This is a genomic window from Thalassospira povalilytica (assembly GCF_002844235.1).
Lineage (GTDB): Bacteria > Pseudomonadota > Alphaproteobacteria > Rhodospirillales > Thalassospiraceae > Thalassospira > Thalassospira povalilytica.
The window spans coordinates 345,496-460,838 of sequence record NZ_PGTS01000001.1; the positions used below are offsets into that span (position 1 = coordinate 345,496).

General features: G+C 52.4%; 107 protein-coding genes and 2 tRNA genes (2 of these 109 only partly in view). 75 read left to right on the forward strand and 34 right to left on the reverse strand.

Annotated features, from left to right (window positions below):
* Together CU041_RS01425 and CU041_RS20520 are read right to left on the reverse strand one after the other, a co-directional pair.
* Positions 1-330, reverse strand: the 5' end (the start) of a protein-coding gene (locus CU041_RS01425) for a M48 family metalloprotease (protein ID WP_101245479.1). 1,149 nt of this gene lie to the left of the window's left edge; 330 of the gene's 1,479 nt are visible here — the first part of the coding sequence; the start codon lies at positions 328-330; its stop codon lies beyond the left edge, outside the window.
* A 101-nt stretch (positions 331-431) separates the two neighbouring features.
* Positions 432-680 carry a hypothetical protein gene (locus CU041_RS20520; RefSeq protein WP_170310070.1) on the reverse strand — a complete coding sequence of 83 codons (249 nt, stop codon included), beginning with the start codon at positions 678-680 and terminating at the stop codon, positions 432-434.
* A 24-nt stretch (positions 681-704) separates the two neighbouring features.
* On the opposite strand from CU041_RS20520, the gene CU041_RS01430 reads away from it, so the two are divergent.
* The 7 genes from CU041_RS01430 (at position 705) to CU041_RS01460 (ending at position 7,486) form a co-directional block, all read left to right on the forward strand.
* Positions 705-1,379 (forward strand): hypothetical protein, encoded by a 675-nt coding sequence (locus CU041_RS01430; RefSeq protein ID WP_170310071.1) that lies wholly within the window; start codon positions 705-707, stop codon positions 1,377-1,379.
* 100 nt (positions 1,380-1,479) lie between these two features.
* Positions 1,480-2,442 carry a prolyl aminopeptidase gene (gene pip, locus CU041_RS01435; protein WP_101245481.1) on the forward strand — a complete coding sequence of 321 codons (963 nt, stop codon included), beginning with the start codon at positions 1,480-1,482 and terminating at the stop codon, positions 2,440-2,442.
* 82 nt (positions 2,443-2,524) lie between these two features.
* Positions 2,525-3,049 carry an acyloxyacyl hydrolase gene (locus tag CU041_RS01440; protein WP_101245482.1) on the forward strand — a complete coding sequence of 175 codons (525 nt, stop codon included), beginning with the start codon at positions 2,525-2,527 and terminating at the stop codon, positions 3,047-3,049.
* Between the two features lie 214 nt (positions 3,050-3,263).
* Positions 3,264-3,340 (forward strand) — tRNA-Arg (locus tag CU041_RS01445).
* 152 nt (positions 3,341-3,492) lie between these two features.
* Positions 3,493-4,632 (forward strand): homogentisate 1,2-dioxygenase, encoded by a 1,140-nt coding sequence (locus CU041_RS01450; RefSeq protein ID WP_101245483.1) that lies wholly within the window; start codon positions 3,493-3,495, stop codon positions 4,630-4,632.
* 242 nt (positions 4,633-4,874) lie between these two features.
* Positions 4,875-6,041, forward strand: coding sequence for a hypothetical protein (locus tag CU041_RS01455; RefSeq protein ID WP_233432972.1), 1,167 nt, complete (start codon positions 4,875-4,877; stop codon positions 6,039-6,041).
* On the forward strand, positions 6,038-7,486 hold the full coding sequence (locus CU041_RS01460; RefSeq protein WP_101245484.1) for a hypothetical protein: 1,449 nt from the start codon (positions 6,038-6,040) through the stop codon (positions 7,484-7,486). The genes CU041_RS01455 and CU041_RS01460 overlap by 4 nt, the downstream gene beginning before the upstream one ends.
* Before the next feature lie 27 nt (positions 7,487-7,513).
* On the opposite strand, the gene gcvA is transcribed toward CU041_RS01460, so the two are convergent.
* Entirely contained in the window at positions 7,514-8,440 is a 927-nt protein-coding gene (gene gcvA, locus CU041_RS01465; RefSeq protein ID WP_101245485.1) for a transcriptional regulator GcvA, read from the reverse strand.
* A 199-nt stretch (positions 8,441-8,639) separates the two neighbouring features.
* Here gcvA and CU041_RS01470 point away from each other — a divergent pair, with 199 nt between their 5' ends.
* The 8 genes from CU041_RS01470 to CU041_RS01505 all read left to right on the forward strand — a co-directional run bounded on the left by CU041_RS01470 (position 8,640) and on the right by CU041_RS01505 (position 17,434).
* Complete coding sequence (locus tag CU041_RS01470; protein ID WP_101245486.1) at positions 8,640-9,830, forward strand: acyl-CoA dehydrogenase; 1,191 nt, start codon at positions 8,640-8,642, stop codon at positions 9,828-9,830.
* Between the two features lie 86 nt (positions 9,831-9,916).
* The gene (locus CU041_RS01475; protein ID WP_101245487.1) at positions 9,917-11,140 is read left to right on the forward strand and encodes a CaiB/BaiF CoA transferase family protein; all 1,224 of its coding nucleotides are present in this window, start codon (positions 9,917-9,919) and stop codon (positions 11,138-11,140) included.
* Between the two features lie 250 nt (positions 11,141-11,390).
* Positions 11,391-12,485, forward strand: a complete 1,095-nt coding sequence (locus CU041_RS01480) for an ABC transporter ATP-binding protein (RefSeq protein WP_101245488.1) — start codon at positions 11,391-11,393, stop codon at positions 12,483-12,485.
* Positions 12,486-12,487: 2 nt separating this feature from the next.
* Positions 12,488-13,378 carry an ABC transporter permease gene (locus CU041_RS01485; protein ID WP_101245489.1) on the forward strand — a complete coding sequence of 297 codons (891 nt, stop codon included), beginning with the start codon at positions 12,488-12,490 and terminating at the stop codon, positions 13,376-13,378.
* Positions 13,375-14,169, forward strand: coding sequence for an ABC transporter permease (locus tag CU041_RS01490; RefSeq protein WP_101245490.1), 795 nt, complete (start codon positions 13,375-13,377; stop codon positions 14,167-14,169). Before CU041_RS01485 ends, CU041_RS01490 begins: the two co-directional genes overlap by 4 nt.
* Before the next feature lie 82 nt (positions 14,170-14,251).
* Entirely contained in the window at positions 14,252-15,292 is a 1,041-nt protein-coding gene (locus CU041_RS01495) for an extracellular solute-binding protein (protein WP_101245491.1), read from the forward strand.
* Positions 15,293-15,393: 101 nt separating this feature from the next.
* Complete coding sequence (locus CU041_RS01500) at positions 15,394-16,326, forward strand: nitrilase-related carbon-nitrogen hydrolase (protein WP_101245881.1); 933 nt, start codon at positions 15,394-15,396, stop codon at positions 16,324-16,326.
* 211 nt (positions 16,327-16,537) lie between these two features.
* Positions 16,538-17,434, forward strand: coding sequence for a ketopantoate reductase family protein (locus CU041_RS01505; protein ID WP_101245492.1), 897 nt, complete (start codon positions 16,538-16,540; stop codon positions 17,432-17,434).
* A 53-nt stretch (positions 17,435-17,487) separates the two neighbouring features.
* Here the strand turns inward: CU041_RS01505 and CU041_RS01510 are convergent, their stop codons facing one another.
* On the reverse strand, positions 17,488-18,459 hold the full coding sequence (locus CU041_RS01510; protein WP_101245493.1) for a DMT family transporter: 972 nt from the start codon (positions 18,457-18,459) through the stop codon (positions 17,488-17,490).
* 293 nt (positions 18,460-18,752) lie between these two features.
* On the opposite strand from CU041_RS01510, the gene CU041_RS01515 reads away from it, so the two are divergent.
* Positions 18,753-19,040: a hypothetical protein gene (locus tag CU041_RS01515; protein ID WP_101245494.1), complete on the forward strand. Its 288-nt coding sequence runs from the start codon at positions 18,753-18,755 to the stop codon at positions 19,038-19,040.
* Between the two features lie 62 nt (positions 19,041-19,102).
* Here CU041_RS01515 and CU041_RS01520 read toward each other — a convergent pair whose 3' ends face one another.
* The gene (locus CU041_RS01520) at positions 19,103-20,155 is read right to left on the reverse strand and encodes a helix-turn-helix domain-containing protein (RefSeq protein WP_101245495.1); all 1,053 of its coding nucleotides are present in this window, start codon (positions 20,153-20,155) and stop codon (positions 19,103-19,105) included.
* Between the two features lie 295 nt (positions 20,156-20,450).
* Here CU041_RS01520 and CU041_RS20525 point away from each other — a divergent pair, with 295 nt between their 5' ends.
* Both CU041_RS20525 and CU041_RS01530 read left to right on the forward strand, forming a co-directional pair.
* The gene (locus tag CU041_RS20525; RefSeq protein WP_170310072.1) at positions 20,451-20,618 is read left to right on the forward strand and encodes a hypothetical protein; all 168 of its coding nucleotides are present in this window, start codon (positions 20,451-20,453) and stop codon (positions 20,616-20,618) included.
* Between the two features lie 155 nt (positions 20,619-20,773).
* On the forward strand, positions 20,774-21,370 hold the full coding sequence (locus CU041_RS01530; protein ID WP_101245497.1) for a hypothetical protein: 597 nt from the start codon (positions 20,774-20,776) through the stop codon (positions 21,368-21,370).
* 50 nt (positions 21,371-21,420) lie between these two features.
* Here the strand turns inward: CU041_RS01530 and CU041_RS01535 are convergent, their stop codons facing one another.
* A complete protein-coding gene (locus CU041_RS01535; protein ID WP_101245498.1) occupies positions 21,421-22,209 on the reverse strand; it encodes an AraC family transcriptional regulator in 789 nt (262 codons plus the stop codon).
* Between the two features lie 150 nt (positions 22,210-22,359).
* Here CU041_RS01535 and CU041_RS01540 point away from each other — a divergent pair, with 150 nt between their 5' ends.
* A complete protein-coding gene (locus CU041_RS01540; protein WP_101245499.1) occupies positions 22,360-23,637 on the forward strand; it encodes an MFS transporter in 1,278 nt (425 codons plus the stop codon).
* 166 nt (positions 23,638-23,803) lie between these two features.
* A complete protein-coding gene (locus CU041_RS01545; RefSeq protein WP_101245500.1) occupies positions 23,804-25,774 on the forward strand; it encodes a bifunctional 2',3'-cyclic-nucleotide 2'-phosphodiesterase/3'-nucleotidase in 1,971 nt (656 codons plus the stop codon).
* Between the two features lie 102 nt (positions 25,775-25,876).
* On the opposite strand, the gene CU041_RS01550 is transcribed toward CU041_RS01545, so the two are convergent.
* Entirely contained in the window at positions 25,877-26,314 is a 438-nt protein-coding gene (locus CU041_RS01550) for a GcrA family cell cycle regulator (RefSeq protein ID WP_101245501.1), read from the reverse strand.
* Positions 26,315-26,516: 202 nt separating this feature from the next.
* Here CU041_RS01550 and CU041_RS01555 point away from each other — a divergent pair, with 202 nt between their 5' ends.
* The 3 genes from CU041_RS01555 (at position 26,517) to CU041_RS01565 (ending at position 28,350) form a co-directional block, all read left to right on the forward strand.
* The gene (locus tag CU041_RS01555) at positions 26,517-27,179 is read left to right on the forward strand and encodes an NnrU family protein (protein ID WP_101245502.1); all 663 of its coding nucleotides are present in this window, start codon (positions 26,517-26,519) and stop codon (positions 27,177-27,179) included.
* Positions 27,180-27,305: 126 nt separating this feature from the next.
* Positions 27,306-27,767, forward strand: coding sequence for a hypothetical protein (locus CU041_RS01560; protein ID WP_101245503.1), 462 nt, complete (start codon positions 27,306-27,308; stop codon positions 27,765-27,767).
* A gap of 103 nt (positions 27,768-27,870) precedes the next feature.
* On the forward strand, positions 27,871-28,350 hold the full coding sequence (locus tag CU041_RS01565; protein WP_101245504.1) for a hypothetical protein: 480 nt from the start codon (positions 27,871-27,873) through the stop codon (positions 28,348-28,350).
* A 150-nt stretch (positions 28,351-28,500) separates the two neighbouring features.
* Here the strand turns inward: CU041_RS01565 and CU041_RS01570 are convergent, their stop codons facing one another.
* The 4 genes from CU041_RS01570 to CU041_RS01585 all read right to left on the reverse strand — a co-directional run bounded on the left by CU041_RS01570 (position 28,501) and on the right by CU041_RS01585 (position 34,091).
* The gene (locus CU041_RS01570; RefSeq protein WP_101245505.1) at positions 28,501-29,364 is read right to left on the reverse strand and encodes an NUDIX hydrolase; all 864 of its coding nucleotides are present in this window, start codon (positions 29,362-29,364) and stop codon (positions 28,501-28,503) included.
* Positions 29,365-29,424: 60 nt separating this feature from the next.
* Positions 29,425-29,751 carry a hypothetical protein gene (locus tag CU041_RS01575; protein WP_101245506.1) on the reverse strand — a complete coding sequence of 109 codons (327 nt, stop codon included), beginning with the start codon at positions 29,749-29,751 and terminating at the stop codon, positions 29,425-29,427.
* 535 nt (positions 29,752-30,286) lie between these two features.
* Positions 30,287-32,749, reverse strand: a complete 2,463-nt coding sequence (locus CU041_RS01580) for a bifunctional diguanylate cyclase/phosphodiesterase (RefSeq protein WP_101245507.1) — start codon at positions 32,747-32,749, stop codon at positions 30,287-30,289.
* A 313-nt stretch (positions 32,750-33,062) separates the two neighbouring features.
* Complete coding sequence (locus CU041_RS01585) at positions 33,063-34,091, reverse strand: M23 family metallopeptidase (RefSeq protein WP_101245508.1); 1,029 nt, start codon at positions 34,089-34,091, stop codon at positions 33,063-33,065.
* A 208-nt stretch (positions 34,092-34,299) separates the two neighbouring features.
* Between CU041_RS01585 and CU041_RS01590 the strand changes: the two genes are divergently transcribed.
* Positions 34,300-35,091: a sterol desaturase family protein gene (locus CU041_RS01590; RefSeq protein WP_101245509.1), complete on the forward strand. Its 792-nt coding sequence runs from the start codon at positions 34,300-34,302 to the stop codon at positions 35,089-35,091.
* On the opposite strand, the gene CU041_RS01595 is transcribed toward CU041_RS01590, so the two are convergent.
* Positions 35,092-35,883: a class I SAM-dependent methyltransferase gene (locus CU041_RS01595; RefSeq protein ID WP_101245510.1), complete on the reverse strand. Its 792-nt coding sequence runs from the start codon at positions 35,881-35,883 to the stop codon at positions 35,092-35,094. It lies immediately after the preceding gene.
* Between the two features lie 263 nt (positions 35,884-36,146).
* Here CU041_RS01595 and CU041_RS01600 point away from each other — a divergent pair, with 263 nt between their 5' ends.
* From CU041_RS01600 to mutL, 8 genes are all read left to right on the forward strand, one after another.
* Positions 36,147-36,584 carry a MaoC family dehydratase gene (locus CU041_RS01600; RefSeq protein WP_101245882.1) on the forward strand — a complete coding sequence of 146 codons (438 nt, stop codon included), beginning with the start codon at positions 36,147-36,149 and terminating at the stop codon, positions 36,582-36,584.
* A 231-nt stretch (positions 36,585-36,815) separates the two neighbouring features.
* Positions 36,816-37,772: a bifunctional riboflavin kinase/FAD synthetase gene (locus CU041_RS01605; protein WP_101245883.1), complete on the forward strand. Its 957-nt coding sequence runs from the start codon at positions 36,816-36,818 to the stop codon at positions 37,770-37,772.
* A 93-nt stretch (positions 37,773-37,865) separates the two neighbouring features.
* Positions 37,866-40,706: an isoleucine--tRNA ligase gene (ileS, locus tag CU041_RS01610; protein WP_101245511.1), complete on the forward strand. Its 2,841-nt coding sequence runs from the start codon at positions 37,866-37,868 to the stop codon at positions 40,704-40,706.
* 68 nt (positions 40,707-40,774) lie between these two features.
* Entirely contained in the window at positions 40,775-41,245 is a 471-nt protein-coding gene (gene lspA, locus CU041_RS01615) for a signal peptidase II (protein ID WP_101245512.1), read from the forward strand.
* A gap of 54 nt (positions 41,246-41,299) precedes the next feature.
* Positions 41,300-41,878 carry a DUF3035 domain-containing protein gene (locus tag CU041_RS01620; RefSeq protein WP_101245513.1) on the forward strand — a complete coding sequence of 193 codons (579 nt, stop codon included), beginning with the start codon at positions 41,300-41,302 and terminating at the stop codon, positions 41,876-41,878.
* 149 nt (positions 41,879-42,027) lie between these two features.
* Positions 42,028-43,452 (forward strand): M16 family metallopeptidase, encoded by a 1,425-nt coding sequence (locus CU041_RS01625; RefSeq protein WP_101245514.1) that lies wholly within the window; start codon positions 42,028-42,030, stop codon positions 43,450-43,452.
* A gap of 1 nt (position 43,453) precedes the next feature.
* On the forward strand, positions 43,454-44,785 hold the full coding sequence (locus CU041_RS01630; protein ID WP_101245515.1) for a M16 family metallopeptidase: 1,332 nt from the start codon (positions 43,454-43,456) through the stop codon (positions 44,783-44,785).
* 121 nt (positions 44,786-44,906) lie between these two features.
* Complete coding sequence (gene mutL / locus CU041_RS01635; protein WP_101245884.1) at positions 44,907-46,865, forward strand: DNA mismatch repair endonuclease MutL; 1,959 nt, start codon at positions 44,907-44,909, stop codon at positions 46,863-46,865.
* Between the two features lie 8 nt (positions 46,866-46,873).
* On the opposite strand, the gene CU041_RS01640 is transcribed toward mutL, so the two are convergent.
* The 4 genes from CU041_RS01640 to CU041_RS01655 form a co-directional block, all read right to left on the reverse strand.
* Complete coding sequence (locus CU041_RS01640; RefSeq protein WP_101245516.1) at positions 46,874-48,361, reverse strand: pentapeptide repeat-containing protein; 1,488 nt, start codon at positions 48,359-48,361, stop codon at positions 46,874-46,876.
* A 70-nt stretch (positions 48,362-48,431) separates the two neighbouring features.
* Positions 48,432-49,418, reverse strand: a complete 987-nt coding sequence (locus CU041_RS01645; protein WP_101245517.1) for an OmpA family protein — start codon at positions 49,416-49,418, stop codon at positions 48,432-48,434.
* 39 nt (positions 49,419-49,457) lie between these two features.
* On the reverse strand, positions 49,458-50,225 hold the full coding sequence (locus tag CU041_RS01650; RefSeq protein ID WP_101245518.1) for a motility protein A: 768 nt from the start codon (positions 50,223-50,225) through the stop codon (positions 49,458-49,460).
* Between the two features lie 510 nt (positions 50,226-50,735).
* Positions 50,736-51,587, reverse strand: a complete 852-nt coding sequence (locus tag CU041_RS01655) for a GNAT family N-acetyltransferase (RefSeq protein WP_101245519.1) — start codon at positions 51,585-51,587, stop codon at positions 50,736-50,738.
* Positions 51,588-51,951: 364 nt separating this feature from the next.
* On the opposite strand from CU041_RS01655, the gene CU041_RS01665 reads away from it, so the two are divergent.
* Complete coding sequence (locus tag CU041_RS01665) at positions 51,952-53,025, forward strand: siderophore-interacting protein (RefSeq protein WP_101245521.1); 1,074 nt, start codon at positions 51,952-51,954, stop codon at positions 53,023-53,025.
* A 10-nt stretch (positions 53,026-53,035) separates the two neighbouring features.
* On the opposite strand, the gene CU041_RS01670 is transcribed toward CU041_RS01665, so the two are convergent.
* The 5 genes from CU041_RS01670 to CU041_RS01690 form a co-directional block, all read right to left on the reverse strand.
* Positions 53,036-53,920 carry a hypothetical protein gene (locus CU041_RS01670; RefSeq protein ID WP_170310073.1) on the reverse strand — a complete coding sequence of 295 codons (885 nt, stop codon included), beginning with the start codon at positions 53,918-53,920 and terminating at the stop codon, positions 53,036-53,038.
* Positions 53,921-54,087: 167 nt separating this feature from the next.
* Positions 54,088-55,038, reverse strand: a complete 951-nt coding sequence (locus tag CU041_RS01675) for a metal ABC transporter permease (RefSeq protein WP_101245523.1) — start codon at positions 55,036-55,038, stop codon at positions 54,088-54,090.
* The gene (locus tag CU041_RS01680) at positions 55,035-56,255 is read right to left on the reverse strand and encodes a metal ABC transporter permease (RefSeq protein ID WP_101245524.1); all 1,221 of its coding nucleotides are present in this window, start codon (positions 56,253-56,255) and stop codon (positions 55,035-55,037) included. Before CU041_RS01680 ends, CU041_RS01675 begins: the two co-directional genes overlap by 4 nt.
* Positions 56,256-56,294: 39 nt before the next feature.
* Positions 56,295-57,095 carry a metal ABC transporter ATP-binding protein gene (locus CU041_RS01685; protein ID WP_101245885.1) on the reverse strand — a complete coding sequence of 267 codons (801 nt, stop codon included), beginning with the start codon at positions 57,093-57,095 and terminating at the stop codon, positions 56,295-56,297.
* A 59-nt stretch (positions 57,096-57,154) separates the two neighbouring features.
* Complete coding sequence (locus tag CU041_RS01690; RefSeq protein ID WP_101245886.1) at positions 57,155-58,129, reverse strand: metal ABC transporter solute-binding protein, Zn/Mn family; 975 nt, start codon at positions 58,127-58,129, stop codon at positions 57,155-57,157.
* 140 nt (positions 58,130-58,269) lie between these two features.
* Here CU041_RS01690 and mntR point away from each other — a divergent pair, with 140 nt between their 5' ends.
* The 11 genes from mntR (at position 58,270) to CU041_RS01745 (ending at position 70,281) form a co-directional block, all read left to right on the forward strand.
* The gene (gene mntR, locus CU041_RS01695; RefSeq protein ID WP_101245525.1) at positions 58,270-58,704 is read left to right on the forward strand and encodes a manganese-binding transcriptional regulator MntR; all 435 of its coding nucleotides are present in this window, start codon (positions 58,270-58,272) and stop codon (positions 58,702-58,704) included.
* Between the two features lie 172 nt (positions 58,705-58,876).
* On the forward strand, positions 58,877-59,902 hold the full coding sequence (gene pseB / locus CU041_RS01700; protein ID WP_101245526.1) for a UDP-N-acetylglucosamine 4,6-dehydratase (inverting): 1,026 nt from the start codon (positions 58,877-58,879) through the stop codon (positions 59,900-59,902).
* 110 nt (positions 59,903-60,012) lie between these two features.
* Positions 60,013-61,164 (forward strand): N-acetyl sugar amidotransferase, encoded by a 1,152-nt coding sequence (locus CU041_RS01705; protein ID WP_101245527.1) that lies wholly within the window; start codon positions 60,013-60,015, stop codon positions 61,162-61,164.
* Positions 61,165-61,167: 3 nt separating this feature from the next.
* The gene (gene hisH / locus CU041_RS01710) at positions 61,168-61,785 is read left to right on the forward strand and encodes an imidazole glycerol phosphate synthase subunit HisH (protein WP_101245528.1); all 618 of its coding nucleotides are present in this window, start codon (positions 61,168-61,170) and stop codon (positions 61,783-61,785) included.
* Between the two features lie 3 nt (positions 61,786-61,788).
* The gene (gene hisF, locus CU041_RS01715; RefSeq protein ID WP_101245529.1) at positions 61,789-62,544 is read left to right on the forward strand and encodes an imidazole glycerol phosphate synthase subunit HisF; all 756 of its coding nucleotides are present in this window, start codon (positions 61,789-61,791) and stop codon (positions 62,542-62,544) included.
* Positions 62,541-63,281 (forward strand): cytidylyltransferase domain-containing protein, encoded by a 741-nt coding sequence (locus CU041_RS01720; RefSeq protein ID WP_101245530.1) that lies wholly within the window; start codon positions 62,541-62,543, stop codon positions 63,279-63,281. The genes hisF and CU041_RS01720 overlap by 4 nt, the downstream gene beginning before the upstream one ends.
* An 11-nt stretch (positions 63,282-63,292) precedes the next feature.
* Complete coding sequence (locus CU041_RS01725; RefSeq protein WP_101245531.1) at positions 63,293-63,928, forward strand: pseudaminic acid biosynthesis-associated methylase; 636 nt, start codon at positions 63,293-63,295, stop codon at positions 63,926-63,928.
* A gap of 143 nt (positions 63,929-64,071) precedes the next feature.
* Positions 64,072-65,781, forward strand: a complete 1,710-nt coding sequence (locus tag CU041_RS01730; RefSeq protein ID WP_101245532.1) for a glycosyltransferase family protein — start codon at positions 64,072-64,074, stop codon at positions 65,779-65,781.
* Positions 65,765-67,144: a hypothetical protein gene (locus tag CU041_RS01735; RefSeq protein ID WP_101245533.1), complete on the forward strand. Its 1,380-nt coding sequence runs from the start codon at positions 65,765-65,767 to the stop codon at positions 67,142-67,144. Before CU041_RS01730 ends, CU041_RS01735 begins: the two co-directional genes overlap by 17 nt.
* A gap of 3 nt (positions 67,145-67,147) precedes the next feature.
* Positions 67,148-68,830, forward strand: coding sequence for an ATP-binding cassette domain-containing protein (locus CU041_RS01740; RefSeq protein WP_170310074.1), 1,683 nt, complete (start codon positions 67,148-67,150; stop codon positions 68,828-68,830).
* A gap of 35 nt (positions 68,831-68,865) precedes the next feature.
* Positions 68,866-70,281, forward strand: a complete 1,416-nt coding sequence (locus CU041_RS01745) for a hypothetical protein (protein ID WP_101245535.1) — start codon at positions 68,866-68,868, stop codon at positions 70,279-70,281.
* 37 nt (positions 70,282-70,318) lie between these two features.
* On the opposite strand, the gene CU041_RS01750 is transcribed toward CU041_RS01745, so the two are convergent.
* On the reverse strand, positions 70,319-71,230 hold the full coding sequence (locus tag CU041_RS01750) for an FkbM family methyltransferase (RefSeq protein ID WP_170310075.1): 912 nt from the start codon (positions 71,228-71,230) through the stop codon (positions 70,319-70,321).
* A gap of 295 nt (positions 71,231-71,525) precedes the next feature.
* Here CU041_RS01750 and CU041_RS01755 point away from each other — a divergent pair, with 295 nt between their 5' ends.
* The 10 genes from CU041_RS01755 to CU041_RS01800 all read left to right on the forward strand — a co-directional run bounded on the left by CU041_RS01755 (position 71,526) and on the right by CU041_RS01800 (position 84,207).
* Positions 71,526-72,557, forward strand: coding sequence for an N-acetylneuraminate synthase family protein (locus tag CU041_RS01755; RefSeq protein WP_101245537.1), 1,032 nt, complete (start codon positions 71,526-71,528; stop codon positions 72,555-72,557).
* A 30-nt stretch (positions 72,558-72,587) separates the two neighbouring features.
* Entirely contained in the window at positions 72,588-73,400 is an 813-nt protein-coding gene (locus tag CU041_RS01760; RefSeq protein ID WP_101245538.1) for an SDR family oxidoreductase, read from the forward strand.
* A complete protein-coding gene (locus tag CU041_RS01765; RefSeq protein WP_101245539.1) occupies positions 73,400-74,857 on the forward strand; it encodes an aldehyde dehydrogenase family protein in 1,458 nt (485 codons plus the stop codon). Before CU041_RS01760 ends, CU041_RS01765 begins: the two co-directional genes overlap by 1 nt.
* 47 nt (positions 74,858-74,904) lie before the next feature.
* On the forward strand, positions 74,905-75,651 hold the full coding sequence (locus tag CU041_RS01770; protein WP_101245540.1) for an acylneuraminate cytidylyltransferase family protein: 747 nt from the start codon (positions 74,905-74,907) through the stop codon (positions 75,649-75,651).
* A gap of 19 nt (positions 75,652-75,670) precedes the next feature.
* Complete coding sequence (locus CU041_RS01775) at positions 75,671-78,373, forward strand: FkbM family methyltransferase (RefSeq protein ID WP_101245541.1); 2,703 nt, start codon at positions 75,671-75,673, stop codon at positions 78,371-78,373.
* 228 nt (positions 78,374-78,601) lie between these two features.
* On the forward strand, positions 78,602-79,687 hold the full coding sequence (locus CU041_RS01780; RefSeq protein WP_170310076.1) for a glycosyltransferase: 1,086 nt from the start codon (positions 78,602-78,604) through the stop codon (positions 79,685-79,687).
* A gap of 103 nt (positions 79,688-79,790) precedes the next feature.
* Entirely contained in the window at positions 79,791-80,816 is a 1,026-nt protein-coding gene (locus tag CU041_RS01785; RefSeq protein WP_101245543.1) for a glycosyltransferase family protein, read from the forward strand.
* A gap of 37 nt (positions 80,817-80,853) precedes the next feature.
* The gene (locus tag CU041_RS01790) at positions 80,854-81,870 is read left to right on the forward strand and encodes a GDP-mannose 4,6-dehydratase (protein ID WP_233432973.1); all 1,017 of its coding nucleotides are present in this window, start codon (positions 80,854-80,856) and stop codon (positions 81,868-81,870) included.
* Entirely contained in the window at positions 81,867-82,982 is a 1,116-nt protein-coding gene (locus CU041_RS01795) for a glycosyltransferase family 4 protein (protein ID WP_101245544.1), read from the forward strand. Before CU041_RS01790 ends, CU041_RS01795 begins: the two co-directional genes overlap by 4 nt.
* Positions 82,983-83,115: 133 nt before the next feature.
* Complete coding sequence (locus CU041_RS01800; protein ID WP_170310077.1) at positions 83,116-84,207, forward strand: glycosyltransferase family 4 protein; 1,092 nt, start codon at positions 83,116-83,118, stop codon at positions 84,205-84,207.
* Positions 84,208-84,314: 107 nt separating this feature from the next.
* On the opposite strand, the gene CU041_RS01805 is transcribed toward CU041_RS01800, so the two are convergent.
* A tRNA-Ser gene (locus tag CU041_RS01805) sits at positions 84,315-84,404 on the reverse strand.
* Between the two features lie 438 nt (positions 84,405-84,842).
* Here CU041_RS01805 and rplU point away from each other — a divergent pair.
* From rplU to proB, 4 genes are all read left to right on the forward strand, one after another.
* Positions 84,843-85,154 carry a 50S ribosomal protein L21 gene (gene rplU, locus CU041_RS01810; RefSeq protein WP_008889408.1) on the forward strand — a complete coding sequence of 104 codons (312 nt, stop codon included), beginning with the start codon at positions 84,843-84,845 and terminating at the stop codon, positions 85,152-85,154.
* 36 nt (positions 85,155-85,190) lie between these two features.
* Positions 85,191-85,451: a 50S ribosomal protein L27 gene (gene rpmA / locus CU041_RS01815; RefSeq protein ID WP_101245546.1), complete on the forward strand. Its 261-nt coding sequence runs from the start codon at positions 85,191-85,193 to the stop codon at positions 85,449-85,451.
* Positions 85,452-85,615: 164 nt separating this feature from the next.
* Complete coding sequence (obgE, locus tag CU041_RS01820) at positions 85,616-86,653, forward strand: GTPase ObgE (RefSeq protein WP_101245888.1); 1,038 nt, start codon at positions 85,616-85,618, stop codon at positions 86,651-86,653.
* Positions 86,650-87,780 carry a glutamate 5-kinase gene (gene proB / locus CU041_RS01825; protein ID WP_101245547.1) on the forward strand — a complete coding sequence of 377 codons (1,131 nt, stop codon included), beginning with the start codon at positions 86,650-86,652 and terminating at the stop codon, positions 87,778-87,780. Before obgE ends, proB begins: the two co-directional genes overlap by 4 nt.
* Positions 87,781-87,789: 9 nt before the next feature.
* On the opposite strand, the gene CU041_RS01830 is transcribed toward proB, so the two are convergent.
* From CU041_RS01830 to CU041_RS01840, 3 genes are all read right to left on the reverse strand, one after another.
* A complete protein-coding gene (locus CU041_RS01830) occupies positions 87,790-88,416 on the reverse strand; it encodes a hypothetical protein (RefSeq protein WP_170310078.1) in 627 nt (208 codons plus the stop codon).
* A 129-nt stretch (positions 88,417-88,545) separates the two neighbouring features.
* The gene (locus CU041_RS01835) at positions 88,546-88,941 is read right to left on the reverse strand and encodes a helix-turn-helix domain-containing protein (protein WP_101245549.1); all 396 of its coding nucleotides are present in this window, start codon (positions 88,939-88,941) and stop codon (positions 88,546-88,548) included.
* Positions 88,942-89,109: 168 nt separating this feature from the next.
* Positions 89,110-89,466: a hypothetical protein gene (locus CU041_RS01840; RefSeq protein ID WP_101245550.1), complete on the reverse strand. Its 357-nt coding sequence runs from the start codon at positions 89,464-89,466 to the stop codon at positions 89,110-89,112.
* 510 nt (positions 89,467-89,976) lie between these two features.
* On the opposite strand from CU041_RS01840, the gene CU041_RS20530 reads away from it, so the two are divergent.
* On the forward strand, positions 89,977-90,144 hold the full coding sequence (locus CU041_RS20530; protein ID WP_170310079.1) for a hypothetical protein: 168 nt from the start codon (positions 89,977-89,979) through the stop codon (positions 90,142-90,144).
* Positions 90,145-90,218: 74 nt separating this feature from the next.
* Here the strand turns inward: CU041_RS20530 and phaR are convergent, their stop codons facing one another.
* Entirely contained in the window at positions 90,219-90,839 is a 621-nt protein-coding gene (gene phaR / locus CU041_RS01850) for a polyhydroxyalkanoate synthesis repressor PhaR (RefSeq protein ID WP_101245552.1), read from the reverse strand.
* A gap of 317 nt (positions 90,840-91,156) precedes the next feature.
* Here phaR and CU041_RS01855 point away from each other — a divergent pair, with 317 nt between their 5' ends.
* Complete coding sequence (locus CU041_RS01855; RefSeq protein WP_101245553.1) at positions 91,157-92,062, forward strand: hypothetical protein; 906 nt, start codon at positions 91,157-91,159, stop codon at positions 92,060-92,062.
* Complete coding sequence (locus CU041_RS01860) at positions 91,953-93,155, forward strand: alpha/beta fold hydrolase (protein ID WP_233432974.1); 1,203 nt, start codon at positions 91,953-91,955, stop codon at positions 93,153-93,155. Before CU041_RS01855 ends, CU041_RS01860 begins: the two co-directional genes overlap by 110 nt.
* On the opposite strand, the gene CU041_RS01865 is transcribed toward CU041_RS01860, so the two are convergent.
* Entirely contained in the window at positions 93,156-94,151 is a 996-nt protein-coding gene (locus tag CU041_RS01865; RefSeq protein ID WP_233432975.1) for a hypothetical protein, read from the reverse strand.
* A 325-nt stretch (positions 94,152-94,476) separates the two neighbouring features.
* Between CU041_RS01865 and CU041_RS01870 the strand changes: the two genes are divergently transcribed.
* Positions 94,477-94,938: an Lrp/AsnC family transcriptional regulator gene (locus tag CU041_RS01870; protein ID WP_101245555.1), complete on the forward strand. Its 462-nt coding sequence runs from the start codon at positions 94,477-94,479 to the stop codon at positions 94,936-94,938.
* A gap of 13 nt (positions 94,939-94,951) precedes the next feature.
* On the opposite strand, the gene CU041_RS01875 is transcribed toward CU041_RS01870, so the two are convergent.
* Positions 94,952-95,737, reverse strand: coding sequence for a class I SAM-dependent methyltransferase (locus CU041_RS01875; protein WP_101245556.1), 786 nt, complete (start codon positions 95,735-95,737; stop codon positions 94,952-94,954).
* 574 nt (positions 95,738-96,311) lie between these two features.
* Here CU041_RS01875 and CU041_RS01880 point away from each other — a divergent pair.
* The 7 genes from CU041_RS01880 to CU041_RS01910 all read left to right on the forward strand — a co-directional run bounded on the left by CU041_RS01880 (position 96,312) and on the right by CU041_RS01910 (position 104,275).
* Positions 96,312-97,478 carry a glycosyltransferase gene (locus CU041_RS01880; protein WP_101245557.1) on the forward strand — a complete coding sequence of 389 codons (1,167 nt, stop codon included), beginning with the start codon at positions 96,312-96,314 and terminating at the stop codon, positions 97,476-97,478.
* Positions 97,479-97,548: 70 nt separating this feature from the next.
* Complete coding sequence (locus CU041_RS01885; protein WP_101245558.1) at positions 97,549-98,424, forward strand: polysaccharide deacetylase family protein; 876 nt, start codon at positions 97,549-97,551, stop codon at positions 98,422-98,424.
* Position 98,425: 1 nt separating this feature from the next.
* Positions 98,426-99,649: a glycosyltransferase gene (locus tag CU041_RS01890; protein ID WP_101245559.1), complete on the forward strand. Its 1,224-nt coding sequence runs from the start codon at positions 98,426-98,428 to the stop codon at positions 99,647-99,649.
* Positions 99,650-100,978, forward strand: a complete 1,329-nt coding sequence (locus tag CU041_RS01895; RefSeq protein ID WP_101245560.1) for an O-antigen ligase family protein — start codon at positions 99,650-99,652, stop codon at positions 100,976-100,978.
* Positions 100,971-102,044: a lipid II:glycine glycyltransferase FemX gene (locus tag CU041_RS01900; RefSeq protein ID WP_101245561.1), complete on the forward strand. Its 1,074-nt coding sequence runs from the start codon at positions 100,971-100,973 to the stop codon at positions 102,042-102,044. Before CU041_RS01895 ends, CU041_RS01900 begins: the two co-directional genes overlap by 8 nt.
* Positions 102,041-102,790 carry a class I SAM-dependent methyltransferase gene (locus tag CU041_RS01905; RefSeq protein ID WP_170310080.1) on the forward strand — a complete coding sequence of 250 codons (750 nt, stop codon included), beginning with the start codon at positions 102,041-102,043 and terminating at the stop codon, positions 102,788-102,790. Before CU041_RS01900 ends, CU041_RS01905 begins: the two co-directional genes overlap by 4 nt.
* Complete coding sequence (locus CU041_RS01910; RefSeq protein WP_170310081.1) at positions 102,791-104,275, forward strand: lipopolysaccharide biosynthesis protein; 1,485 nt, start codon at positions 102,791-102,793, stop codon at positions 104,273-104,275. It abuts the gene before it with no gap.
* Here CU041_RS01910 and wecB read toward each other — a convergent pair.
* Positions 104,252-105,373: a non-hydrolyzing UDP-N-acetylglucosamine 2-epimerase gene (gene wecB, locus CU041_RS01915; protein WP_170310082.1), complete on the reverse strand. Its 1,122-nt coding sequence runs from the start codon at positions 105,371-105,373 to the stop codon at positions 104,252-104,254. The genes CU041_RS01910 and wecB overlap by 24 nt on opposite strands.
* 1 nt (position 105,374) lies before the next feature.
* Positions 105,375-106,574, reverse strand: a complete 1,200-nt coding sequence (locus CU041_RS01920) for a glycosyltransferase family 4 protein (protein WP_101245565.1) — start codon at positions 106,572-106,574, stop codon at positions 105,375-105,377.
* Positions 106,575-106,930: 356 nt separating this feature from the next.
* On the opposite strand from CU041_RS01920, the gene CU041_RS01925 reads away from it, so the two are divergent.
* Both CU041_RS01925 and CU041_RS01930 read left to right on the forward strand, forming a co-directional pair.
* Complete coding sequence (locus tag CU041_RS01925) at positions 106,931-107,701, forward strand: class I SAM-dependent methyltransferase (protein ID WP_101245566.1); 771 nt, start codon at positions 106,931-106,933, stop codon at positions 107,699-107,701.
* A 3-nt stretch (positions 107,702-107,704) separates the two neighbouring features.
* Complete coding sequence (locus CU041_RS01930; protein WP_101245567.1) at positions 107,705-108,559, forward strand: glycosyltransferase family 2 protein; 855 nt, start codon at positions 107,705-107,707, stop codon at positions 108,557-108,559.
* A gap of 21 nt (positions 108,560-108,580) precedes the next feature.
* Here CU041_RS01930 and pseC read toward each other — a convergent pair whose 3' ends face one another.
* On the reverse strand, positions 108,581-109,786 hold the full coding sequence (gene pseC / locus CU041_RS01935; protein ID WP_101245568.1) for a UDP-4-amino-4,6-dideoxy-N-acetyl-beta-L-altrosamine transaminase: 1,206 nt from the start codon (positions 109,784-109,786) through the stop codon (positions 108,581-108,583).
* Positions 109,783-110,769 (reverse strand): UDP-glucose 4-epimerase GalE, encoded by a 987-nt coding sequence (gene galE, locus CU041_RS01940; protein ID WP_101245569.1) that lies wholly within the window; start codon positions 110,767-110,769, stop codon positions 109,783-109,785. Before galE ends, pseC begins: the two co-directional genes overlap by 4 nt.
* 472 nt (positions 110,770-111,241) lie before the next feature.
* Between galE and CU041_RS01945 the strand changes: the two genes are divergently transcribed.
* A complete protein-coding gene (locus CU041_RS01945; protein WP_068518335.1) occupies positions 111,242-112,414 on the forward strand; it encodes an acetyl-CoA C-acetyltransferase in 1,173 nt (390 codons plus the stop codon).
* Positions 112,415-112,665: 251 nt separating this feature from the next.
* Positions 112,666-113,388, forward strand: coding sequence for an acetoacetyl-CoA reductase (phbB, locus tag CU041_RS01950; protein WP_068518334.1), 723 nt, complete (start codon positions 112,666-112,668; stop codon positions 113,386-113,388).
* A 69-nt stretch (positions 113,389-113,457) separates the two neighbouring features.
* On the opposite strand, the gene CU041_RS01955 is transcribed toward phbB, so the two are convergent.
* Entirely contained in the window at positions 113,458-114,051 is a 594-nt protein-coding gene (locus CU041_RS01955; RefSeq protein WP_101245890.1) for a cysteine hydrolase family protein, read from the reverse strand.
* A gap of 115 nt (positions 114,052-114,166) precedes the next feature.
* On the opposite strand from CU041_RS01955, the gene CU041_RS01960 reads away from it, so the two are divergent.
* The gene (locus CU041_RS01960; protein ID WP_101245891.1) at positions 114,167-115,099 is read left to right on the forward strand and encodes a LysR family transcriptional regulator; all 933 of its coding nucleotides are present in this window, start codon (positions 114,167-114,169) and stop codon (positions 115,097-115,099) included.
* 97 nt (positions 115,100-115,196) lie between these two features.
* On the forward strand, positions 115,197-115,343 hold the 5' portion of the coding sequence (locus CU041_RS01965; protein ID WP_101245570.1) for a mannose-1-phosphate guanylyltransferase/mannose-6-phosphate isomerase. The gene runs 1,296 nt beyond the window's last position; the window shows 147 of its 1,443 coding nt (coding positions 1-147); the start codon lies at positions 115,197-115,199; its stop codon lies beyond the right edge, outside the window.

Here is a 115,343-nt window from a genome sequence, read left to right on the forward strand (position 1 = left end):
CGGCAGGGCGAATGCGTTGACCACCGGGGAATCAAGCACCGTGAAGGTGAATTTCTCATTCGGGGTTTCGGAAACGGCAACCAGCTTTTCACCGATTTCGGTGACATAGCTTTGCAGATCCTTTTCCGTATATTGGCCACCGAACTCCTTGACCATTTTCGGGTGTTCCTGCGACCCGATTTTCTTTTCCTCGTCAGGCGACATAAAGGCGGTGAAGCTGTCCTCACCTGTTGCGCGGTTGGTCGAGCAGCCAGCAAGTGCCGTACTGAGCGCAACAGCAGTCAGAAGTGCCATCAGGTGCTTGTTGGGACTGAACTTAAACCAGCTCATTGATACCTTTCCTCATGTCGCTCTGCCGCGTAAGCTGCAGGTCGTTGTCAGCGAAACCAAGTGGGAATTGGTAGCGCGTGTTCCAAGATCATTCAACAGATTCACAGTTTTCGAACAGACATCCAAAATGGGGAAATTTTACGGTCATGCCAAAGGCCGGCTTTTCCTGCCGGTTTCTGCTCGCAACAATAATAACCATTGGGACTCTGTTTCCCATTGATGGTCATGCCGGTCCGGATTGGCAATGCGGTGTTGCGGCAAATCATGACATTGCAAAATCCGTGCAGTCTGATCAGGCCGATCGCAACTGGCATGAAATATCCCAAGTCGATATTCACCGCGTTGATCAACTAACGGCTTCCGACTTGCCAGATGTGACGTTTCGACTGGCCGATGTCGAATTTGTCCCGGAATACCAAGATCTGGCATTGAATTGGCTTCAGACGACGTCTCGCGAAAGTGACAAGGCGCTTTTGCTTCTGGATGATCCGGATTTTCTGGGGCGCCGACCGGCATGGATCACAAGCAGGCCTTCTGGCGGGCTTGGTGGCGACAACAGTGTGCCATGGTCGCAACGGTTGCTTTTGGCCGGCCTGGTGATGGCATTGCCGCAGACCGGTTCTGATGTCGGATCTTTGATGGATGCCGAAGATACCGCGATCCGCCAAAGGGCAGGTATCTGGTCAATCCGGGATACCCGTCATGCCTATTTTGTAACAGCAAGTACTGAGTGGGATGGTGCGCCACCATCGGGTATCCCGTCGGTAGAGGATGCGATTGGCCGGTTTGTGGTTGTTGATGGGGTCGTTCGCTCGGTCGAGCATCAGGAATGGCGCAGCTACCTGAATTTCGGGGACAATTGGCGCAGCGATTTTACCATTGCACTGGATGATGCGGTTCGGCGCAGCATCGCAGGGGGCGACAACTTCGAAAAGGTGATGGATCGCTGGTCCGGGCGGAAAGTCCGGGTGCGCGGCATTATCGAAAGTCGCGGTGGCCCCTATGTCTCTTTGGAAAATCCGGACTGGCTTTGTGTTCAACCGGAATAGAGGCTTGTGTTTGTTCCCCCGGTCATGAGACTTCTAGATATGCGTTGCCACCAGCAAATTGCACATTCTCGTTTCCGCTCAGACACAAAGAGGTTCCTGCGTGCTCTATCCCGAAATTGCGCCCCGAATGACGGGGATGTTGTCACGTGACGATGGTCACGAAATCTATTGGGAAGAAGTCGGCAACCCCGACGGTATTCCGGTCATATTTCTTCATGGTGGGCCAGGGGCCGGGATTTCTCCCAATAGTCGCCGATTTTTCGACCCGGAAAAATACCGCGTCATTTTGTTTGATCAGCGCGGCTCCGGAAAATCAAAGCCGTTCGGAAGCCTTGAAAACAACACCACCGACCATTTGATCGGTGATATCGAAGCGCTGCGCGAAAGTCGGGGGATTGATAAATGGCTGGTCTTTGGCGGGTCCTGGGGATCGACATTGGCGCTGGCCTATGGTCAGGCATGCCCGGATCGCGTTCTGGCCTTTGTGTTGCGCGGCATTTTCCTTGGTCGTGAAACCGAAATTGCCTGGTTCATGGATGGCATGGGCCGATTTTTCCCCGAAGTCGAACGCAGTTTCTTGGCAACCGCCGGATTTGACGCGCATCCCGGCTGGCAGCGAATGCTGGATCGCTATGCCGAGATTTTCGCAGGCAAGGATGGCGAAGATGCCGCGATTGATGCCGCACGTGTCTGGTCGGCCTATGAAGCTACCTGCTGTACTCTTTTGCCGGATCACGGTCTGGTCGAAGATTTCGAAGGCGATGAAATCGCACTCGCGCTGGCAAAGCTTGAACATCACTATTTTGTCCATCGCTGCTTCTTCGAACCAGATCAGCTTCTTCGGAATTTGAACCGGATTTCCCATTTGCCTGCTGTCATTGTGCAGGGACGCTATGACGTTGTCTGTCCGCCAATGTCGGCATTTGAACTGCACAATGCATGGGCCGGATCAAAGATGGTGATTGTTGACGATGCCGGGCATGCAGCCAGTGAACCGGGGATTGTTCGCGAGCTTGTCCGGGCAACCGATTCATTCGATGGCAAAAATTTTGCGGGAAATTGATGTATTTACACCAATGTGTGGTTGAGTTTGCCGCATGCTTGGTTAGTATGTCCGACGTATTGATCCAGTGGGGACTTGATTAATGAAAATGACTTTGGGGAAACTGCTTGCAGTTTGCGTCTTTTTTGGCTTTGTAAACGCGGCATCTGCGCAAGAAATTCTTGGCAATGACAAAGATTCCGGGCTTCTCGAATTCTCGACCGGCATGGTCGATATCACTCAGGATGAAGAAGCTGCCGAATTCCGCATCAATTACCGCGCCCAGCATGCGATGTTTGACGTAACCCGCCCGATTGGCGGCGTTATGGTAACGTCTGAAGGTGCGGTTCATGGGTATGGCGGGCTTGCGGTTGACGTGCTTTGGGGTGACCATTTCGTCTCGAGCGTCTATACCTCGGTCGGTGCTTACCATCAGGGAAATGGCGAAGACCTCGGACACTGGATCGAATTCCGTTCCGGTCTTGAACTTGGCTTCCGCTTCGACAGCCACGAACGTCTCAGCCTCGGGATTGCCCACATTTCGAACGCCAGCATCGGCGACGAAAACCCGGGCACAGAAATCCTTTCTCTGACCTATTCCTTCCCGATTGATCGCCTTTTTGACTGATCAACGCATATTGCGTCAGTCTGAAAAGACCGAATGGAATAATCAGCAAGAGCCTTGGAAAGAGAAACTTCTTCCCAAGGCTCTTGTTGCTTTTGCGGTCTTGATCACCGATTGGTACGAGGGGAGCCAAGCATCCCTGCGATCGGTCATATGATAACCTCCCGGATTGATCATCGGCAGAATTGCTGCTAATTGAAGGCCACTTTTGTGGTGTGCGCCCGTAGCTCAGCAGGATAGAGCACCAGATTCCTAATCTGGGGGCCACAGGTTCGAATCCTGTCGGGCGCACCATCCTTTCAGGCCTTTGTGTGCGGATTTTGATCCGTTCTGGTCTTCACGCCTATAGCTTGAAAGCCATCAGGTTTCTTCTCATATCCATATTATGTGCGACTGCTCTGAACATAACGGGCCGCAATGCCATAATACAGGGCCGGGAGGAAACAATGACAAACTGGATCAGGCTTCCCAACAGCGAAGGTGCCTGCACGCCGCAATCCGATACGCGATCTGATCAGCCAACCTATCAAAGGCATATCGGACGCAAGGGTTTTCAGGGGCCGTCAGCCCAGATCTATCATCGCCATCCTCCGGTCGGCTGGGCAACGTTTGAAGGACCATTGCGTCCGCGGGCCTTTGATCTGGCAAAGCTCGCCCCCGGTCCGGCCTGCCCGTTACAGGCAAGGCGCATTTTGCGCAGTGACAGCATGGAAGTCCGTTACTGGAAAACCGATGCCAAAATGCATGCCCTGTCACGCAATGCCGATGGTGACACCCTGATGTTCGTCCATAATGGTGAGGGGGCGCTATTTTGCGATTACGGGCATTTGCCCTATCGGGACGGTGATTATATTTTGCTGCCGCGCGGCACTGCCTGGCGGGTGGAGCCGGCCGGTCATTGCGAGTTCATGCTGATCGAGGCAACGGCCGATGCGTTTGGATTGCCTGATCCCGGCACCATGGCCGGTGGCACGCCACTTGACCCGATGATGTTCACCGTGCCGCGCATCGATGACGCATTTCGCGCCCAGCAGGATGATGCATTCTGGGAAATTCACATCAAACGCAAAGGTCAGGTGTCAACGCTGACATATCCCTATAACCCGCTTGATGCCGCCGGCTGGGAAGGTGATCTGTGTGTCGTCAAACTGAATTGGCGTGATCTCAGGCGGCAAAATGGGTCGGGGCACAAGGTCCCGCCAGCAGCTTATTGTACATTTGTTGCCAGCACGTTTTCAGTCAGTACCTTTGTGCCCAAGGTCGGTGAAGGCCAATCCGGTATGTTGCGTGTGCCGTTCTATCATTCCAACGAGGATATGGACGAATTTGTCTTTTATCATCGTGGTGAATTCTTCAGCCGCGGGGAAATAAAGGCCGGCATGGCAACATTCCATCCAAGTGGCTTTCCGCACGGTCCGCATCCGAAATCCTATCAGGAAAAAATGATCAAAGCGCCGGTCGAAACAGACGAAGTGGCCGTCATGATCGATAGTCACGATTTCCTGGCGGTGGACGACTCAATCCCTGATGGTGCGGAATGGAAGGTCTATGTCAAAACCTGGGAAAAGTCGCAGGAAACCCTATAAGGTCTTGATCCCGGCCATGGGTGAATGGCACTCTCGGTCGGCAGTCGGATGCCGCAAAACTTGCGAAAGGTTGTTAATGTTATTGTCAACTTGTCGGGTTAATTTATGCTGAGTAACAAATGTAGGATTTGTGTGTTTGCACAGGCCGGTCTGCACTGCACCCGACAGTCTGCCATCTGGCTGTAACACGCTTATCATATGGCGAAAATCAATAGCGCCGCACAGGTTGACCAAAGCCCAGAATGACCAAACAGAAGATCGTCAAATCCGTCAGTCATAAAACTCCTGAACCGTCCCAGGCGCCGGAAGACCCGTTGGCATGTTTGCCCAACACCTTTCTGTCGCGCGGGGTCCGGACCCCGTTTACGACCAAAACCCTGCGCTATGCGCGTGTGGCGGCGGGCAAAGGCGGGCGATCCATGATCATGCTGCCTGGCCTTGCCGGTGGTCTGGGGACTTATGAATTGCCGCTTGATACCCTGCGCGAGGTTTTTGATCTTTCCGTGCATGACCGCATGCTGTTTGACCGTTTGCTGGAACTAGAAGACATTCGCCCGGGCACCGTTCTTGAACAGGCGCGTGCGGTTGCGGTAACCGGCGTTGGCGGGGTCGAACTGGCAAGAACCGCGATTGAGCGCGGCGGGTCGGAAAAATCATCGCGTGAATTGGGGCAACTGGCTGTCCTGCATCAGGCACTGCGTCAGCTTGGCGGAAGCGCCGTTCAGGATATGCAGCGCGAAGAATTGCTGACCATGGAAGGTCAGGTCCGCGCGCGCAAGGCCCTGAACCGCTTTGCATCCGAACATCAAGTCGCCAATGACACCATCATCGACAGCCTTGGCGAATGGAGCACAATGATCGCCCCGGTCGGGCTTGAGCTTGATGGCTGCAAGGGACCGCTGCGGGTGCTGACCAACGGCCTTGCTAAATTTGCAAATGACGTCGAGGAATGGGCAAATTCCGAACAATCCGATTTCCGCTTTATGGCCGGACGTATTTCGAGTGCGACAACCGCGACCTATAAGCATGCCCTGAAATGTGTCGAGGAAGTCGATAGCTGGAACCGTGAACTGGGCAAGGTTCTGACCGATTGGGAACGGGCAAAGCAGGATATCGGCAAGACCATCGAAAAATTGTGGTGGCTTCTTGATGGCTGGCAGGAAATGATCGACCTGTGGCATAAAAGACCGGTGGCAGATCGGGTGAAGCAGCGCGAGATCATCGAAGAAGTCGCAAGTTTCGCACCTGTACTCCCGGTCGAGGAAATTACGACCGCAGAACAGCAATTCTGGATCGATATTCGTGTCAACCAGATGCTGTGGGCCGGTGAATTGCGCAAGTTGGGCAGTGGGGAAATTGATGCCGATATGGTGGATCGTCTCGAACGCTTCAGGAGACAGTCTGCATGAAGATTGAAGAGGCAGGTAATCTTGGTGTTTCGCAACTCGGGCAACTGTTTGAATCCTTAAGCGGTTCTGAAATCGCACGATTTACCCGTGCGATTGAAAGCGATCGCGCAGACCCCAAATTGCCGCTCCCCCATGAAACCATTTTGCAAATCCTGCGTCCGCGTCTTGCATCGCTCAAACCGGAACGCTATCCGACCCCAATGCGTCAATTCTGCGATCCGTTCGAAGATCTTCTGACGTCGGGCGAGGCCAGTGAAAAAAGCATCCGCATCAGTCGTTCATCCCTGATTCCGATCTGGCGGGTGGTCACCGGTGCGAATGACCCGGAATTTGCCGAGGCCATGAAGGAAATTGATGCGGCGGCGGGCAAGCGCGATACAACAAGCCTTGCCGCAGCCGAAAGCAAGCTGTGGAAGGCAGGGGCACGGATCATCGAAGATCAGATCGCCCGGTCCCACGGCGGGATAAAGGAAGAACGCGCCCTTGCAACAAGCCTTGGATCGCGTGTCCATCTGAAGGCCTTTGCCGAAGTCGGCCGTATTCTGAATGTGGGCGAAGAAATCGCCCAGGTGCGTGCACGTTTTCCGTCGGCGCCGATCAGGGGTCTTGATGCCAATGACGTTACCTGGCTGCGTGACCGGTTTGTGGAAATTTCAAAAAACAAACCCGGGTTCGAGCCGATGTTCCTGTTGGCCGTACTTGCCCGGTTGCTGCGTCCAAGTGAACTGTTCAAACTGATCCGTGTTTTGTCGACCAAGGCCGATGACAGCACGATTGAAAAGACCAACCTGGCCGAGACCGGCGACCTGATCATTGATTTGCTGGCAGAAACCGTGACCGAGATCGAACAGGGTGTTGTCACCGGCAAGGATGAGGCACATATCCTGTCGCTGGCGCGCTGGTACGCATCCGAATTCACCCGCATCACCCGCGAATTCAAAATTCGCAAGGATGGCCGTTGGGGTGAAAAGCTTCTGGAAACGCGCCGTCGGGTGTCGCGCGCTCTGGCCGATACGATGTTTGGTGCAACCCCGGAACGCGTGATTGACGCACTGCCCAAAATGGAAGTCCGGCAGGGGCCCGGTTCCGGCGTGAAGGGCTTGGCGCGACCGCTGTTTGCGCAGGATTTTGACGATGAAAAAGTCTTGGCCGCGGAAAAGTCGGCCGAAGCAATCGCGGAAACTGCCCGGATTTCGGATGTGCTGGCCGCACAAAGTTCGGCTGCCAAGGCAGTGGTTGAGCTTAAGAAAAAGCTCAATCAGATCGGGCGTGCCGGTGTTGACGGCATGGGCCGTTTGACGCCCGAAGAAATCCCCAATGCACAACGCAATCTGATGGCAACAGTGCGGTTGCTTGAAATCGTTGATGGCCCCGAAGACGCAGATGTTTTGCGCCGCCGCGGCATGTCTGCCATTCGCGCTCTTACCAGCCAAAAGGCAAGCTGATCGTTTGATCCTTGCCTTTGCCATCCATCAGGTTTTCGTACCCGCCGTTTTTCCCGCCAGCTGTGATGCCGTATCAAGCTGATCAAGCCAGTTCATGAAGGCGCGGATCTTGGGAAGGCGTGCGCGTGATGATGGACAGCAGGCGTAATAATGAAACGGGCTTGCCTTTGGCGGGCCAAACGGGGCAACGATCCGGCCCGATTTAAGTTCATCCTCGATCGCGAATGTCGGCAATAGTGCGACGCCAAGCCCGGCTGCTGCGGCCTGCATGGCCATGGTGAAATGCTCGAATTTCGGGCCGTTTTCGCCGTCGATATCACGCAGTCCGCTGGCATCAAGCCAATCGGCCCAGCCACGCGGGCGGGTGGCAATATGCAATAATGGAAAATGGCGCAGGTCATCGGCAGAAGGCGGATGATCCAGATTGGCAATCAATTGCGGGCCGCAAATCGGCACCATTTCCTCGCCATGCAGGATATGGGCTTCAAGATCGGTCCAACTGCCCTGACCAAACAGAACCGCGATATCGATCTGTTCGCGATCAAAATCGGGCATTCCGATCCGTGAGATGAAATTGATCGCGATTTCCGGATGCTTGGTGCGAAATTGCGGCAATAAGGGAATAAGACACCGCGATCCGAATGTTGGCGGGGCGGCCACCGTCAGAACCCCGCTTTCCGATCCGCCCGAAAGAACGGTCAGGGTCGCACTTTCCAGCTGATCAAGGGCCGGGCGGATGGATTGCAGGTAACTTTCCCCTTCGGGTGTCAGGACAAGACGTTGCTTCTCGCGGGCAAAAAGCTTGCATCCCAACCAGTTTTCAAGCCCCTGAATCTGCCGGCTGACCGCGCTTTGGGTCAGATATAACTCATCAGCCGCGCGCGACGCACTGCCGAACCGGGCGGTTTGTTCAAAGCAACTTAGTGCCTTGAGACTGGGGATACGACGGCTCAATCGTCACCTTTGACTTGTTGGATATCTCAAAGTTTATGAGTTTTTTGCATAAACTTCATCGCTTTTATCATTTGCAACTTTGTCTGCCAATTCCTAGCTTAACGGCATAAGCAAATAAGCTTACAGGGGTAGCGTCATCTCGCCCTTCTATGGCGCTGCCCCTGCTTTCTATCGAAAAATTCATAAAAGGATCAGGCAAATGGCAAGCCGCGCACCGTTTCATTGGGAAGATCCGCTCCTGCTTGAAGAGCAGTTGAGCGAAGAGGAACGCATGATCCGCGATGCGGCCCGTGCATATTGTCAGGAAAACCTGCAAACCCGCGTTCTCGAAGCAAACCGTCATGAAATTTTCCATCGTGAAATCATGACCGAGATGGGTGAACTTGGCCTGCTTGGCCCGACCATCCCCGAGGAATACGGCGGACCGGGTGTGAACCACGTGGCCTATGGTCTGGTTGCACGCGAAGTCGAACGCGTTGATTCCGGCTATCGTTCGGCAATGTCGGTTCAGAGCTCGCTGGTGATGCATCCGATCTTTGCTTATGGCAGCGAAGAACAGCGCAAGAAATATCTGCCGAAACTGGCAACCGGTGAATTCGTCGGCTGCTTTGGCCTGACCGAGCCGGACCATGGCTCCGATCCGGGCGGCATGAAAACCCGTGCCCGCAAGACCGAGGGTGGCTTCACCCTGACCGGGTCGAAAATGTGGATCACCAACAGCCCGATCGCCGACGTCTTTGTCGTCTGGGCCAAGGATGACGAAGGCGTCATTCGCGGCTTTATCCTTGAAAAGGACATGAACGGACTGTCCGCACCGAAAATCGAAGGCAAGTTTTCGCTGCGTGCGTCGATCACCGGCGAAATCGTCATGGACAATGTCTTCGTGCCCGAAGAAAACATGCTGCCGAATGCCAAGGGCCTTGGCGGTCCGTTCGGTTGCCTGAACAAGGCCCGTTACGGCATCGCGTGGGGCGCAATGGGTGCGGCTGAATTCTGCTGGCATGCGGCACGTCAATATACCCTTGATCGCAAACAGTTCGGTCGTCCGATTGCCGCCAATCAGCTGATCCAGCTGAAACTGGCAAACATGCAGACCGAAATCACCCTTGGTCTTCAGGGTGCGCTTCAGCTGGGCCGTCTGCTTGATGCAGGCAAAGGCGCACCGGAAGCGATTTCGCTGATGAAGCGTAACAACTGCGGTAAGGCACTCGACATTGCCCGTGTTGCCCGTGACATGCATGGCGGTAACGGTATTGCGGATGAATTCCATGTCATCCGTCATTCGATGAACCTTGAAGCGGTCAATACCTACGAAGGTACCCACGATGTTCATGCCCTGATCCTGGGCCGTGCACAGACCGGCATTCAGGCCTTCTCCGCCGAAGGCTGATCAAGTTTTTACCGGACGGCAGCAGCAATGTTGCCGCCCGTTTTGATTCTGCGACATGTTTCCAAATCGACTTTCGGGATATTCAAATGACTGGCGCACTTTCCGGGCTTCGTGTTCTTGATCTTTCGCGTGTGTTGGCCGGACCATGGGCCAGCCAGACCCTGGCCGATATGGGGGCAGAGGTCATCAAGATCGAACGTCCCGGTGCCGGTGATGATACGCGCGGCTGGGGCCCGCCCTTTGCCAAGGATGCCAATGGCAATGACACCACCGAGGCCGCCTATTATCTGACGGCCAACCGTGGCAAAAAGTCGCTGACGATTGACATCACCAAACCCGAAGGTCAGGAAATAGTTCGCAATATCGCGGCCCAAAGCGATGTGGTTCTGGAAAACTTCAAGGTCGGTGGTCTTGCCAAATACGGTCTTGATTACGCGACCCTGTCGGCCCTCAATCCCAAGCTTGTTTATTGTTCGATCACCGGCTTTGGTCAGGACGGCCCCTATAAGGATCGCCCGGGGTATGATTTCATGATCCAGGGCATGGGCGGCCTGATGAGCATCACCGGTGCGCCCGATAGCGCCCCGGGTGGCCAACCGATGAAGGTCGGTGTGGCGGTTGCCGATATCTTTACCGGGCTTTATGCGACGATCGGTATCTTGGCGGCACTTCGTCATCGCGATGCAACTGGCGAAGGCCAGTATATTGATCTTGCCCTGCTTGATGTGCAGGCCGCTGTTCTTGCCAATCAGGCGATGAATTACCTGACAACCGGCAATGCGCCGGGCCGTCTGGGTAATGCGCATCCCAATATCGTGCCATATGAAGCCTTCCCGAGTGCCGATGGCTATCTGATCCTGGCTGTCGGCAATGACAGCCAGTTCAAAAGTTTCTGTGCGGTGGCGGGGCTGGACGATTTACCGGCTGATGAACGCTATGCCACCAACCGCAATCGTGTTGCCAACCGCGATACGCTGGTGCCATTAATCCGTCAGGCCATGGTTTTGAAAACCACCGATGAATGGATCGCCGCCCTTGAAAAGGCCAATGTGCCGTGCGGGCCGATCAATACCCTTGATCGTGTTTTTGACAATCCGCAGGTCAAACATCGTGGTCTGGTCAAACATCTTGATCACCCGACGGCTGGCACCGTGCCGACGGTTGGCAATCCGATCAGGTTTTCCAAAACGCCGATTACGGATGAAAAAGCCCCGCCGATGCTGGGACAGCATAGCGACGAAATCCTGCGCAAGGTCGCCGACCTGAGTGACGATCAAATTGCCAAACTGCGCGACGCAGGAATTGTCTGATCTGGAATTTTCGGATGGGACGGCGCAACACCTTTGGATTGTTGGATCCGGTGATGCGCCTTCCTATGGTTGAATGGTGCGCTGCACATTATTTTGTAAAGGGTCGCCCTGACGCAATTGCAGTCACTTAAAGCGGCCATTCGCGGCGGATGCTGCGGAATTTATACAATCTACGGTGTTCTCCTTATCCCGCATTTGAAACTCTCCGAAGATTTTATATCATTTTAAAAAATACATATCGGGGATGTGCATGTCAGAAGTTGTAATTTCGGCACGCTCAGTCAGTAAAATTTTTGGCTCGGGTGCAGATAAGGTTACCGCGTTGGATGCGGTATCGGTTGATATCTTTCAGAACGAATTTTTCACAATGCTTGGTCCGTCGGGCTGCGGCAAAACCACTTTGTTGCGCTTGATCGGTGGCTTTGAAGAAGCAAGTTCGGGCAAAATTCTGCTCGAAGGCAATGAACTCAATGATTTGCCGCCCTATAAACGGCCAATCAACACGGTTTTTCAGTCCTATGCGCTGTTTCCGCATCTGACTGTGCGCCAGAACATCACATTCGGGCTGGAAATGCAGGGCATTGATCGCGCCAAGGCCAACCACCGGGCTGACGAGATGCTCGAACTGGTGCGACTGGCCCAATATGGCGACCGGGTGCCAAGCCAGCTTTCCGGTGGTCAGCAACAACGCATCGCCCTTGCGCGTGCATTGGCGCCTGCCCCCAAGGTGCTGTTGCTTGATGAACCGCTTTCAGCACTGGATCTTAAACTGCGCAAGGAAATGCAGGTTGAACTGAAACGCCTTCAGACCGAAACCGGCATCACCTTTGTCTTTGTCACGCACGATCAGGAAGAAGCGCTGGCGATGTCTGACCGGATCGCGGTCATGCAATTTGGCAAGATCCAGCAGATCGGTGCACCGCGCGAAATTTATGACGAACCGACTGATCGTTTTGTTGCCGACTTTATCGGCGACAGTAACTTTTTGCCCGGCAATCTTGTGGCGGCCGCGAATGGCAAACATGCGCTGACGCTTGCCAATCAGCATGTCATCGAACTTCCATCCGTAAGGTCAGGCCAGAAAACCGGCGATGTTACCATTTCGATCCGTCCGGAACGGCTTGGGCTGGTGGCCGAAAATCTTGCCGATCAGACCCATCTGATGGGATCGGTCAAATCCGTGATCTATTTTGGCACGGACACGACCTATGAAATCGATCTGGGCAATGATCAGACAGTCAAGGTGCGTACCCAGAACGGCACCGGTGCCATGGATGATTTCGGCCGAGGTGAACGGGTCGGGGTGCATGTGCCTGCCGATGCCATCCGGGTGTTGGTGGACTGATCATGAAAGCAATGCTGCGATCCAAACGGTTCTGGCTGATTGCACCTGCGGTTCTTTATATCGGCTTCTTCATGGCCGTGCCGCTGGTGCAGATGGCCTATGTCTCGATCCTTGAACGGGGCGATTATGGCGGGGTGAACTGGGGCGTGTTTTCGATGGACGCCTATGTCAGTTTCCTGTTTGAACGCGATCTGATGGATAATCTGGTGCTCAATACCGATTACCTTCAGGTTTTCGCCCGGTCCTTCGGGCTGTCGGCCATGACCACGGTCTTTGCGCTGATCCTCGGTTTCCCGACGGCCTTTTATATTTCGACCCAACCCCAGGGACGGCGAAATTTCCTGATCTTTCTGGTTACCATTCCGTTCTGGACCAACATTCTGGTCCGAAACTATGCCTGGATGCTGTTGCTGCGCAATGGCGGTCTGGTCGACGGTATGCTGGGCTGGATCGGTATTGAAACCGGCGGGCTTGATATCCTGTATACGCCCTATGCCGTCTCGATCGGTCTGACCTACACCTATTTGCCATTCATGGTGTTGCCGATCTATGCCAGCCTTGAAAAGCTTGATCATCGTCTGGTCGAGGCAGCCTTTGATCTGGGGGCCGACAAGCGCCGTGCGATGAGCCGGGTGATCCTGCCGCTTGCCGCACCGGGCATTGCGGCAGGGTGCATTCTTGTGTTCATTCCGTGCCTTGGGGCCTATGTCACGCCTGAATTGCTGGGCGGGGGCAAGTTCATGATGATTGCCAATCTGATTGGCAGCCAGTTCGGGGCTGCGCGCAACTGGCCGCTTGGTGCTGGGCTTGGTTTTGTCCTTCTCGCCCTGGTTCTGATCGCGATGATGGTCTATTCGCTTAAATTCAAATCATTGCCGGAGGAAAGCCGATGAAAGTCGATGTTTCCAACCCGCTTTGGCGTTTCCGCGGGATCACATCCACGGCAATGTTCTTTTTTGCCTATCTTTATCTGCCAATCGTCATTTTGCTGGCGCTGTCGTTTAACGAAAACAAGCTGGCGACGATCTGGACGGGCTTTACCACCGACTGGTATGTCACGGCCCTTTCCAATGACGATATGCTGCGTGCGGCCAAAAATTCGATCATTGTGGCCGTTTCGGCGACCATCCTTGCCACCATTGCCGCGACCTTTGCTGCAATGGGTATGGCGCGCGGACGGTTCCGCGGGGAAGTCGGTGTATCGGCAATGCTGGTTCTGCCGTTGCTGGTGCCTGAAATCGTGACCGCGATTGCCACATTGCTGTTCTTTGTGGCACTTGGCATCAAGCTTGGTCTGATTACCGTGATCATTGCGCATACGGTCTTTTGCATTCCCTTTGCCTATTTGCCGATCCGTGCCCGTCTCGAAGGGATGGACCCCGCATTGGCCGAGGCGGCAAATGATCTTTATGCCAATGAATGGCAGGCCTTCAGGCGCGTGACCATGCCGTTGCTGTGGCCCGGGATTTTGTCGGGGGCGATGCTGTCTTTCATCATCTCGCTTGATGATTTCGTCATTTCCTATTTCGTCGGCGGGGCCGGGGCGACAACGCTTCCGATCTATATTTTCGGCATGATCCGCATCGGTATCACCCCGGAAGTCAACGCGGTTTCCGCAATGATGCTGATCGTTTCGATCGTGTTTGTCAGCGTCTCGTTCCTGATAGATCGCATTCGGTATTGATCGAAAAATGGACGCCCGGTTTCCGGACGGGTCGGGCATCCGAACAACAAGCAATGAACCGTCCTTAATTGGGAGTCTCACAATGAAACTACGTTCCGTAATTCTGGGAGCATCCGCAATGGCCGTTTTGTCGGTTGGGTCGGCAAAGGCGGATGGCGAACTGTTTTTATATAACTGGTCGAACTATTTCCCGCCGGCATTGATGGAAAAGTTCGAAAAGGAAACCGGCATCAAGGTGACCCTTGATGTGTATGATTCCAACGAAACCATGTTGGCAAAGCTGCAAGCCGGTGCTTCTGGCTATGACATTGCCGTGGCATCCGACTACATGGTCGATGTCATGATCAAGGAAGGTCTTGCGACCAAGTTTGACGCCAAGTCGCTTGAGAATTTCAAGAATGTCGCAAAGCCCCATGACACCATGAAATATGATACTGACCGCGAATATTCGGTCACCTATTTGTGGGGAACGACCGGCTTTACCTATGACGGTTCGGTGGTTGATGGCGAACTTGAACGAAGCTGGAAAGAATTCTTTGAACCGCGCGAAGAATTCCGCGGCAAGATCGGTGCCTTGAACGACGAGGTCGAAATGTTCAATGCCGCGTCCTATTACGCAGGCGTTGAAAAATGCACCGAAGACCCGGCCGAAGCCCAGAAGGTTCTTGATGTCCTTCTCAAGCAAAAGCCCTATATCGCGGTTTACAGCTCCGAAGGCACGATTGACCGCATGTCGGCCCGCGAAGTCCAGATGCATATGCAGTGGAATGGTGCCGCCCATCGGACCAAGGAAAGCATCCCGGAGGCCGTCTTTGTCTATCCGAAGGAAGGTTTGACCTATTGGGCTGACCATTTTGTCATTCCGACCGGTGCGCCGAACCTGGAAAATGCCAAGACCTTCATCAACTGGATGATGAAACCGGAAAACGCGGCAGAAGCCTCGAACTATGCCGGTTACATGAACTCGATCAAGGGGACTGGCGAATTCATGGATCCGTCGCTGAATTCCGATCCGGCTGTGAACATGCCAGAAGAATATGCAGATCTTCTGATCCCGTCGCAGAACTGCTCGGTCAAGGCGCGCGATTTGCGTAACCGTGTCTGGACCAAACTTAAAAACTAGGTCCGTTTTTAACCGGTCTTGATGATCCGGCCCGTGAGTATTCGGGCCGGATCATGATTTTGAATACACGATGTGAATTGAACTGGCAGGAACCCCTGATCATGACCGCTGCGGCTTCTCTTACCGAACATGTGACTTTGGCTCTTTGGGCGACCAATCTTGGTCGCAAGGTCACGGATATGGCCGACTGGGCCGCGCATGTTGATGCCCAGATGGCAACGGCCGCCGCCAAAGGAGCGAAGATCTTTGTCCTGCCGGAATATGCCAGCGAACAATGGCTGGCATTCAAGCCCGACGGTCTGCAAACCGGTCAGGAAATCGCATGGATGGCCGATCTTGCCCCCGAGGCCCGCAAACACGCCGCTGCGCTTGCCAAAAGGCACGACATGCTTCTGGTGGCGGGAAGCATGCCCTGGCACATTGATCCTAAAAATCTGGCGGCCGGACAAACCAATAGTGCGATGATCTTTACCCCGGAAGGGGATGCGATCATTCAGGACAAATTGTCACTGACCCCGGGGGAACAGGAACCGGAAAACTGGTTTTTGACACCGGGCAAGGCATTCAATGTGATTGAATGGCGTGGGCTGACGGTTGCCGTTCTGATTTGCCTTGATATCGAAATGCCGGCTTTGTCCTGTTTGCTTGCGCCGCTTGATATTGATGTTTTGCTCGTGCCGTCGATGACCATGACGCCGTCGGGCTATAATCGGGTGTTCGGTTGCGCAAAAGCGCGCGCGGTTGAACTGATGACCGTTGTTGCGGCTTGCGGCACGACCGGGACGGCGATCAACACCACCAATAACCCGACCAACTATTCGGGATGTTCGGTCTTTACCCCGTGCGAACCGCAACTGGGTCATAGCGGCCTGTTTGCCCGGGCTGAACCCGGTTTTGATGATGGCGCGGACGGGCCGCTTCTGATCGCAGAAGACGTTCCTGTCGGGTTGATCCGGTCCCTGCGTAACGGCGATGCCGAAGTCTGGCCGGGCGGCTGGTCGGCAGCGCACGTTTCTGTGCACAAACATGGATGACTGCCTTTGATCAAGGCCTTGCTTTGGGACCAAGGCCCTGATGTGGTGGGGCTTTCCGAAACCTGGATAATCCCCACGATGTGAAAAACCTGCGATCCCGGTTGTCTGATCGCAGGTTTTGCGCGATGAAGGGCCAAAGGAAAGTTTTCCGGTAATAGGCGCGGTCATCCATGCCATTGCCGGGGCATCAATAAATGCAGGAGCGGGCAATATGAAAATCGCGGTTATGGGGGCAGGGGCCGTTGGCTGCTATTACGGGGCGATGCTGGCGCGTGCAGGTCACGACGTCACCCTGATCGGCCGTCCCAACCATGTCGAGGCGATGAACCGCGACGGCCTGTTGCTCGATTTCGGGACATCGCAGGAATATGTTGCGGTAACAGCGGCCAGTGATGCCGCAGCGATTGCCGGGGCGGAGCTGGTTCTGTTTTGTGTCAAATCGACCGATACCCAATCGGCTGGCGAACAGATCAAACCGTTCATTTCGCCCGATACCATTGTTCTAAGCTTGCAAAACGGTGTCGATAATGCCGAACGACTTGGTGCTGTTCTGGGGCAACCTGTCATTCCCGTGGTGGTCTATGTTGCCACCAGCATGGGCGGGGCTGGTCACGTCAAGCATCACGGGCGCGGGGAACTGGTTTTCGGGCCGTCCAGTCAAAGCCAGTTGGTTGCGGACACCCTGCGTCCGGCCGGTATCCCGGTCGAGATTTCCGAAAACGCTCCCGGCGCCCTGTGGGCCAAGATGATCCTGAATTGCGCCTATAACGCGCTGTCTGCCATTATCCAGCTTCCTTATGGAAAACTGGTCGAAGGGGACGGTGTCTGGGATGTGATGCGCAATGCGGTTGATGAATGTCTTGCCGTGGCAAAGGCCGATGGTGTCACCGTGCCTGGTAATGTCTGGGAAGCGATCGAAAAAATTGCCGCCACCATGCCAGCGCAATTTTCCTCAACCGCGCAGGATCTGGCGCGCGGAAAGCCCAGCGAGATTGACTATCTTAACGGCTATATCGTGCGCAAGGGCCGGGAACTTGGCATTCCGACCCCGACCAATCTGACCTTGTTTGCCCTTACTAAGCTTCAGGAAGGCAAAAAGGCTATCTAGGGTCTCCGGACCCTTTTTTTGTCTTCGGCGTGATGGTGCTCGTTATTCGGCCGCTATTCAGCTGGTGTCTTGGCCGGTGCGGTCGGGGGCGCATCTGAAAGTGTCCCCGCATCAAGTGCCGGTGCGGTTTTGGCAAGCTGGCGTTTGGCCAAATCGACAAGCCGGTCATTGAACATCACCAGTGCCGCGGCCAGAACGATCAGGACCGCCCCCATCAGGCTTACGGGGGCCGGCAATACGCCAAACACCAGAAGATCAAGCGCGATCGCCCAGATCATCGCGGTATATTCAAATGCCGAAAGCGTTGAAACCGGTGCACGTGCCAATGCTTCTGTCATGGCGATATGGGCAAGCCCCCCGGTCAGTCCCGCCCCGATCAGCCAGACCAGATTGCCCGATGAAACCGGTGCCCAGCCAAACGGAATGGTCAAAAGTCCGCCAATCGAACAGACAAGTGCAAAGTAAAAGGCAATCGTGCCCGACGGTTCGGTCGTGGTCAGGGCCTTGATCTGGGTCTTGGCAAAGGCCGTGGTAATTGCAAAGGCAATACCGGCCCCGATCCCGATCATCGTTTCATGATCAAGCCCCGGTGTTGAAATCATCGGCCACAGGATCAGAAACACACCGGCAAACCCGGCAACGGTCGCGCCCGTAACCAGCCAGCCCGGATTTTCACGCAACACAATGATTGCAACCGGGATCACCACAAGCGGGGCCAGAAAGCCCAGCGCGGTGGCCAGTGCCAGCGGAAGATATGCCAGCGACACAAAGGAAAGAAACATCGAAACGCCACCAAATGTGCTGCGTTTGAGGTGCCCCCACGGCCGCTTGGTCCTGAGCGCACGCGGAAATTCATGGCGCCACATCAGATACAGCACGATCGGCACAATCGCGACAGAGCTGCGCCAGAACATGATCTGGCCGACCGGCGCTTCAATGGACGCCATGCGGACAAACAGGCTCATGATGGCAAACAAGCCGGTTGCTGCCAGACGTAATCCTATGCCGGTCCAAACACTGTTCATTGCTGATAACTCCGGGGGCGCTGATGTAATCAATAGCGGAGTTTGGCCACATTAGATGAATGACAAATTCTCATGTCTGGGCTGATAAAAATTTACATGTCGAAATTGTAATGGGGATGCCGCGACTGCTTGTTACAAATTCTGGACGCTTTGCGCATAAATATGGACCGCTGGAATAGTGACAGGCCCGGGAATGGTCCAAACTGTCGGAGATCACGAATAGTACCAATGGCAATGAAACCGTTTCATGACGCATTGGTGCAGGTCGTCAACCAAGTAGGGAAGACCGGCAAATGCAGAACGTATCTGAAGTGCGTCGTGATGATCCACTGGTATATGGCCGATTCAGCAATCAGCGGCCCGTCGTGATCATTGAACAAAATCAGGAAAATCTGGACCACCTGATCGATCAGTATCTTGGACTGGCCGATATCATTCTGGTGCCCAATGCCTATATCGGCTTGCGGATGATCAAGCTTTTCAAATCCGAAGATGTGGAAATTCTGGCGATCGAAGGATTGTTCGGGCATGACGCCATCTGCAAATCCGACACCAAGATCACCGGTATCTGGAAAATCTGACGCGATTGCGTTTCGTGTCTGATCAGTGCGTGCTGTTGCCTTGCAAAGACCGCACCGGGGCCTTAGCCAAGACCGTGTATCCAGTTTTCAAACTGTTTGTTGACCAGCCCGGCAATGCACTGGGTTTTGCGGGAATGGATCGCGGCCCCGTTCCGGACTTCACCCGGTGTGGCGTCATACTTGTCGCGAAATGCCCGGATGAAGCTGGCGTCACTCGAAAAGCCGCATTCCAGTGCAATGTCATAAATCGAAGACCGCGCACAATGCGGATCATTCAAAAGCGATATCGCCTTACGCAGCCGCATGTCACGGACATAGGTATAAACCCCGCCATAGGGCGCGAAATAGTTATAAAGCTTGGACCGTGATACCCCCAAATCCTGGGCCGCCCGCCGTGGATTGAGGTCCGGCGAACACAGATTTTCGCGGAAATAACGCCGCATCTTGACCATGCTCAGGATGTTCTGGCGTTCATGGTTGCTATCGGCGGTCTGGCTGCTGACCGAATTCAAACAGGTCGCCAGCATGGTGGGGAACATCTTTTCAAATATTTGGGCTTGCTGATGGCCAAGTTCACAGACATTGCGCTGAAGCGACAGAACCATGTCACGGATGATCTGCACCATCGGGTCATCGGGCGCCAAAAAGCGCATGCAATGGTCATCGGGATGCTGCAAATGATCTTCAAGCAGCGCCCGCGGAATCACAAGATTAAGTGTCAGATGATCGCTTGTCTGTGCCGTGAAGGGCTGGGTCAGGTCATAAATAAGAATGCCGCCGGGTTTAAGTCGGTCATGCCCGCGCGATGTTTCGCATTCGATCTCGCCACGCTGATAGACGCCGATGCCGTAATGATCCATGCCATTGCCGACAATCTGTTGATAGCCACGGCGCCATTGCTGCTGGCGGGACTCAACTTCCATCAACATCAAGGAACCAAACAGATGGGATCGGATCGTTGTTCGGAAATCATCTTCCCGAACCTGTTTCTCGGCATCTACATCGAAAAGACAGGATATCGACTCTTTCCAGACCGCAAAACGGTCCTGCATCGGCAGATTGTCGACAGTGAAGAACGTGCTGGTGGTTCCAGCAGAATCTTGATCCGGTTGCATCTTGCTACCCCAATTGCCTACGTGGCGGACACTTACAACGAATGTATGCGGTGTGGATTGGGTCAGGCGTACTTGCCTATCCACAGGTCGAGATTAAGTAAACTAACGAATGAGGTAAAGCTATTAAATTCGGATAATTTAAATTAGTTTATTCTGATTTAATGGTCTGTGCCGTAATTGGCCATGACACATCCCGATCGCCTCCTTTCCCCCGACATCGATGTGCCTGATCGTGATCATCACCTGGTGATACGTCGCGTTACCCGACGCTGCGTATTGCAGGAAACCATGTGTGATGACGGTCATTGTTTTTGCCGCATTTTTAATTTGCAGCTTTTCTAATTTAACTACAGCCAATCGCCATCCGGTGCAAAAGACCTTTGGTATAGCGGGCGTCAATTTGCCTATTCCCAAGGGTGGGTCCAAAGGTATGGACGTTACGGAACAGGCGGTTTTTCGATGATTTTTTGGACTCAATGCAAAGCGATTTGGACGCCGTGTGCATTGAACAACCACAAGCTGTGCTAGACAAGCGCATCAAAATATAAAGCTCTGCGGTCGATTGAAGAAACAGCGGGGCATTCGGGGCAACGCTGAGATTTCTCTCTGGGGGAGAACATGAATTCAGTCGATTCACACCCGGCACGTCGGAAAGGAGAACGCAACTTCTCTGATCCGGGACGTGACTGGGGGCCGGCCTGCCATATTGTGCCAGGTCGCCGCATTAACGAACCCAATTACAAGGCCGGGAACAGTCCGGTGGCCTTGCTGGCGCGGTCGCGGTCAAATTTTGATCTGATCGCCGAAAGCAGCAAGGAAATTGCCGATGGACCGCCGCCCTCTGATCCGTATGAGGCAATGGCCATGGCAATGATCCGCACCATCGGTGAAAGTGTCTCGGTTCTCAAAAGCATTGCCGATGTGATGCCGACCCTTGATCGGATGCTTGTTGGTCGTGATGGCGAAAGTCTTCATGAAGAAGCCCTTCAAGACAAAACCGGCAGCGCATCTGACAAGGCTTCTGAAAAAGCCCGGGCAGAAGGCAAGGCAAATGCCCTTTGCTGGTCGTCGGACATGATGGTTGAAATTCACAATCTGTGTGCCCAGAACCGCAAATCCGGACAGGCCCACGCCAAAGCCATCCGCCGATATGACATCGATCCCGAACCCGACAATGACATCTTTCCGCCGCTGCGCAATTTCAGGAACGATTGACGTTGCACGGGATGGCGGGCCAGGTTTGCCGGGCTGGCATCGCGGGATGATCAGCGGAAATAGCCGCCCGGTGTGCGTCCGGTAACCTTGCGGAACATGGCGATGAAGGCGGATGGCGTTTCGTAGCCAAGATCAAGCGCGATCTCGGTGACGGGGCGGTCATTCGCCAGTTTTTCAAGCGCATAAAGCAGGCGCAGTTTTTGGCGCCAATCGCGAAACGGCATCCCGGTTTCGCGCAGAAACAGCCGTGCCAATGTGCGCGATGACGCCCCGCAGATGCGCGACCAGTCATCCAGGGTGCGGTTATCTGCCGGGTTTTCAAGCAGCGCGTCGCAAATCTTGCCAAGCCGCGGGTCCTTCGGGGCCGGAAGATGCAGGTTTTCCTGATCCGGCGCCCGCAATTGATCAAGCAGAACCCGCATCAAACGGCCTTCTGCGCCATCTTCGTCATATTCGATCGGAATTTCGGTTGCCGCACGGATCAGTTCACGCAACAGCGGACTGACATCAAGCACCATGCACCGATCAGGCAGGTTCACCGGCGCAGTGCGGTCAATATAGATATGGCGTGCACGGGTAAAGGTCGCATGGGTCACCGCATGTTCAAGATGGGGCGGCACCCAGACCGCGCGTTGTGGTGGCACGATCCATATCCCGGCTTCGGTAATGACCTTCATCGTCCCTTCGGATGCGTAAATCAGCTGGCACCAGTCATGGCTGTGCGCACCGATGCTGTGCCCGGCGGGCACGTCGCTCATACGGACATAGATCGGGCGCGGCAACGCATAGGGGCGCGGACGGATATGGTTGGCTTCGTCAATCGGGGTTGGACGGTCCATCGGATCGCCTCGTGTGTCTGTTTTGCGATATATGATGGCAGATTATCGTAAGACAGACGGCCTGCAATAGGTTTAATTTGGTTTCATTCCAAAACATACGATGCGTGACAGCGGAACCGCCACCAATGCGGCCCAGTCCGGGGAGACAAAATGTCCAAGGAAGAAATCATACCCGAAGCCTCCAACCACGCGGCCCCGATCGGCGAGGTGCCCGATGCGGCGGCGGCCGGTGTTCCGGTCTATAAGGGCTGGCGCAATCCGGAAGTTCTTCTGATTGTGATGGCCGCGGCCATGCCATTGTCCTTTTCGACATGGATGGCGCTTTTGAACAACTTTTCGATCGAGATGGCGGACTTTACGGGACGCGAGATCGGAATTTTGCAGTCCCTGCGTGAAATTCCGGGGTTCCTTGCCTTTACCGCGATCTTTGTCTTGCTGGTGCTGCGCGAACAGACCTTTGCGTTGCTGTCCTTGCTGGTCCTGGGGATCGGGGTGGCAATTTCGGGATATTTCCCGACGGTGATTGGTCTGTATTGCACCACGGTTCTGATGTCGATTGGCTTCCATTATTTTGAAACCATGCAACAGGCGCTTTCCTTGCAATGGGTCAAAAAGGAACGCACTGCCATGGTGATGGGCAAACAGCTTTCGGCGAAGTCGATTTCATCGCTTGTGATGTTCGGCGTTGTCTGGCTGATGCTGGAAATCTTTGATGTCGACTATCGTTATGTCTATCTGTTTGGCGGCGCGCTGACGGTGATTGCGGCGTTGTTTGTCTGGGGCGCTTTCCCGAAATTCTCCGATGCCCATCCGCAAACCAAAAAGCTGATCTTGCGCAAACGCTACTGGCTTTATTATGCCCTGACCTTCATGAGCGGCGCCCGACGCCAGATCTTTACCGTGTTTGCCGGCTTCCTGATGGTTGAAAAGTTCGGATATGACGCGGCAACCATCACGTTGCTGTATCTTCTGAACCACGCGATCAACATGTTCCTTGCACCCAAGATCGGCAAGCTGATCGGCAAATGGGGGGAACGCCGTGCCCTGACCTTTGAATATATCGGTCTGTTCATCGTGTTCGTCTCCTATGCCTTTGTTGACAACCATGTGGTTGCCGGTGGCCTTTATGTGATCGATCATCTGTTCTTTGCCATGGCAATCGCCATCAAGACCTATTTCCAGAAGATCGCCGATCCGGCCGATATTTCGTCAACAGCAGGGGTCAGCTTCACGATCAACCATATCGCAGCGGTCTTTATTCCGGCGGCATTCGGATTGTTGTGGCTGTTTTCGCCAAGTGCGGTGTTCCTGGCCGGTGCGGCGATGGCGGCTGTGTCGCTGGTGCTTGCGCTTAATGTGCCCCATGATCCGGAACCGGGGAACGAAGTGGTGCGGGGCTACAAATCGCCGCATGCTGTTCCTGCCTGATCTCAATGGCCTTTTTGGCGCTTTGTTTCAAATCCGGAAACGCCCGTGCAGATGCGCGGGCGTTTCCATTTGTATTTGCCCCATCTTTTTCGCAAAATCTTCAAAACCTGACCATCTGAACAAGAATAAAGTTGATCGACCGAGCACTCGAACAGGGAAAAGACCCATGACATTCATCCACAAGGCAGGCCTTCGCACCGCTGGCGCATCCGCGATCGGACTTTCGCTGGCATTGCTCAGCGGCACAGCACTGGCCGACAGCACGGTTTCGCTGCGTATCCTCGAAACCACGGATATTCACACCCATCTGGTCAATTATGATTATTACCGTGATGGTGAATCGGACACAGTCGGTCTGGCAAAGGTCGCGACCTTGCTCAAGACCGCACGCGGCGAGGCAGAAAATGTCGTCTTTGTTGATAACGGTGATCTGATCCAGGGCAATCCGCTTGGCGATTACATGGCCAAGGAACGCGGCCTGAAAAAAGGTGAAACCCATCCGGTCTACAAGGCAATGAACCTGCTTGGCTATGACGCGGCCAATCTCGGGAACCATGAATTCAATTACGGTATGGAGTTCCTTGAAACCGCGATTGCCGGGGCAAACTTCCCGTATGTTAGCGCTAACATCTTTGTTGATGACGGTGATGGCAATGCCGAAAATGACAAGCCCTATTTCCAGCCCTATGTGCTGCTTGATCGCGAATTCGTCGATGACGAAGGTAAAAGCCACAAGGCAAAGGTCGGGGTGATCGGGTTTGTCCCGCCCCAGATCATGCAATGGGACAAGGCCAATCTGGAAGGCAAGGTCTTTACCAAGGACATTGTTGAAATGGCCGAAAAATATGTCCCGGAAATGCGTGATAAGGGGGCTGACATTGTCATTGCCGTTCCGCATTCGGGTCTTTCGACCATGGAACGCCACGGCATGGAAGAAAACGCCACCTATTACCTGTCAAAGGTCGATGGCATTGACGCCATCCTGTTTGGTCATGCCCATACGGTCTTCCCGTCCGATGCCTTTTCCGATCTTGAAGGTGTCGATATCGCCAAAGGCACGATCAATGGTGTTGCCGCGGTCATGCCTGGCTTCTGGGGCAGTCACCTTGGCGTGATTGATCTGACACTCAATGTTTCTGATGCAGGTGAATGGACCGTCGTTGACAGCCTGTCAGACGCCCGCCCGATCTATCAGCGCGAAGGCCGTACCATCACTCCGCTGGTTGAAGCCGATCCCGAAATCATCGCCGCGGTCAAGGAAGAGCACGAAGGAACGATCGCCTATATGCGCGAAGGTGTGGGTACGACATCGGCCCCGATCAACAGTTTCTTTGCGCTGGTAGCAGATGATCCCTCGATCCAGATCGTGACCAATGCCCAGAAATGGTATCTGGAAAAGATCCTGAACGGATCGGAATATGACGGCATTCCGATCCTGTCGGCCGGGGCACCGTTCAAGGCCGGCGGGCGTGGTGGTCCGGACTATTTCACCGACATCCCCGAAGGCAAGATCGCGCTTAAAAACGTGGCTGATCTTTATATCTATCCCAACACGGTGCGTGCGGTTCTGCTGAATGGTGATCAGGTCCGTGAATGGCTTGAAATGTCGGCGGGCCAGTTCAATCAGATTGACCCGAACAACAGCGATGAACAGCCGCTGATCAACCCTGATTTCCCGACCTATAACTATGACGTGATTGACGGGGTGACCTATCAGATCGATGTGACCAAACCTGCCCGCTATAACAAGGCCGGTGAAGTGGTGAATGCCGATAGTCACCGCATCGTCAATCTGAGCTTTGATGGCAAACCGGTTACCGCAGATCAGCAGTTTGTCGTTGCGACCAATAACTATCGCGCTGGCGGTGGCGGCAATTTCCCGGGACTGGACGGATCGACCATCATTGTCGAGGCCCCCGATGAAAACCGCACGGTTCTTGCCAACTATATCCTGACCGAAAAGGAAATCGATCCCAAGGCCGATGGCAACTGGACCTTTGCCCCGATTGGCGATGCGTCCAAGGTGACCTTTGTCACCAGCCCCAAGGCATCGGCGGCCGCCAATGCCCCGGACAATATCAGCTTCATCGGTGAAGATCAGGACGGCTTTGCCAAATATGTCCTGCAGACCAAATAGTCTGTCTGCTTGTTTCGCATCATAACAATGCACCATAAGAAAAGCCGCCCGGTGAAACGGGCGGCTTTTTTATTCGGGCGGGCATTCTATCCCGATCAAATGTTATTTCTTGTTGGCGGCCTGCGGACCTTTGCCACCCTGACCCTGCTGTGCAGGCGGGTTGTCTTCACGCGGGTTCTTGCCGTTCAGATAAGCCTGTGCGCAATGTTCTTCGCAATAGGGCTTGCTCGGGACGATCTTCTTGCCACAGAAGTGGAAATCATCATCACCCGGATCACCAAACGGCCAGCGGCACATGCCAGCGCCAAGATCAAAGATCGAAATGCCTTTGCTCTGCTGCTTGGGGGCCGGGGCTTTTTTCTGTTCAGCTTCCTCTGCACGGCGCTGAATCGGGGACGGGCGTTTCGGCAGGCCCAGGCGGTGCGCCTTGCCCACGACGGCATTTTTGCCGACACCCAGTTCTTCACCGATGCGTGCCGTGGTCCAGCCCTGATTCCAGAGCGAGGTCAGCAGTTCAATCTTTTCCGGCGTCCAGCTCATTTCGAGTATATTCCGTGTTCCGTTGTCCGCCCGACGGTTTCAGTCCGCAGGCAGTTGCTAAATTGTCCGATGTCAAACAGGGATACAGAGGTATCCGCTAATATCTCGTAACGCAAGGGTCTTGGAGATTCGCACCCCGACCCGTATGCGGGAACAGCGCAATTTGCATGTTGAAGCAGCAATGTAAAGAGGGGATCGCACTTTGGTCTGGTTTTTCATCTCGCTCGCGGTTTTCCTTGGGGCACATATCATTCCCGGTCTGCTCAGGGGTAAAATCGTCGGTCTGATCGGGTATCGGGCCTATGTTGTTGGTTTCTCACTTGTTTCGACCATCCTGTTTGCATGGGTCATTCACGAGGTGATCGCAGCAGAGTCGTCATGGCTTTGGGATTTTCATCCTATGCGTGCAAAACTGTTGATTATCATCATGTTACCCGCTTCTATTTTGTGGGCCTGCGCCATTCTTCAACCCTGTCCGTTGTCAATCGGGCGCCGATCCGGGTTTGATCCGGAACGTCCGGGCATCAATCTTTTTTGCCGGCATCCTTTGTTGCTGGGCGTGATGCTGTGGGGGGCTGGCCATGTCGTTGCCAATGGCGATTTGGTGGCTGTGATCTTTTTTGGCGGCAGTGCAATCTTTGCCCTGATCGGATTTTGGCGCATGGAGAAAATCCGCCTGCGTGACATGCCTGCGGACCGCCAGTATGCAATTTTACAAGGGACTCGGCGGTTTTCGCCGCCCGGGCTGCTCAAAAGGGCGATCGGGTGGCGTGATCTGCTGCTTGGTTGTGTGATTTATGCCGTGCTTCTGGGCGGGCATGCCCATGTGATCGGGGTCAATCCGCTTGAATTGGTCGGTTGGTAGGGGCACTCGCAGCGCAAGGCTTGTCAGCCCCGGCGATCAAAGGGATACTGTGGCAAAGGCATACCGCAAAGATATGTCCGGCGTTTGTCGCTTTTGGCAAGCGCGGGCACAACCAAGCGAGGTATCATGACGTCTCCCCAACTCGCGACCAATCTTGCCAGATTTGCAGAAATAGAAGGCCGTCATCCAAGGCTTCTTCTGGCCACCGCCTCGTCCGAGGAACAGGCCCATCACAAACATGTCGCCACCCTGTTTGCCGATGGCGGTTTTGATGTGGATGTCGCCCCGCCGCATTCCGATGCCCAGTCAATTGCCCGCCAGGTTATTGATTGCGATGCCGACATGCTGGTGCTGATCCGAACATCCATGACATCCCCCGACCGGGTCAGTGTTGCCGATCTGATCTCGGCACTTGATGCGATGGATGCGGAATATGTCAAATTCGGCATTGTTGGCCATTCGGATGACCCGGCGCGTGCGAATGTCGATTTTGTCTGTGATCTTGAACATCTTCAGACAGCCGATTGCGAAGCGCTGATTGCCTATATTCTGGCAGTTGAAGAAGGCCGTGTTGCACAACATATTTAAATCATTGCCGGTTTTGCATACGAAGCCGGGCAATGATTTCGAAACCCTTTATGTGCATAATGGTTGAATCCCCGTGCGGGAAAAATAATCGAAGGATCAATTGATGGGATTGCTCAAGGAAACGCTGATGCGCGTCTTTGTCGGCAAGAAGGGCCGCGATGCCATTCGTGCCTATAACGATGCGCAATCCCTTCAGGTCCGTGATCCGGCCACCGCCGAACAGGCCGCCGCCCAGGCCCGTCAGGCGCGACGCATCGAAGACCGTGCCCTTGCCCATCAGGATGAAGGCATGTCGCTTGAAGAAGCACGCGCCCTTGCCCTGGCCGAGACCCTGACAGAACAGGCAGACACCCCGCACACCGAAATCATGAAGGCCCTGAATGCGGCCGATGCCAAACTTGGCAAACAAAAAAGCAAAATCCCGACCGAAGCCGATGAACGCCGTCAGGAACTGATCAACGAGGCGGTAAAGGCCCTGCGCAGCAAGCAGGGCGATCTCGACCGGCTTGATCCCGATTTGCGTGCCAAATTGACCGTGATGGCGGTGGGAGCGCTGATGGGCGGACCCAATACGCGCCAATAACGTAGCTAACCGGGCAGACACGCATCAATGCCGCCCTGTTTCGATACGGACTTGTCTATGGCACCCGATTACGGGTGCTTTTTTGTCGGTGGGGCAGGGGGCAGGGATCATGGGGCAGAAACACCGAAACAGAACGCCTGGGGCAAACTGTCAGACATTTAACGGGCGATGCAGCCCGCTTAGAAGTTCGCCATAGCTTGGCTCGTTATCCGCTGTCAGATAGCCGTGGCGGATCAGGAAATCAATCACCACCAGCGCACAGTTGAACTTGAAATCAAAACCCGACCGGACAATTTCTGCGACCTCGGCAAGGGGCAGCAATTCGAACCGATCAACTTCGCCGTCGGTACATTGTGGAATGAAATCTTCTGGCAGTTCGAGATCGAAATTGATCATGACATCGGGTTTCAGTCCTTCGGCAGTCTCATAAAGATATGAAACTGCCCCGATCGGGCGGAGATGGCGGGACAGGCTTTCGGGAATGCCGGCTTCTTCGGCGCATTCCTTGATCATGTTTTCGCGGAAACCAAGCCCGGTCGGCTGGCCACCGGCAACCATATTGTCAAGCATCCCGGGATAGGTCGGCTTGTCCTTGGCGCGATGGGCAATCCACATATGGATCCCGTCGGATTTGCGTACAAAGCCGTTCATATGCACGCCCCACGACCGGCACCCGAAATAGGGCATTGCAAACCGGTCAAGCTGACAAAGCGGCGGATCGGACAACTGATTGCGGATGTCGAACTTTTCACCGTGAAGCTGTTTGATCACCCCCTGTTCGCACAGGCGGCGGGTCGCATTGACAAGGACTTCGTTGCGATGTTCCGGCGTTTCGATATGCGCGGCAAAGCCGTATTCGCCATTCTCGTCGCGGATGAAATCCGATCCAAGTGCCGTGAGTGCCGTGGCAAAGTCCGACCGAATAGCCCCGACCGGCTGATCATCAATGCGAAACCGCGCATAGCGCGACAGGTTGGCGTTGTTGCAGGCATTGATATGGTCAAGATAAGCCAATTGGGACTCCTGTCGGGTGGAACGCGCTGCCCGGTGGGGCAGCGCTGCGACCGCGACAGCCTACGCGCTCAGTGCAGAATTGGAATAGCCTTTTTCCGATGTCAGCACCGTGTTGACGTGCACAACCTGACGCAGACAGCGCGCGATATGTTCTGCCACCTTGGTTTCAAGCTGCTGGACCTGAATGTCGATCTGCAGTTCTTCGAAACCGCGATTGCCGTCGGCAACGGTGGAATGCCAACTGGCCGGGACCAGATTGCGCTTGGCAAACAGTTCAAGAACGCGCGGCATCACATCGGGTTCAGCAGCCGCATGAACAGAAAAACAATAAACGGATTTTGGGGTGCGTGCGTCTTCTTGGGACGCCGCAAAACCATGATTGGTCATGACAATGCTCACGGATTTTCAGTGCATCAAACAGGCGAACAGGTACGTCCCGGTGTCCTTAGACAACCGGGCAGATAATTCGCGTAATGATGGCAGTGAAAATGTGGCGGTTGGTCATGAAGCTATCTAAGCAGGATGGATTTCAGAACCGGCTGGTTTGAAACAGATCACGGGATGATGAAGGCGATAACTGGATCAGAGAACCAGTAGCGATGCAATCAGGGCCACAATGGTGCCTGCGAACAGGATTTCCATCGAACGGGCAATTTGCTGTTCACGAGCAACGGCGATAGCAACGGCTTTGCGCTTATTCATCATATTCACTCCGTCTTCTGACAGGTAGCTTGTTCGTGCCAACAGGGCACTCGACAAATATATGCAGGGCAATGGCCGCGATACAAGGCTTGTGAGTCAAAAAACGTCAAAAAACTTTCAACTGCGTGGAAAAGGTCGCTTTTTTCTCGTCGGTTTTGTCACAAATCAGCTTTTTGCAGTGCGATCCCCCCGAAGATTGGGGGAATCGCCCGCAACCTGATTAAACGGTTTCGATGCCGCTGTGCCGATTCGCCGGTTTTTTGCCGCTTTTGGCGGGTTCGGGCGCGGTTTCCGGCGCGGGTGTCTGGGGGTGAACGATATGGGCGTAATCGCTGATCGGGCGCGGATGACCAAACATATATCCCTGAACTGCCCGGCAATCGTGATCGGTCAGGAAGTTGGCCTGTTCATCGGTTTCGACACCTTCGGCAATGACATCAAGTGCCAGGTCACGGCTCAGATTTATGACGGCCCGGACAATCGCCCCGGCCTGGGCATTGCCCACCAGCTTGGTGACAAAGGACTGGTCGATCTTGATGCGGTCAACCGGGAAGTTCTGCAAGGTCGCCAGCGATGAATAGCCGGTCCCGAAATCATCCATGGCAATCCGCACACCAAGTTTCTTGATGTCGGAAAGGATCTTCATCGAACGCGCCGGATTGTGGATCAGGGCGGTTTCGGTGACTTCAAGCTCAAGGCGCTTGGGATCAAGACCGCTTTCCTCAAGGATGGCGGCAACCACTTCGGGCAGTTCATGTTTCTGAAGCTGAACCGCGGAAAGATTGACCCCGATGCCAAGCGGCTTGTCCCAACCGGCCGCCTCAAAGCAGGCGGTGCGCAAGACCCATTCGCCCAGCGGAATGATCAGGCCGGTTTCCTCGGCGATCGGAATGAAACGGCCCGGCGGAACCTGGCCAAGTTCGGCATCCTTCCAGCGCAGCAATGCTTCGAATGACTGGATTTCCTTGTCATCGGCATGGCATTGCGGCTGGTAATAAAGTTCAAGCTGCTCGTTTTCGAGCGCGACCCGAAGATTGGACGCCAGCTGGCGCTTGAAACGGTATTCTTCATCCATTTCAGAAGAATAGAACACCACATCATTGCCGCCCGATTGCTTGACCCGATACATCGCAAGATCGGCATGGAACAGGATGCTTTCGGCATCGGCACCGTCTTGCGGATAATGGGCAACCCCGATACTGGCCGACAATTTGGCGCGGTTTTCCTGATTGATAAAGATTGGAAGTGCGATGCAATCGAGGATCTTCTGTGCGACTTCCTGGGTATGGGTTTTGATGCTGTTGGGGTTGGTGCGGTTCTGATGATGCAACAACACAACAAATTCGTCACCGCCAACACGGGCAATGGTCAGTTCATCACTGATCAGTTTGCCCAGCCGTTCGCCAAGTTCACGCAGCGCATGGTCCCCGGCGATATGGCCGAAACTGTCGTTGAGTTCCTTGAAATGGTCGAAATCGACACACATCACGGTGGTCGGAACGCCGGTTTCGTCTGATTCCTGAAGCGCCTCTGACAGACGGTCGTTAAAGGTCGTCCGGTTCAGAAGTTTGGTCAGTGAATCATGTTCGGCCAGGAACCGGATATGCTTTTCCGCCGCATAGCGTTCACGCAGGTCGCGCAGACCGAAAATGGTGGTGTCATCGGCAATGTCATCGGCCGGAATTTCACGGCGAATGACTTCAACCGGAAGCTCTTTCTGGTTTTCCAGCCGCAACGACGTCTCGACATAATTCAGGTTGCCCTGCTGAAATGCCAATGGCGTTTCCGGAAGCCAGCGCGCCAGGAAGTCCTGATCGATGACGTCATGCTGTTTGGTGCCGGTCAGGCGCAGGAAGCTTTCATTCACATCAATGATCCGCCCGTTCTGGGTCAGGACCAGGGCTTCGATCGCGGAATCGCCGAGGATGTGCATGCGGTTGTTGATATGGGCGCGCATCTGGCGGTCAACCAGTGCGGTGACAAAGCCGATAGCAATCAGAAGGGCTGCGACAATCGCAACGCCAATCGCCAGATATTGCTGTGAAATCAGCTGGGCCGGAACCGGGACCGTCGGGTCCGGGGTAACAATAAGGGCGCCCATCGCACTGAAATGCATGGTTGCAACGGCAATGGTCAGATTGACCTTGCCCAGAAGCTTTTGTTTGGGTGTCCGCGCCGGGCCGGCCAGCCACAGCGAAATCATCCCGAACACCGCCCCCATCAGAATGGCTGCGATGACGATATCCATATGCCAGCTGATGACGCCCGGCACGCTCATGGCCATCATGCCGGTGAAATGCATCGCCGAAATGCCCAGACCGACAACCAGACCCCCGACCAGCCGCGACAGCAACAAATGCGGTCCGGCGACCGATGCAATCGAAAACCCGAACATGGTTGCGCCAATGGCAATGACAAGCGACGTTGCGGTCAGAACGGGCTCATATCCGACCGGCAAGACCGGGTCATAAGCCAGCATCGCGATAAAGTGGGTGGCCCAGATGCCGCCACCGGTGACAACGCCGGTCAGAAACAGCCATGCAAACCGTTGCTGCAATCGCCCCATACAGGCGCGCGCATACAGGTTAAAGGCCGTATGAATTCCGCCCAGGCCGATTGCGATGGCAACCAGAACCAATACAATGTCATGCTGGGTCGCTAGGCAGTCATATATTCTATACATTCAGACGCCGATAAATTTCATTATTCAATGGTTTCAATGCGTAAGGACGCTTGCTGATTTGATTTTAATTCCTGAATTACAATCAACGCAAATGATAATGTAATGTCCGTGCAATTGTTTTCGCGAATACAGGAATTCGGACCGGAATTTGTTTAGTAAAATTCCACGTTTACTGTTTTACGGCTGCGTATCAATTGCAGATCACGCAATAAAATACCGGCGGTTCATTTGGTTGCGTTTTGCGCATACCAAACGGATCGCGCCCGGTCTGGCCGGGCGCGGTGGGGGCTGATTTGGGTTGAAGTATAACGGCCTAGCGGATCGTCAGATCGGTCTGCCCGATTGTCCTTGGCTGTTTGCCCGGACGGGTGAAAATGACTTCGCCGGTATAGTTGCCCGATGGCCATGCAGCACCCGGCCGATCCATATTGATATAGAACCACTTGGCGCGTGGTCCCTGATCATTGGGCTGATCAATCACAAAGTCGCGATGCCCGCCCTTGCCGGTCGGGGTCTGCAAGCTCAGCCGGATGACGTCGCCATTATTGGCCCCGATCAGATAGGCCCAGAAATAAAGTCCGGGGCTTGTGCGGGGCAGTTCGGTTTCCTTGCCATAGCCGCGCTTGATATCGGATGCGTTCGGGCGCGCCATTGAAAAGCCGTGCCCGTAAAGCGTGATGTCATGATAGGTCAGCTGGGCACGCGCTGATGACGACCACAGCACAGCCTGATCGGTCGAACACTGGCTGCGGTCGCTTGACCCCATTGCCGATCCGCTGAACGGATCCACAAGCTGGCCATCCTTGCGCAAGTTGAAATGCAGATGCGGGAATGTTGCCTGACCGGACATGCCGATTTCGGCAATCATCTGTCCGCGTGTGACCCGGTCGCCTTTCTTGACCGCGATCGAGCCGCGCCGCAAATGGCAATACTGGCTTTGCCAGCCATCGGAATGGTCGATCAATACCCCGTTGCCACATTCGATGCCATCCAGGCTGTTTTTGGCAAGCCGGCCTGAATCAATGTCTTCGACCCCTTCGCGCAGGGCAACCACCGTGCCATCGGCAACAGACCGGACCGAAATGCCTTCAAGCATGGTGGCTTCGTCGGGAACGGAAAAATCGGTGCCGCGGTGACCGTCATAGGTCGTGGTGCCACAGGCATAATCACGGATTTCCGGGCCGGGATCGTGATCGACATAATGGACGATGTCACATGTATTGTCCGGGCAATCGACCGGAAGATCAAAGGGCGGCCCATCTGCCTTTGCCAGACCACCAAGGGACAGGGTTGCGAACACGGTCAGAAAAAGTGTCCGTAAATGTCCGGATGGGTGTGGCATGGGGCCTCCTTGTTATTATCAAACTGTTTAAAACTGCGATTTATCACGAAACACTTATTATCTAACACAAAGGTGATGCATCTGCGACGCGCAAGATATTGTTCGTAAGGGCAGGTATCGCTATCAATTCCTATATGGTGATCAAACCCGCCGGGGTGGCAAATTCTTGTCAAACGGCTGTGCGGACCAACGACCAGGGCATTTTGGAATGGATCAGAACGGATTGCTGAGACTGGGGATTTTCGCGGCCATTCTTGCTGTCATGGCCTTGTGGGAAGCCATCGCCCCCTATCGTCCCAAGGAAGTGGTGCGGCGGCCTATGCGCTGGCTGACCAATTTCGGGTTGCTGCTGGTCAGTGCGGCCCTTGCGCGCTTTACCATTGGTGCGGTGATGATTGCGACGGCCATCTGGGCGCAGCAACAGGGGCTTGGACTGAACAACCTTGTGGGGATGCCGGCACTTCTGGGCGGGTTGATTACGATCATCGTGCTTGATTGCGCCATATATTGGCAGCACCGCCTGGCCCATATGATCCCGATTTTGTGGCGGTTTCATCGCGTGCATCATTGTGATGTCGAATTTGATGTCACAACGGCCGTACGCTTTCACCCGTTCGAAATCGTGGCCTCGGCGCTTTATAAATCCTTTTTCGTTTTGCTGATCGGGGCCGACCCGTGGGCGGTGGTGATTTATGAAAGCATGCTAAGCGGTTTTGCCCTGTTCAATCATGGCAATGTCCATCTGCCCAAAAGTCTGGATCGTGCGTTGCGGTTATTGATCGTCACACCGGACATGCACCGGGTGCACCATTCCAGCGTCATGGATGAAACCAACAGCAATTATGGAAACATCCTGTCGGTCTGGGACCGGCTGTTTGTCAGTTATACCGATCACACCCGGACCAATGATCATGACATGCAGATCGGGCTTGAAGAATTCCGTGACCGCAACAGTCAAAGCCTGCTTGGCGTGTTGTGGTTGCCGTTCCGCCAGCCATAATCAGGCCGGTACGATCCCGCGCACCGCAAGGGCCGATGCGACAAGGGAACGCCGCCCGTCCGGTTTGCCACCAAGATAGGCCCGCATGGTGGCCTGCTGGATTTCATGGGCAAGATCGGCGGGCTGATTGGCAAAGAAATTCCGGATCAGGCTGTGCGCTCCCATCAGGGCCTGCCAGTAATCATCGAAATCGATGAAATCCATCCTGACGGCCAGTGTGGCTGTCGAAACATCTTCCAGTCCCGCATCGGACCAAAGATCAAAAAGATCGTCTTCATCCTGATAGGGAACATCAAAGACCTTGGCGCGCAATTCTTCGCCTTCGCCATCGGCAAGCAACGCCGCGACATCCAGAAACAACCGGATGAATGTCAGTCCCCCGACACGGTCCCAGACGGTTGCTGCAATCCGGCCTTTGGCACGGGTAACCCGGACCATTTCGCCAACCGCACCAGCCGGTCCGTCAAGATCGTTCAACAGAAGCTGGGAAAAGGCTGTGTCAAAGCTGTCATCCGCAAAGGGAAGGGCGGTGGCATCCCCGGTCTCGAACCGTACATTCGGCGCGGAATTGCGTAACGCGTCGGTCATATAGTCGGGCATCACGTCAATCCCGACAATGTCGGCCTTGGGATAACGGGTGGCCGCGGCCAATGTCAGACTGCCCGTACCGCACCCGACATCGACCAGCGCCCCGCAGGACGGGGCTGCGACAAAATCAAGGAAACTGCGCGACAAACGGCGGCTCCATCGGCCCATTGCGATTTCATAGGTATCGGCAATTGTCATGTTCATCGGATGTTGTTTCCTTCGGGCTGGCGGCCGGTTGGCGGCATCTTTTTTGTGGTTATGACGGATGCCCCACACATCAGCCAAGTACCTGATGTGTCGCTGATTTCATTTATTGCAAGTCCAACAGTTTTGCCTATTCGACGAAATAGGGATTGCCCAAATTTCAAATTGCGCAATAAAGTTACAAATGCTGCGATGCAAAATTAACCATAAGCGCGATAACGCGTTGGTCAAATCCGACCATGACAGGCAAGGAAGGTGAGGAAATGAAAGAATTGAACGGACTGGAAGGGCTGTATCTCGAAGACCTCGAGGTGGGGCTGGCCGCAAGCTATGCCAAAACCGTGACGGAAACCGATATCGTCATGTTTGCCGGCCTGTCGGGGGATACCAACCCGGTCCATCTCAATGATGAATATGCCCGGACCACGATGTTTGAAGGCCGCATTGCCCATGGGATGTTGTCGGCCGGCTTCATTTCCACGGTGCTTGGGACGCGCCTGCCGGGGCCCGGCACGATTTATCTGTCACAGAACCTGCAATTCAAGGCACCGGTACGGATCGGCGATACCGTCACGGCCAAGGTTATCGTGCGTGAAATCATCGCCGGTAAAAAGCGCGCGATCCTCGAAACCAATTGCTATGTCGGGGATCGCTGCGTGATTTCGGGCGAAGCAACCGTCATGGTGCCAAGCCGCGGTTAACCAATGATCTGGCGCAGGCGGATGTTTGTTCGCCTGCCGCTTGCAGCCCCAAAGACGCTTTCTTATCTGGATGATCTTGACGGCTGTCGTATCAGCCATGCAGGACGGGCTGCGCTTTTTTAGCGGAAAAGTCTTTACGCTCCGGGGGCGGGACCTTTATAGCTGCCTGCTGGATTTGCCGATATGCGATCGGCTGACATGGGTAAAAGCAGCAAAGAGAGACCGGCGCGGATGCGCGTTTTTCGATCTTTTGAAAACCTGACCGATGAGGCGCGCGGCGCTGTTGTGGCGATCGGCAATTTTGACGGTTTGCATCTGGGGCATCAGACGCTTCTGGATCATGCACGCAAAATTGCCCGCGATCTCGGTGTGCCGCTTGCGATCCTGACATTCGAGCCCCATCCGCGCATGTTGTTCCGTGCCGATGATCCGCCATTTCGCCTGACCTCGGCCGAGGATCGCGAAACTGCTGCGGGCAGCATCGATATCGATCTGTTTTACGAGGCCGAGTTCAATCGCGAATTCGCCGCCATGAGTGCCGAAGAATTCATCGAACGCGTTCTGGTCAAGGGACTTGGCGTCAAACATGTGGTGGTCGGCTGGGATTTCTGCTTTGGCAAGGGCCGGGCAGGCAATGTCGATCTGTTGCGTGCCATCGGCGAGAAATCCGGATTTGGCGTGACCGCGGTCGAAGCTGTGACCCACGATAACGGGATCATTTATTCGTCGACCGCCATCCGCCAGGCTCTGCGCGAAGGCCGCCCCGAAGACGCCGCCCACCTTCTAGGGCGTCCGTGGGAAATTGCCGGAATTGTTGCCCATGGCGATGCGCGTGGTCGGACGATCGGCTTCCCGACGGCCAATGTCGCACTTGGCGATCACTTGCGTCCGAAATTCGGGGTTTATGCCATCGAACTTGGCCTGATTTCTGATGCGGATGGCCAGACGGTTGAACGCTGGGTGCCCGGAGTCGCCAATATTGGTGTAAGGCCAAGCTTTGGCGGCGACGACGATGCCGGGCTCGAAGCACACCTGTTTGACTTCGATCAGGACATCTATGATCGCCACGTGCGGGTCCGTTTGCACGGCTTTATCCGGGGCGAACAGAAGTTCGACGGGCTTGATGCCCTTAAGGCCCAGATTGCGGCTGATGTGATTGCAGCCAAAGAGATTCTCGGCAAGATTTGAATTTGTCGACGAACCCGCTATGATCCGCGCGCTTTTTGCGGATTCACCGGGGGTTCGCCCTTTTAATTTGTTCAAGACGACAGGACCGTCACGATGAGTGTCGAATACAAGAAAACCGTTATCCTGCCCCAGACCGATTTCCCGATGCGGGCGGGTTTGCCAAAGATGGAGCCCACCCTGCTCGAGCAGTGGAAGAAAGAGGACCTCTATGGCAAAATTCGCGGTATTTCGGCCGACCGTGAAATGTTTGTCCTGCATGATGGCCCGCCCTATGCGAACGGCCATCTGCATATCGGTCATGCGCTGAACAAAATCCTGAAAGACGTCATCACCCGTTCCCAGCAGATGCTGGGCAAGAACGCTGTTTATGTTCCGGGCTGGGATTGCCACGGTCTTCCGATCGAATGGAAAATCGAAGAACAGTACCGCGCCAAGGGCAAGAACAAGGATGATGTTCCGATTGCCGAATTCCGCAAGGAATGCCGCGAGTTCGCCCAGAAATGGCTTGATGTCCAGCGCGAAGAATTCAAACGCCTTGGCGTGATGGGTGACTGGGACAACCCCTATGTCACCATGGATTACAAGGCAGAGGCATCGATTGCCCGTGAACTTGGCAAATTCCTGATGAACGGGTCGCTCTATATGGGCTCCAAGCCGGTCATGTGGTCCGTGGTCGAAAAGACCGCCCTTGCCGAGGCCGAAGTCGAATATCACGACCATACCTCCAAGACCATTCATGTGCGTTTCCCGGTCACCGAGACCAAGGTTGATGTCCTGAAAGACGCCACCATCGTCATCTGGACCACCACCCCCTGGACCATTCCGGGCAACCGTGCAATTTCCTATGGTGCGGAAATCGAATATGCGGTGATCGAAGTCACCGAAACGGCTGAAGAAGCATGGGCCACTGTTGGCGAGAAAATGGCGGTTTGTACCGACCTTCTCGAAGACCTGTGCAAAAACGGTCGCATCACCGGGCACAAGGTTGTCGGCACCTTCAAGGGTGCGGACCTTGACGGTACGGTTGCCGCCCATCCGTTCCGCGGTCAGGGTTATGACTTTGACGTACCGCTTCTCGCAGCTGATTATGTCACGACCGATACCGGTACCGGCTTTGTCCATACCGCACCGACCCACGGCCCGGACGATTACCAGACGGGTCTGAAATACGGTCTGGAAATTCCGGAAATGGTGGATGGTGACGGTGCCTATTACCCGACCGTTCCGATGTTTGCCGGCAAGCGCATCTATGATGAAAACGGCAAGGAAGCCGACGCCAACGAAGCCGTCATCGCCAAACTGATCGAAGTTGGCGCATTGCTGTCGCGTGGCCGTCTCAAGCACTCCTATCCGTGCTCCTGGCGTTCCAAGGCCCCGATCATCTATCGCACCACGCCGCAATGGTTCATTTCCATGCAGGATAACGACCTGCGTGAAAAGGCGCTCAAGGCGATTGATGAAACCCGCTTTGTGCCCGAAGCCGGTCGCAACCGTCTGCATTCCATGATCGCCAACCGTCCGGACTGGTGCGTCTCGCGTCAGCGCGCATGGGGTGTGCCGATCACGGTATTCATTGATAAAAACACCCGTCAGCCGCTTCGTGATCAGGGGGTTCTGGATCGCGTGTATGAAGCCTTCTGCGAAGAAGGTGCCGATGCATGGTTCACCCGCGATCCGCAGGACTTCCTGGGCGACAAATACGACGCGGCGAACTATGAACAGGTCACCGACGTTCTTGACGTCTGGTTTGATTCCGGTTCGACCCATGCCTTCGTGCTCGAAGAACGCCAGGACCTTAAATGGCCGGCGGACCTTTATCTCGAAGGATCGGATCAGCATCGCGGCTGGTTCCACAGCTCGCTTCTGGAATCATGCGGAACCCGCGGTCGCGCACCGTATGAAGCAGTCCTGACCCACGGCTTCGTTCTGGACGGCGAAGGCCGCAAGATGTCCAAGTCGCTGGGCAATGTGATTGCGCCAAACGATATCATTAACAAGCTTGGTGCCGACATCCTGCGTCTGTGGGTCGTCAGTTCCGACTATCATGATGATCTGCGCATCAGCCACGAAATCATTCAGCGCCATTCCGACATCTATCGTCGTCTGCGCAATACCCTGCGCTTCCTGCTGGGGAACCTTGCCGGCTTTGATGATGCGGAAAAAGTTGCTGATAACGAACTGCCGGAACTTGAACGCTGGGTCCTGCATCGTCTGAGCCACCTTGACGATATGGTGCGCAAGACGACGGCTGATTTCGACTTCCACACCATGTTCATCGAACTGCACAACTTCTGTGCGCTCGACATGTCGGCCTTCTATCTTGATATCCGCAAGGACGCGCTTTATTGCGACGCGCCAAGCAGCCTGCGCCGTCGTGCGGCCCGCACGGTCATGGACCGCGTGTTTGATTGCCTTGTGCGCTGGCTGGCACCGGTTCTGTGCTTTACCGCCGACGAGGCATGGCGTGCACGTTATGGTGCGGAAAGCTCGGTCCATTCGGAAACCTTCAACACGGTTTCGGATGGCTGGAAAGACGAAGCGCTTGCCGCCAAATGGGCAAAGATCCGCAAGCTGCGTCGTGTTGTTACCGGTGCGCTGGAACTTGAACGTGCGGAAAAACGCATTGGTGCCAGCCTTGATGCTGCGCCCAAGGTTTACGCAACTGCTGAATATGTCGAAGCACTTGACGGCCTTAATCTTGCCGAAATCGCCATTACATCTGACATCGAACTGATCACGGGTGACGCACCGACTGGTGCCTATACCCTTGATGATGTTGCAGGTGTTGGTGTTGTACCGGCGCTGGCAGATGGCGAAAAATGCGAACGTTGCTGGCAGACCTTGCCGGAAGTCGGCAGCCACGCAGAACATAAAACCGTCTGTAACCGCTGTGCAGATGCCGTTGATGAAATGGGAATTACCGCGGACCAGTAAGGTCTGTGGTTTCTGGTATCAGTCCTGCCTTGGTGCAGGCTGATACCGGCAAGTCAGAAAGAGTATCAATGAAACATCGTGCCTTTGTGTTTGGTCTGATCGTCATTGCGATTGTGTTTGGTGTCGACCAGTGGACCAAGGCCCTTGCCATTGACGGCTTGTCCAATCCGTTTCGGGTGATTGAAGTCACGCCATTCATGAATTTTGTTCTGGCATGGAACCCGGGCGTGTCGTTCGGCCTGTTCCAGGGCCAGGCCCCCTGGGTGATGATTGCGGTGACTGCTGCGATCACCATCGGGTTTGGTGTCTGGATGTGGCGGACGCGTGATTCCATGCTGCGTCTGGCGCTGGCCATGATTGTCGGCGGTGCGATCGGCAACCTTGTCGACCGCTTGCGCCACGGGGCTGTGACCGACTTTATCGATCTGCATGTTGCCGGTTATCACTGGCCGGTCTTCAACGTCGCTGACAGTGCAATTACGGTTGGTGCCGCGCTACTGTTGATCGATTCCCTTTTTGGCGGTAAAAAATCTGCCTGATGAATTTTTGGCCGGGTGACCTGATCCCGGTCCCGGAGTGGTAAAGAGGCACAAATGGCCCGGAAGCTTACGACCAGTATTTTCAGAATTGCGCTGCTTGGCGGACTTGCACTTGGTGTTTCCGGTTGTGAATCGACCCGTGAAACCTTTGGCCTGAACAAACAGTCCCCGGACGAGTTCCAGGTCGTTTCGCGTGCGCCGCTCAGCCTGCCGCCTGATTTCACCATGCGCGTTCCTGAACCGGGTGCGTCCCGTCCGCAGACCGGCTCGACCACCGATCAGGCGCGCCGCATTCTGGTTGGCGATGACCCGACCAAGGTCAAGCGCGACATTTCCGGCACCGGCAGCAAAGGCCAGGTTGCGCTGTTGTCGGCATCGGGCGCGCAATATGCCGATCCGGAAATCCGTTCGACCGTGGATCGTGAAACCTCGATCTTTATTTCCGAAAGCGAAAGCGTGATCGACGATCTGCTGTTCTGGCAGGAAAAACAGGATCCGAATTCCGTTGTTGATCCGGCTGCCGAGGCAAAGCGCATCCGCGACCAGCAGGCATTGGGTGACAATGTCTCGGGCGGTGGTTCGACCCCGGTGATCGAGCGCAAGCAAAAAGGCTGGCTGGAAGACATTTTCTGATCTGATTGTGATCGGACCGGCCGCTTTGCAGCGACATACGAAAATTTGAACAGAATGAACAAGGGCGCGGAGATTTCGCGCCCTTGTTCTGTCATATTCGCTTTTTAAGAAATTCGGGATAGACGCCTGATATCGAATGGGATGACGTAATGAGAATTCCAAGACTTTCCGTAATCTCGATGCGCGACCGTACAGTTGCCGGCTTGCTGGCAGCGGTCATGGTGGCATTGATCCCGAATATGTCCGCAGCCGCGGTCTTCAGCCCCCAGACAGCGACCCTTGATAACGGCATGCAGGTGGTGCTGGTGGAAAACCACCGGGCGCCTGTCGTGACCCAGATGGTCTGGTACAAGGTTGGCTCGGCCGACGAGCCGCTTGGCGTATCGGGCATTGCCCATTTTCTCGAACATCTGATGTTCAAGGGCACCAAAGACATTGCCCCGGGCGACTTTTCGAAAATCGTTGCGCGCAATGGCGGCAATGACAATGCCTTTACCACCTGGGACTATACCGGGTATTTCCAGAATATCGCACGCGACCGCCTTGATCTGGTGATGAAGATGGAAGCCGACCGCATGACCAATCTTCAGCTGTCTGACGATGTGGTTCTGCCCGAACGCGATGTGATTATCGAAGAACGCAGATCGCGGATTGATAACAATCCCGGTGCGCTTCTGGGCGAACAGATGCGGGCAAGTCTTTACATGGCCCATCCCTATGGCCGGTCGATTATTGGCTGGCGCAACGAGATGGAACATCTTTCGACCGAAGATGCGCTTGATTTCTATCGCAAATGGTATGCACCCAATAACGCCATTCTGGTTGTGGCCGGTGACATCACCATGGATGAATTGCTGCCCATGGCCGAAAAATATTACGGCGTCATTCCGCGTGGTGATGTTCTGACCCGCAACCGGGTTAAGGAACCGGTCCAGCACGCCCCGCGTAAAGTCACCATGCATGATCCGCGCGTTGGTCAGGCATCGATGTCGCGCTATTACCTTGCGCCGTCCTATCACAGCGACAATGCGGCTGATGCCGCCCCGCTTGAAGTGCTCAGTGAAATTATCGGGTCCGGCACCACCAGCCGTTTCTTCAAGTCGCTTGTCGTTGATCAGGCCATCGCGACCAGTGTCGGGACATTCTATGACCCGGTTGCGGTCGATCTTGCCAGTTTTGGTGTCTATGCCGTGCCGCGTGACGATGTCGAACTGGCCGATCTTGAAAAGGCGGTCGATGACCAGATTGCCGATGTCATTGCCAATGGCGTGACCGAAGACGAACTGGCCCGCGCCAAGCAGAAGTTGCTTGATAGTGCGGTCTTTGCCCGTGATTCACTTTCGGCAGGCGCACGTGTTCTGGGCAAATCGCTTGCGGTTGGTCTGACGGTCGATCAGGTCGAAAGCTGGCCGGACCGGATTTCGGCGGTCACTGTTGATCAGGTCAACGAAGCCGCCAAGCGCGTCTTTAATGACAAGCAATCTGTCACCGGCTGGCTGATGCCGCCAATAGACGGACCGGTTTCCGGCCGGGGTCCGGCACTGCCCATCGATTCCGGCGCAGGAGTACATTGATATGAACCAGATCATGAAACACGCAGCCGGTCTTGCCGTTGCGGCCCTGACCTTTGTCGGTATCACCCAGTCCGCCCACGCGGTCGAAGTCCAGGAAGTCATTTCCAAAGGCGGCATTCGCGCCTGGCTGATCGAAGACCATATGAACCCGCTGATGACGATGGATATCGCCTTTACCGGTGCGGGGGCTGCAACCGATCCGGCTGACAAGCTTGGTCTTGCCAATATGGTTTCGGGCCTGATTGACGAAGGGGCCGGCGCCATGGACAGTCAGACTTTCCGCGGCGAGATGGAAAACCGTTCAATCAGTCTGACCTTTGATGCCGGTCGCGATGATTTTTCCGGGTCCCTGACCACACTGACCCGCGAACGCGATACCGCAATTGATCTTCTGCGTCTGGCCTTGGCCGAACCGCGTTTCGATGACGAAGCGATCGAGCGTATCCGTTCGCAAATCATTGCCGGTCTGAGGCGGGCGGAAAATGATCCGGGCGACATTGCCAGCCGGACATTCTTCAGCTCGATCTTTGGCGATCATCCCTATGCCCGTCCGGTTTCGGGCACCTTTGAAACGGTTGCGTCGCTCAATGCCAATGATTTCCGCAATTTCGTCGGGCGTGCCTTTGCAAAGGACAATCTGATCATTGGTGTTGCGGGTGATATCACGGCCGACGAACTCGGTCCGCTGCTTGACGAAGCCTTTGGCAGTCTGCCTGAACACAGCGACCTTCCTGAAATTCCTGATGTGACCCCGGCCTTTGGTGGTCTTGATGTGGTTGATCAGGATATCCCGCAAAGCCAGGCAATCTGGGGGCAAAAGGGCATCAAACGCACCGACCCTGATTTCTATGCGGCCTATGTCATGAACTACATTCTGGGCGGTGGCGGTTTTTCATCGCGCCTGACCGAAGAAGTGCGTGAAAAGCGTGGCCTTGCCTATGGGGTTTATAGCTACCTTGCCAATCTGGACCATGCCGAAATGGTGATGGGCGGGGTTGCCACGCGCAATGACGCGATTGGCCAAAGCCTGTCTTTGATCAGCGCCGAATGGACCAAGATGAAGGAAAAGGGCGTCACCCAGGAAGAACTCGATAACGCCAAATCCTATCTGACCGGGGCCTTCCCGCTGCGCTTTACCAGTCTTGGCAATCTGTCGGGCATGCTGGTCGGCATGCAGAAAGAAGACCTTGGCATGGATTTCCTCGATCGTCGCAACAGCCTTGTTGATGCCGTCACCCTTGATGACGTCAACCGCGTTGCCGCCGAACTGATGGACCCGGCCAATGTGACGGTGACCGTGGTGGGCAAACCCGAAGGCGATCTGGCCTTCTGATCCGTCAGTCACATCTAAAAATGTCAAAGCGCGGTGAAAGGGATTTCGCCGCGCTTTGTGCTTTGATAGGTTCAAGGCAACCAAGATAAACAATCCGAACATCACGAGCATTGCCTTCATCATGACCCTGCGCGTCCTGCCCCAGAACCTGATCAACCAGATTGCCGCCGGTGAGGTGGTCGAACGCCCGGCTGCGGCGTTAAAGGAGCTGGTTGAAAACGCGCTTGATGCCGGGGCCACAAGGGTCGATGTCAATCTGCGTGATGGCGGGCGGACGCTTTTGTCGATCACCGATGACGGCAAGGGCATGACGCCCGAGGAACTGTCGCTTGCGGTTGAACGTCATGCGACGTCAAAGCTGCCCGATGATGATTTGTTCAATATCGGGTTCATGGGCTTTCGCGGTGAAGCATTGCCATCAATCGGTTCTGTATCGCGGATGCGTCTGACGAGCCGGGTGCGGGGCTCTGAAAATGCCTGGTCGCTCAGCATTGAAGGCGGGGCCAAGGGCGAACCGGAACCGGCCGCCCATCCCTATGGCACCCGGGTCGAGGTCCGCGATCTTTTCTATGCCACCCCGGCGCGTCTGAAATTCCTCAAGACTGCGCGCACCGAACAGATGTATGCGCGTGAAATCATGGACCGCCTTGCCATGGCGCGGCCCGATGTCGGTTTTACCCTGACGGGCGATGGTAATAAATCGATCCTGAATTACCCGGCGTGTGAAGGCGATCTGTTTGATGCGCGCCTCAAACGCCTTGGCGCTGTCATGGGCCGGGAGTTTCAGGAAAATGCCCTTCAGATCGAAGCCGAACGCGAAGGCATCCGTCTGACCGGCTATGCCGGGGTGCCGACCCTGAACCGTGGCAATGCCCAGATGCAGTTCATGTTTGTCAATGGCCGCCCGGTCAAGGACCGGCTGTTGCAGGGGGCGGTGCGCGGTGCCTATCAGGATTTCCTGGCGCGCGATCGTCATCCGTTGCTGGCGCTGTTCTTTGAATTGTCGCCGCGCGATGTTGACGTCAACGTCCATCCCGGCAAGACCGAAGTCCGTTTCCGGGATCCGGGCCTTGTCCGTGGCCTGATTGTCGGGGCACTCAAACATGCATTGGCCGGGGCCGGACACCGGGCCTCGACCACGGTTGCCGATATGGCATTGGGGGCGGTTCGCCGCGAAGGTGAGGGACCCTCACTTCCGTATGGTGGTGCTGGGCGCAGCGGTGTTGGCAGCGGCTTTAACATTGGGCAGTATCAACCCAGTATCCCAAGCCATGCGGCGGTCGAACGCAATTATGCCGCCCAGTCCCCGGTCGATTCCGGGGCGGGATATGGCGGTCTGTTTGATCGCGGGCGGGATTTTGCCGGGACACCGGATGATGCGCGCGATACCGGCGGTGACGGTTTTGCTGCGGCGGCAGCCGCGGCATTGTCGGGCGGTTATGACAGTGCCGCACCGTCGGCCCGCATTGATCATATTGCCGATGAAGGCAAGTTTGTTGATCATCCGCTTGGTGCTGCGCGCGGGCAGGTGCATGCCAATTACATCATTGCCCAGACCCGCGACGGTCTGGTGATTGTCGATCAGCACGCCGCCCATGAACGCATTGTCTATGAACGCATGAAGGCCGATCTTGCCGCCAATGGTGTCAAGCGTCAGGGATTGCTGCTGCCCGAAGTGGTCGAACTGGACGAAGCATCGGCTGACCGCATTGCCGACCGCGCCGAAGAATTCGCCGAACTCGGACTGGTGATCGAACCGTTCGGCCCCGGTGCCATCGTGGTGCGCGAAGTCCCTGCCATGCTGGGCAAGGTCGATGTTGCCGCCCTGGTCCGTGACATGGCCGACGAGATCGCCGAACTGGGGCAGGGCATGGCATTAAAAGATCGCCTGATGTATGTCTGCGCGACCATGGCGTGCCACGGGTCGGTGCGTTCGGGGCGCAAACTCAATGCCGATGAAATGAATGCGCTTTTGCGCCAGATGGAAGCCACCCCGCATTCCGGGCAGTGCAACCACGGGCGCCCGACCTATGTCGAACTGAAACTTCATGACATCGAAAAGATGTTCGGCCGCCGATAGGGGCCGCCTTAATCACGCAGTTTAAGATTGCGGGGCAGGCGGGTATTGGCATTGACCCGCGCGCGCTGGATTTGTTCGGCAAACAGTCCGCGCGTGCCGGTAAGATCCGCATCGCGAAAATCGGTCCCGGCCAGATTGGTGCCGCTCAGATCGCAATTAAGCAAATGCTGGCCCCGGAAACTGGCATTCGAAAGATCCGATCCCAGAAATACCGTGTTGCGCAGCATCGCATCATTGAAACGTGCCCCCGAAAGGCGGCTTGCCGCAAGATTGGCACTATCAAGATTGCTTTCGATGAAATCGGCCCCGGTCAGGTTACAGCGCCGAAGAACCGCATCCTTGCAATTGGCGCGCTTGAAACTGGCAAAGGGAAGGCCGCAGCGGCTCAGATCAATGCCTTCAAGTTCGGCTTCACGCAGATCGGCATGGTCAATCGACATGACCGTACCTTCCTTGCCGCCGGTATCAACCCAAAGCTTGTGACTGATCAAGGCTTCATGCAGATCGATTTCAACCAGCTCTTCGCTGTCGTCATCTGCTGCGGTTTCGATCGGGTCGTCATCGGGTTCTTCTGTCTCGGGCTCTTCGCTGGCCGGTTCGATAACCGGGGACAATGCCTCGCGTGCGGACTGTACGGCTTCGATATTCTGGGGGCCGGTATCGCGGTCATGGGCGATCGGCACTTCGGGAAGGTCGCTGTCATCAAAGACCTGCCCGCTGCCATTCAGCCGTGCCTGCACATTGGCAACTTCGATGGTGTCGCTCATTCCGACCAGGGGGGATTTGTCATCGCGGATATCGGCAACGGTTTCCACGGGCTGCGCGCTTTTGGCGGTGGCCGGCTTACCAACCGCCGCCCGACGACGCGCGGGGGCAGGACTTGCACTGGCGACAGGCGGGGTTTCAAGCATCGCGGCCTTGATGCGGTCACGCTTGCGGCGGCCGGGATTTTCCGGGGTGGTTTCTTCGACCGGGGTGGTGGTCTGTGACGGGGACTTTGTTGCCGGGGCTTTGGGCATGGTGGTGCCCGCCCGGATCATGTCCTGTGGCCGGGCCGGGCCGAAATAGTTTTCCTTAAGAACGAAACGGCGCGGTGATCGCATGACCGTTTCAATGATCTTGCGCAGGCGTTTGGGATCAATCGGCTGACGAAACACCCCTTCGATCCCGGCATCGACCGCATCGCGCATGCCGCGGCGGTCAAGTTTTGGCGCACCAAGAAGGATGGGGACCGTGCGGCCGATCGGGTTCTCGTCACTTCCGGAATCGCGAATGGCGCGAATGGTCGAAATGCCGCGCATGCCATCAAGATACAATCCGACAAGAACCAGCTCCGGGCGCATTTCACCGATCAGCTCGACGGTCTTTTCGCGGTCGTCGCAATGGACGAAATTGCCAAAGCCAAGCGGTTCGATTGCTTCGCGGGCGGCAAGCATGTTCCGTTCACTGTAGTCGGCATACAGGATCGTTTTGTTTTTATTGTCCTTGCTCGCCATGTTCCGCGATTTCCCTTATTCGCAAGCCGGTTCCTGTCCCGGGAATGTCCGGCCTTTTTGCGCGTAATTGTTACTGTGCGGACGGAATGCTGAACGAGCGCCGCGGCAATGTGGAGCCCGGCGTGTCGGCGGTGTTGCCTGTGCCGCTACCCGCCCCGCCTGCACCGGGATTGTCGATGCTGAAGGTTCCTGAATCGGAACTGCCGGTATCGGGCGCATCAAAGTCCGTCGCATCAGTATCGTTTACGCTTTCTCCGCTTCCTGTTGCACCATCGGGTGCATTTGTTTCGACCATCTGGATGGTGATTTCCACACGCCGGTTTTCGGACCGCCCTTCGGGGGTGTCGTTGCTGGCGATCGGGCGGCTGTCACCATAGCCCTGAATAACCATCCGTCTGGGGTCCGTTCCGTTCTGATCAATCAGAAAATGCAAAACCGATGTCGCACGGGCTGCGGAAAGGTCCCAGTTTGATATATAGGGAGACGAAGACGATACCGGAATATTATCCGTATGACCGGCCACCAGAACTTCGCCCTCTGTCTGGTTGATGACCGGTGCCAGCCGATTGAGGATGGCGGCAAATTCTTCGGTCATGCCCGATGATCCGGACGGAAAGGCCAGCTCGTTCGGGAAGCGGATCACGACTTCGCCATCAATGCGTTCCAGCCCGACCTGATCTTCCAGGCTCATATTCTCAAGAACGCTTTCAAGCGTTTCCTCAAGGGCCTCGGCCTTTTGTTCCTTGGTGTCGGTTTTCTCGATTTCGATTTTCGGGGTTTCTGCCTGCGGGATTTCCGAAACCACGCGCGGACTGTCGGGGGTTGGCGCCTTAAGCGACTTGCCGACAATCGACCCGTCCAGTTCGATCACCCCGGCCAACTGGTCCTGTTTGGAAAAGCCGAATGCGGCTTTGACCGATCCGGCGATCTGCTTGTAGCGGATGACATCCATCTCTGCAAAGGTCAGCAACAGAACAAACAGAACAAGCAGCAATGACATCAGATCGGCGAACGTCGCCATCCAAGCCGGTGCGCCTGCTGCGGGTTTCTTGGCCATGGGTCTATACCGCTACCTGAAGATCAGATGACAGCATTCTTATTCTCCGTCTTCCGCATCAGCGGGCACGCCACCCGGAAGATATGGACCAAGAATTTCTTTCATCACCATCGGGCTCTGGCTTGCCTGGATCTGCACGACCGATTCAATGATCAGCTGTTTGGTGTTGCGCAGGCGATCGACCTTAAGGGCCAGCTTGTCGGCAATCGGCAGCGCAATCAGGTTGGCCAGAACCGCGCCATAGAATGTTGTCAGCATCGCAATTGCCATTGCCGGGCCAATCGCATCCGGGTCCGAAAGGTTGGCCAGCATCTGCACCAGACCGACCAGGGTTCCGATCATGCCGAATGCCGGTGCGGTATCGCCGATCCCGCGGAACATCAGTTCGCCAAGCTCGTCATTCTGGATCGATTTTTCCACTTCGCTTGAAATCGAACTTCTGATCACTTCGCCGCTGTGACCATCCACACACATGCGGATGCCGCGCGCCATGATTTCGTTTTCGACTTCAACATTTTCGAGCCCCAGCAGACCGTTCTTGCGGACCAGACCGGCAAGTTCGATGGCCTTTTCATAGATCGAAAGCGGGTCTTCCTTGGGGTTCTTGAATGCAATACCCACCCCGATTTTCAGCGACTTTATGACGTCGCGCATCGGGAACTTGATCAGGGTCGCGGCCGCAGTCCCGCCAAACACAACCATGACGGATGGAATATCAACAAAAGAATCAAGGCTGCCGCCCATCATGATGGCGCCAAAAATAACGCCAGCCCCGGCGATAATCCCAATGAGTGTAGCTATATCCATGTCGGTTATTTGTATCCGGCGTTAAAACTTTTGTTTCGAAGCGTGCTTGATGAAAATTGGCAAAGAACGCGCGGCAGCGGGCGTAAATTTCAATTGCCGTGCGGTTGCATTTCTAAAGTCCATACTGACCCCATTACATAAAAGCAGGATTTTAGGTGCTGCACTCCTCAAAATTGGGTTTCTACAACCTGTTTTCCAGAACCAAACGATAACTTCCTGCGTTACGGCGCGGAATGGACCAAACAAAAAGAGCCGCCCGATTGTAAAATTACGGCATTAGGTTAGGGGATGCTATACCTTTGGCATTAAATGTTTGTTGCCAGAAATCGCCGCGCGGTCAACCCCGCCGTAAGGATAATCCGACTTGATCAAGCGATGTAGGCACAGTCTGGCAAACCGGCCCTGAATAGCGCATGGCCGATATCGCCGCGATCATGGGGTCGCGTGATTGAATGGTGCTGTTTTTTTGCCTGCCCGATTGCCGGGCTGTATGATGACCCGGCTCGCAGGTTATCCCAGCTCGAACGATGAAATGCCGAACGTCATTTCAAGGTTCAGCTTGGGTGCTGTTCCCTTGTACATGCGCGCGGTTTCGAACTCGGCAATCATCTGATGGTCATTGACCAGCTCGCGGGCCGCCTGATTGGGTTCGGGAATATCAAGATAGACCTTGCCGTCCTGATTATCGCGGCTTTGCAAAAGGGCGCCAAACAGGGTCCGGGCATCTTGTGCATTGGCTGCGAAAAGCGGGCCGACCTTGTGACCTTCTTTACACGGGCGGATCACGCCATAGCCACGAAGCCCCATCGGCCCTTTAAGGGCCAGTGCCGTATGGGTGTTATTGCCGATCCAGCCACGCAGGAATTCGATCCGGCTTTCGGCAAACAGATTGCAGGTCTGCTCAAAGGCATCCACAACGGCGATGTCATCAATCGCCAGGGCAAACAGATCGTCATCAGCCGGGGCACTGGCATGGACCACCCCGCCAAAGCGGATATTGCGATGGGCAAATTCAAAGCCCGACTTGCGGTAATTGTCCTGCTGATCGACAACACCATCAAGCCCGATGGTTTTCATGACGCTGTCATCAAGAACCGTCTGCCACAATTTATAACCAAGACCCGATCCACGCCGGTCCGGGCGGCAGATGTAAAACCCGACAAAGCCGAAATCGGAACTGTATTGAACCGCGGAAATCACTGCGGCCATGCCCTGTTTGTCAAAGGCACCCCAGAAACCGTCAGGATCGGTATTGTAAAACACCTCGGCATCGGCAAGTCCGGGATTCCAGCCCTCATTGGCGGCCCATTCAACGGCCAGCGGGAATTCGAATGATTTCAGGCGGCGGATCTTGTCTGTCATGGCGGTGTCTTCAATCTTCCGGATCGATAATCAACTGGGTCACAAGCCCGTCCCTTTACAGGATCGGCGGATAAACATCCAGTGGCAGAGCCGGGGCAGGGCCGGTTAATTTGGTTTGAATGGTCGATCGAAGTTTATATTTGCAAACGCCGACGTCAAACCCCTTGTTGCGAATGCCAATAGGCTTGGCGTGATGTCACCATGGTTTCACAAACATCAACGCAGCCATTCCAACCGGACCAACTGGTTCCCGGCCTTTCACGGTGGCGGAAAAATCATGATAAATATTGTTGAGAATGCCTATCACTTTTATTATCAATAGGCCTCCGTGGTTTTATCTCAACACCATCGCGCCGAGGCCCCAATGCCGTCCTCTATCCTGACTGCAACCACCCGCATCGATTTGCCCGAAAGTGCCGCTTTGATCCGGCAGACTGCCGACTATTACAAAAGTCATGATTGCGATGTGCAGGGGGATGACATCGCAACGCGCATTTCGGTATCGATCGGGCATATCAAATTGTGCAGCCGTGAAAACGGTCTTGATGTGGAAGTCGGGGCAACGACAGAGGTCGGCGTGGTCCAGATGAAGGCCGCGATCATTTCACTGCTTCAACAGGGTGCTGCACCGGGTACCAGTTTCGACTGCCGCTGGAAGGGGGCAGGACAAAGCAATGGCAAACTTCCGAACTTTCGCGAATTGACTGTTGGCGCGATCACCGATCTGTCGCCCCATATGCGACGCCTGCGTCTGCACGGGGTCGATATGGGCGCCTATGAGCAGGAAGGCATTCATGTCCGTCTTCTGATCCCGCCACGTGGCAAGGCCCAGCCGAAATGGCCGACGCTGGCCGAAAATGGCATGCCGGTCTGGCCAAGCGGTGATGATCTGGTCGAACAGCGGGTCTATACCATTCGCGACCTTGATGCTGCGGGCGGCTGGGTGGATGTCGATTTTGTCATGCATGGCGATAACGGGCCGGGTTCGGCCTTTGCCCTGCATGCGCGTCCGGGCGATCTGGTGGCGATGACCGGGCCGCTGGGCAATGACCTGCCGGCTTCTGACTGGATGCTGTTTGCCGGGGATGAAACGGCCCTTCCGGCGATCGGGCGTTATCTGAATGAAATGCCTGCCCATGTGACGGGCCATGCGCTGATCGAAGTGGGCAGTAAGGATGACATTATTCCGGTTGCTACCAAAAGCGGGATCAAGGTGACCTGGATCCTGCGCGACAGTGTCGAAGAAGTCACCCACAGCCTGATTCAGGATGCAATTCGCGCTGTCGAAGTGCCGCGTGATGGTCGTGCGATCTATTGCTGGGCCGGTGTGGAAAATGCCGATTACAAGCCGATCCACACCTACTGGCGCAAGGAACTTGGCCTTGGGCGTGATCAATGTACGGCCATGACATTCTGGCGCAAGACCGACCAGGCCTGACCGATATGGCCTAACGTTTTGTTGCCACCCTGGCATGCAGGGTCGGGGCAAAATGGGCAATCGCATCATCCAGACCGATCAGGATTTCGGGCGCATGGGCGATGACGGGTGTTAGTGTCCCGGCCTCGGCGGCGGTGCGAAGTTCGGTAATCGCGCGAACAAGTTCAAGATTGGTCGGCGTGACATTGGCGGCAATGGCCTTGGCATGTGCGCCGATCATGCGACGTGTTGCCAGAAACGCTGCCACTTCCTGATCTGTTGTGATGCTTTTGCCATCTGATGTCGGGTCCAGCGCATAGCGCACCGACAGGCCGGTCATATGCGACCGGTCGGCAAACAGGGCGGATGTGATCATACGAAATGCAATGATATCAGCGATCAGCCCGTCACGGTTTTGACCCGTTGCGATTTGATCCAGTGCGAAAAGATCGGCATCGCGTTCGTCGCGGTGGCTTTCGATATCGTCACCGCCAAAATGATCGGGCTGGCAATGGCGGATCTCGTGATAGATCAGCCAGCGATATGTTACGGCCGGATCCGTGCCATAGGACAATCTTTTCCCGAACCAGCCACGCATCAGTTCGGCAAATATCTCATTACCGCTTTGAGGGGTGACATTTTCCGGCACAAAAATCTGACAGGTGGCAATCTGCCGGCCATTTTGCTGACCGGTAACGGTAAAGGGTGATCGCGGCAATTTGGCAAATGTCTTGTCCGGATCCTTGATATTGGCAAGTCCCAGTGTCTCGTCCATCCGTGCCAGAAACGCTGCACGATCGCTGAAAACAAACAGATCGATATTGCCAAACCGCTGCAATTCGTCACGGATGTCGCCATCCGTCGGGACGCTACCAGTCTGTTGTGCGACCGCGGACGGGCCGCCAGACCAAAGCACGATCAGGACAGTCAGGATGGCTGTAAAAGTGGTCCTGAAACTGGCCCTGAAAGTCGGGCGTGTCGGATATGGGGGATGTTTGATCATCCCTTCATTATGGGGGCTTTGACCGGCTGATACGATAGCAATCGGTCACATTTGATGTTTTGGAACCGATTTCGGGTGTCTCAGGCTTCGGCGCGCTGACCGGTTCGTTTGCGTTGCGGCCCGAACAGGCAGGTCAGGATCAGAATGATCCCCGAAATGGTGGCAATCATGCCCGCGGCACTGACCGCATAGGGCGATCCGAACCAGCCCGGCCCGTATCCGGCAAAGACATATCCGAGCACTGCCGAAATAACCGCAAACACCACTGACCAGCCAACCTGTCGGCCGAGCTGATTGGTCATCAGGCGCGCACTGGCCGGCGGGCAGACAAACATCGCAATGACAATGATTGACCCGACCGCATCAAATGCCGCAACAGCGGCAATTGCGGTTGCCACCACAAGCGCAAAGCTGAGCAGTCTGGTGCGAATGCCGATTGCCTCGGCAAAGGCGGCGTCAAAGGTCGATATCTTGAGCTCCTTCCAGAACAACAGGATAAACAACCCGATGCCGACCAGAACAATCGCCAGACGCGGCAATTGCGGCGGCAAGGTCGCAAGGGCTGCCGGATCAAAAAGCGAACCCCATCCCTCGGCATCAAACCAGATCAGGCTTTCCAGATTGCCCAGAAGCGCATGTTGCACATCAATATGAACCGAACTGGTATCGGTGACTTCAAGAAACAGAACGCCCGCTGCGAACAGTGTGGTGAAAACCAGCCCCATCGCTGCCCCCGGCTCAACCCGGCCAAGGCGCTTGACGATTTCGATCATCACAACCGCGATGATTGCCGCCACACCGGCACCAAGCATCATCGGAACTGCGGTGATGGTTCCGGTCACCAGAAACGCCCCGACAATACCGGGCAAAACCACATGGCTGATGGCATCGCCAATCAGTGCCTGGCGACGCAGCAACAAGAAATTCCCCGGAAGCGCACAGGCAACTGCTGCCAGAATGCCGATTACAATCGGGCTCAGGCTCAGCTGGACAAACTCGGCGCCAAGGGCTGTGATAAGGTCGTCGATCATGCCTTTGCTCCATTCCGGGCTGCGATGATGCGATCGATCTCGTCAATCTGGTCGGGGGTCATCATGCGTTCGATCGGGGTCAACCCGTCATAGCGTTCAATGGCGGAATCATCGGGCAGCATGCGCCGCGCAACCGCCCAGCGTGCCTCATCACGGGCGGCTTTTTGTGCCGCGACCCGGCCGCGCGCCGTGGCAACCCCGTCGCGCCGGATCATGCCCGACCGCCGCAGGATACGCAGGGTCAGTCCGTCATAGATCGGTTCACGCCGCGCAAGTGACAGCAACCCTTGGCGACGGTGGACCCGGCGCTGGAAACGCTGATGACGAAGTGCCGATGCCAACCCGCCACGCAACGGCGAAAACAGGGCAGAAACCAGGAAAAAGCCAAAGGCAATCAGAACAATGATCGGCCCGGTCGGAAGTGATGCCTCGGCTGCGGAAAGAACCGCACCGATATATCCCGAAAGCCCGCCAACGCCTGCTGCTATGCCGATCATCGGTCCGACCTGGTTGGTCCAGAACCGTGCGGTCACCGGCGGAATGATCAAAAGCGCAACAATCAGGATCAGCCCGACAATCTTGAGCCCGATCACCGTCACAATCAGCGCCAGTCCCATCATCGCCAGATCGATATTGCGCACATTGACGCCCGTGGTCGCGGCATATTCCGGATCAAAGGCCACAAGCGTCATCGGGCGGCGCAACATAAACACGAATGCGGCGGCCAGTGCGCCGGCAATGGCGATTGTCATGGCCTCGGAAATCAGCATCCCGGCCGTTGATCCCAAAAGGAAGTTTTCAAGTCCGGCCTGACGGCCCGATGACATGGTCTGGATCACGGTCAAAAGGACAATGCCAAACCCGAAAAACACCGACAGTACCGCACCGATTGCCGCATCCTCGGTCAGGCGGGTTTTGCGCGTGATCCATTCGACCATCAAAAGCCCGATCGCCGATGACACGGCTGACCCGATGATCAAACCCGGAAGCCATCGTCCGTCGCTGCCAAACGCGACCATGATCATAAAGGCAAGACCCACACCCGGAAGGGTCGCATGACTGATGGCATCAGACACAAGGGCGCGTTTGCGCAGGAAAATAAACGCCCCGGCACTGCCCGCAGACAGGCCAAGCAACCCTGCGCCAACCGCGACCAGGGCGCTGTTATATCCGGCCTGAAGAAACAGGGCGCTTATGAAATACTCGATAAAACTCATGACGATATCTGCCTTTGCCCGTCGCTCTTTGCCACCCGCCTATGCCAGATGCAATTCGTCGATATGGGTTGCGGCCAGACGCCCGCCATAGGTTTCCTGAAGGTTCTCGGCGGTAAAGGTGGTTTCAACCGGGCCTTCGGCGATGCGCCGGACATTGATCAGAAGCACACGGTCGAAATATTCCGGCACGGTCGACAGATCATGATGCACGCAAACAACCGTGCGGCCTTCGGCCTTCAGTTCCTTCAGAACCGATACAATCGCGCGTTCGGTGGCGGCATCCACCCCGGCAAACGGTTCATCGAGCAAATAGAATTCCGCATTCTGGGCCAGTGCGCGGGCCAGGAAGACACGCTGTTGCTGTCCGCCGGAAAGCTGGCCAATCTGACGGTCGGCGAAATCGGCCATGCCGACCCGCTCAAGGCAGTCCATCGCCTGTTCGCGGTGGCGTGATCGCCAGAGCCGGAACAGGCCGACCGATCCGTAAAGTCCCATCAGGACCACATCAATGACGCGGGCCGGAAAGTCCCAGTCAACGCTGGCGCGCTGGGGCACATAGGCAACCCGGTCGCGGGCCTCGGCAAACAGTTTGCCGAAAATGCGGACCTCGCCCGACAGGCGCGGCACAACGCCAAGCGCACCTTTCAAAAAGGTCGATTTTCCCGCACCGTTCGGACCGATGATCGCGGTCATCGACCCGGCCGGGATCGAGGCATCTACCGAAAACACCGCCGGCTTGTTGCCATAGGAAACGGTCAGGCCACGCACGGTCAGTGGCGCGTCCTTGGCCGCGACATCAACGATTTTGCCGGACTCTGCAACCAGTTTGGCATTGCTCATGGGGGCTTCCTTGTTCGCTTGTGCGTACATTGTCTTGGCTGGCGTCAAATATTGTCTGATCACGACCCGGCCGCAAGTTTGCCCTGAAACCCGTCTTGTGGGGCGGTGCCGCCAAGGGCACGGGTGATCAGGGTAACGTTATGGTCGATCATGCCGATATAGGTGCCTTCATAAGTTCCCGGCTCGCCCATCGCATCGGAAAACAGGGTGCCGCCAATCACCACATTCTGACCCCGCGCAGCCGCGCCTTCGATCAGGGCGCGCACATTGCGCTCAGGTACCGAGCTCTCGACAAACACCGCCGAGATCTTGCGATCGACGATGGTGTTGACCAGGTCTTCGACCCGGCGCAGGCCGGCTTCGGATTCCGTTGAAATGCCCTGAATGCCCAGCACGTCAAAGTCATAGCCGCGCCCGAAATAGCTGAAGGCGTCATGCGCGGTCAAAAGAACTCGGCTTTTCTCCGGGACGGTGACCGTGACCTCTTTCATATAGTCGATCAGCTTGGCGATCTCGGCAATATGGTGGTCCGCATTGGCGCGATATGTGGCCTCACCCTCGGGATCGGTTTTGATCAGAGCATCGCGCACGGCCAGAACGACGGTTTCCCACAATTGCGGATCCATCCAGACATGCGGGTCATAGCGGCCCTTGTATTCGGCATGGCTCAGAAGCTTGTCCTTGGCGATGGCCTCGCCAACCGCGACGACATTGCGGCGCTTTTCCAGATCAAGGAAGAATTCCTCAAGCTGCGCTTCAAGATACAGCCCGTGCCAAAGAACAAGATCGGCACGCGCCATCGCGGCGATGTCGCTTCGGGTCTGGCGATAGGAATGCGGATCAACCCCGGGCCCCATCAAGGCCTTGACTTCGGCCCGGTCGCCGGCGACCTGGCGCGCGGCATCAGCGATCATGGAGGTGGTGGCAACAACATTCAGCGGCTTTGCCATGGCATGACCGGCACCGGCCAACAGACCGGTTGCAAGGATAAGGGCGCTCAGCAAAATGGGGCGTGCGGATCGGAAAAGGCTCATCAGATGTCCCGAAAGCAAATTGAAATCAGTCCAGCGAATACCCACTATTTATGTGCGGACTTTTAAAGTTAGTCAAGGCTAAATTGATTTTTGCAAACTTAGTTGTTATGAAGGTTGCGGGACAGAAATTGGAGAGATCAATGGGCGACAAAGCCGTGGTAAACCCGCGTCACAACAAGGCCGAAGTCTTCGCCCGCCTGCGCGACGCGCATGCCAGGGAAGTGACCGAGGATTACGTTGAAATGATCGGCGACCTTATCGCCGAAGAAGGCGAGGCCCGCTCGGTCGCCCTTGCCGAACGCTTCGGCGTGACGGCCGCAACCGTGAACAACACCATCAAACGCCTCGAACGCGACGGCTTCGTCACATCACGCCCCTATCGTGCAATTTTTCTAACCGAAAAAGGCGAAGCACTCGCCAAAAAGTGTCGCGAACGCCACCAGATCGTCTATAACTTCCTGGTATCCATCGGCGTCGACCCCGAAATCGCAGAATTCGACGCCGAGGGGATAGAACACCATGTCAGCGAGGAGACGTTGGCGGTGTTTGCGAAAGAAACGGGACGGTCATACTGATTGAAAATTGAATTCACACAGGTATCTGTTTGTAGATAGGGCTTGTGACGGGAGATATACTGTCATAAGACTTGCTAAAATATCTCTGAGCGTGAGTGAGGCTGGGTCAAATTATGGGCTCGTCAAAAGCATGCTGAGATAACGTGTGGAATAATGAGTCAGAGCAAGAAATTTGACAGAGTTTATTAGATCTTTTGATGCACCAAGCGTGGATCTGTCTGGGAAGTCAATTTTAGTGACGGGGGGGACTGGCTCGTTTGGTAGGGCATTTGTCAGACACGTTTTAGAGCACCATAGCCCTAAAAAGCTCATAGTCTTCTCCCGAGATGAGCAAAAGCACTTTGAAATGGCCCAAGAGTTCGACGCGGTCAAGTATTCTTGCATGCGCTACTTTATCGGAGATGTGCGTGACTACAGCAGGCTTGAGATGGCTATGCGAGATGTCGATATAGTGGTTCATGCTGCAGCCATGAAGCACGTGCCTGCTGCCGAATATAATCCATTTGAATGTATTCGTACGAATGTCAATGGAGCTGAAAACCTTGTCAGGGCAGCCTTGGCCAATAGGGTGTCAAAGGTAATCGCTTTGTCTACAGATAAGGCGTGTAGTCCCATAAACTTGTATGGGGCAAGTAAACTTGCATCAGATAAAATTTTTGTTTCAGCAAACAACTTAAGTGGTGAGCTTGATACACGATTTTCCGTTGTGAGATATGGAAACGTGATTGGGTCCAATGGTAGCGTGTTGCCATTTTTCCAAAAGATAATAGCATCCGGCGCTGATTATCTTCCAATTACAGACCCTAGAATGACGCGATTTTGGATCACGCTTAGCCAAGGTGTCTCTTTTGTCCTTTCGTCACTTTCAATGATGAGGGGGGGGGAGATCTTTATTCCGAAGATTCCAAGTATGAAAGTAACGGATCTGGCAAGGTATTTAGCGCCATCGTTACCGATTAAAGTTGTTGGGATTCGACCGGGAGAGAAGCTGCATGAGGCGATGAGTACAGAGGATGACTCACGCAACATGATGGAGCTCAATGATCGGTATGTTATCGAACCAGAGCTTGTGTTCTGGAATTCAAGGCATAGTTACTCAAACGTTGGTCGCCGTGTAGATGAAGGTTTCAGCTACGTTAGTAATATGAATACTGAATGGCTAGATGACCAGACGCTGGACGAGTTGCTTAAAAAATAGCTTTTCCAGTGTTGTGTCGGTTTTATTGTAGATGGCTTGCAATAGCTGAAGCTGTGCTCAGCTTAAGAAGGTGTCACTTTTTGTAAGTACTGAAGATTGAGGCGATTTGAATGTTGCGATATTGCACCAAGTGCTTGTATCCGCATACCAAACCGGATCTAGGTTTCGATGAGCATGGTGTGTGTAGTGCATGTAACGCTTTTAATCAGCGTAAGGAAGTTGATTGGGAGCTCAGGGAAAAAGAATTCCTGCAAGTGGTAGAGGCCTTCCGGAGCCGGGATGGGGCCAGCTATGACTGTATAGTGCCGGTTTCTGGCGGGAAAGATAGTACTTACCAAGTTATTAAATTGTTGCAGTACGGTCTCAATCCGCTGTGTGTAACAGGCACGACTGACTCTCTTTCGGCTTTGGGAAGACGGAATATAGACAACATCAAGTCCTTGGGAGTTGACTATATCGAGTATTCGTTCAATCCAATTGTTCGTAGAAAATTGAACCGAATTTGTTTGGAGCAAACAGGAGATATCTCTTGGCCTGAACATGTTGCGATTTTTACGACTCCTGTTCGAATGGCCGTGAAGATGGGAATCAAGCTGATTGTATGGGGGGAAAATCCCCAGCATGAATATGGTGGTCCCGCTGCAAGCCAGAACAGCAAGCACTTAGATCGCCGGTGGCTGGAAGAGTATGGGGGACTTTTAGGTCTCAGGGTTAGCGACCTAATAGGACAGATGAATATTCAAAATCGAGACCTGATCCCTTACATGTATCCGAGTGATCAAGAACTCGAAAAGTCCGGCGTGACGGGCATATTTCTTGGCTATTATTTCCCATGGGATGGTTTGTCTAACGCATTAATAGCTCAGGCGTATGGGTTTGAAGTGAGCCCGACTATTGTTGAGGGCTCGCTTGCCTGTTACGAGAATCTGGATAACCATCAAACTGGTATCCATGACTATTTCAAATTCTTGAAGTTTGGATTTGGGCGGGCTACGGATATCGCTTCAAATCACGTCCGTCGGGGAAGAATTCTGCGTAAAGACGCTCTGGAAATGGTCAAGCGGCACGACGGTAAGTATCCACATACTTGTTTGGGTAAACCTCTAGACGAGATTTTATGTGAAATTGATATGTCCAGAGATGAGTTTGAAAGGGTGTGTGATCGTTTCACGAACAAGCGTATCTTCAAGCGTGACGACGAGGGTAATATACTTCGTTCAAAAGATTCCTCTCCGTTGAAAATCAATTGGGATAACATGTGATTGATGACTGTGAAAAGCGTTGCAATCTTAGATCACGGCTTGTGTAATATACACTCTATTGCTCGATCATTCGAGCAATGTGGAGCAAATGTTAGTGTGGTCACCCAAGCTAAAGATATTTGCAGTGCTGACCGGCTTGTTTTACCTGGGGTTGGGGCGTTTTCAGCAACAGTCAAGATCTTACGTGCTGGTGGATATGAAGACGCAATAAAAGAATTTGCCAAGATTAAAGAGCGTCCATTGCTCGGTGTTTGTCTTGGCATGCAATTACTGGCCGATACAAGCGAAGAAGGTGGTATGGAGACCGGGCTTGGCTTGGTTCCAGGGCGCGTTGTGAGGTTAAATGCCAGTAAAGGAGAGAGAATTCCACATGTAGGGTGGAATGAGGTGATGTTGAGGTCCCAAAGTCGATTGTTTTCAGATATACCGAACTGTTCAGATTTTTATTTTGTTCATAGTTACAAGTTTGTTTGTGAAGACAACTATGTAATTGGAGTAACTGACTACTGTGGTGGCTTCGTTTCAGCTGTGTCGCTTGGAAATGTGTCGGGTGTCCAGTTCCATCCTGAAAAGAGTCAAGGCTTTGGCCGCAAAGTCCTTAACAATTTCATGTTAGCTTAAGATATGCTAAAAACACGTGTCATTCCAACATTGCTGTTTAAAGACTTTGGGTTAGTCAAAGGTAAAAAGTTTGACTCATGGAGACGTGTTGGCTCTGCAATGCAAGCTGTCAGCGTTTATAATATGCGTGACGTTGATGAGCTTATATTTTTGGATATATCAGCCAGCCCTAATGGCGCCGAACCCGATTTCGAGCAAGTAGAAGAACTTGCGCGGGAATGCAATATGCCGCTCACAGTAGGTGGTGGTGTAAACAAGGTTTCCGACATTAGAAAATTACTTGAGGTCGGTGCGGATAAAGTGGCCATAAACACTGCTGCTTACTATAAGCAAGGACTTGTCGAAGAAGCGTCCAAATTGTTTGGTAGTCAGTGTATTGTAGCGTCAGTGGATGTTAGCACGGGCTCGGGTGAGCCTGAAGTTGTTGCATGCTGCGGCACTAAGCAAACCGGCTTGAGGCCAGTGGACGCTGTGAAGCGATTGGAGGCAAGTGGAGCTGGAGAAATTCTACTCACTTCAATCGATAACGACGGTCTAATGAACGGATACGATATTGATTTGATAAAGTCAGTAGTCGAGGCAGTTAGTATTCCAGTGATAGCATCGGGCGGAGCAGGTACGTACCAGCACATGGTTGATGCTATTGTTGTAGGTGGGGCATCCGCTGTTGCTGCTGCAAGCATTTTTCACTTTACTGAATGCACGCCTAGTCAAGCAAGGGACTACCTGCGTCTTAACGGAATTCCAACTCGGAAATGAATAAATCAGTCGTTGTGGTACAGGCGAGAATGACCTCGACAAGGTTGCCTGGCAAAGTGTTGATGGATCTTAATGGGAAAACGGTTCTGAACCACGTGTTGTCTCGTTGCAAACGAATTCGAAACGTTGAAGATGTTTGGTGTGCAATACCTTCTGGTGAAGAACATGATCCAGTTTCTGAGGAGGCGCTCCTCGCAAGAGTAAAGGTCCATCGTGGTTCTGAAACCGATGTGTTAAGTAGATATGCTGCTGTAGCTAGAGAGAGTTCAGCCACCTCGGTTATCCGGGTCACGAGCGACTGTCCACTTATTTGCCCTGACGTCTGCTCGGAGGTTCTTGGCCTGTTCCACGAGAGCGGAGCAGACTATGCTTGTAACAATATGCCGCCAAGCTGGCCGCACGGATTGGATTGTGAAGTATTTTCCTCTGGAGCGCTATTTGCAGCAGAACAATCAGCTGCCGATAATTTTTCTAGGGAGCACGTTACTCCTTGGATTCGAGCGAATACTTCATTGCGTCGAGTTAACTATGCATGTGAACAAAAGGGTCTCTCGTCTCTTAGATTGACACTGGATTATCCAGAAGACTATAGAATGCTCAGTGAGCTTTTTCGTAAACTTGGTAATTCTGCGGACAAAGCTGAGTTAAGCGAGATTTTAAGTGCTCTGGATAAGTATCCTGAAATAATAGACCTTAATGTCGATTGCATTGATAAAAACAGAATTAACAGCAAGTGAGAATACCAGATATGACTACCGGAGCGCGGAAGAACGAACAGCAAGAGTTTTGGCGGGGTGAGTTCGGAACTGATTACATTAATAGAAACTCAGCTTCGTCAGCAGAACTTCGCGCGCGTCTTACGTTGTGGTCTCGGATTTTGGATTGTATTAAAGGTGAGGAACCCACCGGAATTCTCGAAGTAGGTTCTAATATTGGTAATAACCTTAGGGCATTACGCCTTTTATCTGGGGCGCAGATATTTGCTCTGGAGCCAAATTCGGAAGCTCGAAAGATTCTGGTGGAAGATAATGTCCTGCCGCAAGAGAATGTATTCGAGGGTGTGGCCGATATGCTGCCGTTTGAAGACAGTTCTATTGATCTTGTCTTTACAAGTGGTGTTTTGATTCATATCCACCCGAATGATTTGGAGCGCTCTATGAGAGAGATACATAGAGTCTCAGGAAAATACATCGTTTGTATAGAATATTTTTCGGATAAACCCGAGGCTATACCCTATCGTGGGCACACCGATAAATTGTTTAAACGGGATTTCGGTGGATACTACATGGACTTATTTCCGGAATTGAAGCTCATAGATTATGGTTTTTCTTGGAAGCGGGCGTCAGGGTTGGACAACTTAACTTGGTGGGTTTTTAAGAAGTAGTTGTATTTATTTTCTATGAATTGAATGTTGAGCCTTTAGATTTCAACCTTTGGCTTAATCACTCTGGAAAATATATGTAGCAATTAGCCCTACGGAAAGTTGGATCTTTCACGCATTGCATGAGCATCAAATAATTCCGCCACGTGATTACCTTTGGCTCTGACATCGTCACAGGTAATGCCTATCTGCTAAATTTGGTAATTCTACTTTGTGAAATGAAACTAAAAAAATTTTTTTTTTCTGCTGCTAGGCCAGCAGCATGGTATCGGCAGATTAAGCGTACCTGTCACTACGTCACAAAGTCATGGTACTGGTCCAAACTAGATAAATCTTATTCCGAATATTTATCTCTTGAAAGCGACAGCGAAGGTACGGCAGTGCTTGTGGAGGGGCTTTGGGATAACCCAAATCAATTTTACAGGCTTCGTGCTTTTCTGGAGGGGCTCGATCCCTCAAAACGTCAAGTTCTCGCCGCTGTCGTAAGGAACAAACGAGACAGGTCGGTTTCTACTTTGAAATCACTTGGTTTTAAAAAGTTCTATTATATAGATGATTGCCCTGAAATTGATTCAGATCGCTTTGCAGGGCAATCATTGAGGGATCGTCACCGTAAACTTGTTAATTTGAGATCTCTAACGTTGACGACAGGGCTTCCAGTCTTCGTCGTATATGACACTGTTCTGAAAAACAAAAGAACCCCCACAGTGAACGTTGAAGGGGATGATTACCTAGCTGCACTTGCTGATGCGGCTAGATTAGATCGTTTCTATAGTGCGATCTTAAAGGAATTAAATCTGTCGGCGGTGGTGTTTAGTCATCCCTGGAAGACAGAGTTTGCAGTTATGGCATGGAAGTCAATTCAACATAATGTTGCATTCTTTCACTTGAATGGCATGTATGAATCGATGCGGATTAGGGCGATAAAGTCGGTAGATGACTTTCTTTTGCCAATTGAAGTTTGCAAATACAAAGACTTTCGCAATTTGCCTAATATGGTCAAGGAAAAATTGTACCAACGAGGCAGGGATTATTTGCAAACTAGAGGAAATACCGGAAACACTGATATAAATGAGACTATGGCCTTCTCAGGTATTCCTACAGCGGAAGATTTGGCCTCTAATCTAAAAATACCACCCAGCAAACATGTCTGCTTAATTTGTGGACATGCATGGTTTGATTTTCCTCATGCGTTTGGAATGGCTAATTTCAGGGATTTCGTCGATTGGTTTGAGGTTACCTTGGAGGTGATAGCAAAAAAAACAGACATCGTCTGGTTGCTTAAGCCGCATCCGACAGAGGAATGGTATGGCGGGGCGAGAATGCGCGACTTTGCATCAAATCTACCTAGTCATGTAATATTACTTGAAGAAGAAGTTTCTACGGAAGCCGCGCAAGAGTTTGCTGATTCCATCGTTACGGTCCACGGTACGATCGGCATGGAAGCTGCCGCAAGAGGAAAGCCGGTGTTATGTGCCGATAAAAACCCTTATCTGGACTGGGAGTTCGCAACTACTGCGCAAAGCAGGCAGCAATACATTGAGCTTCTCAAAGGGGTAAATCAACTTAAGCAGCCATCGAGTCAAAAAATGGATGAGGCAGCTACTTGTTTGTATTTAAATGTTGCTCCAACTGATGAGGAACATGGGTTAATAAAACTTGTTGCTGACCACGAGCAGCCAAGTTTAATTTTCGGAAATTTGTTAGAGCTATGTAAAAAGCCGAATTCCATTGTCGAACAAGGTCAGAAGGTACGTGATTGGCTGAATTCAGACACTCACAGCTTTAGCGTGTATCATAAGATTAGGGCTGTTAAACAATTGGACATTGGAAACGATAATGACAAAGAAGTATAAAATCGGTCTATTTATTGATCATGATATCATGATACGTCATTTTTTGCATTCTCGAGTTTTCGAAGGAATTTTCAAATGTCATGATGTCGATGTGATTGTTCCGCCAGCTAGCAACAAAAGAATCTCATTGGACCCTGCACCATGGGTATTAAATTCCCGGTTGGTGCGTTTGGACGCGAACCCGGTAACCCACAGATTATGGGCACGCTTGATGCAAGTTCAAGCAATGAGGTTTAATAGGTCTGCTCCGAGCATGAGAAAGGCGTGGCGCTTAGTTCAGTCCTGGAAATCGGAACTGCTTCATACTGTTCTAGGCTTCCCAGGAATATTTTATTTTTTCCAGTTGTATGTTCGAAATTTTGTGAAAAACAACCCGAATGTCGAACTCGGTGATCTGATCAATCGGCAAGGGTATGATGTTGTTCTCAACGCAGGTATACCGAATGGAATATTCGTTAACGATTTGATCGTTGAGTGTCGTAAAAATGAAATTCCTCTGCTCTATATTATGAATTCATGGGACAATCCAAGTGCGGGTCCATTTGCCGCAGGAAGGCCTGACGCATTTTTGGCATGGGGGCCTCAGACTGCGCAGCATGCGAGAGAGTATCAGGGATTCCCTCAAGAAGATGTTTATACGATTGGGGCAGCGCAGTTTGAGGTCTACAAGACAGAGCCTACTGTAACGAGGCAAGAGTTTTGTCGTACCCATGTTATCCCCGAGCAAGCAAAAATTATCTTATACGCAGGTGGCAGTTTAGGCACCAACGAGTTTGAGCATCTTCAATTGTTAGAGGATGCAATTGAGCGCGGCAAAGTGGAGAATGCGGTAATAGTCTATCGGCCCCATCCTTGGGGAGGAGGGGGGAATGCCGGCGATAAAATAATTTCGCATCACTGGAAGCATGTACGGATCGAAAGTACGATGAGAGACTATTTGCTCTCTATAAAAACGCGCGGTTATCATCTAACATTCCCGAGTTATATTGATACGCACAATGTTCTCAATGCTGCTGATGTTGTGATCTCTCCGTTATCTACAATCTTGATAGAGGCGGCTTTACATCAAAAGCCAATCATGTGTTTTTTGCCTCTTGAAGATGTTAGTGCGCGGCATTTTCAAACAGTACACAACCTTCCCCATTTCCTGGACTTGCAACAAGACCCTAATGTGGTGCTAGCCAAAGGGCGTAATGAACTTATATCGAAGCTACCACACTTGCTTGGTCGCTTGGAGCAACGCGATTTTTCCGAAAAGATATCAAAAACGTGTGAGTTCTTTGTATCCACGCACAATAAATTATACAGTGATCGCGTAATTGAAGTGGTGGAAAAAGTCTTGCAAAAGAAGAAAGAGATTTAAGGGGTGTTACGTTTTAATATCCCATTCGGCAATACGTGGAGGAAACTGTCTGGTCACAGACGGTCTATTTTATTATTTATACTGCTACTAATGGTTGTTTCCTCTCTGGATGCGGTGAGCTTGTCTATCATCCCTGCTGTTTTGACCTACGTTGGAGGAGGCGGCAGTGACGGGTCTTATGTGCCGAATTTTATACTGAGATTTGTAGATTTTAATGGTGTGGCGGATATCTATATATTCGTCGTGGCATTTTCGATTTTATTTTTGATAAAAGTATTTTTGGAGTCTTTTGCAAATGTTGCGTCAGGTGTGATCACCCGTCAGATAAGAGATGACTGGCGGTCGAAATATTTTCAAAGACTATTCGATATGCCATACATGTACTTTTCCTCGTATCCTTCTGGTACGCACTTGGAGAATCTTATTAATCAGCCGATTAGAGCTGCTAAATATGTTAGATTGAACTTATCTATTGCAACGACATTTATTTCTATCGTGTCGATGTTGGTCCTCCTGTTTGTGATGTCACCGGCTGCTACGCTGTTAATTGGTGGAGTGTTTTTAGTTTTAATGGCAATAGTTGTTTTTCCGATCCGATCCTTGTCGACTAAGTTGGGAGCGGAGGAAAATAGAAAATTGCAGTCGGTTAGTGCATGCGCATCTGAAGCAGTTCAAGGTGCGCAGCAAATTAGAATCTTCAGCTTGCAAAAAAAGTGGAGGGAGCAACTTTTCAGGTTGTCACTTAGGCAATCAGGAACAGCAACTCATATATCGATTGTTAACGAAGCTCCTAAACTTCTATGCGTGGCTGTACTCGTAATTTTATTGGTTTTTGCAATATTGTTTTACTCTGAAGATATTGAAAAGGCGGTTCCTTTGGCCGCTTTGTTTGTTGTCGTTGGTCAAAAGATACAAGCGGCGGCGAGCTCAATGTTGTCATACTATTCGCAAGCACGAAATTTTCGTCCTTCATTTGATATTCTTCATGAGAGATTAAATACTGTTGAGATGAAGAATGCGGCGATTGAACGCAAGCTGCCAAAAAAAATAAATGTTATCGAGTTTAAACATGTAAGCTTTTCGTACCCAACAGGAGGCCGTGAGTTCAAAAATATTTCATTCTCAGTTAGGGCAGGTGAGATTACTTCGTTTGTTGGTCCGTCTGGCGTTGGTAAGACCACACTCTTAAACTTGTTGTGTGGGCTCCTGGATCCCCAAGGTGGCGAGGTGCTTGTGAATGGCGTGCCTCGTTATTCTCCCTGTGACGAAAAGTGGTTTGCTCGTGTCGGGATGGTCAGCCAAGATAATTTCCTGTTTCGGGATACCGTGGCGAACAACATCTCATTAGGCGTCGGTATCGAAGGGGTTCGAGAGGCGGCGATCCTAGCTGGTGCGGATGAATTTATTATGTCGTTAAAAGGCGGCTATGGGCACATGCTCGGTGAAGGGGGGCATGGTCTTTCAGGCGGGCAGCGTCAACGTATTGCTATAGCGAGAGCCATTCACCGAAACTGTGATGTCGTGATATTTGACGAAGCGACTAGCGCATTAGACTCGCAAAGCCAAGAAGTGGTTATTCGAGCGATGGAACAACTAGCTGCAGCGGGAAAAATTGTGATTGTAGTGACCCATCGAGAAGAAGCGCTCAGGGGGACGACTAAAACAATTAATGTTGCCGAATTATAGGTTGGAATTTTGACCGTGGGACTTGTTTTGAATAAATGTCTGCTAAAATGAAAAAAAAAATAAAGCTTTGGTTAAGGGCAATGGGGTTGATTGGGTTTGCTGAAGCTGCCCAGAGATACTGGATATCATCTTCTCGACGGCGGCTAGAACTGTTTGTTCTTTCTAAGCTGCGAGACGAGAATATTTGGATAGACCCAAAAGACATTGATGTGACTGTTGGTGTTGTCTGGGAGACCCGGCTTAATCAACTTTTGGACATTCAGGAAAGCGAACGAGTCAGAGTTCTTCGTATTCCTCGGGCTGTTTTTCATCCGGGCTGGTTTCGTTATCTTCGTTCTTTCGTTCGCGAAGCAAAAAGTGTTCCTATGGGAGAGTACTCTCTAGACCACTATTTTGATAAGAAATATAACAAAGGTCGAAAAAAATTTAGGGAGTATTGTCTAAAAGTATTTAAGGTAATTTCAAAAGAATATAAAATCGATACATTTGTTATGCCCAAGGTTAATGATGATTGGGCTGTTGATTGCATCATGGCTTTGAATGAGGGAGGCTACAAATTATTAGTTGATGATAGAGAGAGTATAATTACCAGTCAGCGCATGAAAGTCGTCGCGCCGAAGTTAAAAGAGCTACTGAATATAAAGTTTGATCGACTTCTGGTGCATAACGAACTTCATAAAAAGCTTTTTCTTGACGCAGGGATCCCAGAAAAGTTAATCGAAGTTAATGGGATGCCGCAAACAGACTATTGGTTTTCTAAAAAATGTTGGAAAGATGGAAAATCAATTCACTCTAATATCAGCTCTGAAAAAATCAAGATTCTTTATTTCTCGTTCGGCCCCCGCACATATATGAATTTTTACTATGGTGACGAGAAAAGAGATTGGTCGTCTCTTTGTGCTGACTATCATGATGTTATATTAAAGATTCTTGAGGAAAGCTCTGATAGGGTCCAGATTATTTATAAGACTGGTGGGAAGCCATTAAGGGATCTGTATCCAGGATTCGAAACATTTCAGGCTGGAGCAAAGCGCTATATCGAAAACCACTCACTTTTGATGCTTGATGGAAGCTATAGTTCTTTTGATCTTATTCGAAATTGTGATCTTGTCCTCGGGTTCCAAACATCAGGATTGCTTGAAGCAATGTTTACTGATGTGCCGATTGTTTACGGAGGATGGGGCGAGCTCTTTGACGAGATAAAGGATACTCTTTTGCCGTTGCATGAATGTGAAGGGGTCCATCATGCTAAAAGTCGAGACGACTTGTATGGTATCATCCGAGCACATTTGTTTGGAAAAATAACTCGCAGCCTATCTGAAGAGCAGCGCCAATCTAGAATTCGAATGAGAGAAATCTATTTTAATAGAGCTGACGGTGCTGTATCTCGCAGATTACTTCGAGCAGTGAAGGAGATATCTAAGAATTCATCTCGTGGTGGGCAGGGATAATGTTATCATATTTCGAATATTTATTTGTCCTCTGAATTCACAGCGTATAGCTTTTGTTTTTAGGGAGCATTAATATGTTTGAATGTTTATAGTCATTTCGGACTTTGTGCTTTTTGAAAGAATTTTCTCTCCATTCATATGAATCGTAAGAGAAGTTCATTATGAACTCAATTATTTCTTTGCTACGAGCTGTGTGGTCGACTCCTAAGTCACCTACTTCAATGCATATAATCGGTTGATGATTTTTTAAAGTGTTGGTCATTCCTTGTAGGACTTCTTTCTCAGCACTTTCTGCATCTACTTTTACGAATGAGGGTTTTATTTTTTTATCGTTGCAATAATCATCAATTGTAATTGCTTTTACCTTTACACTATTACTCTTTGGCTGTTTTATACGGGGGAGTCTTGCATCACGGACCGAGTTAAAAGCAGAAAAAGAAGTGCCGTAATCATTGATTTCTAATTCAGTGTTTTCGCACCAAACTGCAGCGTTGTTTAAGTATGCATTTTCTTCAAAACAATTGCGCTTTAAGCAGGCAAAGGTTGTTGGGACTGGTTCAAAAGTATGTACTTGCCCGTTCGGGCCGACGAGATCTAGAGCAAGAGAGCTGAAGAACCCAATGTGACCACCTACGTCAATAACTGTGTCGCCAGGGCTTAAGAATTTGACGAACGCGCGAGCTACTGCTTCTTCGAGATATCCAAATCTTAATATTTCAGAGGAAACAACTTCCGGGAGAATAACGTTGAATTTTTTCCCCCAAAAGGTGGTGCAGCTGCTTTTCCTATCTAGATTCATATGACGTAACAGGCTGCATTGAACCGTTGTAGCAAACATATTTGGTGCTGTAAGCAGGCGCTTCCCCCAGCTTAGGCTGGAGAGCCTTTTGCGACGATGTACCGCGCTGTTCAAGTGTGCTTCAACATGTTCTGCGAATTTTTTTAGCATGTCCATTCCATGACTAAAATTAATACTGCGATGACTACTACTCTGTTACGAGAATGATTTCCACCGTCAACAGCATTTTGCCGTTAAGTTCAGTTGGTGTCAGTGGGCTCGATTTGCTGTCTGGATTTCACATGGTCGTATCTTGCGGAAATGTCTATCTGTGTTATAGGGAGGGCAAGTTAGTCCAAATTTAGTCTGGTTAATAATCAGCAACATCTGGGTGACAGTAGCATTTCAGAGTATCCGGGGCGCCCTTATTGTTGGGGTTTTACGAGGCTCTTTAAATAGGTGAACGATGTTCGAAAATCTTGAGGAAAAGCGTCAAAGTTACGTTATCGCAGAAGTCGGAAATAACCATCAGGGTGACCTTGATATAGCCCGCAAATATATAGAAAAATTTGCGGCGCTTGGGGCTTCGGCGATCAAATTTCAAACACGAAATAATCGATATCTATTTTCTGAGAGCGGATACTCAGCGCCGTATAATAGCGAGCACTCGTTTGCCAAAACGTATGGCGAACATCGTGAACTTTTAGAGCTTAAGCCTGAGTGGCTTCCAATTTTAAAAGAGGACTGTGATCGAGTGGGGGTTGATTTCATGTCAACACCATTTGATGAGCCCAGTTTGGATTTGCTATGCAGTATCGGTGTGAGTTTGCTGAAGGTTGCGTCTTTCGATCTTGGCAATTTGCCGTTCTTAAGCCGAATTGCATCTAAAGGGTTGCCGGTTGTACTTAGTTGCGGAGGTGGGCAATTAGAACAAATTCGCGCAAGTTATGAGGTTTTGCGAAGAGGGGCGCCTGAAGTGGCTATCCTTCACTGCGTTTCGGAGTACCCTTGTGAATACAACATCCTGGGGTTGAATAATATTGATGTCCTTGCGAAAGAATTTCCCGATTGCACCATAGGCCTTTCAGATCACTTCACAGGCATTCTTTCTGGTCCTGTTGCCTATATGAAAGGAGCCCGAGTTTTTGAAAAGCATGTGACATTGAACCGAGCGTGGAAAGGGACCGATCACGGATTTGCACTAGAGCCTGAAGGGTTTCGAAAGTTCGTGAGAGATATTTCTCGCGTGCCGCACATGTTAAATCCTAAGCCTGCAGATGAGTTGGGAACCGAGATGGTTTTCAAAAAGCTCGGCAAGTCCATTGTTGCCTACAAAGATATTCCTGCCGGTGAAAAATTAACGTTGGATAATTTGACAGGCAAAATCTTCGATAACCAGGGTATCCCGGTTCGGCAATCAGTTGAAGTAATCGGAAAGTCGGCTGTCCAAGATATAGCTGCAGGTCAGTTGATCCAATTTTCTCAGTTGAGCGACTAAAAATCTACTTTTTAGACTGGAAATATTCAAATGACGTCCCACTCAGGCTTCGATGTCGCTGGCGAGATAGTTGTTGTTACTGGGGCTGGTGGTCAACTAGGCTCAGCTTATGCGCGCGCATTTTTGGAATGCGGAGCTTCCGTTTGGGGGCTTGACATAGTTAACAATTCGGCGATTAGCAAACTTGAGGAGGAGTATCCTTCTCTTTTCAAGTTTCGACAGGCAAACATTACCATTAAGACTGATCTTAAAAAAATTGCACAGGAAATGACTGACAGTGCAAGTTTGCCAACCGTTTTGTTAAACAACGCTGCTCTTGATTCTCCGCCGAAAGCCCCGGCAGAGGAAAATGGTCCGTTTGAGGAATATCCAGAATCTTCCTGGGATGAAGTTCTCGACGTCAATCTGAAGGGGATGTTTCTGTGTTGTCAGGTGTTTGGTCGATTAATGGCGCAGAAAAGGAATGGTTCCATAATAAATGTGTCATCAATATATGGTGTTGTAGCGCCGGATCAGAGCCTTTACGAATACAGAAGAAAAAGGGGTGAGAATTTTTACAAACCTATTGCCTATTCGGTTTCTAAGTCCGGCGTTTTAAATTTGAGTCGGTATTTGGCGGCGTACTGGGCGAAAAGCAATGTACGTGTGAATACGCTGACAATATCAGGCGTTTTTAATAATCAAGAACAAGAATTTCTGGAGCAATATTGCTCTAGAATTCCTATTGGAAGAATGGCACTGCCAAGTGACTATTGTGGGCCAGTTTTGTTTTTGGCCAGTGCAGCTTCAGGGTACATGACGGGAAGTAATTTAGTCGTAGATGGCGGGTGGACGGCGATATAATGGGTGATCTTATTAAAATTCGAAATTGGATTGCGGGGAAAGAGGCATCACCTTCAAGTGGGCTTTGGCTAACCAAGTTCAATCCACATAGTGGCGAGCCTATGTCAGAGGTTGCGGGATCTAACTCAGTAGACGTCGCGGCAGCTGTTCAAGTGGCTAGGTCGGCTTTTGATGATTGGTCATCATTTACTCCACTCCAGCGCGGTCAATTTCTCGCTGACATTGCGTCCAAAATGGGAGAAAGAAGGGATATCCTTGCAGCCTGTGTTGCAGAGGAAACAGGGAAGCCGCCGCAGGATGCTGCTGCAGAAGTCAGCGGAGCGATACTGCAGGCCGACTTCTTTGCGGGAGAGGGAATGCGACTGTATGGGCGTACTCTGACTTCATCAATGCCGCATAAATCTAGCAGGTTGCAAAGAGAAGCAATTGGTGTTGCAGGTTTAATTGTCCCGTCGAATACCCCGATTGCAAACATTGCGTGGAAAATGTTTCCTGCGTTGATTTGTGGAAATACTGTGGTTTTAAAGGCCGCAGAAGATGCACCTGGGATAGCACATCTGATGGCGGAGCTGACGCGCGACGCGGGGCTCCCGGACGGTGTTTTCAATGTTATCCAAGGGGACGGAGGATCTGCGGGAGCGGCTCTGGTAGCGCATCCGGATGTTGATGTGATCAGTTTTACTGGCTCGACGTCGGTGGGACGGAAAATCGCTACAATTGCTGGCGAACGATTAGCGCGCGTTTCATTGGAACTCGGGGGAAAGAATCCTTTTATCGTTTGTGACGACGCGAATATTGATGAGGCGGCCAAGTGGGCAGCGTTATCTGCGTTTAGCAATGCCGGGCAGCGCTGTGCAGCAGCTAGCAGAATTTACGTTCAAAAATCAGTTTACGGGACCTTCAAAGAGGCTTTTGCGAAAAAAGCTAACTCACTCAAGCTTGGTATCGATGAGGGGTGCGATTTAGGGCCGCTGATCAATAAGCGCCAATATGAATTTGTTGTTGAAATACTAGGTAAACTGTCGTCAGAGAATCTGGTTTGCGGTGGTCTCGAACGAACACCCTCTAACATCCGCTCTGGATACTACATTCGACCAACAATTTTGGAGAGTTTACCAACGGACTCAGAGATCCACAAACTAGAGCTTTTTGCGCCAGTTGCGTGTTTGTATTCCTTTGATACACCTGAGGAGGCAGTAGAGAAGGCTAACGATACGGACTATGGGCTAACAGCTGCGATACATACTGCCAGTATAGATAGAGCCGAGTGGTTTGCGAGAAAGGTCCGTGCGGGTGTTGTGAATATCAATATCGGAACATATGGAAGCGAACCGCATATGCCGTTTGGTGGTTTTGGGGTATCGGGCAATGGCACCAGAGAACCGGGCTTGGAGGCATTGGATGTGTATTCAGAGCTGAAGAATATATCGGTACTTTCTCGTCCGTTTTTAATCTGAGGGTGGCGGGTCTCGATGAAGCCTTTCCCGTATAAAATGGTATTTTGATGATAAGCAGCGTAGCACTGATTCCTGCTCGATCTGGTTCTAAACGAGTTCCAAATAAGAATGTTTACCCGTTTGGTGGACACCCTCTGTTGGCCTACACGGTCTCCGCTGCAATCAAGAGTGGTGTTTTTGATGCTGTTGTATGTGCAACAGACTCTGAAGAATATGCCTCGGTTGCACGTTATTATGGAGCGGAGGTCCCGGCCCTCCGCGATGCCGCGATATCTGGGGACAAATCGCCAGATATCGAATGGGTGAAATGGATTCTCGAGTTTTTGGAGGATCGAGGTCGAACTTTTGACGCCTTCAGCATTCTGCGGCCAACAAGCCCATTTCGAACTGACGATACCATCAAGCGGGCTTGGAAGCTTTTCTGCGATAATCCCAAAGCGGACTCTTTGCGGGCGATTGAAAAATGTAAACAGCATCCTGGAAAAATGTGGGTTGTTCAGGCCGATAGAATGCTGCCCATACTACCCTACTCAAATAACGGGACACCTTGGCATAGCAGTCAGTATACGGCATTACCGGAGATATACGTACAGAACGCAAGCCTCGAAATAGCGCGGACTGAGGTTGCACTTGCGCGAAACAGTATCGCAGGACAATCCATTGTGCCGTTCATTAGTCAGGGCTTAGAGGGTTTTGACATTAATGACATTGAAGACATCTGGCTTGCTGAGCGTTTGATGACAGACTGTCCGGATCTGTTGCCAGTAATCGGTTGTCCGCCTTTCTCTATTTAATTCTACTGGAGTTTGAACAATGGGAGATTTAATCGGCCAAGAGGTGGCGGGAAAGCTCTTATACTATCCCTATCGTGAGCTGAAGCGTATTTCAGAAAGCGGCAGAGGACAATTTGAGCACACCGCGCTATTCGCGGATATGTGTCGATTGAACGCGCTGTACATGATTTCGCGTGCAGGTTCCGGACATATTGGAAGTAGTTTCAGTAGCTTAGATATTATTAGTTATCTACTCTTATGCGAACTTGATGTTGGTTTGAGCGCGACTGACGGTAAAGATATCTTCTTCAGTTCAAAGGGACACGATGCGCCTGCTTACTATGCCGCATTGATGGGGACTGGGGCGATCAAGTTCGAAAATATTCATAAACTTAGAAAGATAGATGGCCTTCCTGGGCATCCCGATGTTCAGACTAAGGGAATTGTAACGAATACAGGTTCTCTTGGGATGGGTGTATCGAAGGCCAAAGGCATGATTTACGCCAATCGTCTCAAAGGCCGCTTAGGGCGTGTAGTCGTGATGACTGGTGATGGTGAGTTGCAGGAGGGACAATTTTGGGAGTCCCTCGTCTCCGCCGTAAATAACAAGCTTTCAGAACTTATAATTCTGATTGACCACAATAAGCTTCAGTCAGATACCTTCGTTAAAAATGTTTCGGATCTTGGTGATTTAGAGCAAAAGCTAAGTGCGTACGGTTTATGTGTCGCGCGGTGTGATGGAAACGATGTGGTTGCACTATCCGAAACGTTTAAAGCAATCCGCGACGATGTAAGGCCGAAAGTTATTATCGCTGATACGGTCAAAGGTAAGGGTGTTTCATTTATGGAGCACACTTCTTTGGACTCTGACGTAGATATGTATGCCTTTCACAGCGGGGCGCCGGATAAAGACGCCTATCAGTTAGCCGCGAAAGAACTGATTTTGCGTGTGCAAAACAGAGCTGAACAGCTTCATTTAGGCACCATTGAGTTGGAAACAGAGGCAGTTGAACCTGGGCAGGGGGCGTCGAGCGAGGTAAAAAAACTCATTCCGGCTTATTCGGAGGCACTAATAGCTCTTGCGAGCAAAAGGGATGATGTTGTCGCGCTTGATGCAGATCTTGTTCTGGATACAGGCCTTATTCCGTTCAGAGAAAAGTATCCGAAACGCTTCTTCGAATGCGGAATTGCAGAGCAAGATATGGTGTCTACCGCAGGTGGGATGGCGCTGGGGGGGCTTCTGCCTATTGTGCATTCGTTTGCGTGCTTCTTGTCCTCACGTCCCAATGAACAAATCTACAACAATGCGACAGAGAGAACGAAAGTAATTTATATCGGCTCTTTGGCTGGCGTGCTCCCTGGGGGGCCCGGGCATTCGCATCAAGCAGTCCGGGATGTTGCAGCATTGTCCGCAATACCTGATTTTGCAATTGTAGAACCTTCGTGCCCCTCGGAAGTAGGAAATCTGCTCGAATGGTGCGCTAACGTGCACACGGGCAGTAGTTATATGCGCCTGACATCTATTCCATGGGAAATCCCCTTCGATTTGCCATCAAGTAGAAGTGTTTCCTTTGGGCAAGGAAACGTATTGCTGGAAGGTGCTGATATTGCTTTAATATCTCATGGCCCCATTATGTTGAGCCAAGCATACAATGCGGTCAAAAAATTTGCACAAGACCGTGCAATTGAGGTCAAGCTTATAGATATGCCATGGCTGAACCATGTAGACGACAATTGGTTGGAGCAAGCTTTGGCAGGTTGTAGTGCCGTTTTGTGCGTCGAAAATCATTACAGTCGCGGTAGTTTGTCAGACACGCTCGCAAAGGTTTTAGTCCAGAGTAAGAAGCTTAATGTAACATTTTCCACTCTCGGGTTAACAGATGTTCCTCCATCAGGAACAAATGCACAGGTGCTGGAGAGTGTTGGATTGAATGAACCTTCAATATTAGATCAATTGATTTCAATTGCAGATAGCGTGCAGCGCTACAGTGTTAAACGCAATGAAATCACTGCTGTAACTGAAGGATATTCACTTTGGACACAGAACTCACTAGAAGAGTATAGATGTAAATCGTTCCGAACAAAAGAAGCGGAAACGGTTGCTTGGATTGAGCAAGTAATGCAAGACGGGGACGTCTTATATGACGTTGGTGCTAACATCGGTCTCTACGCGATATTTGCGGGCTTAATACATCCTAATTCAACGGTATATGCTTTTGAGCCTCTCGCGAGAAACTTCAATCGTTTGTGCGAAAACATTCAGCTGAATAACAGTGGGAATGTCGTGCCACTACACATAGCGCTTTCTAATGTGTCGCGCATCGACCAAATGCATGTCAGTGATGAGCGCGTCGGTGGTTCTGGCAGTCAACTTGGGGCGCCTGTAAGTGATGAAGGCGAGCCATTTGTGCCAGTCGCTGTTGAGCATGTTCCAACATTCAGCATGGATGCTTTGATTGAGAGCCTAAGCATAGTTGCTCCAGATCATATCAAAATTGATGTCGATGGGCTTGAGGCCAAGATCGTCGAAGGAATGGACGAAACTTTATCGAGCGGATCTGTTAAATCTGTTCTAATTGAATTGAACAAAAACATCACAGATCAAGCCAGAATTTTTGACTACATGAAAGGGAAGGGATACAGCGCAAACCACGTGCTAAACTCCCACCCTAATCATTCACGCCATCGGCGGTCAGCGGAAAAGCATTCGAATGTCGAAAATGTAATATTTACTAAAGATTGATTCGGTCAACTAGATAATACATGCTCGTTAAGTGCTGAGCCGGAAGGTATATAAGCTCGGAATCTTCTATGTATAGGAGATTCCGAGCTTGAGTTCTTCCTGCCATCTTCCTCGGCAAATTTCTGCGAATAGATGTCTTTAACGCGTTTTAGTCGCTTAGGAAATTACGAGTTTCGTTACTATCCTTCTGAAAGTCAGTTCTCTCTAAAGTAATTAGATGAAATATTGGTGATCTGCGAAGAAATGAAACAAAATAAAATTGGATATCTTCTTAAGAGCGGGAGGAGTAACCGTCTCGTTGAAGGTATGCCGACGGAATTTTTATATGGATACCCTCAATTAAAGAAGTTTGGGTATGATATAAATTTAATTGGCGAGGAAGAATTATCATTGGAAGCAGAGCCTTCCAAGATTTGGAAGGTGATCAACCATATAACTTACGTGATGGTAGGGGTTCCAGGTTGGGCATTTTGGCGAATTTTTTGTAAACGTAAAGTATTTGATTCATTTGATGTTGTATTTACAACAACAAATACATTTGGGATTTGCCTATCTCTACTATCTCGATTGAGATTGATTGACTGCAAAGTTGTTTTCTTAGCAATGGGGCTAATTGACTTAGGCACTCCAAAACGATGGGTTTCTTTTTATGGATGGGCTCTGAAGACTACTAGGGTATTAGCCTTGTCTAATCCTGATGCGCGCAATTTGAGCAAAACTTTAGCGCGCAAGGTGGAGTACTTGCCGTTTGGAGTTGATGCTCAATTTTGGACTCCGGCAAAAGGTAATCTGCAGGGAGGTGATTTCGTATTGAGCATCGGGAGTGATCGGCATCGTGACTACAAAACATTGATCGCTGCGTGGAGAAGTGACTTTCCGACTTTAAAGATCGTCACAAAGTTGCCTGTGCAAACCTCGAAACCAAATATTGAGATCATTTCAGGCGATTGGCACTCGCAGGTTATTTCTGATGCAGAGATCAGGGACATGTACAGGAATGCTAAATTTGTTGTTTTGCCTATTCGTAATACCTTTCAGCCTTCTGGACAAAGCGCCGCTCTCCAGGCTATGGCCTGTGGAAAGGCGGTTGTAATTACAGATTTCCAAGGCTTATGGAACAGAGAGCTGATGCAGGATCAAAAGACATGCTTCCTCTCAGGTCCGCCGGGTGATATCGCTGCTTTGCAGGGAGCGATTGCTGCTGCACTCCAGAATCAAGAAGACGTTGAGAAAGTTGGAGCGGAATCGCGATGTTGTATCGAAATCAATTTAAATGTAAATATCATGGCAAGTTGCCTGATGAATGAATTTTGATATTTACTGGATTTTCTTTGAATTTTTAGCGGAAATACTTTCCGTATTTGTGTAGCGCAAAGCGCAGTCGAAAATTTTATTTTGTGGAATAATAGATAGTGTGATGAAGGTTGCCATTGGATACCATATTCAAGACGGACCTTGGGGGGGTGGGAACCGTTTTGCAAGTTGCCTAGTTAAGGCGCTTCAGAGTGAGGGGCACAGTGTGGTTTTTTCTCTGAATGATGACGATATCGATATTATCCTATTGACGGATCCGCGGGTCCGTAGTCCTAACGTGTCGTTTGGAGCAGGGAGAATATTAAGATATCTTTTTTTAAAGAATAGTAATGCAATAGTGTTGCATCGAATAAATGAATGCGATGAACGGAAAAATACTAAATTCATGAATTCGCTTTTAAAGCGGGCAAATTACTGTGCTGACCATACGGTTTTTGTAGGAAGTTGGTTGAAGGACTTACCAACGTGGAGTGGTACGCTTCATACTCCTAGCTCTGTTATTCTCAATGGAGCGGATTCAGAAGTGTTTAATTCATCAGGATACAAACGCTGGAACCATGTAGAGCCGCTGCGCCTCGTGACCCACCATTGGGGTGGGAACTGGATGAAGGGCTTTGATGTATATAGTCAGATAGATGACATGCTAAGTGATGGTAAATGGCGGGGAAGAATGGAGTTCACCTATATCGGGAATTTACCCGATGGATTTGAATTTAAAAATGCAAAAGTTTTAACTCCAATGAATGGTAGAGCTCTAAGTGAGGAGTTGTCTCGGCATCACGTCTATGTAACGGCATCGATATGCGAGCCAGGAGGTAACCACCAAAATGAGGGCGGAGCGTGCGGACTTCCACTACTCTACCGCAATAGCGGATGCCTTCCTGAGTATTGTAAAGGCTACGGTATTCAATTTGATTCAGATGGCTTTGAGGGGGCTCTGGAAGAAATGATCTCTAACTATGAGGTTTATGCCAACCAGATGAAGTTTTGGCCGCACTGGGCCTCCAAAACGTGTAGGGAGTATCTTGAACTTTTTGAGAGACTGATTTCTGATCGAGACGAAATCGTGAATAAGCGAAAGCTGTGGCGAAATCCATGGTTGGTGCTGAGGAATCAGCTTCCTATCTGACGCAAGGTGGCGACATGAGAGTTTCAGCTGGTAACCGATGGCTCTTCCGATGGGCATGAGCAAGAAAAAGGCACTTGTATTTGGTGTATCAGGGCAAGATGGTTCATTGTTGGCCAGGTTGCTACTTGCGAAAGGCTATGAAGTTCACGGAACGTCCAGAGATGCTGAAACAAGTTCGTTTGGCTCCCTGGATGCTTTGGCAATTAAAGATAAGGTGCATTTGCATTCGACGATTCCGACGGACTTTAGGAGTGTTCTGCAAACTGTTGATCGAGTATCCCCAGATGAAATTTACAACCTCGCAGGTCAAAGCTCTGTAGGGTTATCGTTTCATCAACCGGTAGAAACACTTGAGAGTATAGCGACCTCTACGTTGAATATTCTCGAGGTTATCCGTTTCTTAGGCCTTTCAGCAAAGTTCTACAGTGCGGGATCATCCGAGTGCTTTGGAGATACAGGCGAAAGGCCCGCAGACGAAACAACACCATTTCATCCGCAAAGCCCTTATGCCGTAGCGAAAGCAACGGCGTTCTGGCAAGTTGCTAACTATCGTGAAAGTTACAACCTTTTTGCCTGTACTGGCGTGTTGTTCAATCATGAGTCCCCTTTGCGCCCGAGCCGTTTTGTGACCAGGAAAATTGCAGCAGGGGCGGCAAAAATCTACAAAAGTGGTGGTGGGGTTTTGGAGTTAGGGGACCTGTCTGTCATGAGGGATTGGGGATGGGCCCCTGAATATGTAGAAGCGATGTGGGCAATGTTGCAATTAGATCGACCTGAGGACTTTGTAATTGCAACAGGACAAGTATCAAGACTGCAGGATTTCGTTGCGCACGTATTCAGTCAATTGGGGATGAATTGGCAGGATCATGTACGTGTAAATGAGAATCTTTTACGTCCTTCCGAGATAAGATGTGGTTTCGGTGATGCGAGTAAAGCCCGCAAGCTTTTAAATTGGTCAGCTAAAGTTACCATGCCAGAGATCGCTAGGCGTTTGGTTCGGGCAGAACTCTCGAGGCTGGACGGTCAACAAAATTGCAAAGGTCTGGGGCTTTGAAAATTAAGGATGCGCTCCGAGCGGGGAAAATTGGTTGTCAGGCGCTCCCATGGAGATTAGCCGCTGCTTGTGGACTGTGGCAGGGGGGGGGAGCTCCGGTTAAGTTCGTTTCAGAGAAGGTTAACTGGGCGATACAGACTGTAGGTGAAAATATAGGTTGGCATCTGAATAACAAAATGCCCGGCTCATTTGAAATGACGAGTGTGCCCTATAAAAACTGCCACAGAGTTGTCCATTTCGGATCACAGTATATGTGGCTCGCGTGGCAGAAGCATATGCCAATAGGAAACAAATATGTTGTTTCGTTCTTTCATGGCAAGCCTGAAGATGGTCCTGATGTAGCTGCTCATATCGATCAGTTTGTTGCGAGCAGTGATCTCATCAGCACGGTTATTACCGGTTCCAGTATAGTAGCTAAAAGACTCGCTTCATGGGGAATTCCAGAGTCGAAGGTTTGTTTGATACCAATCGGGGTTGATACGCGAAAGTTTGTGCCTCCTTCTGAAGCGGAGAGGCTTGCTGCTCGGCAAAAATTTGGTGTCAAGGATGGTGAGATCGTTATTGGGTCCTTTCAAAAAGATGGCGTCGGTTGGGGCGATGGAATGGATCCGAAGCTAATAAAAGGTCCGGACCGTTTAGTTGAAGTTGTTTCACAATTGGCGAAAGATCTTCCAATAAAAGTTTTTCTTACCGGACCTGCGAGAGGTTACGTTAAGAGGGGGCTTGAAAATAGCGGTGTTGAGTATATTCATCGATACCCTAAGGATCATTCGGGGCTAATTGAGTGCTATCATGCATTGGACATGTATTTTATGACCTCCCGAGAGGAGGGGGGGCCAATGGGGTTGACTGAGAGCATGGCGTGTGGTGTTCCGGTCGTGTCTACTGCGGTTGGCATGGCCCCGGATTTGTTGACTGGCAACATGACAAAAGGCCTGATTGTAAATTACACTGCGGAAACGTTTGCTGACGCCGCTCGACGCTTTCTTGACGATCAAGACCTTATCGAAACTCTCAAAAGTGAGAGCTATAATAAAGTACAGAAGGTTGATTGGCAGCACGTCGCTGACGCACATTGGGAAAAAGTTTATAGTAAACTAGTATCCAGATGATGTGTTTTTGGGTTTATTTTAATAATAGTCTTAAATCACAATTTTTTATTACAAGTTATTATGATTATTAAGTGAGCTTGAATGTAAGGAAGAATTTTTATTCAAGCAAAAAAGGCGTAAAGGTGGAAGCGTAGTGTCATCTATTGATCCTTACCACAAAAAGATCTTTCGTTCGTGCTGGCGTTCTATGCAAGGGCTCATAGCGATTTTAGGTGGGAAGCGGTCATCGGGCAAAGTGTCTGTTTGGTATGCAGGAGCTCAGTCCGGCAACATTGGTGGGCCTTTGGTAAAGGTTCAGCGGTTGAAGGAGTTCTTTCCTGAAAGTCGCTTGAATTTTACACATGCTTATTTATTGTCAAACTGCCCTTACCTCCCAATGTGGGCGCTAAAGTGGCTAAAGTGGCGCAGAATCCCGATCGTTTTGAACCAGAACGGTGTGTTTTATCCGGCATGGTTTGATGGAGACTACAAGCAAAAGAATAGCGAGATGGCAAAGGCATGGCAGTTGGCTGACTATGTTTTTTACCAGAGTAACTTCTGCAAATCTTCTGCGGAAAAGTTTTTGGGTAAGCGATCTGGTCCTGGTGAAGTTCTATTCAATGCTGTTGATCTCGAACACTTTAAGCCCGATCCCGCACGCAAAAATACTAGACCTATTCTATTGCACACTGGGAAATTGACCCGTCACATGCTCTATCGTGTCGAGGCCCTTTTGAGAGGGTTCTCGTTGGCCCTTATGAAAGGGTTGGATGCTGAACTACGTATAGCGGGGTGGATGGATGGATTTGTATTCACGCGGCTCACGCAGTTGGTAAAAGAGCTGGACCTAGGAGAAAGGGTTTCTTTTTTAGGTCCTTATGATCAGAGAGTTGCGCCGTCTTTGTATAGTTCCGCCGACGCATATGTTACTTTGACATTTAACGATGCTTGTCCCAGTTCGGTAATCGAAGCCTTGGCTTGCGGTCTTCCCGTCTTGCATTCAGCCTCTGGAGGCGTTCCGGAACTCGTAACAGAGAAGGCGGGGGTTGGGCTACCTGTAGAAAATGGATATGATCGGATCGACGTTCCATCGATAGATTTGATCGCCGATGGGTTGGCTGAGATTCTCAATGACCTGCCAGTTCGTCAAGCCGCTGCTCGTGAGCGTGCTGTTGAAGCATTTGATATAAAGAATTGGGTTGGTCGCCACTCTGCTATATTTGAGCAGCTATCTGCGCGAAGGTAGAAAGCTGTATCTTCATGGGGGGGCAGCAGCGGAAACGCGGCGTTCCCTACTGTCTAAGCTTCATAAAATATCAAGAAAATTCTAAGTTATTTAGCAGCTTGAGAAAATGGCGGAGAGGGTGGGATTCGAACCCACGGTACTATTGCTAGTACAACGGTTTTCGAGACCGCCCCGTTCGACCACTCCGGCACCTCTCCGCATGTGTGGTCTTGGCGTTCGACGCGGTGTTTAACGGTCCTTGCGCCATATTGCAAGAGGGAAATCGCAATTCCGGTGACTCTTTTTTACGCGGCGGGTGCTTTGCTCTTTGGTACCCCTTCGCGGTTTTGCCGCCGGTTTCCGGTTGTGGTTGATTTGATGTGGGGGCGCTTGTCGTCTGGCGTTGTGATTGTATCGGCGTGACCCGTGGCGGGGGATGGGGTGACCCGCGATCGTGCCCTGCATCAAAAGCAGGGCAGACCCCCGCGCCATCATGCGGGAATGTGCGGGTTTGCGATGCTTTGGCGATGACTCAATTGTTGACTCATCGGGTCAAAAGGGGTAATTCACCCGTTCCTCGCAGCGGTTCGGTATCTGTTAGCAGCGGCACCGAGCTGCGCGTTTGTGTTTCCAGAATGTTTTTCAGGAACTTTTAGATGTACGCAATCATCAAAACTGGCGGCAAACAGTATAAAGTTGCTGCCAACGACGTTATCAAAGTCGAAAAGATCGCTGCCCAGGCCGGTGACACCGTGAAACTTGAAGAAGTTCTCATGGTTGCTGGCGACGGTGCGCCGAAAGTTGGTGCTCCGTTGGTCAAAGGTGCTTCTGTTACCGCAGAAGTTCTCGAGCAGGCCAAGGGCGACAAGGTGATCGTTTTCAAGAAAAAGCGCCGGCACAACTACCGTCGCAAAAATGGTCATCGCCAGAACCTGACTGTTCTGCGCATCAAGGACATCAAAGCCTGATTTCATCAGGTCAAGATGCAGTTTTAGGAGAGTTTCATGGCTCATAAGAAAGCTGGTGGTAGTTCGCGTAACGGTCGTGACTCCGAAGGTCGCCGTCTCGGCGTGAAAAAATTCGGTGGTCAGGCAGTTGTCGCAGGCAACATCCTCGTTCGTCAGCGTGGCACGAAGTTCCATGCCGGTGACAATGTTGGCCTCGCCAAAGACCACACCCTGTTTGCGACTGTGGACGGTTCCGTCCAGTTCAAGTCGGGCTTCAAGGGTCGTACCTACGTAACCGTCGTTCCGGCAGAGGCGTAAGCCTCCCGTCGGGTGCGATTTACGTACCGAATTTAGCAAGGGAGGAATGAGCAATCATTCCTCCCTTGTTGTATGTGATATAGAATTCCCGATCCCGTCGAGGCGCAGCCCCGTTGCGCGCCGGGACCGACAATATAAAATGGGCACCGCCCGAAGGACCGGTTATGAAGTTTCTCGATGAAGCCAAGATTTATGTGCGCAGTGGCCGCGGCGGTGCCGGTTCGGTCAGCTTCCGCCGTGAAAAATATATCGAGTATGGCGGGCCCGACGGCGGCGATGGCGGCCGCGGCGGCGACGTCATTCTCGAGGCGGTCGAAAACCTCAATACCCTGATCGATTTCCGTTATCAGCAGCACTTCAAGGCCGAAGTCGGCATGCATGGCATGGGCCGGCAGCGTACCGGCCGTTCGGGCAAATCCATCACGATCAAGGTCCCGGTCGGGACCCAGGTCCTGGCCGAAGACCGCGAAACCCTGATTGTCGATATGATCGAACCGGGACAGACCTATATGCTGTGCCGGGGGGGCGATGGCGGGCGTGGCAACACCCATTTCAAATCTTCCACCAACCAGGCCCCGCGCCGTGCCGAAGAAGGCTGGCCGGCCGAGGAAATGTGGGTCTGGCTGCGTCTGAAACTGATCGCCGATGCCGGTCTGGTCGGGCTGCCCAATGCCGGCAAGTCCACCTTCCTTGCTGCATCGTCGCATGCGCGTCCGAAAATCGCCGATTATCCCTTCACCACCCTGCATCCGCAGCTTGGCGTCGTGAATGTCGATGACCGCGAATTTGTCCTGGCCGATATCCCCGGTCTGATCGAAGGCGCGTCCGAGGGCAAGGGCATCGGAACCCGCTTCCTGGGCCATATCGAACGGTGCGAGGTTCTGGTTCATCTGATCGACTGTGCCGAGGAAGACCCGGTCGCGACCTATAAAACCGTGCGTGAAGAGCTTGAAAACTACGCCGATGTTCTGGTCGACAAGCCCGAAATCGTCGCGCTGTCCAAAGCCGATCAGCTGCTGCCCGAAATGGTCGAGGAACAGCGCCAGATCCTTGAAAAAGGCATCGGCAAGAAAGTCTATGTGGTCTCCGGCGTGACCCAGCAGGGCATCAAGGATATCCACCGGCAAATCCGCGACCATATTGATAGCGAACGTGAACGCCGCGCCATGGAAGGTCGCGAGGATAAGGGATTCCAGCCGTGAGCCTTCAGCACGCTGTTCTGAGTGATGCAAAACGTCTGATCATCAAGGTCGGCTCGGCCCTTCTGGTCGATGAAAATACCGGCAAGCTGCGCCGTGCCTGGCTTGAAGCACTGGCCGATGATATCGCCCATCTGCGCGAACGCGGGGTAGAGGTGATTGTGGTGTCTAGTGGTGCGATCGCCCTTGGTCGTCGCCTGCTGGGCCTTGATCACCGCACCATCAGTCTGGCCGACAAACAGGCCGCCGCCGCCACCGGCCAGATCAGCCTGTCACAGGTCTGGCAGGAAGCCTTGGGCCGCAACGGCCTGACCATGGCACAGGTTCTGGTCACGCTTGAGGATATGGAAGGCCGCCGTCGTTATCTTAATGCGCGCGGCACGCTCAATGCGCTTCTGGCCCGCGGGGCTGTGCCGCTGATTAACGAGAATGATACGGTCGCGACCGAGGAAATCCGCTTTGGCGACAATGATCGCCTTGGCGCAAAGGTCGCGCACATGATCTCGGCCGATACGCTGGTGCTGCTGTCCGATATTGACGGGCTCTATACTGCTGACCCGCGCAAGAACCCGGATGCGACACTGATCCCCGAGGTCCGCGAACTGACCCCGGAAATCTTTGATATGGCCGGTGTTGCACCGACCATGTATAGCTCCGGCGGGATGGTCACAAAACTTCAGGCCGCCGAAATCGCCATGAAGGCCGGTTGCCGCATGATCATTGCGCGCGGCACTATCTATCATCCGCTAAAAGCCCAGCTCGATGGTGCACCCAATACCGTCTTCCTGCCCAGCGAAAGCCCCCTTGCCGCCCGTCGGCACTGGATTGCGACCTCGCTCAAGGCGACCGGGGCAATCATTGTTGATGCCGGCGCGGCAAAGGCAATCGCGGCGGGCAAAAACCTTCTGGCGGCCGGCATTACCGGTGTTGATGGCCGGTTCAAGCATGGGGATGCGGTGCGCATTCTTGATGCCGATGGTCATCAGATCGCGCGCGGCATTACGTCCTATGGGGCCGAGGAAACCCGTCTTCTGATGGGCCATGCATCGGGCGATATCGAAGCAACCCTTGGCTTCACCCGCGGCAATGCCGTGATCCATTCCGATGATCTGGTGATTGCCGACCAATAGGGCGCGTCTTCACCGCGCTTCGGGGTGATAGAATGATTGTGGCTTCTGCGCGCTTATGCAGAAGTCACCACTACCGGCAATCACCTTGCCGGTTTCAAGCCGTATGCCCGTCGCCTTGCCAAAGCCCTTAAGCACCGCACCGCGTTCGTCGGCAATCGGGTGTTTAAATGATCCGCCCGCGGCAAGTTCGACCGACTGCACGCTGATCTGACCCAGGATCTGGCTGCCATCCCCCAACACGCATTGACCATCCATGTCGATGGTGCCGCGATACCGGCCACACGACCCGATGCGGATCATCGCATCCGGGTGCGATGTCGTGATGGTTACGCTGCCCGGGCCAAAGATGTTTTCATCCCCGATCCTGATCGGCCCGGTTTGCGCCATGATCGTGGTGCCGCTGGCAAACATGTTGCCATTGCCGATCATTAATTGGGCATCCTGGTCCGCTTCAAGACGGATATTGGGATGCAGGATATTGTGTGTCCCGATCGTGATGTGCCGGGAAACAAGGGTCGAGAACGGATCAAATACAATATTGCCCGACCGGCCAAGCGCGATCGTTTCGGCAATGCCGAGATATCCGGCCTCGTGCCGGTATCGGTCGATTTGATCAATCATCTGATCGGGCGTCATGTCGGGTCTGCCTTGTGCCGGTTTTGCCAAGACTACAATGACATGGCCGTCCGGCAAGACATAAAAAAAGGCTGCCCACCTTAACTGGGGCAGCCTTTTTTCAAAGCGGCACTGAAGTTCGAAATGAACTCAGGCAGCCTGATCAGCAAGGGCACGAGCCATCTGGCTCAGAGCTTCCTGATGTTTTTCGTGCTTGATGCTCGCAAAGTTGCGGGCCAGCTCAAGGCACATGCGCTGACGTGCGTTAAGCTCGGTTTCCTGATTGCCGTCGAGCCCTTCATAGAAGTAGCTGACCGGAACGCCCAAGACCTGAGAGATTTCATACAGGCGACCGGCAGAGATACGGTTGATGCCGCGCTCATACTTGTGGGCCTGCTGGTAGGTGACGCCGATCAGATCAGCCATCTGCTGCTGGGAAAGGCCCAGCATGATGCGGCGTTCGCGAATACGCTGACCAACATAACGGTCAGTGTCAGTAGCGCGGTTTGCGCGCTTCGGTTCTTCGTTTGCAGCAATCTCAGTCATATTATAATCCGTTATCAACCGCCAGTTATGGATCCCCACTTTGGATGCTGTTGGGCTTGTTTGTTTTGTGCCCAATGAACACCGGATCGCAGCACTGTAGATGCACTGCGATTTGATGATCTGTATCTGAACTTTGGTCAGATAATCGTTACAGCAATCCGCCAGAAGCTAGCTATATAGGTCAATTGAGCTGTCTTTGTCTAGTCCAGAAGGCGAAAAAAAGACGTGGGTTTCTACGCCGTAAGGTTTGGAGTGTCGTGCATAGCTGGCATGCATTTCCTGAATGACCGGCGGTTGCAAAAGGTTTTCCTGTGGTAAGAGCTGCCCCAAAAGCTGCGTCCAGAATGCTGCACTGCCCCCAAGATCATGGGGTTGCAACCACGCGCCACCATCCTGCGTGATTTCCCTGACGGGTGAAATTCGCGCAAGTTGATCTATTCCGATCCCGGCAGGACCATCCGTTCCGGTGCTCGCAGACGGATTCCTGCGGGCCGGTTGCATGGGTATCGGTGTGATCGCGGTCATGTGCTTTTCGGTCTACGGGGTTAAAACTGCCTGTCTGGTTCGGGACTCCGTGTGTTTCAGGGCGTGATCGGCCATTTGCCCGGCAAAAATTGCCGCCTTTCGGCGGTGCCGGACGGGTTCAAAGAGTTAACAAAAAGTTTATGCAAGAATTCTGCCGACAAATGCGATCCCCCGTTGCCGGAGGAAAGCAGTACGCGGCAAAAAACTAGATCCGCCAGCTACCAGCCACCAGGCATCAAGGGCCAAGCAACGGGCAAGGTCTTTGGTCGTGGTCTTTGGCTTAGGCATGGACATGCGGAAGATCGGCGCAGCAGCTCAAAGCCAACCGGCATCCGTCGACACAGACGGCACCCGTCTGCTTCTCACGGGCGGTAAGCATGACGGGGTAGGTTGCCGGATGCCCCCGGATGCCCCCGGATGCCCCCGGATGCCCAAGGCTGCCCGGTGGGCGAGAAGGGCCGAGGGGGATACAAGTTGGAATATGAGTCGGGATACGAGTTTGGATATTTATTGGAATTTTCTTGGGGGGATCGCTGGGATGGTCATCGGCGAGCCAAGGGAAGTGCGCCGTGCTGCCTGACACGTCTGATCCCGCATCGCGGCGCCAAATCCCCTGATGTCACGCGCATCTTGCCGACCGGCATGTCATCGCGCCTTGTCGATTTCCGCGATCGGTGATTTCCGGCATGAAAAAAGCGGGATCGCCCGATGCGACCCCGCTTTTGAATTCTGTCGTCTGTGACGATTGATGCCTATTTGTCGGACTTTCCACCGGCCAGACTGTTAAGCTGTGCCTGCATCGCTTCAAGCTGGCTTTTAAGCTCGTTAAGGGACGCATCGGACGGCGCGCTTGCAGGCGCGGTCGGCTTGGTCGGGGTGGCACCGGGCTGTCCGCCATTTTCATTTTCCTGAAGGAACGGCGAGAACATTTTCATCGTCTGTTCAAACAGCGCGATATTCTGTTTGTTCATTTCCTCGAACTGGCCGAACGGGAACATGCCCTGCATCGTGCCCTGCATATATTCGCGCATCTGTTCCTGATTATGGCCAAAGGCGCGCATCGCCTGTTCAAGATAGCTTGGCACAAGCCCCTGAAGGCTGTCGCCATAGAACCCGATCAACTGGCGCAGGAAGCTGATCGGCAAAAGGTTCTGCCCTTTGTTCTCTTCCTCGACGATGATCTGGGTCAGCACCGGACGGGTGATGTCTTCGCCCGACTTGGCGTCATAGACCACAAAGTCGGTATTTTCTTTGACCATCTGTGAAAGGTGATCAAGCGTCACATAGGAACTGGTGGCCGTGTTATAGAGACGGCGGTTCGCGTATTTCTTGATTACGATGCGGTCCTGATCATCTGATTTCTTGGTGGTCATGGCGTCTTTCCTGCTTCCCTGTTTCCCGGACGTCTGGCTGGCGAATGTTTGTAACGGTGGCTTTCTGCCTGATTTGCGTGTGCACAATTTACGATGTTGCGCAGCATTTTCGATTTTGCATTCGCTCAGAAGACAACAAGATTGCCGCGATTTTTCCAATGTGTCCAGTATTCAACGCGAAGTGCGGTGCGAAAAACAACTTGCGATATCGTTTATTGCTGCGCAGCACGGGAATTCGTTTTCCCCGAGCAGCCAACGATCTATAGTATTTGCCAGAACAAAGGCTTTGTATCAGGGACCGCAAAAAGGCCGCACCCATGACGACCGGAAAGGACAACCGGGATCACCCGGAAAGTTCGGAACAACCATCGCCCGCATCTGATCCATCATCGGATGACGAAAAACTCGAACATCTTGCCACCCGTTTCCTGGCCCTGTGGCGTGAACAGGTCGCGGCAACCGCCGACGGGGCCGATGCCGCAAGCGCGATCGGGCGTCTTTATGCATCCCTGGGGGCGGATACCACCCGCATGGGCGAAGGGTTCGAAGCCTGGGGCAAGCTGATCGGGCAAATGGCCATGGGCCAACAGGCCGACCCAAAATCGACCCATCCGTTTGCCGGGGCGATGGGGGCGGCGGCGTCCAACCCGCTGATGGCAATGATGGATCAAATGGCAAAGGCCGCCCGCGATTTGCCGTCACAGCCCTTTGGCGGTGCGATGCCGTTCCCGCCCGGAATGGCGGAAATGGCCGGCATGTCGGGCATGACCGGCATGAAGCCCGGTGCGGCAACTGCACCCGGTTCGGATGACAAAGCTGCGGATCACAAAACAGACACCGCCGAAAAAGCTGATGCCGGGACCGGCGGGGCTACCGGGACTACTGGGACTACCGGAAACGCATCGCCTGCGGCGGCGGCACCGCCAGCCGCGGCGACACCGGACGATCGGCCGTCACCGGCCAAATCACGTAAAAAGACGACGGCTGCAAAAAATGCTGCAAAGGGGCAGGGGAAGAATGATCAGTCCGATGCGACCAAAACCGCTTCCGCCAAAAAGGCAAAGTCAGAAACGGGCAGGGCCACGGCCGCTTCCGATGCACATGGCAGTCGAGATGACGAGCTGGCTCAGCTCGCGCGCCGCATTGCCGATCTTTCTGAAACAATTGCTGCCCTGGAAGCCGGAACTGAAGGAACAGGCGGAAAACCTCCTTCGCGAGATTGAAGCCTTCCATCCTGACGATATCGCCCAGGCCCTGGATCGTGTCGCCTTTGACCGGCATGCCGGATTTCATGACGGGGTGCGGTCCTATCAGCGCCATCCCTATCGCCGCCCGCGCGACGGGGCCGATGGCGATATTCCGGTCATCTGGGAAGACGGATCGACCCGTGTATATGATTATGGTGCCCTGAGCCCCGATGATGATCAGGCGGCAGGTAAATATGTGTTGCTGGTGCCATCGCTGGTCAATCGCGGCTATATCCTTGATCTCAATGAGAAACGCAGCTTTGCCCGCTATCTCGCCAAATGCGGCTATCGCCCGCTTTTGGTTGAATGGGGCTATCCGGGGATTGATGAGGCCAATTTCGGACTTGATGATTATATCGCCGCCCGTCTGGTGACCATCCTTCAGGATGTCGCCGATATGAATGGCGGGCCGGTTCCGGTGGTCGGCTATTGCATGGGCGGGGTGCTGGCACTGGCGGCGACACTTCTGGACCCGGCACAGGTTTCAAAGCTTGTTCTGCTCGCCACCCCTTGGGACTTCATGGCGGCTGGCCCGACCCAGTCGCGCATTGCGGCCGCCTTTGCGCCGTCACTGCCCCATATGCTGGCCATTCATGACACCCTGCCGGTCGATGTGCTGCAAAGCCTGTTTGCCAGCCTCGATCCCTTCATGATTGGCGAAAAGTTCCGCCGTTTTGGTCAGATGGCAACGGATTCCGCTAGGGCTCATGATTTCGTCGCCCTTGAAGACTGGCTTAATGACGGGGTGCCGTTAACGCGCCGGGTGTCGGTCGATTGCCTGATCGGCTGGTATGTCGAAAACAAACCGGCCAAGGGCGAATGGCAGATTGACGGCATTGATATCAATCCGGCGGATTTGTCCTGTCCGGTGCTGGCGGTCATTCCGGAAAATGACCGTATCGTGCCACCCGAAAGTGCGAAGGCGCTGTTTGATGCCTTCCCCGAAGATCTGCGTACCGAACTTCACCCGTCAAGCGGCCATATCGGGATGATGGTCGGATCGCGCGCCGAAAAATCAACGTGGGACCCGGTCGCGAAATGGTTGGCAGGTGACAGGCCCGCGCCATAATCAGCCTGATGTATCGGTTACCAGTTGATCGGGTTCCGGGTCGGGTCTGCGGTCCCAGCGGATGGTCAGGCGGGCCAGAAGGGCGATGATGATCAGGGTCAGGATCACCCGCCCGACCAGAACCACCCAGATATCGGCACCAAGTGCGAGCATGATTGCCGTATCCTCGATCAATGAATGCGACAGCGATAACCAGCTCAGTGACAGGAACAGCGTGCGCGGCGGGTAATTGTTCTTGCGCGCATCATCAATGATCAGCGCCCCGCCAAATGTCAGGCCCAGCAACACACCAATGGTCGTGACCGGGGCGACATCACGCGACAGGCCCGAAACCCGCAGGATCGGCGACAGGGCAAGGGTGAACTTGTCGGTAAGCCCCGTGACCTTCATGACATCCAGCACCACCAGAAGCGCGGTGATTACGGCAAAACTGACAATCAGCGACTTGACGGTCTGCACCCCCCAGTCCCCCCAACCGGCAAGCCCGGATGCGGTTTCACTGACCGTGCTGCCGGCCATCCATGAAAAATCCACCGGCTCGGACAGCCAGCCGGTCATATTGCTGACCCATGTGACCAATGCGCCATACCCGATGGCCGCCCCGACCCGAAGGGCCGTGGTGGCAATCAGGCTGGCACCGGCCCGTTTGACAATCGCCTGTTCGACCGGAAGTCCATGGGCAAACAGCATCATGGCGCAAAGCGCGCTTAACTGTGCGGCCGTCATATCAAGATGGGCCGATAACCCGATAAAGGCCCCAACCGCGCCATACATGCTGACCAGCGCACAGGTCGCCCAGATCAGGCCCGCCTCGGCCGGCAACCCGATCAATGACATCACCGGCGTCAAAAGATCCGATGCCACCTTGATCGCGCCGAATTCCTCGGCAATGCGGACAATGATCATCACCGGCAGCATCACCTTCATCAGGGTGATGAAAAGTTTCTGGCTGCGATTGATCAGATCAAAAACATAACGTTGCATGGCACGGGTCATCGGGGCGGTTATCCGTTGGTCATGATGTGGCGGGCCCTTTGGCGCGCGCAAGGATCACATCCGAGCAGGTTGAAGTTGGGGCGGTGGCAGTGGACTGAATGATCTTCCCGGCATCTCTGGGGCAAAGATGCCGGTCTGTCCATCCCGTTCTTTGACGGTCTTTGACAGGGGGCAAACCTGTCATCTCGATTTGTTCGCTGGTGGGCGAGGGTCTCTGATGCCCGGATCATGCCATGCGTTCCCGATGGGCGGGCGGCGAATTTGCGCAAACGCACGCAATGTGGCAGCGTTGTGTGATAAAATCGCGCTTTGGAGTTGCGTATCTATGGCCGAACTGGATCAGATCGATATGAAAATTCTGCGCCTGTTGCAGACAGATGCAGACATCCCCAATGCCGAGCTGGCCGAACGGATCGGCCTTTCGCCATCGGCCTGCTTGCGCCGGGTCGCCAGGCTGCGTGAAAACGGGGTGATTCGCAAAACAGTGGCGGTCATTGATCCGGCCTTTGTCGGTCGGCCCCTGACCGCGGTGATCAATCTTGAATTCCACCGGCACGGTAATCGCTATCGCCAGGATTTCATTGCCAAGGTCCGCGACCTCGCCGCTGTTCAGCAATGCTACCTTGTCACTGGCGAAGTCACCGGCGTTCTGGTTTTGCATATGCGTGACATGGCCGAATATACCGCCCTGTGTGAAACGCTTTTTGACGCCGATGACAATATCGTCTGGTATCGGACCTATATTGTGACAGAAGTCCTAAAAGACGAGCCCTGCATCTATATTTGACGCGTTTCCTCGCTCAGCGTTTGGTTGCCACCCCTATCAGCATGTGTGCATGTTTTTCAGGAGATGCTAACGGAGAGAGAGCGAGTGCTGTTAGCCTGCTCAGTCTGCCATAGGGCACGCCATACTTGTGGTGCATGTGACGATTAAGGCCTTCGCGGGTATAGATCGGTTCAATATGTTGTGTGGAAAACCCGTTGACTTCAAATTCATCCCGGAGCTCGCCTCTTTCCAGTCGCCATTGGTAAAATTCTTTTTCAGCTTGGGATGGTTCGTTGTCTGAAATTACGTTTTCCGCATCTAATGTCTTCAGGCGACTATTGTAGAACGGTACACTGATAATCAGAGTGCCATTCGGTTTGAGGACCCGATGCGCTTCCTTGAAACAATCCTGCAATCCGTTTTCAAAATGCTCGAATGTGCCCCAAGATATATAGAGATCGAAAAAGTTGTCTTCGAAGGACGTCTTGCGGATGTCTTCTCGGACAAAATACATATCTGGAAATTCTTCGCGCAGTGCTTGGACTGTCGGGGTGCTGAGGTCCAGCCCATATGGTTCATAGCCGAGATCCTTAAGCAGGATACACCATTCGCCGAGCCCACATCCCCCATCAAGAACACGTACTCCCGCTCCAGGTTGTGGTGCATATTTGCGGACAATTTTGTATTCCGGGCGAAGCTTTATTCGCCACTGGGAACTGCGCTGGTTGTCAATTTTGTTCCAGTTTTCTGTCCAATGATTATCGAGGCGATCTTGTTCGTTTAAGCGTGGATCAGATTTTATTGAATAATCAGCGCGCATTCCATGGCCTAGTTGTTCGGTGTTACGTTCCTTTTGTGTGCTTGGTTTGCAAATTCCCGGCGAGAAATCTTTTCTCCCTCACAAAGCGAAGGACTGTCGATTAAAGGAGTTTTTCAAAGGAACGCGCATATTTGCTAACCCTTTAGCACACCATGAAACAATTTTTAGATTTATGCTGCAAAGTCGTCAATAATTTAAAAAATCATAGGACAATTTGAAGGATTTTTTGGCCTAATTTATAAGCCGTTCGTGGCCTGGTTCTTCAATCCTGTCATGGAAGACGTTAACTATTTAAGCCTTTTGTCTTGTTGGAAGCAGGAGTGCAGGCGGTGATTTCCCATTGTTTGGTTGGTGTTGCCTTCGATCAGAATTGACCAATTCTGATTCTCGGTATCGAGAGTCAAAGAGCAGAACCGACGTATTGAAGTAGATTGTGAGTTCTTGTTACCTTCTGCTAGGAGGAGTGCACCGGTCAAAACCGATAAGGCTTGTCAATCGCGCGGATTTGTGTTTGGACCTTGTAGAATTTATATATTCCTGATCTGTTTCTTTTTTGTCCTGCGGATTTCGTTGAATGACTGATGTGACGAAGATTTTGCTCGTCATCCGCTCCTTGGAGCGTGGTGGAACAGAAAGGCATTTGTTGCGAACAATTCCTTCTGTCTCCAATGCGCACAATAGAATAGAAATTTTTTGCTTCGAACGCCCGGGCGAACTGGCTTCTTCGATGAAAGCGCTAGGGGTTAACGTCGTTACCCCGCCTCTGAGTGGCTGGCTCCATCACGTTCCTCTTGCTCTGAAGCCTTTTTCAACGGTTTGGACGTGCCTATATTTTCTCATCTATATATTCTTCTCAAATCCAAAAATTATTCATTTTTTCCTGCCTGCGGCATATTTGTTGCTTGGTCCTGTTTCGCTGCTTCATGTGACATCTAAGAAAATTATGAGTCGGCGAAGCTTGAACAAATATCTCGAAAAATATCCGAGGTTGATTTGTAAAATAGAACAATCTCTACACCGGCGAATGGATCTTATTCTGGCGAACTCAAACTCGGTTTTTCAGGAGCTTGAACAAAATGAACATGTTCCGCATGAAAAACTTCGCCTGATATATAACGGTGTAAGCGTCATTACTGGTGATGCAAAAAAGTACCGGGATGATGTTCGTGCAGAATTCGGCCTTCCGGACGATGCTGTTGTCCTGATAACGGTTGCAAATCTTTTGCCTTACAAGGGGCACGCCGATCTGGTTGAAGCTTGTGGCATCGTTGCAGCAACTCACAAAAAGCAGTTCAGATGGGCATTGATGGCTATTGGCAATGATAATGTTGGCTTGAAAGCAACACTTGAAATGCATGCAGCCAAGCTCGGAATTGCCGACAATGTCCACTTCGTCGGAAAGCGAACAGATATTGATAGATGTCTGGAGGCCGCAGATATCGGTGTCCTTGTTTCTCATGAGGAAGGGTTTTCGAACGCCATTCTCGAGGGGATGGCTGCGGGGTTGCCGATGATTGTCTCCGACGTCGGCGGGAACCCCGAGGCCGTTGTGCACAGTGAAACCGGCTTGGTTGTGCCTGTAAAATCTTCGACGAAGTTGGCAGAGGCGATCGAGTATTTATGCCTTAATCGTGATCTCGCGGCTAAAATGGGTGAAGCCGGACGTAAGCGCGCAATCTCAAATTTTTCAATCGAACGCTCAGCAAAAGGCTATGCAGCTGTTTATGATAGTCTAAAGTAATATTTCTTTGGGCCTCTGCTGTTAGGCCATCCTGATTTCAATGAATTATTACTGATTTTCGGTTTCCACAATGCACAGCAATTTCGAGTATCTGTTTGCGAAGGTTTTGGGGCGATTGGGGCCGGTCTTGTACCAGAAAAGACTTCTTTCCTGGGCAAAGCGGGCGGGCCTTTGTGAGCCTACGTTACTGCTTTCGTTTGATTGTGACACCGGCAGGGACGCGGATGCTTCTTTGCGGGTTCAGCGCTTTCTGTCTAAGTATGGAATTGCCGCATCATTCGCAGTTCCGGGTGAATTGCTTGAAGAACACTGGGATAGCTACAAGGCCCTCCTTGATATGGGGGCAACTTTTATCAATCACGGCTATAAACGTCACGCAGAGATTGATGAGGCAAGCGGCAAGCCATATTCGACTTTCACTTATCGTGACGTTACCGACAAGGAGTGGGAAGAAGATATTAAACTGGGGCACACCGCTTTAACCAGACTGACGGGTATCGCTCCGAAGGTTTTTAGAACACCGCATTTTGGCGAGTTCAATCAGCCCGCTCAGCTCTGCGGACTTTACAAAGTATTGGCTGATCTCGGATATGAAGTGTCCAGTTCGACAATTCCGGTTTTTGGCTTGATGTATGGAAGTGCCTTCCGTGCAGAGAAAGGCATTGTTGAGCTGCCGCTCAATGGCTGTATCGGTAAACCAGCACAGCTCATTGATAGTTGGGGCTTCCTTTCCGCGCCCGATGCGTTGGGAAAGGACCGGCTTGTCGCCGAACTTTCAAAATATCTGGCTCTTGCCGGGCGCGGAGAACCGTTTGTACTGAGTTTGTATTTTGATCCCGCCGACATTGCGGACGAGCTTGATATACTCGATCTGCTGGCTCGATTTGCCGGGATCCGTTCTCTTCGGCTGGATGACGAAAAGCTGATTTCGTTGGCGCGTAACTGATATGGCTGCTTCATCTGGGATGCCGCGTGTTCTGGTTATCGGTTACTGCTTTCCGCCTTCGGCAAGTCCGGAGGCATTCGTTACTGCGAAACTCCTCAAAAACATCAAAGACTGTGAAGTTGATGTTGTGACTTTGGCCGACGGCAATGTTTCGGAAATTCTCGATCACGAGATGGGGCGCTATGCAGACGGGATAAACGGCAAGGTTTATCGTGTTTCTGTTCCGAAATACCTGCAACGGTTAACTCGGATGCCAAGGCTGCCGCTCCGTCCTGACCGTTGGTCCTTGCTTAATCATCACGTCCTGAAGACGGCAGCCGGGCTCATTGAACAAGGTAACTATGATTGCCTGATAACCCGTTCGCAGTATCATTCGGCGCATCTCGTAGGGCTTAAGATTAAGGCGAAATTTTCCGATCTCCCATGGGTGGCTTGTTTCTCCGATCCTTGGTCGCGGGCCGATCATCAGAAAAATGTCACTTTCTTCTCGGCCTGGAGTGACCGGCAAGAGAAGAAGGTTCTTGCAGCTGCTGACCGTCTCGTCTTTCCGTCAAGCGGTCTGAAAAATCACTTCATCAATGATCTTCCCGAGCTGGAGACAAAATCCAGCGTTCTGCCGCATTCGTTTGATACAGAGATATACAAACTCTCACCTGAAACGAGGGGGGGCGGTGACGAGACACTTCTCGCCAGATTGTTTGGCTCGTTTTACGGCACGAGATCACCGGATGTTCTGTTTGCTGCGATTGATCAAATGCAAATTCCAGCGGGTCGCAAGTTTAGGCTGGAACTTTATGGCCCATGGCATAGCGCATACGACGATTTGGACGAACGCTATGCCGCTGATCCACAGAAAAGCATCATCTATCAGGGGCATATTCCGCACTTGGAGGCACTCAACAAAATGCAGCAAGCACATCTTTTGCTTCTGGTTGATGCACCCGGAAAAGGTAAAAGTTTTTATCTGCCGTCAAAAATTGTTGATTACATCGGGGCAAAGCGCCCTGTTCTTGCGCTATGCCGTGAAGGCTTGATCGCCGATATCACACGTAAGATTGGCGGTGTCGTGGCTGATCCGGCCGACGTCAACGACGTGCGTCGCGCTTTGGAAATGTGTGCAGCGAAACAGTGTGTGTATTCAGATATCAATATGGATTTCGTTCAGGAATTTGAAGCCGGAAATGTCGCGGGTGAGTTCCGCTCTTTGATTGAAGAGTTGATTTGAATGAAATTGTTCTATGATAAAGTCAAAGATGATCTGGAATTTCACACCGGAATATTTCTGGCGTTAATTTCTGTTTTTCCATTTTTACGGATCAGGATTAACTACGCGTACTACGAATTTCATTCTTATTTACAGGTTGGTTTTGTCGCGCTTTCTCTTTGTCTGGTTTTGATTTTCGTTTCCGGTATCCGGAACGTTGCAGTTCAAGGTTTTAGGGACAGAGGGCTATATTTAATCTTGGCATGGTTTTCGATTTCGCTGCTTTCGTCACTGGCGGGCGAAAGCCCGGCGCTTTCCCTGAAAAGATTGATTGTGTCTTTTGTTCCGGGCGTGCTGATCTATCTTGCGGTGTCAGCCTGTCGAGAGCCGGTAAAAATAATCAGGGGGTTTGTTTTTGGGCTTTCGATGATTGCTGCGGTCTCTGTTTGTTATGCAATCATCGGGCTGCTTTGCGAAATACTGGTATATGAGCCTGGCTTGAACCATGGTTCTCTTTATTTATTCGGTCTCGAATTTTCACAATCTCTTGGACAGCGGCAAATCTTGCTGGCTGGCCACGCCGTTCAGTTAATGCGATTTTCGGGATTCTTCCCCAACCCGAACGGATTGGGTTTGGTTTGCGTGATCTGCTTTATTCTGCTCCGTTCCCTTCGAGAAGGCCGCCCTACTACCTTACTGTATCTTACTTCGCTTATGGTCATTGGGGTTATTCTATCGGGATCCAGAGGAGCCCTGATACTACTGATTGGAGCGGTGGTTTATAACCTGCTTTATGCGAGACTTGGTCAAAAGTGGTTTGCTGCGGCAATATCTCTGATGGTGTTCATTCTTCCAGTGGCGATCAGCAATCTGTGGATTGAAATTTTGGGTGAAGAGCATCTCGGGGCCTGGGTCTTTGGTCAGGAAATCTTGTCGCTTGGTGAAAGAGGACAGATCATGGCGGCGGCGCTGAGGCAGGTGCAGGGCAGTTTGCTGATTGGCCATGGTTTCGGGATTGGTGCCGAAGTGGTTTTCGGTGCCGACGTAAGCGGTTTGGCCATTCATTCTGTCATTCTGAACTCAATGGTTGAAGTTGGTTTGGTCGGCACTGCGTTTCTTGTCTTTGTTTTTGCATACTTCGTTTGGCTCGGATCTTCGACTGGCCGTATGTCACCATCTCGTGGCACTTCCGCTGTTTGTTTGACGGCAGTTTTGGTTGGGCTTTTCATCTCCCAGTCATTTGACCTCAGCGTGACCAGATTTCATTATCTGCATCTGGTCTTTTTCTTTGTTCTTGGTGCGCTTGCCAGCTTGGGCCGCGACAACAGAGAGAAACAGATAGATGTTTAAAGCAAGCCCGAGAACAGATTGCCCCGCAACTGAATGGAATGCTGCAGCAGACTCTTTTCCCAAGGCGTGGGCTTGGCACAGGACCGAGTTGCTTGATGCAAGATCTGCCTGGCGGCAGACGAATGATGCCAGCTTTTATATAAGCGAGGTTTCCAACAAGGGGCGTATCGTTGCACTTGTTCCTTTGGTGATCGTGATGCCGCGTATGCTTTCGGGCTGGATCGGCGGGCATTTGGAAAGCACTGGCGGACCCGCTATACACCCGGACTTGCCGCAAAAATCCATGCGAAAAGTTCAGGAATGCATTCTGACTGAACTTGACGCTATCGCAATGAAGCACAAGATACGCCGTGCCGACTTTTCAGTTGCCCCGCTCAGTCCCGAAATCCGGGCGATTGATCGGCCGGTACCAAACCCGCTTTGCAATTTCGATGTAAAGGACAGATCAACCCAAAGCTGGATGTTGCCGTTGCAGCCTGCCGCGGGAGAGGACGGGCTTTGGCAAGGGTTGGAGCACCGGGCACGCAAGCAGGTTAAAAAGGCAGAACGCAACGGACTTTCCGTTGAAATGATTTCGCCGACTGCGGCCCTCTTGGATCAATATTACGACCTCCATTTGAAAACATGCGTGCGAAACAGCTTGCCTCCTCATCCAAGGGACTATTTTCAGGCTATTTTTGAAGACGTATCAAAATCACTACTTTGCAAAACGTGCGTGGTCAGTGCCGGCAAGCGTGTGATTTCGATCCAGAATTTTCTGGTTTTCAAGAATTGTGCACTTTACTGGACTGTCGCCAGCGACGACGACGCCTTGCAGCTTTGCGGTAATGACTATGGAATTTGGCAGGCTATTCGCCACTTTCATGCTGCAGGATTGGACTTTCTTGAATGTGGGGAAGCATTTCCCGGCGCGATGCAGGGGAAGCAAAAGGGGCTTAACGATTTCAAGAAATCGTTTGGTGGGGAACTCTATCCGTATTACCGGGGATCAATTGAATACCGACCGGTTTTGGAAGGTATACTTGGTATTATGAGATCATTGAGGAAAAGCGGGGCGGCAACGTGAGCAGCTATGATCAAAAGCACTTTGATTCTTGCGCCGAGAGTTACGAAACCGAGATCGGTGAAGAATATCCTCAGTGGTTGAAATGGAATCTGCTTGAAAGGCATATCCGGAAGGGGGCTCGCGTTGCCGACATTGGCGGGGCCAACGGACGTCATGCTCGCGATGTCGCGGGAAAACTGGCCTGCGATGTCGTTTGCGTCGATCTTAGTGAAGGGATGCTTCGGCAACTAAAAGCACGTAGCATGGAAACCGGCAAAACCAATGGTCAAGTGCCGGCACCCGTGGTGGCGAGGGCGCAGGCTATTCCGCTAGCGGATGGTTCAATGGATGCTGCTTGGTGTTATGCAACCTTGTTGCTCATGCCCGACCAGGAAGTTGCGATCAGCGAAATTGCAAGAATAGTAAAGCCCGGCGGAACAATTATTCTGGATATCGGCAACCGCTGGAACTTGGGATGGATATATTGGCAGCGTTTTTACAAGAAACGGGGCTTCCCGGGGATTTTTCCTCTTTCAGGATCGGCAATTCGCGACTTGGCAGTGAAGCTCGATTGCGAGATCATTGAAAATGTACCGACGGGAATTCTAAGTCAGCTTATGTACATTCCCTTCGTCGATAAACATACCCCACTGCGAAGGCTGATTCACAAGCAGGGACAGTATCCGGACATTGATGGCCGATGCAGTGCCATGTTGCCTGTTTTCGCCAATCGCTTTTATGTCGTCCTTAAAAAGAGGTCTGGCTAGTTGGTTTTAATTCTCGGACGCAAGGCGCTGGACTTCATTCGAAGTGATCTTGGAATGCGGTTCCTCGCAGAAGCAGCAGCGCGTTGTACCGGGTTCGTTGTGACGCCACTGATATCCTGGGTTCTGGGTGCTGCCGTTTTCGGAAGTTATACTCAAATACTCAGTCTTTCCTTTGCCTTCGTCCCGATTGTATCAGCCGGATTGGGATATACTGTTATCCGCCAGGTGGCTTCCCGGGTTGACAGTCACGGCGATCCGGGAGTTCTGGTTTTTTCGATTGGGCTGATCTCGGTGCTCTGCTCGGCGCTTGCTTTGGCAATGTTTGTTTTTGCAGATTTCATTGCCGGATTTGTTTCACTCGGCTTTCCCGTTTCGCCGTTATCTCTTGCTTTGGCCGTCTCCGTACTTGCATGGATGACGTCTGTTGAAGCACTGATACAGGAATATTTCAGGGCCCTGAAACTGGTGAAACAGTCTTTACAGGTCCAACTGGTTTCGATTTTTTTGCACCTTGCCCTGCTGCTCGCCTTTACCTTTGCCGGACATCTTTCGATCTGGTCGGCGATCGGCGTCCTGATTTTTGCAAAGATGCTGGTGAACGGCTTTGTTCTTGCCAGGACCATATTATATGGACGCAAGGAGCGAAAAGATCAGTTGAAAATGCCGGGGTTAAGGGTCCTGGTTTCAGGTGTTCCCTTTATGCTGTCAGGCTTGGCCGAGTGGGCAGGGAACCTTGGTGACCGGCTGGTAGTCGGGAAGTATCTGGGGGCAGAAACTGTTGCCCATTATACCGCTGCCATGATGTTGCTGTCCGTCATTGCCGCACTGGGAGCACCTTTGTGGTGGCTGCTGTTTCCCGAAATTGTGCGTGAACGGGCGCGCGGAAATTCCGAGGGGTGCGCCCGAATTGTGCAGAGCCGAACCATGGTGTTTGTCTGGCTTGCATTTCCTGCATTGACGCTGATTTGCGTGATTGCAAATCCTGCAATTTCTTTACTGGTTAATGCTCATTCACTCGATATGGTCCTTGTTGTCCTTGTCTTGGGGATGGCGATGATCATTAATCAGCTTGCAACAGGCTGGGAGTATTATGTTGTTTCCGCGACTTCCGGAAAGCAGCTTATGGTCGCAACGATGGCATGTGCACTAATCGGTTTTGGCGGCGCCGTACTTTTTGCACCGCTTTACGGAATTCTTGGTGTGGCATTGGGTTTGTTATGCGGGAAGATGCTTTTTGCGCTTGTTTGTGCTGGTCTTGCACGGCGATACGGCTTCCCCGGGACCGTTGTGAATGGTCCGAAAACCGCTCTGTTGGCGATCGCAAGCGTACTGGTTTATTTCCTCGTGTCGACGATTCTGGGGTATTTCGGGTCACTTGGTGATATTGCGCAGGTCGTCTCGGCTTCTTGTCTTGTCGCTATGATATTCGCTGCCGGGTATCTGGCTTGCTACCGCAAAAAACTAGCTGACCAATTTGGCAAGTAGCTCTGCGATCTGAACCGAAGATCGGCCTTGTCCTTGAAGTTTCTGCCATGTGACGATGGCGTTCGGATCAAGTGGTGTATCCAGGAACCCAGATACATGTTCTGACAGATCAAGCGCCCGGGATCCTGCGATATGTCCAAGTCCCAGCTCGATAATTTCGGGGCGTTCTGTAATGTCACGGACAACAATAATCGGGACCCCGCAATAGGGAGCCTCTTCCTGCATGCCGCCAGAATCGCTGATTACCAGATCCGCCAGGGGAAGAACTGATATCATTTCTTCATACGGAAATGGCTCTGTCAGGCACAGGTTCGGGAACTCTTCATCATCAGAAAAGTGCTTTCTGACAACGTCACGCACTGCAGGGTTGGGATGAAGCGGCCAGATGAACATGCAATTCGAATGCATGCGCAAAGTCTTTTGAAGTTCATCACAAAAATGATCGAGCCCCCCGTCAAAGGCTTCCCGGCGATGCATTGTGATAAGGACAAGTTTCGTCCTGCCCTTGGTCAGGCTGGATTTTTCCTTTGCCGGACTCTTCGGTGCATTTCTCAGGGCGACCAGCTTATCAATACCGGGATTTCCGACAACATGAATTTTCTCACTCGGAATTCCCTCACGCATGAGGTTGGCCCGGGCACCGGGAGTTGGCGCCAGATGGAGGGTCGTCACACGTGCGATCATTTGCCGCAGACCTTCCTCGGGCCACGGATTTTCCTGATCAAGAGTTCGGAGGCCTGCTTCGACGTGAACAAGCGGGATCTTGTTTAGAAAACTCGCCATTGCACCGGCAAAGGCCGTCATCGTGTCGCCCTGCACGACAACAAGTTCTGGGCGCTTTTGGGTGAATTCTGCTTCCAGCAAAGTCACTGTTTTTGCAAGAACATCGCTGGTCGATTGTGCGTGTGTCATGACATCGAAATTGACATCAATCGGTGTGTCCAGACACAGCTGCGCCTGTGCAAGCAATTCACGGTGTTGCCCGGTCGAATAGGTGGAAATTGCATCGTCACCAATACGCTGTCGTAATGCATTCACAACCGGGCTCAGTTTAATCAGCTCCGGGCGCGTCCCAAAAATGACAGCAATTTTAGACATGTTACTCACTTTGCTCGATAACGGGCGGTATGCCTTTGGCATTTATACTGTATGCCCGACTGGTTAGCAGGCGAAACATTTGTGTGTTGCAATGTTCGGGGTCGAATTGGGCTTGGAACTTTTGGCGTGTTTCATGTCCGATCTGCCGGCGAAGCTGATCGTCGTTATGCAGCTTGTTGAATGCATCCTGATAGCTTTCAGGCGCGCCCGAAGCCCAAACAATGGGAACTGCGTCGTATTCTGCTGGGGTGTGTCCGGCTTGGCGATTAAGAATAACCGGAAGACCAACCAGGCCTGCCTCGATAACCGTTTTCGGAACTTCCCGATACTCGGTATAGGCAACAAAGGCGTCGAACTTTCTCAGGCCATCTACAAGGTCGCTGTTTTCCTTGCGTGCAATCATTTCGACCCGATCGGCTATCTCGTTGTCTTTGACCCAGCTTTTTAAGTGAGGGCTTTCCGGGCCGTCACCGATGATTGTCAGTCTGGTGAATTTCGATTGCTTTACGGCATGGAGAATTGGCAGCACCGACTTTCCGGTTATCAATCGGCCGACTGTAACAAGATCAAGGGAACGACCTTCTGCATAGTCGGTCTTGATATGCTGCTTCTGGACGGCAACAGCGTTGTGGATCAAATGCACTTTGTTGCTGTACCGCTTCGCGATAGTTCCCAGGGCCGGGCTATAGACGGGCGCCAGAAAGTCTATGGTGGCATGGGTGTATTTGCGTACCAAACTTTCAAGCAAAGCGATCAGTCGCTGTTTGATCGTGGTTGCTGTACCTCTGGGGCTATGGCCGTGTGTGGTGTGAATGCTGGCGACACTGATACATTTAAAATGGCGTCCCAAAATTGCTGCGACCATACCTGCAAAGGTATCCCCATACGCACGAACCGCAAGATTTTCAGTATGCGAGAAATATGGTTTGAACCTGCCGTGTATATACCTTCCGACCATGCCCGGAATGAAAAGTGTACGTATCAGTCCGTCCAAGCGAAGCAGGGGGATGCAATGGTATTCCACTTTTGCCTCGCCACAGAGCTGAGCAAGTACATCGTCGGAAGGTGCATCTGACACCAGGCTCAGGATAACGATCCGGTCAAAGCCGTTCGCAGGATTGAAATAGCTTGGAGGTATTTCACCCTTGGTGGTCCAGTCTGAAATGCGTGCCGCTACAACGACAATTAATGTATTCGGCACAGGGTCCCGCCAAAGATGATTTTGCAAGTTGAAGCGTTCGGTTTTTTAGCCCGTTCGAGGCAACCTGAGCAAGAGGTTGTTAAACTGCGCAGAAATCGGGGCGATAAGTGAAGGCACATTGCCGTTATGTGCGTTCGCAAGATGCTGTTTGCGCAGCTGAATACGCGGATTTCGAGGACGGCTGGTACTAGCAACTGATTGACGTGTACGTAGCCGATATGGCACACACAAATGAAAAGGCAAATTTCGGCTACGCAATGAAGATGTTGCACAGATTGAACGGTAGTTTCCGCGAAAGTCTAGGAAGCAGATTGTAAACGAAATTTTTCTCGGTTTGGTTTTATTTGGATACTGGCATGCGTTCTCTTGTGTTGTCGTTAGTAGCTGTTCTTTCTTGGATCTACCGATTGGTGCCAAGCCGGATCAGGGGAGGGCTGATTTTTGGCCTGTTGATGCTGGAGTCACGTGTTGGAGCACCAGCCCAGTCTCTGCCGCGCCTCTACGCGATCAAGGATAACCTCGAAAGACTGCTGTCTGAGCGGGCAATGGCTTATGAGGGAGGAGAGCACCCCAAGCATCGCCTGATGCGCTATCACGACTTTTTCGTACAGAATATTTCATCTGACAGTACTGTTGTCGATATCGGATGTGGCAACGGTGCGGTTGCAAGATCCATTGCTGCCGGTGTATCGGGCAGTAAGGTGATCGGCGTGGAAATGGATCGGGCGCGCTTCAGTCAGGCACAGGCTTCAAACAACCCAGAAAACCTGCAATTCATCTTCGGTGACGCATTTCAAGTTTTACCAGACGTTCAGGCCGATACGGTTGTGCTTTCGAATGTTCTTGAACATATCGAAGACCGGCAACGTTTTCTGCGCCGGATTGTTGAAGTGCTTGCACCTTCCAAGCTGCTGATACGTGTTCCTGCATTCGAGCGTGAGTGGCACGTTCCGCTTCGAGAGGAATTGGGGATCACCTATTTTAATGACCGGACTCATTATATCGAACACACAGTGGCTGAGTTCGAGGAAGAGATGCGTAATGCGGACATCAAAATAAACAGTCTGGGCACGATATGGGGCGAGATTTGGTCAGTTTGCGAGCCATTGCAGGTCGGGGATCAGTAAGGCATGCAACCAACTGTCTCTGTCATCATACCTTGTTATAACGGGCATGCATTTCTCGAGCAGGCAATCCGCTCGGCGAAGGAGCAAACTGTAAAGCCCGTCGAGGTAATAGTGATCGATGATGGTTCAAACGATCCCGAGACCATCGAGTTTCTTGATCAGATGTCAGATGATGTCCGCCTCGTCAGACAGGAAAATCGCGGATTGCCTGGTGCACGAAACAGGGGGTTCCTCGAAGCAAAGGGGGACTATGTCCTGCCGCTGGACTGCGATGACTGGCTGGAACCCAACTTCATTGAAGTCGGATTGAAGCTGATCTCCGAAAATGATGACATTGACTATGCATTTTCCTGGCTTGCGTTAGAGGCAGAGTCTTCTGGAGTGTTGAAAAAACATTATAATTTCTTCGAACAGTTATTTCTCAATCAGCTGCCTTACTGCCTTCTTCAGCCCAAAAAACTCTGGCTTGAGCTGGGGGGCTATGACGAAATGATGCGCTCGGGCTATGAGGATTGGGAGTGGAATATCCGGTTGGGAAAGGCCGGATATCGGGGGGGCGTGATAGAAAAACCGCTTTTCCACTATCGCGTGCAGTCAACAGCCATGCTGGCAAGCATTTCTCGCCGCAAGCATGTTGATCTATGGATGTTCATTCGCGAGAAGCATTCCGACCTCTATTCTGGCAAGGCGCTTGTTGCCTTGTGGAGAGCTTGGCGCGACTGCCAGTCAACGCGGTCGCTTTCTCTCTATTTTGGCTGGGAGCTTCTTTATCGTCTTCTGCCGAAATCTGTCTTCCGGGGGTTGGTTGCAACCCTGTTTTCGCGATCCCATTCGGCACGTTTCAAGAAAAAGGCCTGATATCAGGCCTTTTCTGGTCATCTATTTGGCGATTTCTTTGATCGACGAAATGACAATATCGACATCCTCAAGTGTCATTGACGCGTAGATCGGCAATGACAGGCACGTTTTGTAAAACTGCTGTGCGCCGGGCAAGTCCAGCCGCGGCGAGATCTTGCGATAATAGGGCTGAAGATGAACCGGGATGTAATGAACCTGGGTGCCGATGCCTTTTTCCCTAAGGCGGTCCATAACATAATTGCGCCCCTGCCCGAAAAAGTCGTTGTCGAAATGCGCAATCATGAGATGCGGACATGGCAGGCAGTTTGCCGTTTGTCCGGATAGCCGAACACCGTTCGGCAAGTTCTGTTCAGCCTCAAAATAAGCAGCGCGCAGTTCGCGTCTTTTTTGTGCAAACTGTTCAAGTTTAAGAAGCTGACTGTTCCCCAGCGCACATTGAATGTCCGATGCACGGTAATTATATCCCGGCTCCGGCATTTCGTAATACCAGTTGCCCCACTTACCGGAGCGATCCATTCCCAGCGTTTCAGCGGTGAAGCTTTCAGGCGAACGCGTAATACCGTGATTGCGGAATAGTTCCAGCTTGTTTTTCAGGGCCTCGGAATTTGTGGTGACAGCACCACCTTCACCCATGGCAATTGTTTTCACCGGATGGAATGAAAATGCCGTCATGTCGGACCACCGGCAGTCGCCGGTCGTGAACTCCAGATCGGCACCATAGTTTGTGCCGATCGCATGACATGCATCTTCGACCACAAACATATTCTCGCGTTTTGCGACCGACGCGATGGCTTCCATGTCGCATGTTTGTCCGGCAAGTTGCACCGGCACAACTGCCTTCGGTTCGAGACCCGATTGTTTTGCGCGTGCAATTGCATCTTCCAGATGTTCAACGGTCATCAAACCGGTATCGGGATCGCAATCCGAGAAGACGACCTGTGCACCCGTAAATGTCATCGCATTGGCGGATGCGACAAAGGTGATTGCCGGTACAATAACCGCATCATTCGCGTTCAAGCCAAGCGCATAAGCCGCCATATGCAATGCCGCAGTCCCTGAATTGCAGGCGACAGCAAATCTTGCATTGGTTTGCTGCGCAAGTTGCATTTCGAATTGGTCCACAGCAGGCCCTGTGGTCAGGAAATCAGACTTCAGGACTTCGACGACGGCGTCAATGTCGGCCTGATCAATAAACTGGCGACCATATGGAAGAAATTTCTGTTTCATCTATCTGCCTGTTCCATGAACTTCCACGCGTGAGAAATGATGTCTTCAAGGTCTGTAAACTTGGGTTCCCAACCTAGCAGGTTTTTTGCTTTTTCGTTATGGGAGACCAAACGGTACGGATCCCCGGCGCGGCGCTCTTTGAAATTTATCTTTAGTCGACAATTTGTAATCTTTTCGCATAACTTTAGGACTTCGAGAACAGAAGAGCCTTCTTCACGGCCGATGTTGATTTGTTCAAATGCGGGGTCGGTTGCCTTCATTGCATATTGCAGGGCGGCGATATGGGCGTCGGCGAGATCGTCAACATGTACATAGTCCCGCACACACGTACCGTCCGGTGTAGGGTAGTCCGTTCCAAATACACTCATTGCCCGGCCATTGTTTTTCGCGGCCATCAGGCAAAGAGGGATCAGGTGGGTTTCTGGTTCGTGACGTTCACCAGCACGGCCAGCGGGATCCGCCCCCGCAGCATTGAAATATCTGAGCGCAAGAGCTCGAAAGCCGTGGATTTTACAATAATCGGCAAGTATCGTCTCAACGATTGCTTTTGACCTGCCGTAAGGATTAGTCGGGCAAACCGGCTCAGATTCATCGATCAGATATTTCTCTGAATTGCCATACACGGCAGCCGTCGACGAGAATACAATCTTTTTGCAATCATACTGTTGCATGGATGCAAAAAGAACCTGAGATCCCGTTACATTGACATCATAAAACAGGCCCGGGGACGACATCGACTGTCCAGCTTCAATCAGTCCGGCCAGATGAATGACGGCAAGCGGACTATGCGCTGCGAAAACGCTATCAAGTGCCTTTTTTTTGCGAATGTCACCCTGAATAAAAATGGCCTCATCGGGCACTGCATCAGGATGGCCATTCGTCAAGTTGTCAAAGACGACTGGCGTGTAACCTTTTTCCAAAAGCTTTAAACAGATATGGGAGCCAATAAAGCCCGCTCCACCTGTAACCAGAATTTTTTTCATTAAAACAAGAGAGCCTGTCTGCGGGAAATTGTTTCATTACGTATAATCAGTTTAGGCGATGTTCTGTCTATATCCACCTTAGACTGACGTACAGAGCAAATATAGAATTAGATAGGATAACTGGTGGCATGTGGCCTTTTAATTGCGAACCTGCTTTTGGACCGATGTAGTTTAATTTAAAGGAAGATCATGTACCAACACCGTGGGATTGTGACATTCGCTATTGCAATGCTTCGTCAGTGACACGCAATCAGAGATTCCAAGGCGCACAATGTCTGTCAACGATAGGTATTATGTTGTAGTCTGATCGCGCTCCGGGGCTTGGATCGGCGGGGCTGTCCGAAAGTGGTAGGCATCAATGCTTGGAAAATTGTTGCAGTGCGATAATATCGTCACAGGACCATGTCTGGGCAGAAATGAAAAATCGTTGCCCGGTCCAGGGAAACGTAATCAGGAATAATCGGAGGGTTTCATGACCGACGTCGTAATTGTGGGTGCAGCACGTACACCAATCGGCGCATTCAGTGGCACGCTGGCGAATACGCCGGCACATGATCTGGGTGCTGTTGCCATCAAGGCTGCACTGGAACGCGCGGGCGTTGAAGGGGACGCGGTGGATGAAGTCATCCTCGGCCAGGTTCTCACAGGTGGTCAGGGGCAGAACCCCGCCCGTCAGGCCGCCATCGGCGCGGGCATCTCGGATCGCGCAACCGCCTTTTTGATCAACCAGGTCTGTGGTTCGGGGCTGCGCACGGTGGCCCTTGCCGCCCAGCAGATCATGACCGGGGACGCCAATATCGTGGTTGCCGGTGGTCAGGAAAACATGTCGCTTTCTACCCATGTCGCACATCTGCGAGCCGGGCATAAAATGGGCGATGTCAAATTCATCGACAGCATGATCAAGGACGGCCTGTGGTGTGCTTTCAATGGCTATCACATGGGCAACACGGCTGAAAACATTGCCGCCAAATGGGGCATTTCGCGCGAAGAACAGGACGCCTTTGCTGCCGGTTCCCAGAACAAGGCCGAAGCCGCCCAGAAATCCGGCCGCTTCAATGATGAAATCGCCGCGGTAACCATCGCCAACCGCAAGGGCGATATCGTCTTTGATACCGATGAATATCCGCGCCATGGTGCGACTGCCGAAGGCATGGCCAAACTGCGCCCGGCCTTTGACAAGGAAGGCACGGTCACGGCCGGCAACGCATCGGGCATCAATGACGGGGCTGCTGCCCTTGTTGTGATGTCGGCAGCCGAAGCCGCCAAACGTGGCCTGACCCCGCTTGCAACGATCAAAAGCTGGGCGACGGCGGGTGTTGACCCGGCCATCATGGGATCGGGTCCGATCCCGGCCTCGAAAAAGGCCCTTGAAAAAGCCGGCTGGTCGGCCGCCGATCTTGACCTGATCGAAGCCAACGAAGCCTTTGCCGCCCAGGCAATTGCGGTCAATCGCGACATGGGCTGGGATACCGACAAGGTTAACGTCAATGGCGGTGCGATTGCGCTTGGCCATCCGATCGGGGCATCGGGCGCACGTGTCTTCACCACGCTGCTGTATGAAATGCAGAAACGCGACGCGAAAAAAGGTCTCGCGACGCTTTGCATCGGTGGCGGCATGGGAGTTGCGCTGTGCGTCGAGCGCTAACGCAAGTTTCTGACTGAATTTTCTGCTGCGCGGGGCGTCCTCTTGAATGGGGGAGGCCCCGTTTGCATTTCAGAAAGTCATGCTGCAGTGCGACGAAAGACTAAACCGACCGGCTGACATAGATCATGGAGAAGTAATAAAATTACATATATAAGGTACTTTATGGATTAAAGTTACGTGCGTCGTAGAAGGGCAAACTACGAGACTCGTTATGAAGACAGGCTTGATGAACGAAGTTTAGGGAGGCGACCATGACAAAAACAGCACTGGTAACCGGTGGAACGCGCGGTATCGGCAAGGCAATCAGCCTGGCGCTCAAGGATGCGGGCTATACCGTTGTTGCAAACTATGCTGGCAATGACGAGGCCGCAAAGGCCTTCAGCGATGAAACAGGCATTGCAACCTGCAAATGGAGCGTCGCGGATCCCGATGGCTGTGCGGCTGGCATCGCCAAGGTCGAGGCCGATATTGGCCCGATCGACATTCTGATCAACAATGCCGGCATCACCCGTGACGGTTTCATGCATAAAATGGAAACCGAACAATGGCATGCGGTGATCGAAACCAATCTCAGCTCGCTATTCTATATGACCAAACCGGTTCTTGAAGGCATGCGGGCTCGCGGCTTTGGCCGCATTGTCAATATTTCCTCGATCAACGGGCAAGCCGGCCAGTTCGGCCAGACCAACTATTCCGCGGCCAAGGCCGGTGTGCACGGCTTTACCAAGGCACTTGCCCAGGAAGTTGCGCGCAAGGGCATTACGGTCAACACCATCGCGCCGGGCTATATCAATACCGACATGGTGGCGGCTGTCCCGGAAAAGGTTCTCGAAGGTATCGTTGCCAAAATCCCGGTCGGCCGACTGGGCGAAGCCGACGAAATCGCCCAGGCGATCCTCTATCTTTGCGGCCCGAATTCCGGCTTCATCACCGGTTCCTGCCTGTCGATCAATGGCGGTCAGCACATGTTCTGATCCCGCCTGCGCCGGACCAAAAAACAACGCCCCGCAGACACATTTGCGGGGCGTTTTGTCTATCCGGGATCAGGCAGCCAATACATCCCTGGTCGAGACAATCTTGGCAAAGGTATCACCCAGCATGGTCAGTTCGTGACGATGCAGGTCAGCGGCCGGAATTGCCTTGCCGCTGATCGCATCGGGCAGATCGCGCGTGGTGGTGGCATCCGATACCACCGTGACCCCGTATCCCTTTTCATCGGCGACCCGGGCGGTGGTTGATACACAAACATGTGTCATGAAGCCCGTGATCACCACCTGCTTGAAACCGCCCTGTTGCAACAGTTCGTCAAGTCCGGTGCCGCCAAACGAACTTGGTACCGATTTGGTCAGGACCGCCTCACCCTCCTTGGGGGCAACCTCGGCCATGATTGCGGCATAGGGGCCGCTTGGATCAAACAGGCCGGTTGCGCGATGCTGAATATGGATAACGGTCCCGCCCTGTGCCCGCCAATGGCTCAGAAGTTTCTGAATATTGGCCAGTGCGGGCTCAAGACCCGACAGTTGCAGTTTGCCGCTGCGGTATTCTTCCTGCGCATCAATCACGATCAGGGCGGCATCATCGGGTGTTCCGGTCACAAGACTTGCCCCGGCAAGATCAAAAATGGTTTTCGCAGTCATTTTCGGCATCCTTTGTTTGTTTCGCTGATGCCCCATCATGTCTCTGCGAAATTGCATTATCCATCGGCAATAATTCGATTATAATCTGCAAAAATGCAGATTAGTGGAATGTATGATGTCACTTGATTGGGAAGGATTACGGACCTTTGCCCATGTTTGTCAGGCCGGGAATATGAGTGCCGCTGCCCGTGAACTCGGGGTGAACCAGACGACGGTGGCGCGCCGCATTGCCCGGCTGGAAGAATGGGTGGGCTATGCCATTTTGCACCGCGATGGTCGTGCGCTGGCACCAACCGCCCGTGCGCAGGTTCTGTTGCAAACAGCCCAACACATGCAGGACACGGTATCGGATTTGCTGACACGCGATCCGGTTTCCGAACAGGCTGACGGGGCTGTTGGCGGCATTGTGCGCCTGACCGGGGTTGATGCGATTTTACAAGATTGCGTCGCCCCGCATATCGCCGATCTGCATCAACGCTTTCCGAAAATTGCTTTGGAACTGATCGGGGCCAACCGCAATCTCAGTCTGCCACAACGTGAAACCGATATCGCCATCCGCCTGGCCCGACCCGATAGCGGGGCGTTTCATATCCGCAAGCTCGGCCATCTTGAATATGGCATCTATTGCAATCCGAACGGATTGCCGGCAACCGCGATGGATCCGCAAACCCTGCCATGGATTGACCTTGACGAATTCTTTGCCGACAAGCCCGAACAAAAATGGCTGGCCGATCATTTCCCCGACCGGACGGTCATCGGCTATGCCAATCGCGGATCGATCATGGTTTCAATGATGACGGGGCATGCCTGTTGCGCCCTTTTGCCCCGATGCGTCGGGGATCGCATCGACTTTCTCAGATGCCTTGATACCTATCACCCGACCGGCCGCGAAGTCTGGCTTCTAACCCATCAGGAAAAACGCCATCTGCCCCATGTCCGCGCCGTCATCGACTGGCTGACCCGCATCCTGCTTGACGGGGATTTTATTAACGTTGGAAACACCGAGAGGCAGAGAAGTAAGATTGAGTTTCCTGGCGCGACAATTTGATTGTTGTTTGAAGCGATACAGATGTTGGAAGGCTGTATCAAAGTGTTCTATAAACTCTTGAACTTCATTTGACTGCCTCCGTAGGAAATTCATCTAAATGCAAAAAGATGCTGTGATCAAACCAGTAATTATGTGTGGTGGTTCCGGTACCAGACTTTGGCCTCTTTCGCGGAAAGCATTTCCAAAGCAGTTTATTCCTCTGTATCAAGGAAAGTCTCTTTTTGAATTGACCGTTGAGCGTGTG

What these genes read in the sequence shown, in the direction of transcription:
- CU041_RS01760 (WP_101245538.1), top strand. Translation starts at nt 72,588, where the DNA reads ATGACGTCCCACTCAGGCTTCGATGTCGCTGGCGAGATAGTTGTTGTT.
- CU041_RS01595 (WP_101245510.1), bottom strand. Translation starts at nt 35,883, where the DNA reads ATGAACATGACAATTGCCGATACCTATGAAATCGCAATGGGCCGATGG.
- CU041_RS01575 (WP_101245506.1), bottom strand. Translation starts at nt 29,751, where the DNA reads ATGACCAATCATGGTTTTGCGGCGTCCCAAGAAGACGCACGCACCCCA.
- rpmA (WP_101245546.1), top strand. Translation starts at nt 85,191, where the DNA reads ATGGCTCATAAGAAAGCTGGTGGTAGTTCGCGTAACGGTCGTGACTCC.
- CU041_RS01945 (WP_068518335.1), top strand. Translation starts at nt 111,242, where the DNA reads ATGACCGACGTCGTAATTGTGGGTGCAGCACGTACACCAATCGGCGCA.
- CU041_RS01855 (WP_101245553.1), top strand. Translation starts at nt 91,157, where the DNA reads ATGACGACCGGAAAGGACAACCGGGATCACCCGGAAAGTTCGGAACAA.
- pseC (WP_101245568.1), bottom strand. Translation starts at nt 109,786, where the DNA reads ATGAAACAGAAATTTCTTCCATATGGTCGCCAGTTTATTGATCAGGCC.
- CU041_RS01550 (WP_101245501.1), bottom strand. Translation starts at nt 26,314, where the DNA reads ATGAGCTGGACGCCGGAAAAGATTGAACTGCTGACCTCGCTCTGGAAT.
- CU041_RS01585 (WP_101245508.1), bottom strand. Translation starts at nt 34,091, where the DNA reads ATGCCACACCCATCCGGACATTTACGGACACTTTTTCTGACCGTGTTC.
- CU041_RS01705 (WP_101245527.1), top strand. Translation starts at nt 60,013, where the DNA reads ATGTTGCGATATTGCACCAAGTGCTTGTATCCGCATACCAAACCGGAT.
- CU041_RS01895 (WP_101245560.1), top strand. Translation starts at nt 99,650, where the DNA reads ATGAAATTGTTCTATGATAAAGTCAAAGATGATCTGGAATTTCACACC.
- CU041_RS01520 (WP_101245495.1), bottom strand. Translation starts at nt 20,155, where the DNA reads ATGCAACCGGATCAAGATTCTGCTGGAACCACCAGCACGTTCTTCACT.
- CU041_RS01630 (WP_101245515.1), top strand. Translation starts at nt 43,454, where the DNA reads ATGAACCAGATCATGAAACACGCAGCCGGTCTTGCCGTTGCGGCCCTG.
- CU041_RS01690 (WP_101245886.1), bottom strand. Translation starts at nt 58,129, where the DNA reads ATGAGCCTTTTCCGATCCGCACGCCCCATTTTGCTGAGCGCCCTTATC.
- obgE (WP_101245888.1), top strand. Translation starts at nt 85,616, where the DNA reads ATGAAGTTTCTCGATGAAGCCAAGATTTATGTGCGCAGTGGCCGCGGC.
- CU041_RS01580 (WP_101245507.1), bottom strand. Translation starts at nt 32,749, where the DNA reads ATGTATAGAATATATGACTGCCTAGCGACCCAGCATGACATTGTATTG.
- galE (WP_101245569.1), bottom strand. Translation starts at nt 110,769, where the DNA reads ATGAAAAAAATTCTGGTTACAGGTGGAGCGGGCTTTATTGGCTCCCAT.
- CU041_RS01960 (WP_101245891.1), top strand. Translation starts at nt 114,167, where the DNA reads ATGTCACTTGATTGGGAAGGATTACGGACCTTTGCCCATGTTTGTCAG.
- CU041_RS01860 (WP_233432974.1), top strand. Translation starts at nt 91,953, where the DNA reads ATGACGAGCTGGCTCAGCTCGCGCGCCGCATTGCCGATCTTTCTGAAA.
- CU041_RS01880 (WP_101245557.1), top strand. Translation starts at nt 96,312, where the DNA reads ATGACTGATGTGACGAAGATTTTGCTCGTCATCCGCTCCTTGGAGCGT.
- CU041_RS01515 (WP_101245494.1), top strand. Translation starts at nt 18,753, where the DNA reads ATGCAGAACGTATCTGAAGTGCGTCGTGATGATCCACTGGTATATGGC.
- CU041_RS01900 (WP_101245561.1), top strand. Translation starts at nt 100,971, where the DNA reads ATGTTTAAAGCAAGCCCGAGAACAGATTGCCCCGCAACTGAATGGAAT.
- mutL (WP_101245884.1), top strand. Translation starts at nt 44,907, where the DNA reads ATGACCCTGCGCGTCCTGCCCCAGAACCTGATCAACCAGATTGCCGCC.
- CU041_RS01560 (WP_101245503.1), top strand. Translation starts at nt 27,306, where the DNA reads ATGACGTCTCCCCAACTCGCGACCAATCTTGCCAGATTTGCAGAAATA.
- CU041_RS01440 (WP_101245482.1), top strand. Translation starts at nt 2,525, where the DNA reads ATGAAAATGACTTTGGGGAAACTGCTTGCAGTTTGCGTCTTTTTTGGC.
- CU041_RS01720 (WP_101245530.1), top strand. Translation starts at nt 62,541, where the DNA reads ATGAATAAATCAGTCGTTGTGGTACAGGCGAGAATGACCTCGACAAGG.
- CU041_RS01775 (WP_101245541.1), top strand. Translation starts at nt 75,671, where the DNA reads ATGGGAGATTTAATCGGCCAAGAGGTGGCGGGAAAGCTCTTATACTAT.
- CU041_RS01885 (WP_101245558.1), top strand. Translation starts at nt 97,549, where the DNA reads ATGCACAGCAATTTCGAGTATCTGTTTGCGAAGGTTTTGGGGCGATTG.
- CU041_RS01510 (WP_101245493.1), bottom strand. Translation starts at nt 18,459, where the DNA reads ATGAACAGTGTTTGGACCGGCATAGGATTACGTCTGGCAGCAACCGGC.
- CU041_RS01470 (WP_101245486.1), top strand. Translation starts at nt 8,640, where the DNA reads ATGGCAAGCCGCGCACCGTTTCATTGGGAAGATCCGCTCCTGCTTGAA.
- CU041_RS01735 (WP_101245533.1), top strand. Translation starts at nt 65,765, where the DNA reads ATGACAAAGAAGTATAAAATCGGTCTATTTATTGATCATGATATCATG.
- CU041_RS01890 (WP_101245559.1), top strand. Translation starts at nt 98,426, where the DNA reads ATGGCTGCTTCATCTGGGATGCCGCGTGTTCTGGTTATCGGTTACTGC.
- CU041_RS01840 (WP_101245550.1), bottom strand. Translation starts at nt 89,466, where the DNA reads ATGACCGCGATCACACCGATACCCATGCAACCGGCCCGCAGGAATCCG.
- hisH (WP_101245528.1), top strand. Translation starts at nt 61,168, where the DNA reads ATGACTGTGAAAAGCGTTGCAATCTTAGATCACGGCTTGTGTAATATA.
- CU041_RS01785 (WP_101245543.1), top strand. Translation starts at nt 79,791, where the DNA reads ATGAAGGTTGCCATTGGATACCATATTCAAGACGGACCTTGGGGGGGT.
- CU041_RS01565 (WP_101245504.1), top strand. Translation starts at nt 27,871, where the DNA reads ATGGGATTGCTCAAGGAAACGCTGATGCGCGTCTTTGTCGGCAAGAAG.
- CU041_RS01650 (WP_101245518.1), bottom strand. Translation starts at nt 50,225, where the DNA reads ATGGATATAGCTACACTCATTGGGATTATCGCCGGGGCTGGCGTTATT.
- CU041_RS01450 (WP_101245483.1), top strand. Translation starts at nt 3,493, where the DNA reads ATGACAAACTGGATCAGGCTTCCCAACAGCGAAGGTGCCTGCACGCCG.
- CU041_RS01680 (WP_101245524.1), bottom strand. Translation starts at nt 56,255, where the DNA reads ATGAGTTTTATCGAGTATTTCATAAGCGCCCTGTTTCTTCAGGCCGGA.
- CU041_RS01725 (WP_101245531.1), top strand. Translation starts at nt 63,293, where the DNA reads ATGACTACCGGAGCGCGGAAGAACGAACAGCAAGAGTTTTGGCGGGGT.
- mntR (WP_101245525.1), top strand. Translation starts at nt 58,270, where the DNA reads ATGGGCGACAAAGCCGTGGTAAACCCGCGTCACAACAAGGCCGAAGTC.
- CU041_RS01605 (WP_101245883.1), top strand. Translation starts at nt 36,816, where the DNA reads ATGCGCGTTTTTCGATCTTTTGAAAACCTGACCGATGAGGCGCGCGGC.
- rplU (WP_008889408.1), top strand. Translation starts at nt 84,843, where the DNA reads ATGTACGCAATCATCAAAACTGGCGGCAAACAGTATAAAGTTGCTGCC.
- CU041_RS01490 (WP_101245490.1), top strand. Translation starts at nt 13,375, where the DNA reads ATGAAAGTCGATGTTTCCAACCCGCTTTGGCGTTTCCGCGGGATCACA.
- CU041_RS01750 (WP_170310075.1), bottom strand. Translation starts at nt 71,230, where the DNA reads ATGCTAAAAAAATTCGCAGAACATGTTGAAGCACACTTGAACAGCGCG.
- wecB (WP_170310082.1), bottom strand. Translation starts at nt 105,373, where the DNA reads ATGTCTAAAATTGCTGTCATTTTTGGGACGCGCCCGGAGCTGATTAAA.
- CU041_RS01665 (WP_101245521.1), top strand. Translation starts at nt 51,952, where the DNA reads ATGCCGTCCTCTATCCTGACTGCAACCACCCGCATCGATTTGCCCGAA.
- CU041_RS01685 (WP_101245885.1), bottom strand. Translation starts at nt 57,095, where the DNA reads ATGAGCAATGCCAAACTGGTTGCAGAGTCCGGCAAAATCGTTGATGTC.
- CU041_RS01640 (WP_101245516.1), bottom strand. Translation starts at nt 48,361, where the DNA reads ATGGCGAGCAAGGACAATAAAAACAAAACGATCCTGTATGCCGACTAC.
- CU041_RS01600 (WP_101245882.1), top strand. Translation starts at nt 36,147, where the DNA reads ATGAAAGAATTGAACGGACTGGAAGGGCTGTATCTCGAAGACCTCGAG.
- CU041_RS01620 (WP_101245513.1), top strand. Translation starts at nt 41,300, where the DNA reads ATGGCCCGGAAGCTTACGACCAGTATTTTCAGAATTGCGCTGCTTGGC.
- CU041_RS01755 (WP_101245537.1), top strand. Translation starts at nt 71,526, where the DNA reads ATGTTCGAAAATCTTGAGGAAAAGCGTCAAAGTTACGTTATCGCAGAA.
- CU041_RS01745 (WP_101245535.1), top strand. Translation starts at nt 68,866, where the DNA reads ATGTCTGCTAAAATGAAAAAAAAAATAAAGCTTTGGTTAAGGGCAATG.
- CU041_RS01770 (WP_101245540.1), top strand. Translation starts at nt 74,905, where the DNA reads ATGATAAGCAGCGTAGCACTGATTCCTGCTCGATCTGGTTCTAAACGA.
- CU041_RS01495 (WP_101245491.1), top strand. Translation starts at nt 14,252, where the DNA reads ATGAAACTACGTTCCGTAATTCTGGGAGCATCCGCAATGGCCGTTTTG.
- CU041_RS01645 (WP_101245517.1), bottom strand. Translation starts at nt 49,418, where the DNA reads ATGGCCAAGAAACCCGCAGCAGGCGCACCGGCTTGGATGGCGACGTTC.
- CU041_RS01925 (WP_101245566.1), top strand. Translation starts at nt 106,931, where the DNA reads ATGCGTTCTCTTGTGTTGTCGTTAGTAGCTGTTCTTTCTTGGATCTAC.
- phaR (WP_101245552.1), bottom strand. Translation starts at nt 90,839, where the DNA reads ATGACCACCAAGAAATCAGATGATCAGGACCGCATCGTAATCAAGAAA.
- CU041_RS01625 (WP_101245514.1), top strand. Translation starts at nt 42,028, where the DNA reads ATGAGAATTCCAAGACTTTCCGTAATCTCGATGCGCGACCGTACAGTT.
- CU041_RS01540 (WP_101245499.1), top strand. Translation starts at nt 22,360, where the DNA reads ATGTCCAAGGAAGAAATCATACCCGAAGCCTCCAACCACGCGGCCCCG.
- CU041_RS01500 (WP_101245881.1), top strand. Translation starts at nt 15,394, where the DNA reads ATGACCGCTGCGGCTTCTCTTACCGAACATGTGACTTTGGCTCTTTGG.
- CU041_RS01830 (WP_170310078.1), bottom strand. Translation starts at nt 88,416, where the DNA reads ATGACGCCCGATCAGATGATTGATCAAATCGACCGATACCGGCACGAG.
- CU041_RS01590 (WP_101245509.1), top strand. Translation starts at nt 34,300, where the DNA reads ATGGATCAGAACGGATTGCTGAGACTGGGGATTTTCGCGGCCATTCTT.
- CU041_RS01870 (WP_101245555.1), top strand. Translation starts at nt 94,477, where the DNA reads ATGGCCGAACTGGATCAGATCGATATGAAAATTCTGCGCCTGTTGCAG.
- CU041_RS01955 (WP_101245890.1), bottom strand. Translation starts at nt 114,051, where the DNA reads ATGACTGCGAAAACCATTTTTGATCTTGCCGGGGCAAGTCTTGTGACC.
- lspA (WP_101245512.1), top strand. Translation starts at nt 40,775, where the DNA reads ATGAAACATCGTGCCTTTGTGTTTGGTCTGATCGTCATTGCGATTGTG.
- CU041_RS01655 (WP_101245519.1), bottom strand. Translation starts at nt 51,587, where the DNA reads ATGACAGACAAGATCCGCCGCCTGAAATCATTCGAATTCCCGCTGGCC.
- CU041_RS01530 (WP_101245497.1), top strand. Translation starts at nt 20,774, where the DNA reads ATGAATTCAGTCGATTCACACCCGGCACGTCGGAAAGGAGAACGCAAC.
- CU041_RS01765 (WP_101245539.1), top strand. Translation starts at nt 73,400, where the DNA reads ATGGGTGATCTTATTAAAATTCGAAATTGGATTGCGGGGAAAGAGGCA.
- hisF (WP_101245529.1), top strand. Translation starts at nt 61,789, where the DNA reads ATGCTAAAAACACGTGTCATTCCAACATTGCTGTTTAAAGACTTTGGG.
- phbB (WP_068518334.1), top strand. Translation starts at nt 112,666, where the DNA reads ATGACAAAAACAGCACTGGTAACCGGTGGAACGCGCGGTATCGGCAAG.
- ileS (WP_101245511.1), top strand. Translation starts at nt 37,866, where the DNA reads ATGAGTGTCGAATACAAGAAAACCGTTATCCTGCCCCAGACCGATTTC.
- CU041_RS20525 (WP_170310072.1), top strand. Translation starts at nt 20,451, where the DNA reads ATGACGGTCATTGTTTTTGCCGCATTTTTAATTTGCAGCTTTTCTAAT.
- CU041_RS01545 (WP_101245500.1), top strand. Translation starts at nt 23,804, where the DNA reads ATGACATTCATCCACAAGGCAGGCCTTCGCACCGCTGGCGCATCCGCG.
- CU041_RS01875 (WP_101245556.1), bottom strand. Translation starts at nt 95,737, where the DNA reads ATGCGCGCTGATTATTCAATAAAATCTGATCCACGCTTAAACGAACAA.
- CU041_RS01480 (WP_101245488.1), top strand. Translation starts at nt 11,391, where the DNA reads ATGTCAGAAGTTGTAATTTCGGCACGCTCAGTCAGTAAAATTTTTGGC.
- CU041_RS01460 (WP_101245484.1), top strand. Translation starts at nt 6,038, where the DNA reads ATGAAGATTGAAGAGGCAGGTAATCTTGGTGTTTCGCAACTCGGGCAA.
- CU041_RS01790 (WP_233432973.1), top strand. Translation starts at nt 80,854, where the DNA reads ATGGCTCTTCCGATGGGCATGAGCAAGAAAAAGGCACTTGTATTTGGT.
- CU041_RS01475 (WP_101245487.1), top strand. Translation starts at nt 9,917, where the DNA reads ATGACTGGCGCACTTTCCGGGCTTCGTGTTCTTGATCTTTCGCGTGTG.
- CU041_RS01865 (WP_233432975.1), bottom strand. Translation starts at nt 94,151, where the DNA reads ATGACCCGTGCCATGCAACGTTATGTTTTTGATCTGATCAATCGCAGC.
- CU041_RS01485 (WP_101245489.1), top strand. Translation starts at nt 12,488, where the DNA reads ATGAAAGCAATGCTGCGATCCAAACGGTTCTGGCTGATTGCACCTGCG.
- CU041_RS01835 (WP_101245549.1), bottom strand. Translation starts at nt 88,941, where the DNA reads ATGACTGAGATTGCTGCAAACGAAGAACCGAAGCGCGCAAACCGCGCT.
- CU041_RS01675 (WP_101245523.1), bottom strand. Translation starts at nt 55,038, where the DNA reads ATGATCGACGACCTTATCACAGCCCTTGGCGCCGAGTTTGTCCAGCTG.
- CU041_RS01505 (WP_101245492.1), top strand. Translation starts at nt 16,538, where the DNA reads ATGAAAATCGCGGTTATGGGGGCAGGGGCCGTTGGCTGCTATTACGGG.
- CU041_RS01930 (WP_101245567.1), top strand. Translation starts at nt 107,705, where the DNA reads ATGCAACCAACTGTCTCTGTCATCATACCTTGTTATAACGGGCATGCA.
- CU041_RS01535 (WP_101245498.1), bottom strand. Translation starts at nt 22,209, where the DNA reads ATGGACCGTCCAACCCCGATTGACGAAGCCAACCATATCCGTCCGCGC.
- CU041_RS01455 (WP_233432972.1), top strand. Translation starts at nt 4,875, where the DNA reads ATGACCAAACAGAAGATCGTCAAATCCGTCAGTCATAAAACTCCTGAA.